Origin of the sequence: Paenibacillus phytorum (assembly GCF_013141715.1) — a bacterium.
GTDB classification, from domain to species: domain Bacteria; phylum Bacillota; class Bacilli; order Paenibacillales; family NBRC-103111; genus Paenibacillus_E; species Paenibacillus_E phytorum.
Window position 1 is genome coordinate 1 of the sequence record NZ_WHOA01000182.1, and the last position, 83,259, is coordinate 83,259.

General features: G+C 45.5%; 62 protein-coding genes and 1 pseudogene. 56 read left to right on the top strand and 7 right to left on the bottom strand.

The genetic code is table 11. The features are described from left to right. Nucleotides 1-327 precede the first annotated feature (327 nt). The 28 genes and pseudogenes from GC098_RS25940 (at nucleotide 328) to GC098_RS26070 (ending at nucleotide 35,508) form a co-directional block, all read left to right on the top strand. Complete coding sequence (locus tag GC098_RS25940) at nucleotides 328-1,155, top strand: protein NO VEIN domain-containing protein (protein WP_171646100.1); 828 nt, start codon at nucleotides 328-330, stop codon at nucleotides 1,153-1,155. A gap of 580 nt (nucleotides 1,156-1,735) precedes the next feature. Next, a complete protein-coding gene (locus tag GC098_RS25945; protein ID WP_171646101.1) occupies nucleotides 1,736-3,910 on the top strand; it encodes an S-layer homology domain-containing protein in 2,175 nt (724 codons plus the stop codon). 653 nt (nucleotides 3,911-4,563) lie between these two features. Next, nucleotides 4,564-5,040, top strand: a complete 477-nt coding sequence (locus GC098_RS25950; protein WP_171646102.1) for a hypothetical protein — start codon at nucleotides 4,564-4,566, stop codon at nucleotides 5,038-5,040. 156 nt (nucleotides 5,041-5,196) lie between these two features. Beyond that, a complete protein-coding gene (locus GC098_RS25955) occupies nucleotides 5,197-5,703 on the top strand; it encodes a GrpB family protein (protein WP_171646103.1) in 507 nt (168 codons plus the stop codon). A gap of 642 nt (nucleotides 5,704-6,345) precedes the next feature. After that, complete coding sequence (locus tag GC098_RS25960; RefSeq protein WP_171646104.1) at nucleotides 6,346-6,975, top strand: isochorismatase family protein; 630 nt, start codon at nucleotides 6,346-6,348, stop codon at nucleotides 6,973-6,975. Between the two features lie 833 nt (nucleotides 6,976-7,808). Next, on the top strand, nucleotides 7,809-8,135 hold the full coding sequence (locus tag GC098_RS25965; RefSeq protein WP_376773953.1) for a nuclear transport factor 2 family protein: 327 nt from the start codon (nucleotides 7,809-7,811) through the stop codon (nucleotides 8,133-8,135). 729 nt (nucleotides 8,136-8,864) lie between these two features. Further along, nucleotides 8,865-10,658: a group II intron reverse transcriptase/maturase gene (gene ltrA / locus GC098_RS25970; RefSeq protein ID WP_171646105.1), complete on the top strand. Its 1,794-nt coding sequence runs from the start codon at nucleotides 8,865-8,867 to the stop codon at nucleotides 10,656-10,658. Nucleotides 10,659-10,939: 281 nt separating this feature from the next. After that, nucleotides 10,940-11,074, top strand: coding sequence for a hypothetical protein (locus GC098_RS40945; protein WP_281367127.1), 135 nt, complete (start codon nucleotides 10,940-10,942; stop codon nucleotides 11,072-11,074). A 9-nt stretch (nucleotides 11,075-11,083) separates the two neighbouring features. Continuing rightward, nucleotides 11,084-11,389: a DUF4871 domain-containing protein gene (locus GC098_RS25975; protein WP_246358977.1), complete on the top strand. Its 306-nt coding sequence runs from the start codon at nucleotides 11,084-11,086 to the stop codon at nucleotides 11,387-11,389. Between the two features lie 142 nt (nucleotides 11,390-11,531). Then, nucleotides 11,532-11,840 carry a hypothetical protein gene (locus GC098_RS25980; RefSeq protein WP_171646106.1) on the top strand — a complete coding sequence of 103 codons (309 nt, stop codon included), beginning with the start codon at nucleotides 11,532-11,534 and terminating at the stop codon, nucleotides 11,838-11,840. A 118-nt stretch (nucleotides 11,841-11,958) separates the two neighbouring features. After that, nucleotides 11,959-12,495, top strand: a complete 537-nt coding sequence (locus GC098_RS25985; RefSeq protein WP_171646107.1) for a hypothetical protein — start codon at nucleotides 11,959-11,961, stop codon at nucleotides 12,493-12,495. A gap of 174 nt (nucleotides 12,496-12,669) precedes the next feature. Beyond that, nucleotides 12,670-13,158: an ATP-binding protein gene (locus tag GC098_RS25990; RefSeq protein ID WP_171646108.1), complete on the top strand. Its 489-nt coding sequence runs from the start codon at nucleotides 12,670-12,672 to the stop codon at nucleotides 13,156-13,158. Nucleotides 13,159-13,460: 302 nt separating this feature from the next. Continuing rightward, a pseudogene (locus tag GC098_RS25995) lies at nucleotides 13,461-13,856 on the top strand (ATP-binding cassette domain-containing protein); the annotation flags it as partial. A 35-nt stretch (nucleotides 13,857-13,891) separates the two neighbouring features. Next, complete coding sequence (locus tag GC098_RS26000; RefSeq protein ID WP_171646109.1) at nucleotides 13,892-15,502, top strand: FAD-dependent oxidoreductase; 1,611 nt, start codon at nucleotides 13,892-13,894, stop codon at nucleotides 15,500-15,502. Then, nucleotides 15,502-15,840, top strand: coding sequence for a 4Fe-4S binding protein (locus GC098_RS26005; protein ID WP_171646110.1), 339 nt, complete (start codon nucleotides 15,502-15,504; stop codon nucleotides 15,838-15,840). The genes GC098_RS26000 and GC098_RS26005 overlap by 1 nt, the downstream gene beginning before the upstream one ends. Before the next feature lie 45 nt (nucleotides 15,841-15,885). Next, a complete protein-coding gene (locus GC098_RS26010; protein WP_171646111.1) occupies nucleotides 15,886-16,905 on the top strand; it encodes an ABC transporter substrate-binding protein in 1,020 nt (339 codons plus the stop codon). 22 nt (nucleotides 16,906-16,927) lie between these two features. After that, a complete protein-coding gene (locus GC098_RS26015) occupies nucleotides 16,928-17,347 on the top strand; it encodes a DUF4395 domain-containing protein (RefSeq protein WP_171646112.1) in 420 nt (139 codons plus the stop codon). Between the two features lie 218 nt (nucleotides 17,348-17,565). Then, nucleotides 17,566-18,396, top strand: coding sequence for an alpha/beta hydrolase family protein (locus tag GC098_RS26020; RefSeq protein WP_171646113.1), 831 nt, complete (start codon nucleotides 17,566-17,568; stop codon nucleotides 18,394-18,396). A gap of 19 nt (nucleotides 18,397-18,415) precedes the next feature. Beyond that, nucleotides 18,416-18,625, top strand: a complete 210-nt coding sequence (locus tag GC098_RS26025; protein WP_057302418.1) for a YezD family protein — start codon at nucleotides 18,416-18,418, stop codon at nucleotides 18,623-18,625. 289 nt (nucleotides 18,626-18,914) lie between these two features. Continuing rightward, on the top strand, nucleotides 18,915-19,136 hold the full coding sequence (locus tag GC098_RS26030) for a hypothetical protein (protein ID WP_171646114.1): 222 nt from the start codon (nucleotides 18,915-18,917) through the stop codon (nucleotides 19,134-19,136). A 150-nt stretch (nucleotides 19,137-19,286) separates the two neighbouring features. Continuing rightward, nucleotides 19,287-20,237, top strand: a complete 951-nt coding sequence (locus GC098_RS26035; RefSeq protein ID WP_171646115.1) for an alpha/beta fold hydrolase — start codon at nucleotides 19,287-19,289, stop codon at nucleotides 20,235-20,237. 179 nt (nucleotides 20,238-20,416) lie between these two features. Beyond that, nucleotides 20,417-22,648, top strand: a complete 2,232-nt coding sequence (locus tag GC098_RS26040; protein WP_171646116.1) for an AraC family transcriptional regulator — start codon at nucleotides 20,417-20,419, stop codon at nucleotides 22,646-22,648. Nucleotides 22,649-22,994: 346 nt separating this feature from the next. Further along, on the top strand, nucleotides 22,995-23,957 hold the full coding sequence (locus GC098_RS26045; RefSeq protein ID WP_171646117.1) for an ABC transporter permease: 963 nt from the start codon (nucleotides 22,995-22,997) through the stop codon (nucleotides 23,955-23,957). A 24-nt stretch (nucleotides 23,958-23,981) separates the two neighbouring features. Further along, entirely contained in the window at nucleotides 23,982-24,857 is an 876-nt protein-coding gene (locus GC098_RS26050; RefSeq protein WP_171646118.1) for a carbohydrate ABC transporter permease, read from the top strand. Nucleotides 24,858-24,915: 58 nt separating this feature from the next. Continuing rightward, complete coding sequence (locus tag GC098_RS26055) at nucleotides 24,916-26,571, top strand: extracellular solute-binding protein (protein ID WP_171646119.1); 1,656 nt, start codon at nucleotides 24,916-24,918, stop codon at nucleotides 26,569-26,571. Between the two features lie 12 nt (nucleotides 26,572-26,583). Then, a complete protein-coding gene (locus tag GC098_RS26060) occupies nucleotides 26,584-28,338 on the top strand; it encodes a hypothetical protein (protein ID WP_171646120.1) in 1,755 nt (584 codons plus the stop codon). 15 nt (nucleotides 28,339-28,353) lie between these two features. After that, nucleotides 28,354-29,379 (top strand): glycoside hydrolase family 88/105 protein, encoded by a 1,026-nt coding sequence (locus GC098_RS26065; RefSeq protein WP_171646121.1) that lies wholly within the window; start codon nucleotides 28,354-28,356, stop codon nucleotides 29,377-29,379. 21 nt (nucleotides 29,380-29,400) lie between these two features. Further along, complete coding sequence (locus GC098_RS26070) at nucleotides 29,401-35,508, top strand: OmpL47-type beta-barrel domain-containing protein (protein ID WP_171646122.1); 6,108 nt, start codon at nucleotides 29,401-29,403, stop codon at nucleotides 35,506-35,508. A 22-nt stretch (nucleotides 35,509-35,530) separates the two neighbouring features. Here the strand turns inward: GC098_RS26070 and GC098_RS26075 are convergent, their stop codons facing one another. Beyond that, complete coding sequence (locus GC098_RS26075) at nucleotides 35,531-35,953, bottom strand: ester cyclase (protein ID WP_171646123.1); 423 nt, start codon at nucleotides 35,951-35,953, stop codon at nucleotides 35,531-35,533. A 131-nt stretch (nucleotides 35,954-36,084) separates the two neighbouring features. Beyond that, nucleotides 36,085-37,305 carry a BNR-4 repeat-containing protein gene (locus GC098_RS26080; RefSeq protein WP_171646124.1) on the bottom strand — a complete coding sequence of 407 codons (1,221 nt, stop codon included), beginning with the start codon at nucleotides 37,303-37,305 and terminating at the stop codon, nucleotides 36,085-36,087. Nucleotides 37,306-37,567: 262 nt separating this feature from the next. Between GC098_RS26080 and GC098_RS26085 the strand changes: the two genes are divergently transcribed. Genes GC098_RS26085 through GC098_RS26095 form a run of 3 tightly spaced genes read left to right on the top strand, consistent with a single transcriptional unit; the run spans nucleotide 37,568 to nucleotide 41,605 of the window. Continuing rightward, nucleotides 37,568-38,578, top strand: a complete 1,011-nt coding sequence (locus GC098_RS26085) for an aldo/keto reductase (RefSeq protein WP_171646125.1) — start codon at nucleotides 37,568-37,570, stop codon at nucleotides 38,576-38,578. Beyond that, entirely contained in the window at nucleotides 38,575-38,736 is a 162-nt protein-coding gene (locus GC098_RS26090; RefSeq protein ID WP_171646126.1) for a hypothetical protein, read from the top strand. The genes GC098_RS26085 and GC098_RS26090 overlap by 4 nt, the downstream gene beginning before the upstream one ends. Before the next feature lie 25 nt (nucleotides 38,737-38,761). After that, nucleotides 38,762-41,605 carry a family 78 glycoside hydrolase catalytic domain gene (locus tag GC098_RS26095; RefSeq protein WP_171646127.1) on the top strand — a complete coding sequence of 948 codons (2,844 nt, stop codon included), beginning with the start codon at nucleotides 38,762-38,764 and terminating at the stop codon, nucleotides 41,603-41,605. A 117-nt stretch (nucleotides 41,606-41,722) separates the two neighbouring features. On the opposite strand, the gene GC098_RS26100 is transcribed toward GC098_RS26095, so the two are convergent. Continuing rightward, entirely contained in the window at nucleotides 41,723-42,607 is an 885-nt protein-coding gene (locus GC098_RS26100; protein ID WP_171646128.1) for an AraC family transcriptional regulator, read from the bottom strand. 179 nt (nucleotides 42,608-42,786) lie between these two features. Between GC098_RS26100 and GC098_RS26105 the strand changes: the two genes are divergently transcribed. From GC098_RS26105 to GC098_RS41315, 15 genes are all read left to right on the top strand, one after another. Further along, nucleotides 42,787-43,581 (top strand): phytanoyl-CoA dioxygenase family protein, encoded by a 795-nt coding sequence (locus tag GC098_RS26105; protein ID WP_171646129.1) that lies wholly within the window; start codon nucleotides 42,787-42,789, stop codon nucleotides 43,579-43,581. A gap of 98 nt (nucleotides 43,582-43,679) precedes the next feature. Then, nucleotides 43,680-44,831, top strand: a complete 1,152-nt coding sequence (locus GC098_RS26110; RefSeq protein ID WP_171646130.1) for a trans-sulfuration enzyme family protein — start codon at nucleotides 43,680-43,682, stop codon at nucleotides 44,829-44,831. A 27-nt stretch (nucleotides 44,832-44,858) separates the two neighbouring features. Continuing rightward, a complete protein-coding gene (locus GC098_RS26115; protein WP_171646131.1) occupies nucleotides 44,859-46,730 on the top strand; it encodes a heparinase II/III domain-containing protein in 1,872 nt (623 codons plus the stop codon). Between the two features lie 119 nt (nucleotides 46,731-46,849). Beyond that, nucleotides 46,850-48,193 carry a DUF455 family protein gene (locus tag GC098_RS26120; RefSeq protein WP_171646132.1) on the top strand — a complete coding sequence of 448 codons (1,344 nt, stop codon included), beginning with the start codon at nucleotides 46,850-46,852 and terminating at the stop codon, nucleotides 48,191-48,193. Nucleotides 48,194-48,547: 354 nt separating this feature from the next. Beyond that, entirely contained in the window at nucleotides 48,548-50,329 is a 1,782-nt protein-coding gene (locus tag GC098_RS26125) for a sensor histidine kinase (protein WP_312880347.1), read from the top strand. Continuing rightward, nucleotides 50,326-51,960, top strand: a complete 1,635-nt coding sequence (locus GC098_RS26130; protein ID WP_171646134.1) for a response regulator transcription factor — start codon at nucleotides 50,326-50,328, stop codon at nucleotides 51,958-51,960. The genes GC098_RS26125 and GC098_RS26130 overlap by 4 nt, the downstream gene beginning before the upstream one ends. Nucleotides 51,961-52,053: 93 nt before the next feature. Next, nucleotides 52,054-53,127 (top strand): beta-galactosidase BglB, encoded by a 1,074-nt coding sequence (bglB, locus tag GC098_RS26135; protein ID WP_171646135.1) that lies wholly within the window; start codon nucleotides 52,054-52,056, stop codon nucleotides 53,125-53,127. A 120-nt stretch (nucleotides 53,128-53,247) separates the two neighbouring features. Next, nucleotides 53,248-54,648 carry a Sapep family Mn(2+)-dependent dipeptidase gene (locus GC098_RS26140; protein WP_171646136.1) on the top strand — a complete coding sequence of 467 codons (1,401 nt, stop codon included), beginning with the start codon at nucleotides 53,248-53,250 and terminating at the stop codon, nucleotides 54,646-54,648. A gap of 199 nt (nucleotides 54,649-54,847) precedes the next feature. After that, nucleotides 54,848-55,807: an ABC transporter permease gene (locus GC098_RS26145; protein WP_171646137.1), complete on the top strand. Its 960-nt coding sequence runs from the start codon at nucleotides 54,848-54,850 to the stop codon at nucleotides 55,805-55,807. A 27-nt stretch (nucleotides 55,808-55,834) separates the two neighbouring features. After that, nucleotides 55,835-56,755 carry a carbohydrate ABC transporter permease gene (locus GC098_RS26150; RefSeq protein ID WP_171646138.1) on the top strand — a complete coding sequence of 307 codons (921 nt, stop codon included), beginning with the start codon at nucleotides 55,835-55,837 and terminating at the stop codon, nucleotides 56,753-56,755. A gap of 177 nt (nucleotides 56,756-56,932) precedes the next feature. After that, a complete protein-coding gene (locus GC098_RS26155) occupies nucleotides 56,933-58,579 on the top strand; it encodes an extracellular solute-binding protein (RefSeq protein ID WP_171646139.1) in 1,647 nt (548 codons plus the stop codon). A 118-nt stretch (nucleotides 58,580-58,697) separates the two neighbouring features. Beyond that, nucleotides 58,698-60,389 carry a hypothetical protein gene (locus tag GC098_RS26160; protein ID WP_171646140.1) on the top strand — a complete coding sequence of 564 codons (1,692 nt, stop codon included), beginning with the start codon at nucleotides 58,698-58,700 and terminating at the stop codon, nucleotides 60,387-60,389. Then, nucleotides 60,386-61,792: a dipeptidase PepV gene (pepV, locus tag GC098_RS26165; protein WP_171646141.1), complete on the top strand. Its 1,407-nt coding sequence runs from the start codon at nucleotides 60,386-60,388 to the stop codon at nucleotides 61,790-61,792. The genes GC098_RS26160 and pepV overlap by 4 nt, the downstream gene beginning before the upstream one ends. A gap of 697 nt (nucleotides 61,793-62,489) precedes the next feature. Further along, nucleotides 62,490-63,068: a TetR/AcrR family transcriptional regulator gene (locus GC098_RS26170; RefSeq protein ID WP_171646142.1), complete on the top strand. Its 579-nt coding sequence runs from the start codon at nucleotides 62,490-62,492 to the stop codon at nucleotides 63,066-63,068. Beyond that, on the top strand, nucleotides 63,065-64,132 hold the full coding sequence (locus GC098_RS41315) for a DUF418 domain-containing protein (protein ID WP_312880346.1): 1,068 nt from the start codon (nucleotides 63,065-63,067) through the stop codon (nucleotides 64,130-64,132). Before GC098_RS26170 ends, GC098_RS41315 begins: the two co-directional genes overlap by 4 nt. Nucleotides 64,133-64,195: 63 nt before the next feature. Here the strand turns inward: GC098_RS41315 and GC098_RS26180 are convergent, their stop codons facing one another. From GC098_RS26180 to fadR, 3 genes are read right to left on the bottom strand one after another with little or no spacing between them, the layout of a single operon-like run. Next, entirely contained in the window at nucleotides 64,196-65,179 is a 984-nt protein-coding gene (locus GC098_RS26180; RefSeq protein WP_171646143.1) for an electron transfer flavoprotein subunit alpha/FixB family protein, read from the bottom strand. 19 nt (nucleotides 65,180-65,198) lie between these two features. Beyond that, nucleotides 65,199-65,963, bottom strand: coding sequence for an electron transfer flavoprotein subunit beta/FixA family protein (locus tag GC098_RS26185; RefSeq protein WP_171646144.1), 765 nt, complete (start codon nucleotides 65,961-65,963; stop codon nucleotides 65,199-65,201). Nucleotides 65,964-66,001: 38 nt separating this feature from the next. After that, complete coding sequence (fadR, locus tag GC098_RS26190; RefSeq protein ID WP_171646145.1) at nucleotides 66,002-66,589, bottom strand: fatty acid metabolism transcriptional regulator FadR; 588 nt, start codon at nucleotides 66,587-66,589, stop codon at nucleotides 66,002-66,004. Nucleotides 66,590-67,271: 682 nt separating this feature from the next. On the opposite strand from fadR, the gene GC098_RS26195 reads away from it, so the two are divergent. The 7 genes from GC098_RS26195 to GC098_RS26225 all read left to right on the top strand — a co-directional run bounded on the left by GC098_RS26195 (nucleotide 67,272) and on the right by GC098_RS26225 (nucleotide 79,203). Next, nucleotides 67,272-69,305 (top strand): (Fe-S)-binding protein, encoded by a 2,034-nt coding sequence (locus GC098_RS26195; protein WP_171646146.1) that lies wholly within the window; start codon nucleotides 67,272-67,274, stop codon nucleotides 69,303-69,305. Between the two features lie 86 nt (nucleotides 69,306-69,391). Then, nucleotides 69,392-71,785, top strand: a complete 2,394-nt coding sequence (locus GC098_RS26200) for a 3-hydroxyacyl-CoA dehydrogenase/enoyl-CoA hydratase family protein (protein ID WP_171646147.1) — start codon at nucleotides 69,392-69,394, stop codon at nucleotides 71,783-71,785. A gap of 74 nt (nucleotides 71,786-71,859) precedes the next feature. Continuing rightward, nucleotides 71,860-73,044, top strand: a complete 1,185-nt coding sequence (locus tag GC098_RS26205; RefSeq protein ID WP_171646148.1) for an acetyl-CoA C-acyltransferase — start codon at nucleotides 71,860-71,862, stop codon at nucleotides 73,042-73,044. Between the two features lie 381 nt (nucleotides 73,045-73,425). Further along, nucleotides 73,426-75,198, top strand: coding sequence for an acyl-CoA dehydrogenase FadE (locus GC098_RS26210; protein WP_171646149.1), 1,773 nt, complete (start codon nucleotides 73,426-73,428; stop codon nucleotides 75,196-75,198). A gap of 36 nt (nucleotides 75,199-75,234) precedes the next feature. Next, nucleotides 75,235-76,905, top strand: coding sequence for a long-chain-fatty-acid--CoA ligase (locus GC098_RS26215; RefSeq protein ID WP_171646150.1), 1,671 nt, complete (start codon nucleotides 75,235-75,237; stop codon nucleotides 76,903-76,905). Between the two features lie 61 nt (nucleotides 76,906-76,966). After that, nucleotides 76,967-77,383: a PaaI family thioesterase gene (locus GC098_RS26220; RefSeq protein ID WP_171646151.1), complete on the top strand. Its 417-nt coding sequence runs from the start codon at nucleotides 76,967-76,969 to the stop codon at nucleotides 77,381-77,383. 221 nt (nucleotides 77,384-77,604) lie between these two features. Beyond that, on the top strand, nucleotides 77,605-79,203 hold the full coding sequence (locus GC098_RS26225; RefSeq protein ID WP_171646152.1) for a PucR family transcriptional regulator: 1,599 nt from the start codon (nucleotides 77,605-77,607) through the stop codon (nucleotides 79,201-79,203). Nucleotides 79,204-79,234: 31 nt separating this feature from the next. On the opposite strand, the gene GC098_RS26230 is transcribed toward GC098_RS26225, so the two are convergent. Beyond that, the gene (locus GC098_RS26230) at nucleotides 79,235-80,104 is read right to left on the bottom strand and encodes a metallophosphoesterase (RefSeq protein WP_171646153.1); all 870 of its coding nucleotides are present in this window, start codon (nucleotides 80,102-80,104) and stop codon (nucleotides 79,235-79,237) included. A gap of 141 nt (nucleotides 80,105-80,245) precedes the next feature. Here GC098_RS26230 and ytxJ point away from each other — a divergent pair, with 141 nt between their 5' ends. From ytxJ to GC098_RS26245, 3 genes are all read left to right on the top strand, one after another. Next, nucleotides 80,246-80,587, top strand: coding sequence for a bacillithiol system redox-active protein YtxJ (gene ytxJ / locus GC098_RS26235; RefSeq protein ID WP_171646154.1), 342 nt, complete (start codon nucleotides 80,246-80,248; stop codon nucleotides 80,585-80,587). A gap of 199 nt (nucleotides 80,588-80,786) precedes the next feature. Continuing rightward, the gene (locus GC098_RS26240) at nucleotides 80,787-81,668 is read left to right on the top strand and encodes a DMT family transporter (RefSeq protein ID WP_171646155.1); all 882 of its coding nucleotides are present in this window, start codon (nucleotides 80,787-80,789) and stop codon (nucleotides 81,666-81,668) included. A gap of 75 nt (nucleotides 81,669-81,743) precedes the next feature. Further along, entirely contained in the window at nucleotides 81,744-83,039 is a 1,296-nt protein-coding gene (locus GC098_RS26245) for an MDR family MFS transporter (RefSeq protein WP_171646156.1), read from the top strand. Nucleotides 83,040-83,259 lie beyond the last annotated feature (220 nt).

Here is an 83,259-nt window from a genome sequence, read left to right on the forward strand (position 1 = left end):
GGATGACCTAACAGTCTATATCCTTGAGTAACGAGGAACTTATGATCGAGTAAAGTCAGTTAGAGGGAACGCGGAGTGCTGGGAAACTAGCACGCTCCGTGTGGGACAGGGGAAAAGCTGGAGATAACATCAAATGCTTACCTATTGTTACCGATAGTTAATCGAAATGCCTGAGAATCGATTCTAGATCATATTTGAAAATTAAAAGGGTTACTTTATCTTGTTAAAGGGATTGTTTGTAGACTTCTCGAATAATGTATGATTAGTGAATAATTCAATTGAAATGCTAGATTAGGCTAACAATTCGAAAAGATAATTGGAGGGCTTATGGCAACCTATTTAGTTACTTGGAATCCAGAACGTTGGAGTAATTTTGAGATAAGTGATCTTAAGGGGAAGTTACAATCGGGTCAAAAAGCTGAACTAAGGTGGAGTTGTAGGAATAGACATGTTCAAAATGGTGATCGAATTTTCTTTATGAGACAAGGCGTTGAACCAAGAGGGATATTTGCATCTGGAATCTCAACAAGTTCGGTTTTTGAAGATGTCCATTTTGATTCTAGTCGTATTAACGAAATGACAACTTACATTAAAGTAGACCTCGATACCATACTAGAACCAGTGAGTGAAAATATATTGTTTAAAAGCGAGTTACATCCAAGTGCTCTACATTTGTGGGAAACACAATCATCAGGTATTATGTTGCCCTTAGAAATAGCTTTAGATTTGGAAGACCGGTGGCTTAACTTTCTAGATCAAAATGACTTTAGGAATAGACCCGTGGGTGCTGGATTTGGGAGTCCACCACAAAATAAGTTGGTTGAGGAAGCAGCTATAAATGAAGTCATAAATTTTTATACTGAAAATGGATGGGATGTTGTTTCTGTTGAAAGAGATCGGTGTGGTTATGATCTCGTTTGTACAAATGGTTTGAAAAGAGAAGATGTTGAAGTCAAAGGAGTGTCAGGATCAAGCTGTAATTTTATTCTTACAGCAGGGGAGTTACGACAAGCTAATAATAATTCCAACTTTGTATTGTGCGTTGTGGTAAATGCGTTAAGCGATCCAATAATCTATAGGTTTAATGGTGAAGATATAGAAAGTAATTTTAGTATTGAAGCAGTTAGTTATCGGTTGAAATTACTAAGGGATTAACATTTTTTGTTGGCAGTTCAACAAATGTTCGGAGATAACGTTCAATAATTCAAATATCATCATTTCGGTGATGCTTTTTTTATTCCAATGAAAGCTTCTGATTTAAATACAACCTTGACAGAAATTGAAGAACATAATATTAAGTGTAACTGAAATCGACCGCATTGTTGTAGCATTTGTGAATTCCTAAACTTAAAAAGAGCCAAGTTATTTTCAACGTAAGGTGAGGTGACATGACAGAGGTAATAGACCAAAGGAACTATTCATGATATTCTTTTTGTGGGTATTTTTGGTATTAGGTATTTTTATACAAAACCGAATAGGGAACCGAAGTTAATGTGAAAAAAAATTTCATTAAGAGCTGGAGATTAAAGTATGCATTCTTTAAGAGAAATTAAGCCCCAATTATTAGATTTATTAAATCGTCCCTATTTGATTCTGTCGTGTAAATCCACTTGACTATCATATCTACTCCATCAAAAGAAAGATTTGGCAGAAAAAGCAACAAATTATGCTTTGCTTTTATGATAGAATGCTAGACGGCTGTAAAACTCATACAACGAAGGAAGATGGAGGATTCATGCGTAAACGACTTATTTTTTGGAAGCACTCCTTAAATTCACTATTAATATTGGCTCTTATCTTATCAACTTGCACTACGGCTATTGCAGGACCTGCGACGGACATTCAAAATCATTGGGCTGAAAAACAATTATCAGAATGGATGGAGAAGGGATACATAACAGGTTATTCCGATGGTTCTGTCCTCCCAGATAAGACCGTAACTCGTGGCGAGTTTATTACTTTCATAAACCGCTCATTCGACTTTAAAGAAGCAGGTGCGGTTAACTTTAAGGATATTGACTCATCTAGCTGGGATTATGAGGAGATCGCAAAAGCTTTAAAAGCCGGATATATCAGCGGTTACGAGGATAATACCATCCGTTCAAACAATACGATTACACGACAAGAAGCAGCCGTTATCTTAAAGACCTTACTTATGAACGATGCTTCCCCTGTGGCAGAAAAGTCAGAAAAGTTTATAGATGAATCTACAATTTCATCTTGGGGTATAAATGCCGTACATGTGCTATCCTCAAAAGGTATTGTTAATGGCTATGAAGACGGTACCTATCGTCCTAATCAGTCAATTACACGAGCAGAAGCGGTCGTGACAATTGATCGTGTGAAGAGTGCTTCTGGAATCACTTATAACAAAGTTGGGTTATACGGACCTGCGAATGGCGTAGATATGATTCAAGGTGATGTCGTTATTAGTGTTGAGGGAGTAACCATACAAAATCTCATCATTAATGGTAATTTACTGCTTGATTCAGGTATTGGTACAGGCGATGTCTTCCTTAATAACATAACTGTTAAAGGTACGACGACAGTGAAGGGCGGAGGCGAAAACTCCGTTCACTTTAAAGATAGCGTGCTCGTTAAAGTTATCATTAATAAAAAGGAAGGTACTGTTCGAATTGTAGCTGAAGGTACTACGAAGGTACAAACGATTGAAATAGAATCTTCTGTGAAGATTGAACAATCCTTGGGTAGTACAGCATTGATCTCGAATGTAAAATTGATGCATGAGCTGCCTGAGAATTCTAAAGTGACGCTTATTGGAAAATTCGATTCGGTAGATATCTTTGCGAATAGTATCAATGTTGAAATTCCATCAGGCATGATTGGTGATTTAAATGTTAACAAGGGAGCAGAAGGCGCTAGCATTAACTTGGGCAATAATGCTGTTATCGTTAACATGGTTCTAAATGCGGTTGTAAAAGTCCTTGGAGACGGGAAAATTGAAAAGGCTACAATCAACGATGGAGCCAATGGATCCGAGTTTGAAAATAAACCAACAGTAGTTGATGGTGTGCAAAAAGATAGTATAAAGGAAACCAAACCAGTCTTTGGTGGCGGTGGCGGTGGAAGCGTTAGTCCGACACCGAAGATTACAACTGCTCCAGTTTCCAGCGAGATCCACACGTATAACTATTTTACCGGAAACGATGAAGTTCACTATGAGAACAATATGCCTGTAGGCTCAACGCTAAAAGTATATGATGCTGCTACAGGGGGCAGTATTATAGGAAGTAGCAACTCGAATCATGTTACAGTGACGAATGGTTTTTCAACTGTAATTTCCAACGTCTATGTATCACTTACCGAAACAGGTAAATTGGAAAGTGAGAGGGTTGTTCAAAAAATTGCAACTGCATTTCCTATATCTCCCAACTCCCTATATTTTGATATTAGGAACTATCGAGTGGGCGATGATCGAATTATTCACAATAATCTGCCTTCTGATTCAATAGTAAACTTTTATGATGGAACAGGAAATAGAATAGATACCACAACAGCTTCAAAATCTCCATACTCGATAATGTTTAATGTTGACCATGGATTCAATTCTGTAGCATCAAGTGTCTACGCTGCTTATACGGTAACTGAAGATACATATGCATATGTAGAAAGTAAGAGGACGGAGCTGCGAATTCCATCACCAATTGAAAAAATAAACACGATTGTTGGAACTGATCAGATTTATACACTAGATCAATTTGGTAATTACTTGGAATTCCTATCAGCTACTTCATCGAATTATTCGGTAGTACGAGCAAACTTTACCAACGACCTCCTCACAGTTTCTTCATTAAAACCAGGATTCGCAAGCGTAAACATAGTAGTACGAAAAGAAAACGGTGAGGCGTATCTTATTAGTTTTGATGTGGATGTCACCGCTGCGCCTTGAGGCATTCTAAGTAAACATACGTTTATAAAAATAAGGTAAAGGATGCCACAAGGTACTTATGGCATCCTTTATGTATCTAAGCGCATAACACAAATAAAAATAGTTTGGTTGTGTTCCCTCTAACATTACTTTTAACCGATCTCCATTTATTACATTGATTTACCCGTTAAAAGTCTCCAAGAACATTTGAGGCTTTTTCCAGATTTAATATTGTAGAGATATTTTTGGGAGTCTTGCATCAGGAGTTAATCGCATGCCCAAAATATGAACCAACGGTTTTATTTAACTTACTTTCAGAACAATACTGATTTTCAAGGGGATGAAATCCTGTGAATGAGTGAGTATACGTGAGATAAACCCTTAAAACCGAGGGACGGAGAACGAGAGTTAAATATTTGTTACACGATTGAAATCGTATTTTCATCTGGTATTAATCATTCAAGATTATAATAAAAGTCGACCCCCTTTTAAAATATAAACTTAGACCCTCAGCCCGTTGCTGAGGGTCTCTTTTTGCTATTAAACTAAAGGGCAGGATAATGGAGTGAGTAGTAGCCATCAATTGTGAGATCGAAACAATTTCACTTTTTATACCGTCTAAATGTTAGGAGCATATTTAAAAGAGCAACTAGTTGGATGGGAGAAAAACTTTGATGAGACGAAAAACGATAATGGTAATATTGACAATTGTTGTGCTTTTATCAGTAATAGGTTGTAAATCCAAGGGTGAGCAATCTACCGATACTCACTCGGGTGTTCAGCTCGGAGAACAGTTAAAGTTAAATTTCGCTTTGATTAGAGAAATAAAAGTTGAAGAGAGAGAGCCGTCACAAACAGTAAGTAAGATAACTTGGCGAACTGCGGGGAAATCTTTAAAAAGCAAAGAACAGATTGAAAGTTTTGAACAGGCAGTTCGTACGGCAGATATTATGAGTGGGCAACCCAGGGCTATTTTTCCAAACTTCAAACTAACTGCTATTAGTAGCGACGGTAAAGAACTCTTTGCTGTGAGTTTTTGGACTGGGGGCATGGGTATGATTGAGATTAACGATACCTATTGTACTTTGACCGAAGACGGAAAAAACAAAGTTATGATGCTTTTAAAAGATGCTGAAGCGTTAAGTAGTTAAGCCTTATCATTGAGCTAACGGAAACAATAGTTCAGTCTAATATGATGGCAGCCAGCACACGATCGGCTGCCTTTGTCTGTTAAAGTAACAGGCAGGAATACGCACTTCTACTACGCATTAATTTGTAAGCATGTTGTTACAGTCAGGAGGAGTTTGATGGGTACCAGTCTAATAGTACGTGAATATGACCCTAGTTGGGTTCAATTGTTTCAACAGTTACGAGGCTTTGTACTTCCTGTTTTAAGCGATTTTGTAGTCACAATAGAACACGTTGGCAGTACATCCGTTCCAGGGTTGGCAGCGAAGCCGATTGTTGATATCGACGTGGTGGTGTCTACACAATCGGATGTCCTTAAGGCTTTTCAAAGGCTAGCCACCATTGGCTACGTTCATGAAGGCGACTTAGGAACTACGGGACGAGAGGCTTTTATTCCTCCCGTCGATGTAACTTGGCATCACTTATACGTCTGTACCATGGAAAACTCCGAATATAAGCGACATATCCTCTTTCGAGATTATTTGAGAAATCATCCAGAGGATACCAAACAATATGGTGACTTAAAGTTGGAACTCGCACAACGATTCCAGAATGACCGTCTGGCATACACTAATGCTAAGGGCGACTTTGTGAGAGAGATACTACAACGTGCGGGTTGGAAATGATGTGTAGTTCAGCCTGTATTATTACGCTACCGAGGGAGTTCAACAAGTCGTCTGATTTTATTTAGTTTGTCAGAAGTACTTCAAAATTAATTTGTAATTGAGACAATTTGGCCGATAATCTACTTCAAAACTTTATTTGTCATTTTGTTTTCACCAAAAAAGCCAGAAAACTTTTGAGTTTACTGGCTTTCTGCACTTCAAAAGCAATTTGTCTCCCAACAACGTTTGTTGGATGACAAATTGGTTTTGAAGTAGACAATAATACTTTTGAAGTGACAATTAAAGTCTTGAAGTAACAAATTAAGTTTTGAAGTAAAGTAGGCGTTCACTCATTCTATTGGGTGAACGCTTATTACATTTTTTTCTATGATTCCCGTTAGCGTCGCATCCTGCATAGGGTGTGTGGATTGAAATATCTAACCCCACCTTAACATCCTGCCATGTTTCTTTGGGTTGGATTAGGATGTGCTTTTCGACTTTCAATTGAATACTTCTTTTTGACAGGTCCTACAGTTTGCGAGTTTGTTAGACATGTTTGATTTCTCCTTTTCAATGGACTGGCTCTTATAGAAACACACATAAGACAAACTGGAATTGACATATAAATTGCTGTAAAGAAGCTCTGAGAGGGAGGGAAGGTAAATGATGTTTCAACCACACCCAGATAATACCGCAATTGTGATTACAGACCCACAAAATGACTTTATGTGTCCTGGGGGGAGAGGCTATCATCTGACAAAAGCAAATATTGAACGAAACAATACTATACAAAACCTTGAACTATTAATGAGAACTGCCATGAATAAAGGATACCAACTATTTATATCACCCCATTATTTATACCCTCATGATTATGGCTGGCAATTTACAGGAAATGAACAAAAAATGTTATTAGGTCTTAGAATGTATCAAGTGGCAAATGCGTACACACCACCGTCATTTGGAGCTGATTTTGTTCATTCTTTAAAACCTTATATTTTTGATAGGAGAACCGTCGTTTCAACTCCACACAAGGTTGCTAGCCCACAAACAAATGACTTGGTTTACCAGTTACGACAACATAGAAAAGAGAAGATAATTATCGCAGGAGTGCTTTCCAACATTTGTGTAGAGTCCCATATGAGGCATTTAATCGAAACTGGTTTTGAAACAGCTGTTGTATACGATGCCACGGCAACAATTAGTGAAGAAGATTTTCAAGCAGCCGTTACGAATTACAAAGCATTTGCCAGTGCTAGTTGGACAACAATGGAAGCTATTTCATACTTATAAATCCTTTGAGCGCGATGAGAGGGTTTAAAACGTGCGAATGAAAGTTTGCTAGCAACTCGTTATGTAGATCTCCTAATACACGAAGAAGGTCTAAATCACGTTCTCTATAAGGAGTTGAGGTATGGTTTGTGGCTATCAGTACAATGAAATAGGATTATTCCAGACAAATGTAGGTAGATTTGTGTCATTAGACAAATGTCGGATGATAAGAACATGGTTACATTAAAAGTCGCATTTGATGCGGCTTTTTCATTTCATGTCCTCAAGTTCTTGTCAAAATTAAATGACATGAACTTTGGGACATTCCCGATTTTGACAAGAACATTATGACATTCCCGACGAATGCTCTGGAATCTTGAGCACTTTTTGTTGAACGGGCAGGATAACGTGGAGAAGAAATTGAACTAAATTAGTATGAAAAATTGTAATCACTAATTGCCAAAAACTGAAATGAGATATACTGTGAGGTATTTAGTAGCAATTAAAAATCGAAGGTGAAAAATGAACAAGAAAGAATCTATATTTTATTTTATATTAGCTTCGTTTTTATTCGGCGGAGCCATCTGTCTATTCAAAAGCTTTTTTTGGTCTTTATTTTTTTTAGTATTAATAAGTTTTCTATTAACACTCAAGATCTCAGATGAAAAAAATAGTTTCGGGAAACAAATGTTAAGTGCTTGTTTAGGTCTTTTCTTTTTTGGATGGATCGCAGTTTTAGTAATTTTGCTGATTAAAATATTCTTAATGTACTTATATAACTCATTAACCTAACGCAGAACGATAGTTGAAAGGTGGGATAAAAAATTAATTTAGATTTACTTAAGAAGGAATTGTTGAAACTTGAAGAAATGTTATTAAAGTCAGAAATCCGAACTTCGGAAAAAGAGCTTTCGAATTTACTTGCTGATAATTTTTTCGAATTTGGAAGTTCGGGACAAGTTTGGAGCAAAAAAGATGGACTTGGTGCAAATGGAATCGGTATTGTAAAAATGAAACTAAGTGATTTTGAAATACATCAATTGTCAGGAGAAATAGTTTTAACGACTTATCGAATATTCAACGAAGAAAAAATGCAGCATTCTTTGCGAAGTTCTATTTGGAAATTTGAAAATACAAAATGGCGGATGATATTTCATCAGGGGACACCGCTTCCGTTGTAGTATTCAGCTAACGGTGAAGTACGACAAGTTCTGCTATAAGCACCAGACAGTGTGAAAAGCAGGAGATTACAGCAGTAATCTTAACTTTACGACCGAGGATGGGAACGACGGAACCATGTATCCTGAAACCGTCCCGCCAATACTCCTGCGCGCTTCATGTTTAACAGAACATGAGGTGTGAAGTACAGGTAGATTCGACAGAACGAAGGCTAGAGCCATTTTGAGAAAAAAAAAGTGGTATGCCAACGGATATGTCGCGCGGCTGAAAAACTAGATATGGTGAGAATGCTCGCACAGAAGCGAACTGACGAACTTCCGAAGGTACAGGTCTACAGTTAGAGCATGTGGAAACGTATGTACCATCAAATGATGGGGTGAGCGGCGTAAAGTAAGACTTTCGCCTATGAAATACGCTATGCCGAACAATGGTGGCATCAATCTCACAGGCTTAGAGGAAGCACCTAAGTTCAGAATAGATAGCTAGGTTGTAAGGGACTTGGAAAACAAGGGACGTTGCAAGAAGGGCTTTTACCCGAAACGGTTGCAATAAGGCACATGCCGAAATGAATTTATCCTTGTGAGGGCAGGGGCACTACTGATGAATCCTCTGTAATTGAGGTGGAGGAACAGCCCCAAGTCTAATTGAAAAGAACGATCATTTTCCATACGTGAATTGCACCGATCGGGTAGGAATGTGGGGACATCGCTTCGTCAAGGAGGGATGCCACAGTGCAAACTTTACGAAATTGGGAGTATTACGGCATGACGGAATCCTTTACGGACCTGTATGAAAGATCAGCAAGCAAAGAATCCTTTTCGAACCTCTATGGCATTGTCACGTCGAGGGAAAATATTCGGCTGGCTTATCGTACGATGAAGTCCAATAAAGGATCAAAGACACCAGGAACAGATGGATTAACTATCGAAGACATCGAACAACGACCCGAATATGAATTAGTAAATGAAATCCAAAATAGACTGCAAAAGTACCGCCTCAAGAAAGTCAGACGGAAGCTCATCGAAAAAGAAAACGGTAAAATGAGACCTCTTGGCATTCCATGCATCCTCGATCGCATCATTCAACAGTGCTTCAAGCAAGTCCTTGAGCCCATAGCTGAAGCCCAATTTTACAACCATAGCTATGGTTTCAGACCCCTTCGATCGACACACCATGCCATGGCAAGAGTTCAATTTCTCATCAATCAGGCGTCGATGCATTATGTAGTCGACATCGACATTTTGGGTTTCTTCGACAACGTCAACCACACCTTGCTCGTGAAGCAACTTTGGAACATGGGTATCCAAGATAGAAGGGTCCTAGCATGTATTTCTAAGATGCTAAAAGCAGAAATCGAGGGGGAAGGAATACCTTCAAAAGGGGTGCCTCAAGGGGGATTGCTGTCAACATTACTCTCGAATATTGTACTGAATGACCTCGACCACTGGGTGGCAGGTCAATGGGAACTCTTTCCGCTAACAAAAACTTTCAAATCAAGAACTGGCGAAAGGGCTGCGAAAATACGGTCTAGTCTGAAAGAAGGCTATCTGGTGTGTTACGCCGATGACTTCAAAATCATCTGTCGCGATTGGAAGTCAGCCCAGAGGTGGTATCATGCGGTTGTTCAGTATCTCAAAGACCGTCTGAAACTCGACGTTTCACCAGAGAAATCGCAAATCATTAATCTGCGGAAACGAGAATCAGAGTTCCTTGGGTTTACAATCCGAGCAAACAAAAAGGGGCAAAAGCGAGTAGCGCATACGGGTATTAAATCGAGCAAAAAGCAGAAGATCAAAAGCGAAGTTAAGAAACACATTCTCAGAATGAGGACTTCGCCAACTGCTTTAAATGCTGCAGGTTTTAACAGCTTTGTTTTAGGAATTCACAATTATTTCAATCGGGCAACACATGTTAGTGTTGCGTTCTCACGTCTTGCCTACGATCTGCGAGCTTTCATGTACAATCGTCTCAAACAAATCGGGAAATACGAGCACCCTGCAAACCCGCCGCCAACTTACAGTAAATTTTACAGCTTGGGTTACAGGACTTTTAGAATAGCAAATGTTTATCTGTATCCTCTAGCCAACGTGAAAACAAAGAATACGATGGGCTTCAGTACAGGGCTTTCGCTCTTTACCACAGAAGGCAGAGAGCAAATACACAAAAAACTTCGGCCAGATTTACGACAGGAAATCTATTTACTAACGAATTCTAGCATCCCGAACAAAAGTGTTGAATACATGGATAATTGGATTAGTCGTTACAGCATGAGAATGGGGAAATGCGAAATTACAGGCATGTATCTCTTCGCATCCGACGTTCACTGCCACCACTATATTCCGTCGCACTCAGGTGGAAACGACAAGTTTAATAATTTGCGCATCATCCACAAAGAGGTCTGGCAACTTATTGTTCAAACACATAAAGAGACGATTGACGTACTCAAGAATAGACTTGGTTTAACGGAATTGATGATGAACCAGATCAACAAATACCGTAAAAAATATGCATTAGAACCAGTTTAACATATCCCAAATCAACGAGTAACGAGGAACTTATGATCTAGTAAATTCAGTTAGAGGGAACGCGGAGTGCTGGGAAACTAGCACGCTCCGTGTGGAGCAGGGGAAAAGCTGGAGATGACTTCAAATGCTTACCTATTGTTACCTATAGTTGAGGGGCTTGCTTCGCGGCAAGCTCCTCTTTTGGTTTATTAAAGTAACGGGCAGAATATTGTAATAAACTGTAAAATTTTATGTTACAATAATAAGCAGTAAAATATTCCTCTAGGAGGATAGTGGATAGCATGCGATATTTAACGAGCATTTTATTGTTATTATTATTTTTAACAGGATGCGGAGCGGAGCAACTCATTCCAGAAGACAAGGAATGGAAAGTCAGTCCTTTGTTTATATCAGGAGCATATAGTATGATCGGATAAGTAGGTAAATTGGGTTTTATTTATGATCACAGTGATGCAACAAGTTTTTATCCGAACAAAAAACAAAAATATATGTGGCACTTTTGGGGGAAATCTGAAGAATTGCAAGGTCCATTAAAAGTAACTGGTAGTAATGAAGCAGGAGAACATATAACAGTTTTTGAAGCCAAAGGAGTAGGCGGACCTAACAATGGAGCTGACGCACATATGCCATCACTAATGTCATTACCTACACCAGGCTATTGGAGATTAGATGCATATTTTGGAGAAAAGCTTTTTGGTAGTGTTGTTGTCATAGTTAATGAAAAAAAGTAAGGAATTAGAATAGACCTCAATAATGAGGTCTATTGTTATTGCGCTAACGAGGAACGATAGTTGAATAAGAATACCACAACAGGCTACCGCTGACTGGGAAAAGGGATATGATAATTCTATCGACGGGTCTGTAAGTTATTTAATGCCTTCTGATTTTATAGTAAAAAAACTTGGACTAGAGCAAGGTAAAGAGGGGTATTGGTTTGACAATAATGGAAATTTGATATGTTATGACCTTGCAATGGAAGGATATAACACTGGATTATTAATAGAAAAAGAAACGTTAGAAAAATTACTTTCCGATAATCAATTAGTATTAATTTGGGATATATATATTGAAAAAATCGCAAATCAGGAACTTCATGAATGGAGGATTGTAGCAGCAGAGCGAGGTGGCAATATAGAAACTGTGAAAATGTATGATGAAGATACTTGGAAATTAAATGATTAGAATTGTTATGAGTAAAGGCCTACATATACTATATGTGGGTCTTTTATGCATTTACTTTGAATAAAATTAATACTACAGGTAACAATCTCTAATAACATAGTAAAGAAGGTGGACTAGAATGAAAGAAAAGAGACGAGAAGATGCTTGGGAGAAAAATCATGATGTAACACTAGTACAAACAGTTATTAGTCATATTAAAAATGGTAGTACTCAACTTGCAGCATTTGAAGAATCAGCTTCTAGATTGAATCGCACCGCGGCTGCATGTGGATTTCGATGGAATAAAGAACTAAGATCTCAATACGAAACTGAGATAAATGATGCTAGATCGTTTAGGATGAATTTAAAACAACAAAAACAACAAGTTCGTGTAACCTCTGCGTCCTCTCTTGAATATGGAAGTATAGCACCTAAATATGAAGAGGCTTTTAATCAAATCATAAAGATAGCAAGAGATCAAGCTCAAAAATTTGAGCAGTTAATAAACGAGAATTCGAAGTTAAAGTTGGAAATAAAGGAATTGAAAAATCAAAGAAATATCAATGACTTTGCTTCTAAAAAAACGAAAGAGGATGTTGCAGCTGAGGATCTTCAAACTTTTCTTAAAATCATGAACAGAGCGAGGAATTTAACTACTTTGAATTTGAATATATAAGATTTGTGTATTCTCCTAAAACATGATTACTATTCAAAAAAAGTATAAGTGAAAATAGATAGACTGTAATCACTTATTCGGTGATTGCAGTCTATTTTATCGAAATATGTTTATAATCTCTAATGTTTGGAAATAATTATATAATAACTGGTACTTAGTTAGGAGTGATGAAGAATGTTTAATAATCTAAAATCAGAAATTGAGAATTTTTACACTTCCCCAGCAGATTTTATGTTTGTTGATGGATATTCTGGAATTGGTAAGTCACTCTTTGCAAAGCAAATTTGTGAAGATATCAATAGAGTAACTATTGTTAGTTCAGCAGTACTAACTAACGTTCCTAGTAGTGGTAGTGAGAAAGAGTTTATCATTGCATTATTACGAAAGATGGATTTTAATCCACTACGAAATACTACATTAGAATTGGAAAATCAGCTATTATTAACATTATCTCGATACTTGATTCTAGTGATCGATGAATCACAAAATCTATTAATATCAAATAAAATGATGCTGAACCATTTTTCATTATTGTCTCGGGTTGTGGATCAGACCAATATAAAAGTTCTATACATCGGGACTTTACCGTTACAATCTCGTATAGAATCTCTAAATATAGCAAACATTAATAGGAGAAGTATACATTATAGTCTGATTGCTTGATTAAATATAAATTCAAAAAAAGGAACACGAACCCAATTTGGGCTATCGTGTTCCTTTTTTTGTTTTAGGAAAAGAATGCACACGGAGGAATCTAATCCCAAAACAGGATTCATTCCGGTTATGCAATATGATGAATGATTATACATATTTATATTTGCGGATAGTCTCACCAATTATGAAAATTACCGCATCCTTAAGATGTCGAGAAGGAATAGATTATCACTAATTATGAAAACGCAGCTTGATATATCAACGTTTTTGACATCAAAATTCTCAATAAATATGACACCACACAGCGGGATGATTGGCCTGCTGTTCTCTCCGGTGGTCAAAGGCAGAGAGTAGCCTTGGCAAGAGCGTTGGCTGGTAATCCACGATTATTGCTTTTAGATGAACCGTTAGGTGCTTTGGATGCTTTAACTCGGATTGAAATGCAGCAGCTTATTGAGCAGCTATGGTTGGAGAAGCAATTCACGGTCCTGTTGGTCACACATGATGTTAGTGAAGCTGTAGCTTTAGCTGACAGGGTCATCATTATCGAAGATGGGAAAATAGGTCTGGATTTAAAAATCTCACTTTCTCGACCTAGAGAGCATGATAGTGGATTCGCTTATTATGAGAAGATCATTTTGGATAGGCTTCTTGTGAAGCAATCGTATGAGCAGGTAAGAATTGCAGCAGATGCATTCTCGATTTAACGAATAGAAGAGCGAAAATAAAGGAGGACATAGGAATGACTCAATATGATTTGCAGCTCCAAGCGGATGTACTAATTATTGGTGGGGGACCTTCTGGCGCATGGGCAGCCATCACAGCGGCGAAAGAAGGAGCGAAAGTCATTCTGGTCGATAAAGGATATTGCGGAACGAGCGGTGCTACGGCACCATCTGGCACAGGCTTATGGTACGTGAATCCCAATGCGGATGAGCGTGAAGAAGCTATGAAGAGTAGAGAAGCGCTTGGCGGTTACTTAGCTGATCGCGGTTGGATGAAGAAAGTCCTAGACCAAACGTATACCAATACGAATCAAATTGCTGCTTGGGGATATCCATTCCCGCTCGACGAAACAGGCACTTCGCACCGGAAGAGCTTGCAAGGGCCTGAATACATGAAGCTGATGCGCAAGCAAGTGCAGAAAGCGGGAGTTCGCATCCTGGACCACAGTCCAGCGCTTGAACTGCTAGCTGATGAGCATGGTGTTGCAGGGGCAACTGGGGTGAACAACCAAACGAAAGATACATGGCGTGTGGATGCGACCTCAGTCGTGATTGCAAAGGGCGGATGTGCTTTCCTTAGTAAGGCTCTGGGGACGAATGTCTTGACAGGTGATGGGTACTTGCTCGCGGCTGAAGCGGGAGCTAACTTATCGGGAATGGAATTCTCCACCGCTTATTCATTAGCGCCGGCCTTTTCTCCCGTAACGAAGTCTGCCTTCTACACATGGGCAACATTTTATTATGAAGATGGCAGCGTAATAGAAGGCGCTGGCTCGCAAAAGGGGCGTTCAGTGATTGCTCGAACGCTGCTGACGCAGCAAGTTTTCGCTAGAATCGATAAGGCTGATGATATCGTCAAAAAAGCGATGCGTCAGGCGCAGCCTAACTTTTTTCTATCGTTTGATCGCCTGGGCATTGATCCTTTCACACAAAAGTTTCCTGTCACTTTGCGGTTTGAAGGCACTGTAAGGGGAACTGGCGGTATCCATATCATTGACGAAACGTGTGCGACGGAAGTGCCTGGTCTTTATGCAGCAGGAGATGCAGCGACAAGAGAGTTAATCTGCGGTGGATTTACCGGCGGTGGAAGTCACAACGCAGCTTGGGCTATGTCCTCAGGGTATTTCTCTGGTGAGGCATCGGCTAAATATGCGCTGAAACTGGGCGCTGGAGCTTCAAATAGGAAAGCAAAAGGATTGTCTGAGGCAACTGGTGTACCTAAGCAAGCAACGACAAGATCCGACGCTCCTGATACGCAAGAAATTATCAAAGTGGTTCAAGCTGAAGTATTCCCGTATGATCGCAATTGGTTTCGCACAGGAGAAGGCTTACAAGATTCGCTGGGGCGCTTGAATCATCTCTGGCATGAGCTGAAGCAAGGCATTCAAGCTAGTGATGGGAATGTTGTTCGTGTTCGTGAAGCAGCTGCTATGACGGCAACAGCTAGATGGATGTACACCAGTGGTTTGGAACGAAAGGAAACACGTGGTATGCATCGCCGGGAGGATTTCCCGCGAGTTGATCAAGACCAGCAATATCGCATCATTAGTGGTGGTTTGGATACAACATGGGCAAAGCCTTTGATTGACCCATCCTTTTCAATCGTCAAAAAGGAGGCTGTTGTGTAATGATTGAACTGCTTAGTAAGGATCGCTGCATTAGCTGCAATCAGTGTGTATCCGTATGCCCAACGAATGTGTTCGAATCCGTAGCGGGAGATATTCCGGTTATCGCCAGACAATCGGACTGCCAAAGCTGCTTCATGTGTGAGTTGTACTGCCCAACGGATGCTCTTTACGTTTCTCCGGTAGCGGAACAAACGATTGCAGTCAACGAAGGGGAGTTAGTTCAAGAAGGTTTATTAGGAAGCTATAAAGAGAACATAGGCTGGGGGAAAGGCAGAGAATCGACAGCCTCCTCAGACGGTTCATATATCATTTTCCAACGTATGCGTGCATCACATTAATTCGCTCATTATCATTCCACATGACTATCAGGGGGTCAAAAACATATGACACAGAGATCATTGAAATTGCTCAGTATGGCTCTTATTTTAACTTTATTTACAGTATTCTTAGCGGCTTGCGGGGCAAAATCGACGAAAACAACGGCTCCAGCAACAACGCCTGCAGCATCTGATGCAAAAATAACATTGCCTGAAACACTTCGTATTGGTTTTATTTCGGCGAATAATAATAAGACTATTACAGGACCGGAAGGCTGGGCGCAATCCAAAGGTTACTTGGAAAGTGAATTCAAGAAATACGGCGTTAAGGAGTTCAAATATTTCAACTTCCCGAATGGTCCTAACTTGAACGAGGCGATTACCGCGGGAACGTTGGATGTTGGGATTTACGGCGACACACCTGCTATTAATGGGAAAGCAGCTGGTCTGAAGACGCGTTTAATTAACCAAACGCAATTCAAGATGAATGCATGGTTGATAGCTAAAGCGGACGGTCCGAAGACACTTTCAGATCTGAAAGGTAAAAAGGTCGCCACTTCTCAAGGCTCCTATATGAGCCGATATCTAACTAGCTTGCTTAAGGAGCAAGGGCTTGATAAAGACGTAAAGATCCTGCATTTATTACCTGCTGATGGCGAAGCTGCGCTATCCCGCGGTGACATTGCAGCATACGCCTATCCGACTGGTTTCGGTCCTTTACTTCTGAAAAAGGGATATGTTTCCATTGATGAAGCGGCCAAACATCCGGTTCTACAAGGCTCAAGTCTAACCGTAGTTACGGAAGATTATTTGGCTAAGAATCCTCAATTTCCTAAACTTTGGAACGATCTTCGCACGAAAGCAGTGAAGGAAATTCGTGAGAACAGTGAAGAGTTTTTCAAATTCTATGCGGAAGCATCCGGCTATCCAGTGGACGTTGTGAAAGCTTCCTTCAAGATCGAGCAGTGGCCCGTTGAATCAAGCACACCGGATGGGTTAAAACTAATAGAAGAAACGAAGAAATTTCTTGTGGAGCAAGGATTAGCGAAGAAAGATTTTGTTATAACGGACTGGTTAGTGAAATAGGATTGACCAAGGGGGGATGAGGGTGAAAGAAGTTCCAATTTCCTATGTAAAGGCCAATCAAACGGGTATTGTTGTCTTTGTCCTACTGGCATTTGCGTTTCAATGGACTTGGCTAGTTGGCTTGCTTTGGGTGATTCAGTTGCTTGACTTTGTAGGTGGTGGGAAATGGAATCTGTTCGTGGTGGTGTCTGAACCGTTTCTATCTCGAAGCGGTACTGAAACACAAGCCGCAGAGTTGACAAGGTTTAACAATTCTTTGGCTGTATTATTTCTTACATTATCACTTACTTCTTTTACCATCGGTTGGAGTATGGTGGGGTATATCTTCACTGGCTTTTTACTCTTAGCTGCAGGTGCAGCCTTGTTGGGCTATTGCATCGGATGTGCGATTTATTATCAGTATAAGCAATTCATCGTCAGACAACGAGTGAAGCGCGGTTAATGAAAGGTAAATATGGAAAGACTCTCACTAGAGTAAGGTGGGAGTCTTTTCTATCCACATAATAAAGTGAAAAACATCTAATTAAGGCAAATAATAATTGCCGAAAATATGTTAAAAATAGGATTGACACCTCTAGTAGGTGATGCTAATATTGGTTTATATCTAATTCATACTAAACTTATCGGAATTATATGCGAACGCGAAAGGGAGTTAACATCATGGAGCATGCTATCACAATTCAAAGCGACGGCGTCGAATTGGCCGCAACGTTACATTACCCGACAAATCAATCAGGAGCCGCGCAAGTTGATTGTCAACGTTGGCCGCTTATTATCATCTGTCATGGATTTATTGGCAGTCGGATAGGGGTGGATCGGCTATTTGTGAAAGCAGCTCGTGAGTTTAGCTCGCAAGGATACCTAGTTCTCCGTTTCGATTACGGTGGTTGCGGTGAGAGTACTGGCGACTATGGTGCTGGCGGGCTGGATGTTCTGATTGAACAAACGCGAAGTGTTATTGATTATGCATCAACGATTGATTGTGTAGATCTCAGTCGTGTGATCTTGGTGGGTCATAGCTTAGGCGGTGCGGCTGCAGTTCTAACGGCAGCGAGAGATAATCGCGTGAAAACACTCGTGCTATGGTCAGCTGTCGCTCATCCACACAATGATATTGTAAGAATTGTAAGCAAATCTGAATACGAGAAACTTCCGTTAGGTGGAGCGATCGATCATCATGGTTATGTATTGACAAGTAAATTTTTTGATTCTTTATCCCAGCATCAGCCGTTTGAACAACTGCGTAAATTTAACGGCGATGTCCTCGTTATTCACGGTACTGCGGACGATATCATACCAGTCGATTATGCGCCATTATACCAGAAGATGTTCTGGATGCGATCAGAGGGCCAATGCGAACTCGAGCTTGTCTATCAAGCAGATCATACTTATTCAACAACAGGTTCTGCGAAAGAACTTTTTGAGAAAACAGGGAACTGGTTAGCCTTTATTCAAAAGCAGAAAAAAGATTGGAACGATTGGACAATTTAATGGAAGCGGAGGCAATAGAATGGCGAAACCACTAGAGTTAGACGATGTTTGGGTGGATAGAATTAAACAAATGTTAAACGGGTTGGAATACGGTTCCGTTCAAATCGTCGTTCACGACGGTAAAATTGCTCAAATCGATAAAACAGAGAGAAAACGATTCGACGCGTCATCTCAACCGCAATCCCAATTGCAAGCAGTAAAATCAGTCAAACAAACGAGTAAAGGCTAGCATTAGAGCGGTTAAGTATAAAAGTGGTCTACAAGCCCTCTTTCTTCGGAAAGGGGCTGTTTTCATTTTTTTGGTTATCACGAGAAGCTTACAAAGGATATGGTCGATAGTTTACCTTGCAGCGTATATAGAAAAATTTATATTTATTCGCGCCACATTTCTACATTTTTTATATAAAAAATACTGCATAATGGGGGGACAACTAACTATTCATAACTTTACATGTCAAGGTAACGGCATAAAAAAGCAAATACTGCAGCCGATGTAGAATTGTACAGGGGTAATGACATTGAAAAATGATCTTATTGCTTTAGCAATCATGTTTCTTTGTTTTGCAGGAGTTCTAAGTGGTTTAATTTATAATGGAGATGATAATGGGAATCAGGTCGTCAGATCGTTGGATGGTAAAGGCAACAAGATGACCTCCAATATGTATGGATTTTCTTTTTATGAATCGACCTCAACTAATTTTATATTAAATAAAAAAACAATAGATAAGTTTGGGGAATGATGGTAATTTTACTCATGTACCGGAAGCACCGGACAAAGCGAAAGCCCGAGGGAAAGCGTCCCTGGGCTTTTTTTCTTCGGAAAGGGGGCTGTTTTCATGAAGCAGAAGCTTTATAATTGGAGTGAAATGGAAAGTTAATGGAGGGATCTTATGCAGAAGCAGCATTTTATATGGAAAGACTCTCAGCAGATTAATAACTATGTATATGAATGGCTGCCTGATGAGACCAGTGAAATAAAAGCGATTGTGCAAATCGCACATGGCATGTCCGAGACGTCCGTTAGGTACGAGAGGTTAGCTGCATTATTAACGAGCCAAGGTTATGCTGTCTATGCGAACGATCATTTGGGGCATGGACGAACTGCAGGAACACCTGAAGCCGTAGGTAAATTTGGCAAAGATTGCTTTCATGGTATGGTTGAAAATATGGGGCAGATCACTAGTGAGATCCGTAAAAGGTATCCAAAGAAGATTCCTTTATTTCTGATGGGACATAGTATGGGCTCGTTCTTAACGCAGCACTATATGGTGTCGTATATAAATGAACATCCCGACAACGTTCAAGGCATCATTCTGTCAGGCTCAAATGGAAAAGAGGGTGCAGCCTTGCATGCCGGCATTGCTATTGCTACAGCAGAAGCAGCTATTCGTGGAGATCATCATCGGAGTAAGCTTGTTACGTCTCTTTCATTTGGAGCTTTTAATAAAAGATTCGCACCGAATCGAACGCCATTCGATTGGTTAAGTAATGATGCAGGCGAAGTTGATAAGTATGTAGAAGATCCTTATTGCGGCGTTACGTTTACATCGGGCTATTTCAGAGATTTCTTTAGAGGACTTAAGGAGATTCATCAAGCTAAGCATGTCCACCAAATCCGTAAAGATTTGCCTTTATACGTATTCGCAGGTGAAGATGATCCGGTTGGTGGAGGTAAAGGGGTACGCAGGTTGCTTAGCATGTATGAGGAACTTGGGCTTAAAAACGTTAGCAGCAAGCTTTATCCCCGCGGCAGACATGAAATGTTAAATGAAGTGAATCGGGATGAAGTCATGGATGACATTGCAGCATGGCTGAATGAGCAGGTTGCATCTAGGGGTTAAAATAACGAAGTGAATCAAAGATAGAAGGCTGCTATTCCCCCTCCTGCCTGATTGGTTGGAAGGGGTTTTCTTTGTTCATTCACAGCCTGCATTCTTCTAAATGTGCATGATTCTCCTAATTGAGTATTGACTTGTCTAACCGTAACGTTGTACTTTGGACGAATAAAGGGGATGTTAACATGAGGAAGAATTGGAGAAATCGCCTTGTATTTGCCTATCTGCCCGTTTTCATTCTTGTTATTATCGTATTGCTATGGATTTTTTTCGTCACCATGAGTGAGTTGTCCAAGCAGCAGGCGCTGAAGGCGAACGAGATCTACGCAGAAAACACCATGCAATATATCGATTCCAAGCTGCGTACGGTCGAACAATATATCGTGCAGACATTTCTCGATGACCAATCTGTCATCGATTTTTATAGTATATCTCCGTTATCTCAGAACCGCTATCTTAACGATCGCGACGTATATAAGAAATTGATTCTGCTGCGAGACAGCTTCAGTGAGATCGACTCGGTGTATTTGTATCGCACCCGAGACCAAATCGTCCTAAGTGACACGTCGATGATGGGGCTCGATCAATTTTCCAACAGCAAATATTTGAATACGCTAATTACCGCTCCCCCTGCTAATCGCTGGAGTATAAGTCGCCAGTATATCGACAATGCCGGAGCGACAACGTCCGTAGTATCTCTGGTCATGCGAATGCCATTGCCGCTGGGAACGGATGGTGTTCTTGTTGCGAATATTAAATTACATACGATCGCTAAGCTCGTCAACAATGTGTCCAGTTCTAAATTCAGTTATCTTCACCTACTTGATGCCAATGGTGATTATATCATCGGTGAAGACACGATCGACGGTAAAGCTAGCCAAGAACGGGAAGATTTTACCGTTATGAAATCGGAGTACACAGGTTGGACGATTCGCAGCGGATTTATTGACGGCGTCTTTTTTCGCTTTCTGTCGAACCTCAATGCATTTTGGCTAGTGATTGGCATCATCACGGTACTTGGAGGAGCACTCTGGATCGTATACGCGAGTCGGCAGAACTACAAGCCCATTCAGTCACTTCTGGAGCGGCTCTCATCTGTCCCGCTGCAGAGACCGCATATACTAGGACAAGTCAAGCACGATGAATTCAAAATTATTGACAATCTGCTTGATCATCTGCTCGAACAATTCGGCAAGTATCGGCTAGAGAACGACGAGAATTTCAGCTACCGTCGGCGATATTTGTTCGAAGAATTGCTGTCTGGGACGCAGCTTCAGCTAGAAGAGGGATGGGAAAAGGAGTTATCGCGTTTCGGATTTCAAGAGACGTACGATCAATATATAGTGGCCATTCTCGAGATTGACAAGTATTCGAATTTTACCTCCACTTACAATAATAAGGATCAATATTTGATTAAATTCATCATTGATAACGTCGTTCAAGAACTGAATCAGAATGCGGGCATCCTAATCTGTCCAGAGTGGATCGAAAAACATCGGTTATGCGTCGTCTGTCAACTGCCGAATGAGACTGCTGTAGGTGATCCGTTCCGAGAGATCATGCGCAAAACGGTGGATTGGATCTACAAAAATGTATCGATTACGGTCACCTGTGGACTTGGAACGAAAGTGTCGGGTATTCATAAGGTATCTAGTTCTTATGAAGAAGCTATAGAAGCACTCAGCTATAAGACTACGTTTGGAGTCAGCAGCCTCATTGAATTCAAGGATATTAATAACAAATCGGGTGAAGAAATATTCCGATCTCTACCTTATGTTCGTGAATTGGTCCATTTCTATAGGATCGGCGAAGCGGAATGGGAACGCCATTATAGCGCCCTGTTTGCGGAAATTCGCATACAGCTTTTTTCACGGGAACAAGTTGTTAATCTAATGAATTATTTATTATTTCACTTCTATAAGGAAATGTCGGGGTTGTCCGCAGAATATCTGGAGTGTTGGCGAGAATATGCCATGAATCCAATCAACGAATGGATTGTGGCCTTCGACACGGTAGATGAATTGGAGAAAGAACTGCATGATATTCTGGAGGATGCCTCCCGGAGGTTGGATACCCTTCGCGAACAGCGAAGCCAGCACGATCTGATCGACCAAGTGAAAGTGTATATCGAAAACGAGTATAACAATCCGGATTTCTCGCTCGTCATGCTGAGTGAGAAATTTAAGTTGACTCCCAATTATTTAAGCCGCTTGTTTAAAGAAGAATTCGGTGAGAAATTCATTGATTATTTGGCTGGTCTACGAATCGAACAGGCCAAATATTTGCTGGTCACAACACCCGTTGCGATCCAGGAAATCGCAGTGAAGGTCGGGTATACACATACCTTTTCGTTTATCCGTGTATTCAAGAAACTCGTGGGCCGGACACCTGGTGATTACCGCAAGGAATTCCAATAATCATAATCAGGAAGTATCGAAAACGATCGATTCAGGGAAAGATCAACAAAGTCCCTGAATGGGTCGTTTTTTGTTTATTGAAGGCCGATAAGCCGTTTATCCTCATTATCCAAAGGAATTGTGGAAACGGAGTCTTGTGTAAAAACTGTGCATGGGATGCCACCAAGCGTGGCTGCATACCTTTTAAACCCCTATCTGCTGCCGATTATTGAAGTTGTGCATCGCGTCTAAATGTGTGAATTGCTGAGCTAAGGGACTTCCGTGTAGTGTTGAGTTGTGAGCGGAATAGAAACGATCACAACCATGCGGTACACGCTCGGCAGGGCGACATAGGAGGTAAAGTCACATGCAAGTATCTTCGCAGCACACAGCTTTGGAAGTGGAAAAATCGGTTCGATCCAGAGATACGAAGAAGCGGGAAAGCAAGTATCTGAAGCAAAATATTCCGCTGTATATCATGCTGACTCCAGCCATTATTTGTTTTCTCCTATTCAAGTATGCGCCGATGGGCGGGATCGTCCTTGCATTCAAGGATTATAACTTTTGGGATGGAGTTTGGGGGAGTCCTTGGGTTGGATTAAAGCATTTTGATTATTTGTTTAACAATCCACAAGGATGGAAGATAATTCGCAATACGTTCATGCTGAGCTTATTAAGCTTTATTGGGTTTCCATTTCCCATATTAGTTGCTCTGCTGCTGAATGAGGTTCGGAAAATGTGGTTCAAGAAAATCGTACAAACACTGTTGTATTTGCCCCATTTCCTTTCCTGGGTTATTGTCGGCGGCATCTTTATCACCTTGTTTTCTCAGGATTCCGGGATGGTGAACGACATACTGGAGAAGCTTGGCGGTGAGCGGTATGCCTTCCTTTATCAACCGTTCTCATGGGTTGCGGTGTTTTTGAGTTCAGGCATTTGGAAGGAAGCCGGTTTCTCGGCGATCATTTATTTAGCGGCGCTTACGACGATCGATCCGAGCTTATATGAGTCGACCGCAATGGACGGCGCTGGCAAATGGCGTCAGATGTGGCATGTGTCGCTTCCGGGCATTCGACCGACGATCATTTTGATGCTGATACTTGGTGTAGGTCGCGTCATGGAGGTTGGTTTCGACCACATCTATGTGATGCAGAATCGGGTAGTCGCCGATATTTCGGAAGTTATCAGCACGTACACGTTCAAGACGGGGATTCAAGGAGGCGAATTCGGAGTTCCCGCTGCAATGGGGTTATTCGAATCATTAGTTGGCTTCACGCTTGTGTTAACTGCAAACCGTATTGCCCGTAAATTCAACCAGAGCCTATGGTAATTGAAGTTGAAAGGAAGTGAGAACGTGAGAGAAAATTACGCCGGAAAATGGTTTAATGCTACAGTTCATATCATTCTGCTGCTGGCTGCCGTCAGCTGCCTCATTCCGCTAGTCAATATTATTGCCGTTTCGTTCAGCGACTCAGCGGCCATCGATTCCGGGTTCGTCTGGCTTTGGCCGATTCATTTCAATTTGGAAGCTTATAAAACCCTATTTATCGGTTCAAGAGTCATTCCCTCTTTTCTGAACAGCTTGTCCATTACAATAGTAGGAACAGGGTTAAGCCTGCTCTGCACGACTCTTGCCGCTTATGCGTTGTCCCGTAAATACTGCTATGGGCGCAAATTTATTACCCTAGCCATGGTGTTTACGATGATGTTCAGCGGTGGGCTGATTCCTTTCTTTCTTCTGATGAAAAGTCTTGGGCTAATCAATACCTACTGGTCCCTATGGCTCCCAGGGTTGGTCGGCGCCTATAATTTGCTGCTCATGCGTACCTATTTCGAAGGTATTCCTGCAGAGATCGAGGAGTCTGCACGCATTGACGGCTGTGGGGAGTGGCGGCTTCTTGTACAAATATTTCTGCCTTTATCATTACCTGTTATCGCGACGGTTTGTCTATTTTTAGCTGTTGGTTACTGGAACTCCTTTCTAAGTGTCCTCATATTCATCAATGATGCGGAGAAGATGAATTTGACCGTATTCGTTCAGCAAATGGTGCAAAGTCAGAGCATGCTGATTCAGACTATCGCCTTGCAGCCGGAAGACCTGGAGAATATGTCTCCTGAGGCTGTGAAAGCGGGAGGCATTGTAATCATGACACTACCGATGCTGATCGTATATCCAATTCTGCAAAAGTATTTTGTAAAGGGAGTGATGCTTGGCGCAATCAAAGGTTAAATCGCAAAATGGTGATAGGATGAATGGATTCAAAAGCGTTCTATAATTAATAAAGGGGATGAAAGAAATGGTAGACATAATGAAGAAAAGTACGTTAATGGCAGTGGTGACTTTGTTGGCAGCAGGGACGGTACTTGCGGCTTGCAGCAAATCAAAAGAAGAGGGCAGTGGAACCTCAGTCTCACCAGCAAAAGAGGGATCATCGTCACCAGCACCAGAGAAACGGGGCAAGATCAAAATGTCCCTCTACGACCGTGGCAATACGCCGGCGGCAGAAGGATCGATTACGAATAATCGCTGGACGAAATGGATTAACGAAAACGGGCCAGCAGATGTCGAATTTGTCGCCGTTCCGAGGTTTGAATCGAAGCAGAAATTTAATACGTTGTTTGCTTCCGGAGAAGCTCCCGACGTGATCAACGAATTTGAAACGGGCTATCGAGATCAACTCTATACCCAAAAGCAGCTGCTGCCGCTGGATGATCTGGTCAAACAATATGCGCCGAACTACAGCAAGATGCTGGAAAAGTATCCCATTATGCGCAAGATAGGTACAAAGCCTGATGGTAAATTGTACGAAATCGGGCGAGTTATTCCTAGCACCGTACAAATAGCTGTATTCATCCGCACCGACTGGCTAAAAAAGCTCTCGCTATCAATACCACAAACGCCGGATGATCTGCTTAAAGTAGCGAAAGCGTTCACCGAACAAGACCCGGACGGCAATGGGAAGAAGGACACATACGGCTATTCACTCGCTTATTTAGGGGATGAAGCCATTGATGCTATGCATGGCAATACGATGTTTATTAAAGATGACAAGCTGATCGAAGAGGAAGCGAGAATGAAAGCGGCCGTTTCCTTCAAGAAACGATTGTTTGACGAAGGTGTTGTTGATCGTGATTATTTGACGGACAAGAACGGCGAGAAGGCGAAGAAAGACTTTTTGTCTGGTAAGCTCGGCATCTATGTGGCTGACAACGCGAACGTTGATTTATTAACGACGCTTCGCAGCACAAATAAAGAGGCAACGATATCCCCCATGCTGATGCCTAAGACGGAGTTTGGACAATACACGATCAGAATGTTAAATCCGCTTCAGATGACAACAGTCGTTTATGCGGGGTCGAAGGATCCGGTCTCTGCAGTGAAAGAAATTGATTTCATGCTAGCTGAAACAACATGGAAATTGCTCAAATTCGGCACGGAAAACGTACATTGGAAAAATGATGAGCTCGGATGTCCGAGAGCGACTAATCCGGATTTACGTAAAATTGAAATAGGCTATAACACCGATATGTATATGTCAGCGACAACGATTGATTCCAAAGAGATATGCAACGTTCCAGTTCTTGACAAGAATATTCCAAATGCTGAGGAATGGGCTGGAATCAGAAAAGAAACACGTGATCTGTACGAAAATCCCGCTGTGCCTCTTTACACGTTAACGCATGGTGAGCATATGCCTACGCTTCCGGCTGATTTGTTAAAGATCAACAACGATTGGACCCAACAAAGCAAAGATCTTATTGCCAAGACAGTAGTTAGTGGAAATGGCTATTCAGTTGATCAAGCGATGAATGACCTTAAGAGTTTGAAGCAGAAGATTGGACAAAATCAGACTTTCGATTGGTACGCGAAGTGGTATGAGCAGAATAAAAAGAATGCTTTCTTGACTAAGGACATTTACCAGTTCCTAGCTAAAAAATATTAAGGTGAGATGGAAATGGATTACATTCAATTGTCCGACGATGCGGAGTTTCTGGCAAGCAATGCGATAGTTAGCCTCGAAGAAAGAAGCTCCTATTTGCTCGATAAGCAAATTCAGAAGGATTTGTCCAAGGATCTATATGGAGGTATGGCCATTGCGAACCTGAGTAAAGCCATGTATGTGGAGGAAAGTAATCAGAGTTTGGTGAGATCTGCTGAGTGGTTTGAGCATCCCCATCCTTATGGCCGCGATCCGCAAGGAGAATCGGATTTTGCCGCTATAAAGCTTATGCGCGCCCTTTATCAGCTTGAGTCTACTGGACTTTTGCGGGAGCAGACGACCAACGCCATCCGAAATTTTTATTTGAATCATGATTTTGAAAGCAAATACAAGTCAGAGAATCATATGCTGCTTTTTCATACCTCCCGGTATCTGGCTGCACAGAAGTATCCCCAAGAGTGCTTCGAGGCGTATGGAAAGAAAGGAGGGGAATTTCTGGAGGAGGAAGGAAACCTTCTCCGGGAATACCTTGTTTTTCGCGCTAAGCGGGGATGGGCAGAGTTTGATTCTTCCAGCTATTTGCCGGAGGTCATGGAGTGTCTGCTGTGTCTCTATGATTTTGCCTGCGATTCGGAACTGGTTAAGCTTGCAGGGATGATGCTGGATTTGCTGATGCTGGACATGGTATGCGACAGCCTCGACGGTTTATACGGAGGGGCCCATGGCCGCATCTATGCGCCTGTTGCCTTGGATCACGCCCGAAGTGGTACATTTCCTTTATACTATCTGTATTTCGGGCATCGCTTTCGGGAGGAGATTCAGGCTCCCTGCCTCATTGCTGCCATTTGTTCGGGCTATCGGCCCCATCAGCAGATTTATGAAATTGCACTAGGGCGAACGCAGCCCTATGTACATCAGGAAAGCAAGCATTTACACTGCATAACTTGCGAAACGCCTCACAAAAGGCTGCCGCAGGAGGATGGAAGCATCAATAAATATACGTATTACACACCTCGATATATCATAGGTGCCGTGAATTTTCAGGATTCTTACCGTCTAGGCAGTGAAGCAGGCTGGTATGCCCATCATCAGCAGCACCAGTGGGATCTGAGTCTTGCGGAGGACACCACTTTGAAAATATTCAGTCATCATCCCGGGCATCATGGCACGGAGGGAAGCGAGCATGGCTACTGGACGGGAGATTTGGGTTGTGGTTGCGGGCACTTTTTTGGTGAGAAAAATGTGGTGATGGCCATGTATCAGATCCCCCAGGGGCAAGCGCTGCACTGGATTCACCTCCATGTTCCGAGGGATACCTTTGATGAGGTGAAGGAAGAGGGGAATTACCTTTTTCTACGAAAGTCCGGGGTTTATATCTCCTTATTTATCCACAATGGGTATGACTGGACGGAAGAAGGTGAGTACGCCAGAAAAGAAGTCAAAAGTCACGGAAGGTGCAATGCGGTCATTTGCGAAGTGGGAGATGACATGAGCTTCCCGGATTTTGCAACGTTTCGCAGGACGATTTTACAGAACCGTATTGTTTTCGATCCTATAAATATGCAGTTATCGTACCATTCCTCCTTGGTGGGGGAACTATCGATGGACAAATCTAAGCGAACCTTACATGGAAAATCTATAGCCTTTCCTTATCCAACGTATAACGGTCCCTATATGTTTTCAACTTTTAATAGTGGCATTATCGAAGTAAGATCGAACGAAAAAAAAGCAACCTACGATTTTAACCAAATTACAGTCAAGCAAGAGTAACCGGAGGTGTGAAGTTTGAAAGGTATTCTGGAAAATGTAGCACGGACAACCATGCAGATGGATTTTAATGTAGACAAGAAAGGCGATTGGGACTGGGGAGCAGGCGTCGCTTTGTACGGATTGCGCAAAGTGTATGAGACAACCGGAAGCCAAGAGATCTATAACTTCATCAAAACGTTTATCGACTCTAACATGGCGAACAGCCAGAATATTTCGTATAACATCAATACGACCGCACCGCTGCTCTCGGTTTTGCTGCTCTATCGAGAAACGGGAGAACCTCATTACCTTGATTTTGCCGAAAAATTTGCCAGTTGGCTCATGAAGGAAGCTCCACGTTTATCTAATGGGGCTCTTGAGCATACGGTCATTAACGATAAGTTTGCCGGTGAAATGTGGGTCGATACCGTATTTATGGCCGGTGTGTTCTTAACGGAGTTGGGTCAGATATTGAATAAAGCAGCTTATATCGAAGAAGGACTGCTGCAGGCGAGGCTTCATATCGAAGCCCTTCAAACCAGGGGAAATGGGTTGCTCTACCATGGCTACAGTCTGGCGAGTAATCATCATCTCAGCGGCTGTCTCTGGGCTAGAGGAAACAGCTGGGTAACGATCAGCATACCCGAAATATTCGCAACCTTGACGGGTTATGAAAAGGAAAAGAGTTGGTTTTTTGATAGAATCCAATTGCAGGTCGAGGCACTGGCAGCTGTTCAAAAGGACAATGGCATGTGGTCTACCATTCTAGATGATGCCTCCTCTTATGAGGAAACTTCTGCTACGGCGGGCTTTGTATATGGCATATCTAAAAGCGTTCGTATGGGCTATTTGGATAAAAAATACTTACTCTGCGCGGAAAAAGGGTATAAGGCTGTACTTCGGCATATTACGGAAGAGGGGACGGTACTGAGTGTTTCGGCAGGAACGGGCATTCAAAGAAGTATACAGGAGTATAACGCTATTCCCCGGCAGTCGATTATGCCATGGGGTCAAGGAATTACTTTGTTAATGCTCTGCCAAGAGGCGCACGAAACAACTTAAGTCATGAAGGGGGTAAGTGATATGAAGACAAGGCGCAGGCTGTTTGCGATCCTTATGATGGTATGCATGTTGTCCACTTTCATCGTAAATCCATGGGAAACTTCCACTGTTTATGCAGAAACGACAGCTGCTCCGGACAAAGCGGAGTACCTGTTGGATGAAGATTTTTCTAATCTTGCCACTTCCTACGAACCTAATGACATCGTGCCCAGCGGATGGGATGTGAAAAGAGCTGGAGGATCGATCTCCTACAGTTTTAACAATTGGTTTAAAATCAGTGATACCAGTGATGTACTTCCCGTATCCATGAATAAACAAATACGATCTCAGAATGCCGGAATCCTTACCCTGGAATACCGCTTTAAGATGCCATCTGTCGTAAATGGTGTAAAGTGGCAGCTTCGAAGCGGAGTAACTGAAGGGGTCAGCCTTGAGGTTAAGAATGGTAATTTAGTTCTGGAGTCTAGTGATGCTAGTTACAATCTCCAGACGATCAACGCTAATGCGGAATATGGAGTTAAAGTGATCGCCGACCTGGATGCCAAAAAAGTTCAGGTTTATGTAAACGGTATCGTAAAAGCATCGGAGAAGAGTTTTACTAACGATGTGGCATTTGTAGATAACTTTCATGTGATCACGGGTGATGTAACAACGGGAGACCTATTTTTTGCTCCGGTAAAGATTCACAAAGGGTATGCCATTAATGAGAAATTTATATCCACGGTTCAAGGCCCCCTTCCTGAGGATTGGCAGTCACAGACTAGTGGTGGTGTGATTGCTGTGGAGAAGATGGATAATTCCAAGCCGCCGGATGTGTTTAGTCTGAAGATGAACGCGACGAATGCAACTGGCGAGATGAGTATGGAGAAATCTGTACCTTCTCAGGAAGGAAGCTTGATTTTTGAATACAAAGTATTTATTCCCGTTAAAATGGATGGTTTTTCAGCTGCGCTAAAAAATGAAAATTCGACAGTCTTCCAATGGCTTACAGCAGATGGGAAATTTGCTTATAAGAACTCGAGTGGTCAAAATGTGGCCTTCTACGACTACATACCAAACCTCTGGTATCATGTAAAACTCAAACTGAATACAGTGACCGGTAAAGCAGATCTTTACCTGAACGGCAAGTTGAAAGTGGAACAAATAGACATCCCGCCCAGCGGTGTTAACCGTGTTAACTTTTCAATCGGAGGCTCAAATAGGGGAAGCATGTCACTGGATGATATCCTCTTGTATCACGAGGCGGCAGAGCCTCTGGATTATGTGCCCGCACCTGTCCCTGCAAACTCGGATGATGAATTGGTAGGAGCTCAGGCTTGCTCCTTGTGGAGAGAAGGGCAGCACCTGGGATGGGACCGGATCAATCCATATCCAGAAAGAAAGCCTTATCTTGGTTATTATGACGAAGGTAACCCAGAGGTAGCTGACTGGGAAATCAAATGGATGGCTGAGCATGGGATTGATTTCCAGATGTATTGTTGGTACAGACCGACAGGCACAGAAGGAAAGCCGATAAAGGAGCCTCGACTGGGAGCAGCGCTTCATGATGGTTATTTCAATGCCAAGTACAGCGACAAGGCCGATTTTATGATCATGTGGGAGGCCTCATCCTCCAAAGTTAGCGGAAGCCAGGATTTCAGAAACAATGTTGTGCCGTATTGGATGGAATACTATTTTAAAGATCCACGATATGTGGTCATTGACAATAAGCCTGTCATTGGGATTTTTAGTTATTCCGGCTTGAAACGGAATTTCGGAGGCACTCCGGCAGGTGTGAAGGCTGAAGTGGAATACTTAAGACAGGCAGCCAGGGATGCCGGCTTCGATGATGTTATTATTCTGATATCCAATTCAAGTGCTGACGCCTCCTTGATACAAGAAATGAAGTCTGACGCCGGACTAGATGCCATGTTTGCCTACTCATGGGGAGCTTTTGCAGGGAAAGAAGAATTGCAAAAGACAAAGCTGGAGCAGCAAAGAGATGCTGGTTCCATGGATGTGGTTCCTGTTGTTAGCATGGGAAGGGACGATCGTGCCTGGGATGGCCCCGCCGGATATTATGCGACGCCTGAGGAGTTCCAGTCAACGGGTCAATGGGTGAAGGACACTTTTGTGCCATCCTTGCCAGCAAACAGCGTGGGCCGGAAAATGGTTCTTCTGGACAACTGGAATGAATATGGAGAAGGCCATTTTATCATGCCTGCCGGATTAAACGGTTTCAAGTATCTGAACGCGATTCGTAATGTGTTTACGGAAAGCGGAGAACATTCGGACACTGTTCCTACAGAGGCGCAAAAAGAGAGAATCCGAGGCTTATATCCCGAAGGGCGGATTGTTCCTCCAAAAACAGTGGAAGTCCCTCCAATAACAGATATTAGTCCTATTACATACAGCAAGTTATGGGATTTCAACACGGATGGGGACAGCGAGGGCTGGACTGTAGCGAAGCAAGTCTATCCTGTAAGTATAGCAGGAGGACACTATTCAGGTACATCAACAGGAAGTGATCCAGGCCTTCATTCACCGACTACTTTAGGGATATCAGCAGAAGAAAACCCCTATATCCATATCCGCATGAAAAATAGTTCCAGCGATACAGCCGGACAGATTTATTTCATTACGGAAACGGATCGAACTTGGAATGAAGCCAAAGGAATCGGTTTATTTGTAAGGCCAAATGATAGCGGTTACACGGACTATTATGTTCCCATGTGGAGCAACAAGAAGTGGACGGGAAATATCCAAGCTATCCGATTCGATCCCCTTACAACTACGGGTGATTTCAGCATTGACCGGATAGGACTTGTGAAGGTTCCCATTGCGGGAGTGAAATTGTATTTGAACGGGCAACCGATGAAAACCGTGACTCCGCTGGAAATGATCGACGGCACTGTCATGCTGCCACTGGCTGAAGTTCTGGCGAAGGACGGCATTACGACCGAACGAGATGAAACAGGAGACATCCTAGCCATCAAGAATGGCAGTGTTATTCGGGTCGTGCCAGGACAGCTTACAGCTTATAAAGGAAATACGGCCGTAGCCCTGCAGCATGTTCCTGTGACGTCGAGCTATGACCTGTTAGTGTCACCTGATGCTTTAAAGGAACTATTTGGTTATAACTTTGCTTGGGAAGCGTTTGATGAGACCTTGTATATTTCCGGTCCATTCAAAATAGTTGGAGACAATATTTTAACAGATCCAGGGATGGAAATGGATACTCTATCATACTCCGGTGAAAGAATCGCTGCAGAGCTAAGTGCCACAGAGTACCATTCCGGTCATCAGTCAGTTAAAGTCACCAAGGAGTATGCTTATGGAAAAATTCTTTTCCCCGGCATAGAGAATGGTAATGAATACTACTACTCGGCTTGGGGGAAGCTGGCTCCCGGCTCCACAGCGGGGGAAAAGCTTCGAATATGTCTTCAGTACAAAGTGAACGGCGAGACCAAACAGGTGGTGATGGTAACGGGACCTGCGATGGACACCTCCACTTGGAAAAAGGCAGAAGGGTATTTTAAGCTGAATGAAACCGGCACTATTACCAATTTAACCATGTATATCTATACGGATTTTCCGGCAGCGGCAGATAGCTACTATCTGGACGATGTGGAGATTCGGCCGGTGACTTATGCTAATGATCCAATCCCTGCTAGAGTCTCGGGAATCAGTCTGAATAAAACGGCTATGGAGATTAATCCTGGAACGACAGCGAAGTTGATGGCTATCATTGAGCCTCTTAATGCGGTAGAAAGGGCAGTTACTTGGAGTTCTGACAATCCAGAAGTGGCAATCGTGGACGTGAATGGAGCTGTTTTCGGGAAAAAGGAGGGAAGCGCTCATATCACGGTTACATCGGTGGATGGGGGTAAAACGGCTACTTCATCTGTAACAGTTCGGGAAGGGGTTTACGAAACGGTCACCTTGACAGTAAAGCCTGATGGAACTGGCGATTTTATCTCTCCTAAATTGGCTAATGATAGCATTCAGGAAAGCAGCTCTGCCAAGCAGTATGTCATTCTGATCTATCCGGGAGTGTACACCGAGAAAAATTGGGTGGTAAAGCCCTATACGACGCTTCGAGGAACTGATAGGGATCAAGTTATCCTGAAAGGAGAGAACGCCGCTTCGGCCACGAACAGTGAAATTACCAATCAATCGACCGTATGGTTGAAGGGGACAGCAAATCTGGAGAATCTCACCGTCACCGCCAAAAACATGAGATATCCGATTCACAGCGAAGACAATGGCAATAATAAGGATGCTATCCATATCGTGAAAAATTCCCATATTGAGCATTACGGCAATCTGGAAGCTGTCGTGTATCGCCAAAACTGGATGGCCGCACATCCGGGGGTTACTCCACCAGCAGACTTAGACCCAGCCAAGGTATGGGGAGGGATCAGCGGGGTTGGTTCCCATGCTTGGGGTTATGGATCCGCCAGCGGCGTAACGGAGATTGTGTATGGCAGCACGTTTGTTTCAAAAGCTGATGGCTGGTATGTGCATAATCGGGAGGATTTCACCAAACCCCAGATCAGTATCATCAACGACAGCAAAATTGTTTCTACGGAGACTTTGAAGCCTATTATCATACAATCGCTAGGCAGTGGGACCAAAGATGAGGTTATTTTCAACAACACGGAGATTATTGGGACTTACATGGTTCAGGACGATTCACCTTGGATTACGCAAAAACCAGAGAACCAATATGCCAACCATGCGGATTATAAGGTTACCTTTAATAACAGTACACCTATTGGATATTCAGATGAGCATAGGGGAAGAGCGCTAGCCTTGTTCAGTAAATCCACAAGCAGTATTTCGAGTGTAAAGGTCAGCGGTGATGCAGTACCAGCTATTCTAGGTCAGTATGAAACCCGAGACGGAGGCGGTGGCCTGAGCGGTTATCTATACGGCTATTGGGATGTATCCGGCATCAAAGTGGGTCTGAATGCCAACATTGAGGTCAATAATACGCTCGGAAGAAGGCTGGGGGACTGTACCATCATTCATAAGACACTTCAAGTGATCTTTGAAGATGGAACATCCAAAACGATCATTTTTAATGAAAATTATACCAATCAGCCCAATACGTATATATTGGCAAAAATGAATGGTGTTTTGGGCGCTTCAGGGAGAGCGGCGGAGTATAACGTCACAGGCACTGAATACTATCCACAGGTACCAGATAAGCAATTAACTTTACAAAATAATACCCAGGTTGGCATTCCCCGATTTGCCGCTGTACGTTTTGATACCGACAATAACACGCTGCGACTTATGAGCGCTGCTGATTCACCTGGAAGCTTTGTAGGCATCACGCTAGAGCGGATTATACCAGGCAAGTCGGGAAGAGTATTGACGGAAGGGATTATGAAAAAAAGTCAATTGAATGGTTTTACAGGAAACCTAATTAAGGGAACTCAAATTTCCATTGGCACCCAAGCTGGAAGTTTAATTGAAAACTCCAGTGCACCTGCACTGCTAGTGGGAATCCAGACGGATTGGGCTTATTTTAAGGGGGATACGGAAGCTCCTATAAGCACTGCCTCCGTAAGTACGGTGACTCCAATCGGCAGCAACGGATGGTATACATCAGAAGTGACGGTAAGCATAGCCGTGTATGACCATTTATCTGGTGTAGCCAAAACAGAATATCAAGTAAATAACGGGGCATGGATAACTTATACCGGTTCCATTCCTGCCTTTGTAGAAGGGACGTATAAGATCGGATATCGAAGCACGGATAAAGCAGGCAATGTAGAACAGGTCAAAACAATTGAGTTTAAGATTGACCAAACAGCACCATTACTAACTGTTCAGTTAGATAAAACGTCAATATGGCCGCCGAATCATGAGATGGTGACGGTTCATGCTGCGGTGTACGCGAGTGATGCTGCATCAGGTGTTGCTTCTCTGGTGTTAACCTCCATTACAAGTAATGAACCGGATAGTGGTCAGGGTGACATTGAGGCTATTATAGGCACGCCCGCTACTTCATTTCAGTTACGGGCGGAAAGATTAGGTAATGAAACGGGGCGAATATACACGATTACGTATACGATAATCGACCATGCAGGTAATAAATCAACATCGATAAGCACAGTTCGCGTACCACATAACCAATAAGCTATGGGAAAACAGGTATGACTTAAGCGTTTCTTTGGAGCTGAAGGCGAATGCCTTCACGATCGATTTGAATCCAGTATTCGACGATACGTTCGTTTTCGATGCGATACACAGCGCTGGCGATCTCAATGATGGTTTGACCAGTTGGCGGAAAGCCGTCGACTTCTCCAATGTGAGTGCCGGTCTGTTTCCAGCGAACGTAAACACGATCATCCTGTGCAATAAGCTCTTGTACTTCCAGGTGAAAATCACCGTAGGCTGCGATCATTTCCCTAACGTGATCAGCATAATTGGCAGGTGTTCGGCGAACGGTGGTTTCGTTTTCTGCGGTCATTTGATGAGCAAGCACCTGCTCGGCCATGTAGAGATTAGCTGTATCCGGCGCAATACCGGAGCGAACTTTTTCGAAAAATTGGCGTACGATTTCTGATGGAAACGTGGTCATAGGGCACCTCTTCACATAATTGATTCTACTAATATTGTACATGAAAACGAAATCTCACTGATCAATTTCAGAGAGATTTTCGTTTTTTTTACTATTCAGCCTGAAAAAGGGGATGAAACGCTGTTATTTCATTATTGTTTCCCCATAACCGTCTTCATCTTCAACGCCGTCTCATAACCGGTGAAATGCACATAATCCCCGTGCATCCAGAGAAGGAGCGCGTCTTCTTGCCCGCTGCTCCGAGCTAGGACGGGCCTCACGTTGTTGCGGGAAGAACCGGTGGTTACGGCAGTGGACTCCCACGTTTTCCCATGATCGGCCGTATGCCAATGCTCAATCTCGAATATGCCGTTCACCGAACGGGATAGGTAGACGTTGGCTGGATCGGCATGATCCAGTATAAGACCGCCTGAGTAGAAGGGCTCCCGTTCCACGGCGTCTTGCACGGTTTGCGGGAACCAGGAGCCGCCGGCTGTCATTTCATGATTCTCCCAGGAATCGCCGTTCCAATAGCTGTACCAATAGCGGTGGTCCGTATCGGAGTGGAAGACGGCGTACACGATGGCAGGACGACCGCTGGCGTCCACCGCAATATCCCAGATCCAGGCCTTCGCATCGTGCAGGATCCCGTCGAACACGACATCGGCATCGCGGGGAAGCATGGGAAGGCCGGAGGCCGGCTTAATGGCTGATCTGTCCGCACGATAGACGATACCGTCTTGGATGCAGGCGAAATATATACAGTTATGCGGCTCTATATTGGGGTGTCCGTCGGTAAAAGCAAAGTAGATCGTATCCTCCCCGTTGCCCGCATACTTGACGTATGGGCGGGCTCCATCTCCCATTATTAAGGTTTGGGGCTCCGACCATGCGCCTTCTTCATCTGGACAGGTACTAAAGTTCGGTTTGAAATTGCCGCCCCGCCAGAACAAATACAGCTTCCGTTCCTGGCCGACATAGATCGGATTGGGGTACGTATAACCGTGCATGCCGCTCGTATTCTCCGGAAGTTCCTGTTCGGCGCTGAAGGATGTGATATCCTCGGCAGTTTCCATCTTGCGGTAATACATCGTCTTCCCGTTATGAGCTGAATAATAGATTATTGCGCGTCCATCGGCAGGAAAATAGAGCGAAGGATTCGCATGGTCGTCCTGTTGCAGACTTGGCTTAATCGTTACGGAGTCGAGGGTCCCGTCACGATGATCGTACGTACCGATCATGACGTGGCCATGTCTCGTTAACCAGCCGACATATGTACGGTCCTGCTGCCCGACATAACGGACTGCCCGCGGGTCGGCGAAGAAACACCACGCCCCGTCCTCTGTAAAACTTGCATAATTCTCTCCTCGCATAGAAATCGAATCCTCCTTCATATGCTTTTTCGTCCCTTCTTGCACTCGGACGCGGGATACGTGGAAATGTCCAGATAAGGAAACGCCATCATGTTGGTTGCTATTCCATCAGCTGCCAATAGGTCAAGTTCCTACATTCTACATCATCCGCTATAGGCTGTGAAGTTCGAATTTGGCGTGTTTTTTCTGGCAGATCGACCAAGAAAGCCTCTTCGTAAATTCCTTATACTTAAAGGTGATTCGAGGGAGGATGGTGCTTCTTATGAAATATCGGAAATTCGGCAATACGGAATGGGACGTTTCGGAGATCGGTTTCGGAGGCTGGCAGATTGGCGGTGGCGGGGCTTTCGGACAAGTGGACGACTGCGAGTCGGTTAAAACCTTGCTTGAAGCGTGGGACCGGGGTATCAATCTGGTAGATACGGCTCAAATGTACGGGAAAGGCCACTCCGAGGAAGTCATCGGCATGGCGCTCAAGGAATGGAATCGTGATCATATTTATATAGCTTCCAAGGTTCAGCCTGTTCAATGGCCTCATCCGAATGAGATTGATCCGGATATGACAGGCCGTTATCCCGAAGCTCACATTCGCAAGCAGTGCGAGGACAGCTTGACTAGGCTAGGTGTGGAAGCGATTGATTTGTATCAGCTGCATGGCTGGTTTCCGAAGGGGTTGGAGGATCGAGAATGGCATGAGGCGTTGACGGAGCTGCAGAAGGAAGGTAAAATCCGCGAGTTCGGCGTGTCGATTCGCGATTATCGTCCGCAGGACGGTATTGCACTTGCTGAGGCTGGGCTGATCCAAGCCCAACAGGTTGTTTATAATGTTTTTGAACAGCGGCCAGCGGAAGAACTGTTTCCGGTGTGTAAGAAGAGCGGATTGGCTGTGCTTGCCAGGGTACCATTTGATGAAGGCTCGCTGATCGGCAGCTGGACGCCGGAAACCTACGAGACTTTCGCGCCAGGCGATGTTAGACGGAGCTATTTCAAGGGCGATCGTTTCGTGCGGACGCTTGAGAAGGTGGAAGCGATCAAACAGACGATCCGTGAATACGATGCTACTATGACGCTTGCCGAAGTTGCGCTCCGCTTCTGTCTATCGGATGAAGCTGTGAGCTGCGTCATTCCGGGTATGCGCAACGCCAAGGAATTGGAAGCCAATCTCAAGGTTTCGGACGGGAAGCCGTTGCCGGCTGAGCTGCTTGAGCAGCTGAAATCGTTCAATTGGCCGCGCAATTATCATAATCCGGACACGCTGGTGGATCCGTTATGAGCGCTTTTGCCAGATTCCGGCAGCGTCTAAAGGAGAAGGCTGACGATGTCCGGGCCCGTCCCGTCACACTGGCCAACGGAATCAATCACCCTGACCGCGCGCTGCATGCCCAGCTGGCGGAACTGATCGAAGCCCGAATATTCGAAGAACACGAATAACGCTACAGAAAGCGGGGAGAGCCTCATGTTCGAAAAGGCTAATTGGATATGGAAGACGGGAGACCGGAGACCGATTAATGAGCACATCTGCTTTCGGAAAACGTTCGAATGGGCGGCTGCGTTATCCAATCGAGCGATGCTGTCCATCACTGCGGATACCAAGTACAGGCTGTGGGTAAATGGGACGGAGCTTGGAGAAGGTCCTATTCGTTCGACCGCAGACCACTGGTATTACGATGAGTTTGATATTACTCACCTATTACGGCCTGGCGCTAATGCGATTGCCGTGAAGGTCTGGCACTACGGTCATTCCAATTATCAATATGTTGAGAATGAAGCGGGCCTCATTGCTCAATTATCGCTGCACGGCTCCGCCGGTATTCAAGCGATAGGCACGGATGAAACATGGCTCTACCTTAGACATGAGGGATACGATGCCGATGTCGTCAAGCGTAATGTGAATATTGGTTGGATGGAAATATACGATGCCAATGCGATGAGTGAACAATGGGTGCTTCCTTCTTACGACGACAGGAACTGGGCGCGTAGTGAAGTTGTCGCTCCCTATGGAGGTGTACCTTGGGGGGAGCTGTATCCCCGAGGTATCGAGCCGTTGTCCACGGAGATCGTCAGGCCGAAGCAGATCATCGCGCTTAGCGAGATTGTACCTATCCTCCAAGTGATATCCGTCAATATGCGTGAGAACCTGTATCCCGAGTCGCGCGATGCGAATGCGAAAATATTCAGCGGATTTTTGGCGGTTAAGCTGGTGGCTGGGGCTGAAGCCTGCGGCCGCTTAACGTTCGCACATTCCAAGTGGAACGGCGTTCAGGGACGGTTCAGGATCGATGACCGCTGGTATGTTCATAATGATGAGATTCAGGTGGCTGCCGGCGAGCATCTGTTCTTGATGGAAATTTGCGGCGTTCATAATGATTTGTTCTCCCATATGGAAATCGATTTCGATACGGAACTGCGGTTCGCTCATCCATTTGAGGGCAATCAAGATGCCTCATTCGTTACCATTGGCCCGTTCGAGACGATCGAGTCGTATGCCGACGGCTTCCAGCCTGTATACGGGGGCGTTGAGAAAAGCACGGGTTTGAATCACGAGCATCCGCTGCTGCTGGAAATCGGGGCTTGCTCCACATTGACTGCATTAGAGGCGTACAAAGACATGTGCAAGGACGTACATCCAAGGCATGTGCTTGTTAATAAAATGATCTACTCGTTGATGATGCGTAAACGAGTAGTCAAGTACTATCCCGTTACGAACCGGCTGGAGCGGATGCTCCATGATCATCTGCTGCCGACTGAGCTGCCCGTTCCCGTGGAAGACGGGGATATAGAAATCGTTTTGGATTTCGGGAAAATTTACGTAGGGACAATCGAGCTAGAAGTAGATGCCCAACAAGGGACGGTGATCGATGTATACGGCTTCGAAAACCGCGTCAACGGCGTCAATGCATATACATCCGGCTGCAATAATTCATTCCGGTACATATGCCGCGATGGTAGGCAGGTGTTCAAGAGCTTCGCCCGGATGGGCTTCCGTTATTTGATCGTCACGGTGCGTAAGGCTGATGCACAGATTCGGATTCACCGGCTCCAGCTGCACCAGTCCAGCTACCCGGCTACGGATAAGGCGTTATTCCGCTGTTCGGATCCCTTGCTGAATGACATTTGGGAAATTTCCAGACATACGTCGCAGATGTGCATGGAGGATACGTTCGTCGATTGTCCCACCTATGAGCAGGTATTCTGGGTAGGGGACTGCCGGGTGAGCGCGCTTGTCAACTATCAGTTGTTCGGTTCCTATGAGCTCGTCAGGCATTGCTTGGAAATGGTACCGCGGTCGAGGAGTCAAAGTCCGCTGCTGCTTGCTTTACTGCCAACCGATTGGCAGGCGGCTATTCCGATGTGGACTTTCAGCTGGATTATCGCCTGCAAGGAATATGTCGATTACAGCGGCGATAGCACGTTCGTCGAGGCGATCTATCCGGAAATCCGGGAAACGCTCGATGCGTATAGGGGCTTTCTCAACAAAGACGGCCTGTTTGATACCAGCTCTTGGAATATGCTCGATTGGGCGCCAATCGATATTCCCAATGTCGGCGTAGTCACAGCGCAGCAGGCGCAGCTGGCCCAGTGCCACCGGATCGCAGCGAAGATGGCGGAATCGCTCGGATTGCATAGCGAGGCGGAAACTCTGCTCAATCACGCGGAGCAGTTGAAGCTGGCGATTCAGGAGCATTTGTGGGATGAAGATGCTCAAGATTACCTAGACGGTATCCACCGTAACGGCAAGCCTTCGACAACGCGAAGTCTCCAGACGCATGTGCTGCTGTATCTGGCCGACTGCCTTGGAGAGCGACAGGCAGCCGTTATCAATCCCAAGCTGCTAAACCCGCCGGAGGATTGGATTAAGATTGGCTCGCCTTTTTTCTCATTCTATCTGTTCGAGGTGTGGCAGCGCTTCGGCGAACTCGATCGCACGCTGGCGCAGATCAGGACGGACTGGGGCAAGATGATCCGATACGGCGCTACCACCACTTGGGAAACGTTTCATGTATTCCCGAGGAGCCATGCGCACGCATGGTCTGCTGCGCCGGCTTTTGTTCTTGGCAATCAGCTGTTGGGCGTTGAAAAGTTGGAGGAGGGCTACCGCAAAATTCGAATCGCCCCCCCTGTTACGGAGCTGCTTTGGGCGGATGGGATCGTTCCGACTGCTTACGGACGTATCGATGTATCGTGGTCGAAGAAAGAGGATAAACGAGTGATGCGCGTATCTGTTCCGCGAGACATCCAAGTCGAGGCTGCACCGGAGCGGTCGGAGGATTGGGACATTCAGATTCATGTGATTGGATAGCTCCGGTTAGGTGTGGCCTGTGGCAGCCTGTGGCATGGATGGCTAACAGGGAGGGGAGCTCGTTCGCGCTCGAGCCATCAGTGCCACGGGGGGCTGATGGCGTAAGCGTTGCTAATGTTAAATCTCCTTCTGGCTTTTGCGGAATTTCCCGGGCGAGAGCCCGGTCATCTGTTTGAAAAGTTTATTGAAAAAGCTCAAGTCGTCGAAACCGACCTCCTGGGCAATCTGCAAAATGTTGCTGTTTGTAGAAAGCATCAGCTCTTTGGCCATGCGTATGCGAATTTCGTTGCGGAATTCGATGAAGGTTTTGCCCATGTACATCTTAAACCTGGATGTGAAGGCGGACTGGCTCATGGCGCACATCTGGCTGACTTGGGCAAGCGACAGCGGATTCGCGTGATGCAGCTCGATAAACTCGGCTACGCGCTCGATTACTTTATGCTCGGAGGCTAGCGCCGTCATCGGTTTGTGCAGCATCTGATCGTAGCAGCGACTGAGGAATACGAACATTTCGATTAGCCGGGTCTTCACGAGCAGGCGATAACCGAGCTTCTTCTCCGTGTATTCGCTGAGGATGCGGTCAAGCAGCTGCTTCATCTCGATCCTTTGGTGCGGATTCAGTCTGAGATGGGATTGGAAGTGGACCGACTGCCGCAGAAAAGGCTCCACGTAGAAAAAGTCGACGAACGACGTTACGTTGGATAACGATTGCAGTTCGTGACTCAGGATCGAAGGAGCAAACAGGATGTTGTAAACGATGAGGTGCTCGTCAATTATATAGGCATGCTCTACATCTGGCTCGATGACGAAGACATCGCCTTCTTGGATTCTGTATTCCGTTCCGGAATAGATATGGCGCCCCGATCCTTCCACCACATACACAAACTCGATAAATTCATGCGAATGCGGCAAAACCGATTCTTTTCTTTTGGACGTGTACTGCTCGAGATGAAAGGGGAAATCGTGGGCTTCCAAGTAGCTTTCATTCTGAAATCGGGTCATCGGGCAAGACCTCCGGGAAGGATGATAAGTGCTTCAATTCCTTTTATCATAGAGTATTTCCAGGAAGAAGAAAAGCTGGTAAATCACCTTGAAACTCTGACGGATTCACCAAGTCTGCTCCCTTTTACGCGTGATATAGTGATACCAAAGTACAGAAAGTACAAAAGGAGCTGGCTGTCATGACCAATGCCATTCAATCGCTATTAACCTCGGAGCACCGTACATTTTATCAGGAGAACGGATTCGTACAAGTGGATAATGTACTGACTGAGCAAGAATTAATCGAGCTTCGTCAATATATGGAAGAAGTGATGGTCGAGGAATCCGCGTCGATGTCATTGCAAACGGATAAAAAAGGCGGCAGCTACTACCGCGTGCTTAACCAGCGTGTTAACGTATGGCGGGATCATGGCGGCATGCACAAGTATTCGTTCAACCCGCGTTTTGCACAAATGGCACTTGAGCTTACTGGTGCTAGCGGTATTCGTCTTTTTCACGATCATGCGCTGTGGAAAATGCCAGGCGATTCCAAGCCGACCCCGTGGCACCAGGATTTCCCCTACTGGCCGATGAATGAGCAGGGCGCTATGTCGATTTGGATCGCGCTCGATGACGTAGATGAGAAGAACGGCTGCATGATGTTCGTACCGAAATCGCAAAACGCCGGCAAGCTGAACCATATAGACTTGGCGAATCCGCAGGATTTATTCGAGTTCGTTAAGGGGACCGATTATGAGAATGCGAAGCCGGTGAAGGTGCCGCTGAAAGCAGGAAGCTGTACGTTCCATAATGGGCTTACCTTTCACTATGCGCACTCTAATGTAACCGATAAACCGAGGCGGGCGCTAGCGATTATTTACATGCCTGACGGAACGACCTTTAACGGGAAAAAGCATGCGATAACGATGGATTTGAACCTGCAGGAAAACCAGCCGTTGGCAGGTCGGATGTTCCCGCTATTAGCCCATATGTAACAAATACGGCGTCAGGGAGCGCAGCCTGTTATATGTACAGCTACTCCCTGTGGTTTAGATTTGAGAGTATCAACGGTTCATAAAGAGGGGGAGAAGGTTTGGACAAGGATTCTTTAAAGAGTAAGGAAGACATTCTTGCTCATCTGGGCGACGATTATGACCGTTATTTGGGTGCGATTGTGCCCCCCATTTTTCAAAACTCGCTGTTTACAAGGAAAACGGTCAATCACGGGTATACGTATACGCGCGTCGCTAACCCGACGACGGAGATTGCCGAGATGAAGATCGCTGCGCTCGAGGGCGGGGAGGAAGCGCGTTGTTTCTCTTCGGGAATGGCCGCTATCAGCGCCGCCTTGACATACTATCTGGAGAAAGATAGCCATGTTATTTGTCCGCGCGCGGCCTATGTGCCGGCGAAAGCATTTCTGGAAACCTATATGAAGAAGTTCGGCTGTGAGGTGACGCTCGTTTCAGGCGAAAGCATTGAGGAATTCGAACAGGCGATCCGCCCTAATACGAAGGTTATTTATTTGGAAAGCCCTCTATCGAACATTTTCTCGCTTCAGGATCTGAAAGCGATCTCCGCTTTGGCAAAATCGCATGGGATTGCGACGATTATCGACAATACCTGGGCGACGCCGCTCTATCAGAATCCCCTTCAATATGGCATTGATCTCGTGGTCCACTCGGCATCTAAGTATTTGGGCGGACACAGTGATATTCTGGGCGGCGTCATCATAGGGAGCAAGCAGGTTCTAGAATCGATCACAAATAACGAAAGAAGCTTGTTCGGGGCTGTTATGGATCCGCATCAATCCTGGCTGCTCATCCGAAGCCTGCGCACCCTCCCGGTTAGGATGAAGCAGCATCAGGAGAATGGTTTGAAGGTTGCAGCTTTCCTGGAAGAGCATTCCCAAGTATCCGCCGTCTACTATCCGGGTCTACCCAGCCATCCGCAATATGAGCTTGGCTGCAGGCAGATGTCCGGTTACTCCGGATTGCTGAGCTTCGTGCCTAAGGGCGACAAACAGCAGATTATGAAGATGATGAAAAGCTTGCGCTATTTCGAAGAAGGACCTAGCTGGGGCGGCTTCGAGAGTCTTATCAATTCACCCGGTTTATGGGTGAACGAGGAAACATCCCTCCTATCGGGAATTCCGATCGGTCTGATGCGCATTTCGGTCGGTCTGGAGAGTGCTGTTTCGATTATCGATGATCTGGACCGCGCACTGATCGAAATGACACGATAGTCGTTTAAGGGAGACCGTGCACTAAGAATGAAAGGGACGGGTGTTAATGTGAGCTATGTACAGGACTGGCAGCCTATTCAAGAGAAGATTCGGACGGAAGCGTGGGCGAAGCACGTCTATGACACTCTGCTTGAGACCACGGAGTGGTGGATCAATCATTACGCAGATGATCCTGGGAGAGTTGCCGGATGGGGGCACAACTATTTCTGCGAAGCTTGCGGGAGCAGGATCGATTTCGAGAGGGAAACACCCCAAGAGAATAACTGCCGAAGCTGCGGGCACCGGAACAAGGGTGCCCGTTTCGATCAGGCATGGAACTATTTGTACCGCGATGAAGCTCACAAGCATGTTTTTTACGCTGGGGTGCTGTATCGGCTCACGGGCGATGATCGTTACCCGGCATTCATCCGCAAGGTGCTTTCTTTTTACAGCGATCATTATGAGCAGCTTCAGGTAGACGTTAAACCCGGCTACGTCGGCAAAATAGCCGGCACCGATCTCTGCGACGCGGTCGGCATGATTTGGCTGCTGCAGGGAATGGAGATGATTAAGGAAACGTTTAGCACCGAAGAGCTTCAGCTTTATAAAAGCAAACTGTTCGACCCTCAGGTAGAGCTGCTGGACAGCCACTCAACCAGCATTCACAACATCCCCTGTTGGATGAAGGCGGCAGTCGGCATGGCGGGGATGTTCTTCGGGGAGAGCAGCTACGTAGAGCGGGCCCTGAATGGTCCGTTCGGCCTGCTGCGGCAATTGCAGGAAGGCGTGACAGCGGAAGGATTCTGGTACGAAGGTTCATTTCACTATCACTTCTATTGCGTAGAACCGTTCACGTATTTCCTATTGTTCGCCCGTATCTATGATGTAGAATGCGGTGGCATGGAAGAAATCGTTAAACGGATGTATGTGTTCCCAGCGGAACTTGTGTTTGATAACGGAATTTTCCCCAATCCGAATGACGGCTGGCCGAATATCGCGCTGACCCACTATGCGGGACAGTACGAGTATGCGAATCGTTTGTTTCCAGATCCGGCCTTCGAGTATGCGCTTTCCAGATCATACGAGGAGTACTACAGTCCAACGATGGCCTATGGCGGTATGATTGAAAATTCGCCTGAAGGGTGGGTTCAGCGGCTCTTGTTCGGCAAAGGGGAATACGCCGGGGAAGAGATGCAGCGCGGGACGAAAAATTATCCGGCTTCGAATATTTGCTCGTTACGCGCAGGAAAGACTGCACTGTTTATGAAGTACGGCCTGAATACGCGGAGCCATGCGCACCCTGATTTAATGAATATCGAGCTGTTCGACGCGGATTGCTTATGGTCTCACGATATCTCTTCGAACGGTTATGGCTCGTTCTTGTTTTTGGAGTGGCAGCGGAAGACAATCGCCCATAATACGGTCATCGTCGATGCCGTCGATCAGATTTGTTCTGAGCGTGGAATCGTAGAACGATTCGAACCGGAGCGGAACCGGATTCGCGCCAAGGCCAAGGAAGTATATCCTGGCGTTGATTATATGCGCGATATTCATCTTCAGGAAGGATGCATCTCGGATACGTTTCAGGTGATCAGCGAAGACGAACATCTGACAGATTGGCTTTTTCATTGCCACGGGCAGATGGAGACTGATTTTGAGACGCAGCCGTGTGTGCCCCTCGGGAGCGAGTTCGGCTACCAGCACCTCATGAATCTAAGAGTATTCACGACTAACAACAGTTGGTTGATACGCTGGGTTTTGCCGGAACGAACGTTGATTCTTCGGATGGAAGGGTTCATGGGAACGGAAATTTATTTATTCGAGGGCTACGAAGATACGACAGCGAATAAACGATCCGGTGTTTTGGTAAGAAGGAAAGGCCGTGGAGCGGAGTACCGTGCCGTTTACACGATAGAGTGAAAAGCAGAGAATACCCCACTACTTCAAGACAATGCAAAAAGAATTCGCGAAAGCGTTTCCTTATAATTGAAAGCAGAAGAATTTTGAAACCGTTTCTTCTTATGGGAGGTAATCAATAGATGGCGAAGAGAATTGAAGTGGACGTAACGGATTACAGCTTCCTTGAAGCTGCATCTTCCTACAGAGGTTCGCTGCTGCGGCCGGTCGATACCGCGAAGCTGCTTAAGCAATGCTTCTGGTTAGAGTTTGAGCTGTCGCGAATGACGATGGGATGGGTCTCGTCTGTACCGGATTGGGATCTGAAAGGGGAACTGGTGCGATTGTCGTACCTGCACACCCAGCACATGGTACAACTGCGCGAACGGATCAGCGAGCTGCCTGGAGCGGATATCAACGATAAAGCTTGGACGCCGAGTGGTCTCCAAGAAGCTTGTCAGCGTATTACGCAAGCGGGAGGGCTGATTGAATTCGCAGCGGGCTATAAGTTCATCGTCACAAAGCTTTATGAGCAGTATACCGCTTTTCATGAAACGCTTGACCCGATTCTCGACGGACCGACGTTCGATAAGCTGCGATATATCGAGCTCGATAAGGAGCAAATGCTTTCCTGGGGCATTCCTTACGTGAAGTTTGCCTATGTTGAAGACCAAGAGAAACGCGATGCGTATCACAGTTGGTTAGTCTATATCCATCAAGTGTGGAAGATGCTTGAAAATTCGTCGTCGAAGAAAAAGATCGATTGGCCCGACCATCCGGTCTCCGAGCCGGCAGGTCCGATTCCGCTGAAGCCTGCTAACGATCCGAAGTATCCGCATGTCGATCTGACGAAATATAAAAGCGCCATGTTCGATCCGAAATCTCCGACTTACGATAGCGTGAAACATATGATCTTCATCAATGCCAGCGAAATGTCGGCTGTGGAAAGCCTGACCTATCTGTACTACGGCGTGCAGAAAATGCCAGTAGACTTCTACCTCGATGTAGCACGGCACACGTGGGATGAAGTCCGTCACAGCCAAATGGGCGTTCGCCGGTTGAAGCAGATGGGCTATCGCACGGAGGATTTCGCCTGGCACCCGTCCACGGCGCCGACGCCGGAAACGATGAAGCAGGTGTTTCCGGAGTTCTATTCCAGCCTGACGATGGTTATGGAGCCCTGTTCCTTCATAAAGAAGCGCAAATCGATTGGAGCGTTCATGAAGCATGGCGATCCCTTGTCGTCAATCCAATCCGAATACGATATTGCCGACGAGCGTCTCCATGTTGGATTCGGCCAGAAATGGGGCGCGAAGCTATTCGAGCATATGGAGGATTTCGTATCCGCCCAGAATGCCGCTGAAACCGTCAAGCAGATGCATCTTCGTAAAATGGGCTACAGCCAGGATGAGATTAACAAAGTGCTGCATAGCTTCCCAGAGTTTTGTGGATTTGCGACAATGGATCTCAAATACGACAAGTACTAGTTCCTTTTTTGGTAGCGTATACTGTGGGCCCCCAAAAGGGGAGTAGTGAACGAACCGGTCCCAAAGTAAGATTGGATAAACCTCCAAAACCACTTCAAATGATGAAGGTGGGGATGGAGGTTTATTCCAATTGATCTGTAAGGGAAATCCCTTATTTTTTTGGCAGATTGACCAAGAAAGCTTTCTTGTCTTGCCTTATATTTAAAGTGCGATTCTGACGTGAGGTCGGCAGTCAATAGCCGATTACGGTGGAAAGGTTTATAATGCTAACAATAGGTGCGTGAGCGAACGGATTTCCTTTTTGCTTCACGCACTTGCCATTCCATCAGGATGCGGGTGAAGCGGTTGTCTAAGGTGATTTCCATATTTCTGAATTTGAAGCTGCGTACGAAGTTTCTGCTGTCCTTTACCGTTATGATCTTGCTAACCGTGCTAATGATCAGCTCCGTTAATTACTATGTTTCTGTAAGCGTAATCAAACAGAATACAGCCATTTTTTCCGAATATTTAATCGAACAAATCGGGATAAACCTTGAGAAACGCACCAAGGATATCGAGGAGCAAGTATTCCAGCAGTTCCGTAATTCCGCGCTCAATACGACGTTGGGCATTCCTGAAAGCAGCAGCGAACCTGATTTGTACATCAAGAATAGGGCGATCAGTGAATTTATGAAAGATTTACTGTTCTCCAAAGATGATTATTTGTCGGTCATGGTAATCGATGCCGAGGGCAATCAGTTCGGGTTCGAACGCACCGCAACCCAAAACTACAATAAAAACTTGATGAATGTGGACGTCGAGATGATTAAGGATAAGCGGGGTCGTGCTTCTTGGATTCCGGGAAACAGCAATGTTATCTTTATGGAAAAAGCGGTGTATGACGTCGCGTCCAGCCGTTATGTGGGCATCATTATCGTCGGTGTGGACAGCAGTCTGATCAGCGGCATCTACACGAACGTGGACGAACTTACGAAAGGGAACATCGTCATTTTGAATGAGGTATTCGAAGCGCTGCTGTTCGACAGGCATGTTTCCGAGCCGTCCCGCTACTTCATCGAAAACAAGATGTACGATCACAAGCCCAGCCTCAATCAGGGTTTTCAGTTTGAAGGGCAAACGTACATTTCTACCATTATTACAACACCCTATGACAAGTGGATGATTGTCCAGGTCATCGCGGTCAACGAATTAACGCGCGGCACTGAAGTCATCAAGGTGTGGACAATCAGCACCATACTGGTCTCGCTATTCATTGCGTTCATCCTAGCGGTGATCATTTCCAGAAACATTACAGGAAACGTCCGGCTGCTGCTCCAGAGCATGACCCATTTCTCCATGGACTTCACCCATAAGGCGATTGTACCCAGAAGCAGAGACGAGGTGGGACTGCTTGCGGAGAAATTCAATTCGATGGCCGAGAAGATCGGCGAGCTGATCCACACCATCTACACGGAGAAGCTGCTTAAGCAAAAAGCTGAATACCGCACATTGCAATTCGAATATAAAGCGCTGCAGGCCCAGATTGATCCCCATTTTCTCTACAATACACTGGAGTCGATTCATAGCTTAGCCAAGCTGCGAGGCGACGAACAAGTCAGTGAAATGATCTACCTGCTCGGCAAGCTGCTTCGAGAGAGCATTAGCAAGAAGGGTGATATCATCTACCTGCAGGAAGAAGTGGACTACATTAGGAGTTATTTGACTATTCATAAAATAATTTATGGCAATAGAATTGAGGTCAATTATTATTTCGACACGGGCCTGATGTCCTTCGTGGTTCCTAAATTCATCCTGCAGCCGCTCGTAGAAAACTCGATCAAGCATGGAATTGAAGAGAAACCGGGAAAAGGGATTGTCAGTATCGGCTGTTGGACCAAAGAAGGCGTTCTGTATCTCGAAGTGTCCGATAATGGAGTAGGCATAGATGAAGAAACGAAGAAACAATTGCTCAACCCTCCGGAGCACTCGAAGCTGAAACAGAAGGATAAGCATACGAATGTCGGGGTCATCAGCGTGCACAAACGGATTCAAATCTTATACGGAGAAGAATATGGTTTAAGCATTATGAGCGAAATGGATCAGGGGACGACGATTCGGATTCGTCTTCCGATCATAACCGAGGAGGGCTCCGGATGACATACAAAGTGGTGGTTATAGACGATAAACCGCTGATCCGGCAAGCGATTGTACAGATGATCGCCTGGGAGAAGCTGAATTGCGCAGTGGTCGGTCAAGCGGAGGACGGAATTGAAGGCAAGCGTTTGATCATGGAGCTGCAGCCGGATATTCTCGTTACGGATATCAAAATGCCCGGCTTTAGCGGGCTCGATTTAGCCGAACAGATAAGCTTGGACTTTCCTATGTCCAAAACAATCCTGGTTACCGGCTACCAGGATTTTGAATATGCCAAGCAGGCCGTCCGGCTCGGTGTATACGATTTTATCGTCAAACCAATCAATTACGAAGAGCTAAGTAGAGTGATAGGGAGCGCAGTATCAGAGCTCGATAACAAGCGCAAGGAGCGCGAGAACACGGTCAAGATCGCCTCTGCTTTCATCGAGCTGGAGAAACAGCATACCCGTTCAATTCCCTCGCTTAGAAGCAAGCTGATCGGTGATTTGATCACAGGAACAGACAATATGCAGGAGCAAGTGAAGAACCTTGAGATCCAGTTTAGCCGGTACGTTTTGCAAATCGTCCGTACTACAGAGAAGCCGGGCCAATCCGGTTCAACGAACGCCGCCAAGCTCAAGCAGCTGATACAGCTCCGCCTTTCAGAACAAGCGCACGAGCTGGCTGCCAAGCGCGATTTCTATCTAATTGAATCCCTGCGTAATAACGACCTTTTATTTGTATGCCTTTTCCCAAAGGCACTTCCGCAGCGGGAGATCAGGATGAAGCTGCAGAGCTTCTGCAGCGAGTTCATCGATGAGGCTAGCGTGAGGGACCAAGTATTCTGCTGCATCGCGGTCAGTTCCGTGTACAAATCGCTTCTTGAGCTGCCGGAAGCTTTCCGGGAAGCTTCCCAGATTATGGATTCAAGCTTTTTCAGAGCGGAGGAAAGCGTGTTATTCCCGGATCATAGCAAGCAAGAGAAGGAACTGGGGAAATTCTCGATCATCCAGGATTTGGAGCAGTTCAACCAAATGCTGGAGAACAAGTCGAGCGAAGATATGATTACCCATTTGGAGCGGTTTCTGAAACAAATTACTGCCTATAGCGAAGGGAATATTCTCGTAGTGAAGGGCTTGCTCTCGGAAGTATGTCTTGCGGTGGCCCGCTACTATTTCCGTGTAACCGGCGATGAGTTCGGTCTCGGTAAAAGCGTCGATCAAATTCTCGAGGATGTATACCGGCTGACGAGTATGAAGGAGGCTTCTTCCTACCTCACATCGTTTATTGGGAATATCAAGAAGAAGCTTGAAGCTGGGGAAAAGGTGTACTGCCTCGTTGTGAAGAAGGTCATCGATCATATCAACAGCCATATAGCCGACACGATCAACTTGACGTCAACTGCCGATCATTTTGGCCTAAGCCCGAGCTACCTAAGCAGGCTGCTTCGTACGGAAACCGGTATTAATTTCGTGGATCTTGTGTCTAAGGCCCGAATCGAGGCCGCTAAGCGTCTGCTCATGGATCCCAAGAATAAGGTAAACGAAGTCGGCGAAATGGTAGGGTATAAGGAATATGCCTATTTCTATCAGGTTTTCAAGAGACTTGAAGGCCAGTCGCCAAAGGAGTATAAGAACAGAAGTAAAGAAAACTAATAAAAGCGTAAGAATCTCGTATGTAAACTGGTTTGAGCGTGCGTTACATTGTTGTTACAAGCACTTTATAGTGCGTATGGGGAGGTGCTTACCATGACTCTAGCGCAATTGCAGAGGCAAGATATAGAGAGCATGATTCAGAAAGTCATCAGCGGCATGAAAAATCTGGAGGTAACGATCCAGGAAGACACGCCGATAAGCATCATTACGATGGACAAATGGGACTGGTCCCAAGGAGTCGGATTATTCTCTCTATACTTGTACTACAAAGAAACCAGAAACCGCGATATTTTCACGTATTTGACCAATTGGTTCGACAGCCGGATTCGTGAGGGGCTCCCACCGAAGAACGTCAACACGATGTGTCCGCTGCTTACGCTCAGCTACATTTACGAAGAAACGCTTAATCCCGAGTATCTGCGGATTTGCGAAGAATGGGCCAGCTATGCGGCCGATGAGATGCCGCGCACGCCTGAGTTCGGGATCACGCACGAGACCATTGACAATGCGAACGAAGGCGAGTTATGGGACGACACGCTCTATATGACGGTGTTGTTCATGGGCCGGATGGGCATTTTGCTGGAAAAGGATCACTACGTACAAGAAAGCATCCGTCAGTTCCTCGTCCATCTAAAGTATTTGACCGATAAGAAAACAGGACTGTTTTTCCATGGCTGGACCTTCGTGGAGGGCCATAATTTCGCGGAAGCACTCTGGGGCCGAGGTAATGCGTGGTACACGGCAGGGCTGGTCGACTACCTAGATATCGTCAAGATACCGCTGGGCGTGGAAGTGTTCTTGCTTTCTTCTCTGGAACGTCAGATTCAGAAGCTGACTGAGCTGCAAAGACCGAGCGGAATGTGGACGACATTACTGAACGATGCGACATCGTACGAGGAAACATCGGCTACTGCGGGTTTCGCATACGGCATTCTGAAAGCTGTTCGCAAAGGTTATATCAGCGAAGTCTACAAAGAAGTCGGGTTGAAGGCGCTGCAAGCGGTCATTAATAAGATTGACGAGAAGGGAGCCGTTCACGGGGTATCTTACGGAACGCGCATGGGACGCACGCTGCAGTTTTATCGTGAAATTGCGGTGTGTCCGATGCCCTACGGGCAATCCATGACGCTGCTAATGCTGGTGGAAAGCCTGCATCATGTCGACTGACTGGAGCAAGGTACCCATGAAGAACTGCTGGCTAACCAGGGCATTTACCATGGATTGCTTGAGGCGCAGTATCGCTTTTTGGCTTCATAATTGACGAACGAAAAGGCGGGATGCATGCACATGGTCATTGGAAACGAAATTCGCAAATATCAGAATGCGATTGCGGCTGGCATTTCGGAGCTCGTACAAATAAGAAGCATCATGGCCGCCCCGGAGCCGGGAAAACCGTTCGGGGCTGGAGTCGACCGCGCTTTGCAGTATATGCTCGGTTTGGCTGAATCATTAGGATTCGAAGTGACAAATGTGGACGGCTATGTAGGCCATGTCGAATACGGTCAAGGCGACGAGCTAGCCGCTGTGCTTGTCCATCTGGATACAGTAGAAGAAGGGGAGGGATGGACGTCCCCCCCGTTTGGCGGCCTCATCGAGAATGGCAAGATCATCGGAAGAGGAGCATCCGATAATAAAGGACCTGCTGTGGTCGCTCTGTATGCGCTGAAAACGCTGATGGATCTGGGCATTACCGGCAATCGCCGTCTCCGCTTGATCTTTGGCACGAACGAAGAGAGTGGAATGAAAGACCTCGACTATTATTTCGAGAGGGAACAGCTTCCGGATATGGCGTTTGCGCCCGACGCGGGCTACCCGATTTTTAATGTGGAGATGGGCAACATGAACGTGGTGTTCTCGAGTAAGCAGGAGGCTGCTTCAGCCAAGCCGCTGCTCCCTCTTTTGTCTCTGAAAGGCGGCAGTATGCTTACGCTGATTCCGGAGACCTGCACGGCGTCGCTCTCTCTGGCGTTTCTGACCGACGGCCAGGTGGAGAACCTCCGCCATTCGGTCAATCTCCAGGCGAATCTGTCGGCAGCATTCGTTGCCGACAGAGTGCTGGAGTTAACAGCCGGCAGCGAGCTTGTGGAAGGCAGTATGACGGGATCGCGAAATGCAATCGCTAATATGGTTGCTTTCCTAATTGCGCAAGGACTAGATACCAATTGGGACAACTTCCTGCGCTTCCTACATAGCAAGATCAGTGCGGAGACAGACGGACAGTCGCTCGGTATCGCCTGCAGTGATAGCGTATCGGGCGGGTTGGTCGTTTATTTGCGTACCATTTCCTGTGATCGGAAGCGTGCGGAAGCACTATGCAATATCCGTTATCCAATAAGCTATGACGGGGCTGGCATATTATCTACGCTCGACCATCTTGCGCGCATGAATGGAATCGAAACCGAACAGTCACGGCATCTACTTCCCGTGTATGTGCCAGAGACCCATCCGGTCATTGTTCGGTTAAGTCGCGCCTATAAGAAAATCACCGGCGAGGAAGCTGCGATGCTGCGCATGGGTGCCGGTACATATGCCCGTAAGCTGCGCAACAATGGTGTCGCTTTCGGTGCGGGACTGCCTGGCGGTGTCGATACTCGCGTGCATCAGGCCGACGAGTTCATCTTTATCGACGATATGATGCAGCATGCCGAAATCTGTTTACAGGGCATGTATGAATTGCTGATCGATTAACAGAAAGTAAGAGATATTCTACTAGAGGTAAAGAAAACTAATAAAAGGTAAAAATCCTAATATGTAAACCGTTTTCACAAGCGAGTATACTTGCGATATGCCTAGAAGAAACGGCTTTGCTGTCCCTTTTATTGGCTAGTAGTATTATGGAAAGCGCTTTCGCGTGTTGGAATAGCATTTGTAGAAAAGGAGCGAGAGTATGGAAGCACAATCTCAAAAACTTCCTGTAATTGCACAGACGGACAGTAAACCAAGAAGCGCTTTTACGAAAGAGCTGTTCAAAAATTACGATTTGTACTTACTTCTTGCCCCAGGCGTCATATTCTTTTTTGTATTTTGTTATATCCCTATGTTCGGTCTTGTCATTGCCTTTAAGGATTATAACATTTTCAAAGGCGTCTTCGATTCCGATTGGGTAGGGCTTCAGCATTTCAAGGATATGCTGCAGATTCAGGATTTTTATAGGATCGTCCGCAATACGCTTCTGCTTAATGTTCTAGGTCTGATCGTGGGTTTTCCGGCTCCGATTATTCTGGCGCTTATGCTGAATGAAATCAGAGCTAAATATTTCAAGAAAATTTCGCAGTCGCTTCTGTATCTGCCTCACTTTATGTCTTGGGTCATTATGGGCGGGATTATCTATAACCTGCTTTCCCCGAAATATGGGATCGTTAATGATCTAATGAGATTCATGGGGATGAAAGAGATCTATTTCATGATCGAAGAAACGTGGTGGGTCATCACGTATACGCTGTCCAGCGTATGGGCGGGAGCGGGCTGGGGAACGATTATTTACCTGGCGGCCATGACTACGATCGATCCCTCTTTGTATGAAGCTGCTGTCATGGACGGCGCGGGTAGATGGAAGAAGATCGTGCATATTACGCTGCCGGGCATTATGCCAACTATCATCGTGCTGTTGATTCTTAACATCGGTCATATGGTATCCATTGGTGTCGAGCATCCATTCGCCTTGCAGAACCCTGTCGTTACGAATATTTCGGATGTAATCAGCACATACGTTTACTCCGCGGGGATTAAGCAGGGGCAATTCGGAATTACGACTGCAATCGGGATGTCGCAATCCTTCATTAACCTTATTCTTGTGCTTGGCGCGAACTATTTTGCCAAGCGATTTGGCAAGGAAGGACTTTGGTAAAATTCGAACGAATAGGAGAGTAGAGATATGGCGGCTACTGCGCGCAAACAAGGATATAAACGCAGCTTATTCGGCAAGTATTCCGGCTGGGACGTAAGCTTTAACATCATGAATTATACCCTGCTCATCGTATTCACCTTCATATGTGTCTTTCCCTTCCTCAATACGTTAGCTAATGCCTTCAGCAGCAGTCATGCTATACAGACGGGTAAAGTTGTGCTTTGGCCTGTAGAGTTTCAGCTTGATGCGATGAAAGCGGTAATAACGGATTCCAATATCATCAGGTCGTTAGGGGTAACCGTTTATATTACGGTAGTCGGTACTGCGCTTAATATGCTGTTCACGATTACAACGGCCTATCCACTTTCCAGAAAGGATCTAAAGGGACGCAAATATTTCATGAATTTCATGATTGTGACCATGGTTTTCAGCGGCGGTTTGATTCCAGGTTACTTGTTGATTAAGTCGCTAGGAATGCTGAATAGCTTATGGGCGTTAATGATTCCCGGTTTGATTAGTGCTTTTAACGTTATTATCATGAAAACATTTTTTCAGGATCTCCCTGATGAGCTGCGCGAGGCGGCCGTTATGGATGGCTGCGGCAATTTGCGTTATTTGGTGCAGATCGTGCTTCCCCTGTCGGGTGCAGTTTTGGCAACGATAAGTCTGTTTTATGCAGTCGGCCACTGGAACTCGTATTTTACAGCGGTACTGTTCATCGATGATTCGGCTCTCTACACGCTGCAGGTGAAGTTGAGGAACATTTTGCTGCTTGCACAAATGGATACGTCGTTGGAGACTATGCAATCTTTGGATAATCTCCACATCATTGAGGAGTCCCTGAAAGCGGCCACGATTGTTTTCGCCACGGTTCCGATTCTAATCGTATACCCGTTCCTGCAAAAGTATTTCGTAAAGGGATCGTTCTTAGGGTCTGTTAAAGGATAAAGAGTACGGTTAGATAACAAAAAAACTATCAAAATGTCAAAATTATAGAATAGAAACAATGAATGAAAGGATCTATATTTCAATGAAAGCGCTTAAGAGTCATGAATTACCTACAGGATATGGGCGAAATCCCATTAGAGCGTATATTCCTGTAATAAACACTAGGGAGGAAGCAGTATGGCAAAGGTGTTTAAAAAAGGGGTTTTAGGAAGCATGGCTATCGTACTCATGCTTTCAGGTTTCTTGGTTGCTTGTTCCAAGAATGAGGGGGGAAGCGCTGCAACAACGTCACCTAGCGGCAGTAACTCACCGTCTCCAAGCAAAGAACCTGAAAAACCGGCCAAAATCCGCGTATCATTGTGGGACCGCGCCAATGCGCCGGAGGGTCAAAATTTGGGCAATAACCCGATCATTAAATACGTGATCGACGAAACGAAGAAAATCGGTCTCGATGTGGAATTCGTCTCCCTGCCTAGAGCGCAGGAGTCGGAGAAGCTAAATGTTTGGATGGCTTCCGGAGAAGCGCCGGATGTCATTTTGACCTACTCGATGGATACGATCTTCAAATATGCTGAACAAGGCGGATTGTGGGAGCTTGATTCCTATCTCGCCAAGTATCCAGACTTGATTAAGAATAACAAAAAGGCGCTTGACCAAGTGGGCATGTACAAAGGCAAGAGGTATGCGATTCCTGCCCTTAAGGCGAACACATACGCTGGCCCCAACATGAAGATTCGTAAAGACTGGCTTGATGCGCTAGGCATGAAAATTCCGACGACGAACGAAGAGCTGTATCAGGTGCTGAAAGCCTTTAAAGAGAAAGACCCAGGCAACGTAGGCAAAGACAAAGTCATCCCATGGGCGATCCCTGCGATCAACCAATCCATGAAAGCATTTTTCTTCGGCCCCATGTTCGGTTTCGGCGTCAATATGGACGGTCCCAGCAACCAATTCTATGCGCCGGACGGCAACTATAAGAATGGTGTCTTCACATCCGCAGTTGCTACGCCTGAAGGCAAAGCTTACTACCAACGGATGAACAAATTGTACAAAGAGGGCTTGATCTCCAAGGAATTCGTCACCGACGTGAGTTCTCAGCAATTTACGCAGCAAGTTAACAGCGGTGTTGCCGGTTTCGTCGATTCCAACGACGCGCCTTGGACCATGACTGCGAATACACGCAAATCCGTCCCGACAGCAAACTGGGTACCGGTAGAACCATTCAAGCGTGCGGATGGATCGCAGGTTATGACGGTAGTGGGAGATTACGCCATGTTCGTCGCCGTTCCGAAATCCAGCAAAAACCCGGATGTCGTCATGAAATATTTGAACTGGATGGTTGAACCGAAAAATCTTGCGACCGTACAAAGCGGAATTGAGGGTGTGAACTGGAAAAATGACGGCGGCGTTCGAGTCCAGATTGATCCCGAAACGAATAAGAAGAGCACATGGGTATCCGCCTCGGGAGACCTTGCCATTGTTCAGCAAGGGGTAGCGCCATACAACAAAGAACAACTGATTAAGTCTGTTGCGGCTACGTATCCGGACGATAAGCAGCGTGAAGAGTACGCCAATTCTTATCTTACGTTCTATGATATTTTCAAGAAATTCGGTAAACCGAACACCGTAATCGACTCACCTCGGCCAGTAGCCCAGAAGACCGTAGCGGCAATCGAGAAGCACCTTTATGAAGGAATCTCCAAAGTTATTATTTCTACGGACTTCGAGAAGACGTATAGCGAGATGGTTGCCGGATGGGAAAGAGCCGGAGGAAAAGATTACGACAAAGAGATTAGCGACGCTTATAAAACGATGAAAAAGTAATAGGTTGTAAACCGACTGCACAAGGAGCGAACGATCTGTGGTTCGCTCTTTTGTATTTGCTTATGTATTTTTTTGACACATGTCCTTGCCGGACAATAAATCACTGGAGATGAAGCTGATGAATACACCCCTTCGCGACCCATTGAAAGAACTTATCCACCTGCAGGATGGACGGTTGGAGCAATTTCTCGTGAAGCGCAGAACTGATTTGGCAGAGGGTCGTGAACCTGATCCGCTAGGTATTGGCACTCTTGCGATGACCGTGCCGCTATATTGTCAGCCGGCATCCCGATATTACTTGGATGCCAGTTTCAATGAACTGATGCGGGAGGCGGTTGATGATTTCCTTCTGACACAGCTGGAAAGCGGGTGTATTTCGCTCGTTAACTGTAATATCGACTCACCGCCGGACACTGCATTTAAGATCCACCTGGTATCGCTCGTCTATCAGGTAGCCGCACGTTCGGGACTCGAGCAAATTCGCGGGATCCAGGACGGGTTGTTTACGTTCATGGTAAGAGCCCGTCCTTGCTTGTTGACTGGAGGCATTCATACACCAAACCACCGCTGGGTCATGGCTGGCGCATTGGCAAAAATGTATGAAATTTTCGGAGATGAAGCTTATAGGGAGAGAGCTTTTCAATTTCTGGACGAAGGCTTTGATATGACCGAATATGGGGAATGGACGGAGCGCAGCAACGCGATTTATAACGGTGCATGTGCGATCCATCTGTATGATGTAGGGGTTATCTTTGGGCACGAACCTGCATTCGAGGTAATACGCAAAAACCTGGGCATGATGCAATATATGCTGCATCCGGATCAATCTGTCGCGACGGAGTATTCCGGTCGCCAGGACCTTGGCCAGACGATGATGATGAACGATTGGTATTATGTGATTTATCACTTGATGGCATCGCTCGACAAAAATCCTGTGTTCCTATCCATGGCACAAATAACGGAAGAGACGTCTCCGAAAGGTGCAAGCGCGCTTATTCATTGGATGCTGTACCCGGAGGCTATGTGTCTGCCAGATAACGTGCCGGCATTATCGGAGAACTATACCATCCTGCTTGGGGAGGGAAACGAAGCGCTGGTTCCCCGCAATATCCCTTATCTCGGCAAGCTGGTGCAGCATCCGCACGGCGCATCCGTTCTGCGCCATCGCAAGGGGAAACTGAGCGTAACGTTGATGGCGGCCCAACCGGAATTGATGTACATCCAGTATGGTAAAGCGCGTATGTTCGGTTTGAAGCTGGCAGCTGGGTGGTTCGGCATAGGTGCGGTTGCGTTTCCTTCGATCAAGAAGACGGGTATGGAGCGTTACAGCATGGACATCGAGCTTGAGGGCTGTTACTTTCAACCCCTTCCCAAAGAACACTTCGCCGATAAGAACGGCATTTATGTGAATATGCCTAATCATCTTCGAGAGAAAACGAACATCCAGCATCTGCAGCTGGCCTTGGATTTCCAGCTGCTAACTGACGGCGTGGAAGTAAGCATCCGGTCGAAAACGATTCCTGGCATCTATCTGCAAGCTGTCTGCATGTTCGATTCATTAGGTGAATTGTCGGGCGACGGACTGGAGCAGGTGGCCCCGCATATGAAACAGCTGGTAAATGGGGATGCCGTATTTTCCCTCGAGGGGGACTGCATCCGGGTGTCTTCCGGAGCGAAGGAGCACAAAGACGTCTCCATGCGCAACGAGAAAGTGAACCGTGATGCGCTCAACGTTACGATGAATTACGTAACACCGACCGACGTGACTATCCGGTTCCAGGCTTATGCCTGCGAAGGGGAAGACCAGTGACTATTGGGAGTGCGATTCGGAGCTACCAGCCGGAAATTGTCGAGCATATTCAAGCACTCATCCGGATCCGAAGCGTAGCTTCCGAAAGCATGCCGGGGAGGCCGTTCGGAGAAGAGATAGCCCAAGCGCTGCATTACATGCTTGATTTGGGAGCGTCTATGGGCTTCCGTACCGTTAATGTGGACGGTTATGCGGGTCATGTCGAATACGGCGATGGGGAGGAGCTGGTCGCAGTGCTTGTCCATCTCGATACCGTGCCTGAAGGGATCGGCTGGACCTATGATCCTTTGAGTGCGGAAATCCATAATGGCCGCATTTATGGCAGAGGCGCTTCCGACGATAAGGGACCGGCTGTTGTTGCTTTGTATGCGCTTAAAGCGATTAAGGATCTGGGGGTAAATCCTAAGAAACGGATTCGCATCATATTCGGTACGAACGAAGAGAACGGGATGACGGATATGGACCATTACTTTGCCAGGGAGCCCGTTCCCGATTATGCATTCACACCTGACGCCGCATATCCCATTATTCATGCGGAGAAAGGATACTATGTGTTCCGCTTGAAGAGACTGCACACCGTCGCTGAGAGGGACCGTCGAATTCTGGAGATGGCGGGAGGTGTAGCGCCGAACGTCGTGCCTGAGCACTGCCGCACCATAATAGAAACGGCAGATGCGAAACCCGAGGAGCTGGAGCGGATCGTCCTCCTTGCAGAGGAGAATCCGCATATTGATGCAATCCTCACGAAAGAGAGACGAGTTGAAATAACGGCAGTGGGAAAAAGCGGCCATGGCTCCTACCCACCGTCGGGCATCAACGCGATTTCCCATATGGCAGCGTTTCTGCATACGATCGGCGGAATCGTGCCGGAAGACGAATTCTGGAGGTTCATCCGCACAGCCATCGGTTTCGAAGCGTTTGGCGAATCACTGGGGCTAGCTTGCAACGATCCTGTGCATGGCCGGCTTACCGTTAATCTAGCCCAGATTCGTCTGGATGAGGAGATGGCGGAAGCGATATTGAACGTGCGGTATCCGGTTACAGCAGACGGGAAGACCGTACTCGCGAAGCTGCGCCAGAAGGCAGCGGGCTATGGAGTGGAGGTGGAGGTGGCAGCCTATATGGCGCCGCTTTTCGTACCTCCTGATCACGCCCTGATTCGCAAGCTGAGCCGTGCATATGAAGCGATCATGGGCGAGAAGGCGGAGCTGCTCTCGATCGGCGGCGGCACCTACGCCCGGAAGTTACAGAACAGGGGTGTGGCCTTCGGCGCCGGTTTCCGCGGAACAGACACGAAGGCGCATCAGCCCGATGAATTCGTCATAATCGAAGATATGATGCTGCACGGCGAAATTTGTACGCAAGCGATTTACGAGCTGATTCGGACGGAGGAAGAAGAGTGATGGCCTGGAAAACCACCGGAAGACGTACAATGAAATCACATTTTTCCTCATCGGAGACTTAGCGCCTAAAGTCTCACTTTTACTGTATGAAATACAGTAGAGCAAAAAGCCCTCCGGTGAAATTCACGCACCGGAGGATTTTATGTAGTCCATTAGGCTTGTTATGCGATTTCTTCTTCAAGGCGGGCAATTTGATTACCGTTGATGGATGTTGACAAGTTGAACAATGAAAAAGTAATCAATTGAGAAATTATGGATCGAGAACATGCAATCGCATACATAAGAATCCAAGTAAGATACTTTGTTAGTCATTTTAATACTATATATCTAACAACAAGCCATCCTCATGTAGACGTGGCTTTTTATCGTGTGAATCTTGGGAAGTTTTAGTTTGGAAAATTGCGATAAATCAAACCACTGTAGCTATTTTCTTATCGTTAGACTTCAATGCTACTGGAACGGGTGAAACAATCCTAGATGCTTCAGAGTGACGAACTCATGGTTAACAATTTGCTCAACTTTTCCAGAGGGTTTTGGAAAGGCCTTCGACGACTTAGAGCACAAATGGAACCTTTTAAATAGCTAGTTAATCTTGCTGTCGTAGTTTTTTTTACTATGATACAAAAATAACTTGATTAATTAGAAGAATATGGTTATTATTTTACCTAACGGTAAGTAAAAAAAGGAGAAAAAAACGATGCAGACCTACGAACTAATTCTAAATGAAGCCTATCGTCTATTTGCCCGAAATGGGTTTGAGAAGACTAGCTTATCCATGATTGCGAAGGAAGTTGGCATAACAAAACCAGCATTGTATTACCACTTTTCTTCGAAAGAGGCATTATTTCATGCGCTGCTCCAAGAGGTGTGTAAGGAGATTCGGTTTGATACCTTTTTCCCGATAAAGGAATTTACGACTGAAAACTTCAAAGAGTATTTCATTACATGCGGCCTGAAAATGATTCATGAGCAGCGTAACGATCCGCATTACTCATTGCTAATGAAAGAATTCATGATTCAAAGTACAAGAGATGAGAAGATTCTCGAGGCTGTTAAAGCTGTTATCGATACGTATGTTCAAGGCTTTACTGCCTTATTCAAGCACGGGGTGAATCTAGGCGTAATGAGTGGGGGAAATCTAGGTGTAAAAGCCGAGATGCTTACACTTGTTATCGACCAAATCGACAACTATATGACGCTTGGAATTGCTTTTGATTACGACCGATTGTGGCAATACAGTGTGGAGCAAGTGTGGAATGGGGAGATAAATAAGTGAGTGGAGAACGAATAACAGGGCTTGATTTTGCAAGAGCAATTTCCATACTGGGTATGATGTTTGTCAATTACAAAATCGCAATGGGGGCAGAGGGCAGTGGCCCTGCGTGGTTATCTTGGTTCAATAGTTTATTCGAGGGAAGGGCATCTGCCGTTTTCGTTGTGTTAGCAGGGATCGGCTTTACGATTATGACACGAAAGGCAAGAGTAGGAGATACGGGGCTACTGCGCAAGCAAAGAGTTATCGTCTGGAAAAGATCGTTATACCTAATATTCTTAGGTTTTCTATTGATCCTATTTGGATGGAGCGCTGACATTTTGCATTATTATGCTTTGTTTTTGTTTATAGCCTCTTTTTTGATACGTGCTTCTGATAAAATACTGCTTGGTGCTGCTGTTATTGTTTGGTTAAGTGCACAATGGTTCCTATTGCAATATGACTACACTGTTGGCTGGGACTCGTCGTTTCATACTTATTTGGATTTCTGGACAGTGAATGGGTTTTTACGGAATACATGGTTCAACGGTTTTCATCCAGCGATACCCTGGTTTTGTTTCTTTCTAGTCGGAATGTGGTTCGGTAGGCTAAACTTTACAGATACATTGATTCGGGAAAAGTGGCTTCTCATTTCGTTGATTGCTTGGGTGGGGAGTGAATTGATTTCCTTAGCTGCTTTGAAAATAGGAGGCACTTATCTCGGGACGGAAATAGCCGAGTATCTATTTCAAACAAAGCCGATGCCGCCGAATCTGCTCTACATGTTCTCTGCAACGAGTTCAGCAATTCTAGTTATCTTATTATGTATTTATCTTGTTGAAAGCAAATATGCTCGTGGCATCGTCAAGGTGCTCATCGAGACAGGGCAGATGACGTTGACACACTATGTCATGCATGTCGTTGTGGGGCTTGGTATTCTACAATTATTCGGTATTCTCGAAAATGGTTCTGTCATCTTCTCAACGCTATATGCTGTGGCCTACTTCGTTTTCGCAATTGTAATTTCCCTAATCTGGAAATATAAATTTAAGCGAGGGCCTTTGGAAATGGTGATGCGGAAATTCTAGAATGGAAAAAACAGCCTGATTGCAGATCTTTAATGATCTGTAATCAGGCTGTTATCGTTGCAGTTACTGGAGTAAACGGCGGAATTCTTCGGTCAACAGTGGTACGACCTCGAACAGATCGCCGACGATGCCGTAGTCGGCGACTTTAAAGATCGGCGCCTCAGCATCCTTGTTGATGGCGATGATGACGCGCGAAGAGCTCATCCCGGCAAGATGCTGGATGGCGCCGCTAATGCCGCACGCGATGTAGATCTCCGGCGTCACGACCTTGCCGGTCTGGCCGATTTGCATCGCGTACTCGCAGTAGCCCGCGTCGCAGGCTCCGCGGGAAGCCCCAACAGCGCCGCCCAAGACGGCAGCCAGCTCTTCGAGCGGCTGAAAACCATCGGCGCTGCGCACGCCCCGTCCGCCGGAGACAACGATCTTGGCTTCTGCCAAGTCGATGGTGCCGGACGTTTTCTTGACGACCTCCCTAATGATGCTGCGCAGGGAGGGAGCGGGGTAAGCAACATCGATGACCTCAGCTTGACGCGATGCGTCAGGTTCGGAGGCTGCGATGTTGTTCGGTCTTATCGTAACGACCCATGTGCCATTCGGGTCGGTAAACGCTTTCTTTTCGACGGCTTTGCCAGCGTAAAGCGGTCGCGTGAACTGCACGCTATCCCCGCTGCGCGAGATAGCCGTTACGTCAGAGAGCTGGCCAGCTGCGAGCTTCGCCGCGGCCAGCGGTGCGAGATCTCGGCCAGCTGCCGTATGGCCGAAGTAGAGCGCGCCTGGCTGGACGGTATCCGTGACAGCCAGCAAAGCGCTCAAGTAGGCTTCCGAGCTGTAGCTCTCCAGCTGGTTGTCTTCGACAACATAGATGGTGTCTGCGCCATAAGCTGCAAGCTCACCAGCAAGCGTTTTGCTTCCTGCGCCGCCAATCAATACGGCGGCGATGGCATCGCCATCAGCAGCAGAAAGCTGCGCTGCGCGTAATGCTTCAAAGGATACTTGACGCAGCTTGCCGCCGCGTGCTTCTGCAACAACGAGATATGTTTTGCTCATAAATGTAACCTCCCCTTATTTAGATCACTTTGGATTCGCTGCGTAATGCTTGCACGAGTTGGGTAACTTGCTGTGGAAGGTCGCCCTTTAGAATGCGGCCTGCCTTACGCTCAGGGGGCAAGGTCAATTCCGTGCGCTCTGTTTTGGCGACAGCAGAATCAGCGCCCTCTATATCATCAAGCGATAAGTGCTGGAATGGTTTTTTCTTAGCTTTCATAATCCCAGGTAGTGAAGGATAGCGCGGCTCGTTCAAACCTTGCTGAGCTGTGAACAGAGCAGGGAGAGGTACCTCGATCACTTCGACGTCGCCTTCTGCATCGCGGTGGGCAATCGCTTTTCCTCCGGAAATTTCCAACTTCGTAATAGAGGCAACATGGGGTAAGCCTAGGAGGGAGGAGAGCCGGATAGCGACTTGCCCAGCTCCATTGTCGACAGAGAAATTGCCGCCCAATAGGAGATCGACGGACTGTCCACGCAAATAGTTGGCCAAAATTTCAGCCACCTCGAACTCATCCCCTTTAATGCGCTCATCGGAGATAAGCACAGCTTCATCAGCCCCCATCGCCAATGCAGTGCGTAAAGCTTCAGCGGTACGTTCGGGACCAACGGAGAGCAGGGTGACCTTGCCGCCCAGCTCATCACGAATTTGAATCGCTTGCTCAACCGCATATTCATCGTAAGGATTGATGACGAATTTCACGCCATCCTCTTGAACGGCCCCATTATGCAGGACGATTTTTTCCTCCGTATCAAACGTTTGCTTCAACAATACAAAAATGTCCATAGTCAAGCTCCTTCCTGAATATACATGTTATACAGACCTTAAGACTCGATGCCTTTCATGAAAAAATCAATGGTAGGTTCAACTTGAGCGGTTAAAGAATACTTCTGCCCAGAAATAAGCCAAGAAGTAACGACTTCGTCCATGCCGCCAAAAATGAGAAGCCTCACAAGCTTCACTTCAAAATCAGGACGGAAACTGCCGTCTTTCTTCCCTTTTTCTAATATATTTTCAATGAGGATAATATATCTCTTTAGTGCAAGGCCAATCTCTTTGCGAAGCTCAAGATCACTCTGTCTAAGCTCGATTTGGGTTAGGTAAGCAAGATGAATATTCCCTTCCAGTACACTGAAATGAATCTCACATACTTTGTGCAGCGCTTCTCTAGCTGTCATTTGGTCATTCAGCCCATTATTGAGCTTCTCTACAAGCTCGCCTAATTTCTCCTGAAACAGGCTGGTCAAAATATCCTCCTTCTTCTTGAAATAAAGATAGATGGTGCCATCGGCCACGCCAGCTTCCTTGGCGATTCGGGATACTTGGGATTTGTGAAAGCCATGCTCAGCAAACACTTTCAGAGCGCCTTCGAGTATTGCGTAATACTTGTCTGGTTTTTTGCCACTTGTCAAGGAGATCACCTCGGTGTTAGAATACAAATATCGGTGAATGAATACTCATTCATTTTCGTAATTTCATCATAAAATACGCAGTACGCCTTGTCAATGACTTATTCAGCTTATTAAAGCAAGTAGGAAGGTTTGCCGGCTTACACTTCACAATGAAGCAGTTTTCAACTCTGGAAATAGGGTCAAATGGAACTTGCTTTTTTACGATACGCGAATGTAAGCGATTACTTTTCGAGATGGGTGGGGCTCCAGATTTCATAAGGTGGATGGTATGGTTCTTATTTATCTGGATTACGAGCAAGAAGATTTGATTCATGTGTAATAAGAGTCCCTAAAGACTCTTAAATCCATAGAATCCAATGAAAATGAGGAAATAGCAGTCTCCAAAGGCTCTTATTCATCCGAATTTCGAGCAAGATGGTGTGATTCAAGTGGAATAAGAGTCCCTAGAGGCTCCTATTTCCGTATAATCCAATGAAAATGAGGAAATAGCAGTCTCTAAAGGCTCTTATTATCTGGTAATCACTCAAAACAATCGAGTTTGCGTGGATTTTGGATGGATTAGTAGGGGGACTTGCTAAGCTCATACTTACGAAATCTTACGTAATCTCACGAAGTCTTACGAAACGCAGAACAAGCTCACGAAGAAAGTTTTGCTAACGCAAAACGCTAGGGAGGGTCCTCAATGACCGGTTCACTCATTCAGTTTCTTTTATTTCTTGCGGTTACGGGGTTTGCGGTGTACTTGTTTGTCCGTGTTGTGTATCACCGGTATTTGTACATTAGACTTGGCAAGTCTGTGAATTTGAAAACGGAAGCGAAGGCGCGGCTGAAAGAGTTTGCGATTCAGGTATTTGGCCAGACCAAACTATTGAAGGATAAGAAGAGCGGCATCATGCACATTGTGATATTTTATGGATTCATTATTTTGCAGCTTGGAGCGCTAGATCTCATTCTGAAGGGATTAATTGGCCATGGGTTACCGATACCAGGTTACGATTATTTCACTTTGATGCAGGAAGTGACGGTAGCGCTGATTCTTCTGGCCATGGGATATGCGACGTATCGACGTTATGTAGAAAAGTTAAAACGGCTGAAACGCGGTTGGAAGCCTAGTATCGTTATATTCTTCATTTTTTTCTTGATGCTATCTGTCGTCGTCAGCGGTGGGTTTGAACGGGTAAAGGAAGGGATGGAGACATCCGCATTTGCACCTATTTCATCTCTGTTCGCAGCAGCTTTTAGCGGTATGTCGCATACAGCGGCAACGGTTGGTTTCTATATAAGCTGGTGGATGCATTTGCTGATCCTACTTTCATTTCTGATCTATGTACCGCAGTCGAAGCATTTTCACATTATTACAGCACCTATCAATATCTTGCTTCGCCGCACAGAGCCTACAGGTAAATTGGCTTCTCTAGATTTGGAGGATGAAGAGGCGGAGTCGTTCGGTGTAGGCAAAATCGAGGATTTCACACAGAAGCAAATGCTTGATTTCTACTCTTGTGTGGAATGCGGTCGCTGCACGAATGTTTGTCCCGCGAATACAACTGGCAAGATGCTGTCGCCGATGCATTTGATAACGAAGCTTCGTGATCATTTGACGGAAAAAGGCGCAGCCATCACCTCCAAATCACCATGGGTACCAGCTTTTGCTTTCGCTAGTCCAAGTACCCATAACCCGCTTGAAGTTGAGCTCATTGGCGGCGTTATAACGGAAGAAGAGCTGTGGGCTTGTACAACCTGCCGTAATTGTGAGGATCAATGTCCTGTAGGAAATGAGCATGTGGATAAGATTATCGATCTGCGCCGACATCTTGTACTGACGCAAGGCATCATGCCTCACGATGGTCAACGTGCTTTACAAAACATCGAGAGACAAGGAAACCCTTGGGGAATAAGCCGGAATGATCGGGTGAAATGGGTCAAAGAAGTAGATCCAGATGATGAACTCGGCGTGCGTACGGTGAAGGAAAATCCGGAATTCGAGTACTTGTTTTTCTTGGGTTCTATGGGAGCGTACGATAATCGCAGCCGCAAGATAACGCATTCTTTTGTGAAATTGATGAAGGAAGCCGGCGTCTCCTTTGCTATTTTGGGCAATGAGGAGAAGAATTCAGGTGATACACCTCGCCGGATGGGTAATGAATTTCTATTCCAACAGCTGTGTGCGGACAATATTGCGACTTTTCAAAAGTATAAGGTCCAGAAAATCGTAACGACGTGCCCGCATACGTATCATACATTCAAAAATGAATATCCCGAATTTGGCCTTACGGCAGACGTATTCCATCACACCGAGCTGTTGGATCTGTGGGTGAAAGAGGGGCGTCTTAAGCCGCAACATGAAGTTAGAGAGCGCATTACGTACCACGATTCTTGTTATCTAGGCCGCTACAACGAAGTGTATGAGGAGCCGCGTAACGTACTGCGAGCAATTCCAGGGGTTGAGTTGGTTGAGCAAGACCGTTCTCGCGAGAACAGTATGTGCTGCGGAGCCGGAGGCGGCATGATGTGGATGGAAGAAACCGCAGGTACACGCGTAAACGTAGCACGCACTGAACAGCTTTTAAGTGTGAAACCCACCGTTATCAGTTCTGCCTGTCCTTATTGCTTAACGATGGTGGAGGATGGAACGAAGCTTAAGGAGGTCGAGGAGCAGGTTAAAGCGAGAGATATCGCTGAAATTCTTGCCTTGTCTGTGTTTGGAACGCCTTAGAAACAACTTCTTCGTTCTTAATGGTCGAGAGCGGTTGTCAAGGTTGATGCGAAAACTGAAAAAATCATGTAGGAGGAAATTTCCATATGACAAAGATTCGTACAGCGGCCGTTATCGGCTCCGGTGTGATGGGCTCCGGTATCGCTGCCCATTTGGCAAATGTAGGCATTCCCGTGTTACTGCTCGATATGGTGCCTAACCAGCTGCAGCCGCAAGAAGTAGCTGCCGGTCTTACGTTAGATCATCCTAAGGTGCGGAATCGATTTGCTCTTAATGCGATGGATAAGCTCAAGAAGACGAACCCAGCTCCCCTTTATAGTGAAGTTTTCGCTGAACGTATTACACCAGGCAATCTGGAGGATGATTTAGCGAAAATTGGAAGCGTGGATTGGATTATTGAAGTTATTGTGGAAAATTTGCAAGCGAAGCAGCAGCTCATTAGCCGTATTGAAACCGTTTGGAAGCCAGGAACCATTGTTTCTTCGAATACATCGGGCATTTCAATTAATGCCATGGTCCAAAGCGCGAGCTCTGAGTTTAAAAAGCATTTCCTTGGCACTCATTTTTTTAATCCGCCTCGCTATATGAAATTATTGGAAGTGATTCCAAATGAACAGACAGACCCTGCAATTGTTGCTTTTATGACCGATTTTTGTGAGAAGAAGCTTGGAAAAGGTGTTGTTCAAGCGAAAGATACGCCGAATTTTATCGGGAATCGAATTGGCACTTATGGGCTTTTGGTTACTTTGCGTGAAATGCTTGCAAATGGATATACCGTCGAAGAAGTAGACGCTGTAACGGGTCCAGCAATGGGCCGCCCTAAGAGCGCGACGTTCCGTACGCTTGACTTGGTAGGTCTGGATACATTCGTCCATGTGGCTAATAACGTGTTTGATCTTGTGACTGACCCTGCGGAGAAGGAAGTTTTCAATACACCGGCCATTTTAAAAACGATGGTAGAAAAAGGCTGGATCGGAGAGAAGCAGGGCCAAGGGTTTTATAAAAAAGTGAAGTCCGAAGCTGGCAAAGAAATTCAATCCCTAGATTTAAACACCATGGAATATTCGGCAAACCGCAAAATCAGTTCAGGCTCTTTGGAAGCTTCGAAGCAGGCCAAAGGTACGGTAGGGAAGTTAAAGGCCTTACTCGGCGCCAAAGATCGATATTCGGATCTGGCGTGGAACATTTTGAAGCCAGTTCTCCTCTACTCCGCAGAGAAATTAGATGAGATTTCAGATTCAATCGTAGAGATTGATAATGCGCTCAAATGGGGCTTTAACTGGGATCTCGGTCCTTTCGAAACGTGGGATGCGATTGGGCTGAAACGTTCTGTGGAACGAATGGAAGCGGAAGGCAGTAAGGTGCCTGAGTGGGTAAAAGCTTGGATCGCCGCGGGTCACGACAGCTTCTATGAGAACAAGGGAGGCCAGAGTTTTTACTATCTGAAAAATGAGTTTCGCGGTGTTGAAACAAGACCGGAACTCATTTCGCTAGCCTCTTTAAAACAGCAAAATAAAGTCATCCGCTCTAATAGCGGCGCGAGCTTGATAGACATTGGTGACGGGATTGCTTGCTTAGAGTTTCACTCGCCGAACAATGCCATTGGGGCCGATATTCTCACAATGATTCAGCAAAGCGTGGACGAAGTACGCAGCAATTATCGCGGGATGGTTGTCGCAAACGAAGGCAAAAATTTCTGTGTCGGTGCCAACGTGATGCTGTTGTTAATGGAAGCGCAGGATGGCGAGTGGGATGAAGTAGACGGCATCATTCGTTTATTCCAAAACTCCATGCTGAAGCTCAAAAGGCTGGAAAAGCCAGTTGTTGCTGCGCCTCATAAGATGACGCTTGGTGGTGGCGTTGAGGCTTGTATGCCGGCCGACCAAATCATTTTCTCGGCGGAAACGTATTATGGACTCGTTGAGGTGGGAGTTGGCTTAATTCCTGCCGGGGGCGGATGTAAGGAGTTAGCACTTTTAGCAAGTCAACAGGTTCGCGACCCGGAAGTTGATCTTCAGCCGTGGATCAATGCGATTTTTGAAACGGTGGCCATGGCAAAGGTGTCGACGAGCGGTCATGATACGAAACGTCTTGGCTATATGCGTGCTGGAGATACGGTCGTTGTGAATCCAGATCATCGTATTTATGAAGCAAAGCAAGCGGTTCTTCGTTTGGAAGCAGCGGGATACACACCTCCAGTGCAAGAGAAAATCCGAGTCGTTGGCGAGAACGGCAAAGCGGTGATGCAAATTGCTGCCTATACGATGCGCCAAGGCGGATATATCAGCGAGCACGATCAATTGATCGCGAATAAGCTTGCGCACGTGCTTGCAGGAGGTAATGTGCCAGCAGGAACATTAGTCACAGAGCAGTATATGCTCGATCTAGAGCGTGAAGCCTTCCTTAGTCTTTGTGGAGAGCTGAAAACACAGCAGCGCATGCAATACATGCTTTCAAAAGGGAAAGCACTGCGGAACTAAGGGAGAAGAACTTGCCTTTCTAATTAGAAAGCCCCGAATGGTGTATGCCTATTACTCATAATGAGGTGAAATCGATGAAAGAAGCAGTCATTGTATCGATAACGCGCACGGCAGTCGGTCGCGCGAAGAAAGGCAGTTTCGCTCAAACCAGAGCAGAGGATCTGGGTAAAGCCGTATTGGAAGAGGCTATACGGCGCGCTCATGGACTCGACAAAGGAGATGTCGAGGACATCATCATCGGGTGCGCGATGCCCGAAGGCGAGCAAGGGCTGAACTTTGCCCGCACGATGTCGTTGTATGCGGGCTTCCCGGTGACCGTGCCGGCGATCACGGTCAATCGTTTTTGCTCCTCTGGGCTGCAAGCCATCGCTTATGCGGCGGAGCGCATTATGCTTGGCCACGCGGAGGTGATCATCGCCGGAGGCGTTGAGAGCATGAGCCACGTCCCGATGACGGGCTTCAAGCTCTCGCCGCATCCAGGGCTGGTTGAGAGCATGCCCGAGGTGTACATGGGCATGGGCCACACAGCCGAAGAAGTCGCGCAGCGCTTCGTCATCTCTCGCGAAGCGCAGGATGGCTTCGCAACGCGGAGCCATCAGAAGGCGGCTGCAGCGATAGCAGCCGGCAAGTTCGTAGACGAGATCGTGAAGGTAGAGACGAGCGTGAAGGGCGTTGACGAACGCGGCAAAGCGTTCGAGCGGAAGTTCGAGTTTGCCATGGATGAGGGCGTTCGCCCCGATACATCCGTGGAAGGGCTTGCCAAGCTGAAGCCTGCGTTCAGCTTGGGCGGTTCTGTGACGGCGGGCAACGCGTCACAGACGTCGGACGGCGCAGCGGCGGCCGTGCTGATGAGCCGCGAGCGCGCGGAAGCGCTCGGGCTGAAGCCGCTGGCGACATTTAAGGCCTTCGCGCTGTCTGGCGTGGAGCCGGAAATTATGGGAGTCGGGCCTGTGAAGGCGATTCCGAAAGCTTTGCAGATGGCAGGCATCACGCAAGACCAAGTGAATCTGTTTGAAATCAACGAAGCATTCGCTTCGCAATGTGTCCATATTATTCGCGAGCTAGGCTTGAATGAAGATTTGGTGAATGTAAACGGTGGCGCCATCGCCCTCGGACATCCGCTCGGGTGCACGGGCGCGAAGCTGACAACGAGCTTAATTCATGAGCTGCAGCGTCGTGGCGGCGGCTATGGTGTAGTGTCCATGTGTATCGGCGGCGGGATGGGAGCTGCCGGAGTATTTGAAGTGCATCCCGCGTGATTGAGAGTGGGAAATGATTCACACAGTTGATCATATGTATAGGAAAATGTAACTCCATTCCTTTAATTAACTGGAAAAACTACCTGTAATTAGCGTGTTGCCTCCATAATTATGAAATTAACTGGAATTATTCCTGGTAATATCAGACAATTTCTCGAAAACCGCAAAAACAGCTTGTTTTTGCGGTAGTTTTTCCAGCTAAAATCTGTTTTATGATGGATAGTGTATGTTTAGCGCCGGTATTTCCAGTTAAATGCGGAGCCTTCTACTTAGGACTCCTTTTATCTGAAATGTCACCAACTTCGGTGATATCTGTTAATAAAGGCTCTCGTGAATCCTAATATTTACCCTTGTACAATTAATTTAGAGGAGAGATGAACCATGGCGGAGAAAGTCGTAGGCGGTAGTTTTGTTATTTCGGATACGGATTTTCATGATATTGTGACACCGGAGGATTTTACCGAAGAGCATCGCATGATTGCGGAAACAACGCGTGATTTCGTATCTGGGGAAGTCATGCCGAATGATGAGCATTTGGAAAAGCTCGATTATGATTTAACCGTAAAGCTGATGCGCAGCGCGGGTGATCTCGGATTACTCGGCTCTGATGTACCTGAGATTTATGGCGGACTAGGTTTGGATAAAGTAAGTTCCACTGTGATTAGTGAAAATCTCGCCCGTGCTTCATCCTTTGCTTTGTCCATTGGGGCGCATGTCGGGATTGGCACGCTGCCGATTGTATTTTTTGGTACCACGGAACAGAAGAAGAAGTATTTGCCCGACCTTGCGACAGGCGCGAAAATCGCGGCTTACTGTTTAACGGAACCAACATCCGGCTCGGATGCTTTGGGGGCGAAAACGACAGCTCGTTTGTCTGAAGATGGAAAGTATTACCTAATAAACGGATCCAAATTGTATATCACCAATGCCGGATTTGCTGATATTTTCATTGTATATGCCAAAATCAATGGAACTGATTTCACGGCCTTTATCGTGGAGAAAGGTGATCCTGGCTTTACGATGGGACCGGAAGAGAAGAAGATGGGGATCAAAGGTTCGTCGACGCGTCCGCTTTATTTTGAAGATGTCCGTGTGCCGGTAGAGAACTTATTGGGTGAAATCGGTAAGGGGCATCTGATTGCTTTTAACATTCTGAATATTGGCCGTTACAAATTGGCTACCGGTTGTCTGGGTGCTTCCAAGGAGACGATTGAATTAGCTTCGAAATATGCGAATACTCGCCAACAGTTTAATACGCCTATTTCACGTTTTCCTTTGATTGGTAAAAAGTTGGCGGAAATGAATATTCAAACGTATATTTTGGAGAGCATGGTGTATAGAACGACTGGTTTGTTCGATACCATTCTCAAAGACATTGATCATACGAGCCCTGATGCCGGTAAACATTCATCGAAAGGGATTTCTGAATACGCGCTGGAATGCTCCATTAATAAGGTGTTCGCGTCTGAAGTTTTGGATTTTGTAGCGGATGAGGGCTTGCAAATTCATGGCGGTTACGGTTTTATCCAAGAGTACAAAGTGGAGCGTATTTATCGGGATTCGCGCATTAACCGAATTTTTGAAGGGACGAATGAAATCAATCGCCTGCTCATTCCAGGTACATTAGTGAAGAAAGCAATGAAGGGCGAACTGCCTTTGCTGCAAAAAGCACAAGCTCTGCAAGCTGAACTGCTCTCTATTGTTCCAGGGCAAACGTTTGAAGGCACATTAGCCGAAGAGGTGCATCTGGTTTCGATGGCGAAGAAGGTATTCCTTATGGTCGGTGGGCTTGCGGTACAGAAGTATGGCATGGCCCTTGAAAAAAATCAGGAAGTTTTAAGTAATTTAGCAGACATTATGATCCAAATTTTCGCTGCTGAAAGCGGTCTTCTTCGTACGCAAAAGCTGATTGAAAAAGCAGGGGAAGAGAAGGCAAAGAATGCGATCCAAATCACGACGGTTTTTGTTCATGAAGCCTTTGACAAAATTGAGGCATATGCGAAGGAAGCGCTCAGTACGATGGAAGAAGGAGATGTTCTTCGGACTCAATTGTCTATTTTGAAAAAGTTGTCCAGACGCAGCAGTGTGAATACGGTAGGTCTGAAGCGCGACATCGCCGCACGTGTTATTCAGGGTGAGAAATTCATCGTATAGTCATCGATGTCAAGAACCTGAAGGGGATGGTTTTGTATGAATGAGGCAAAGCCTTGGCTGCGCCATTATCCGTCTGAAGTGGCGTCGACTTACGAGTACCCGAAGCATAATCTTGCACGTTTGTTGGTAGATTCCGCGCATAAGTTTCCGGACCGACCGGCCTTGTATTTCTTAGGGAAAACGCTGCGTTATCGGGAGGTATTGGAAGCGTCCTATCGTTTTGCCAATGCATTAAAAGAGCTAGGCGTTAGCCCGGGGGATCGGGTGTCGATTATGCTGCCGAATTGTCCTTCGGCCATCATTGCCTACTTCGGGACCCTGATGATGGGCGGGATCGTCGTCATGACGAATCCGCTCTACGTGGAGCGAGAGCTGGTTCACCAGCTCTCGGATTCCGGAGCAACCGTCATTGTAACGTTGGATTTGCTGTTTGATCGTGTGCAAAAAGCGAAAGGGAAAACACCGATTCAACATGTTATTGTGACTTCAATTAAGGACTATTTGCCCTTTCCTAAAAACGTCTTATATCCGATTAAAATGAAAAAAGATGGTGCAAACCTTGCTGTCACTTACGGGGATGGTGTCTATTCTTATAAATATCTGCTCCGAGCAGCTTCTCGCGCCCCGATTTGTGTAGATGTGGAGGCAGACGAGGATATTGCCCTTCTTCAATACACGGGAGGGACGACGGGGGTATCCAAAGGTGTCATGCTGACGCACACTAATTTGATTGCTAATACGTACCAAACAAGTCATTGGTGCTATCGTATTCGGTTAGGTGAAGAAAGATTCTTGGGGGCTATCCCTTGCTTCCATGTCTTTGGCTTGACTGTCTTGCTGAATCAATCCATGTATAGGGCGGGGATGCTAATCCTCATTCCAAAGTTTGATATCAACCTGATTTTAGACACGATTCATAAGCTGAAGCCAACGATTTTCCCAGGTGCGCCAACCATGTACATTGCCTTAATCAATCATAAGCGCGTGAAGGAAGTGGATATTTCCTCTATTAATGTTTGTGTAAGCGGTTCAGCGCCTCTCCCGTTAGAGGTACAAGAGCGCTTCGAGGCTTTGACAGGCGGTAGATTAATCGAAGGCTATGGGTTAACTGAAGCATCCCCTGTTACGCATGCGAATCCTATTTGGGGTTTTCGGAAAATAGGCTCCATTGGTATCCCTTTTCCAGATACAGTTACCAAAGTTGTTGATTCGGATTCAGGTCAAGAGCTGCCGATTGGGGAAATTGGCGAAATGATCATTAAAGGACCTCAAGTGATGAAAGGGTATTGGCTGCGCGAGCACGAAACGGCTATGACCATCAGAAATGGTTGGTTATATACGGGCGACATGGGGCGTATGGACGAGGATGGGTTCTTCTCGATTGTTGATCGCAAGAAAGATTTAATCATAGCCGGAGGCTACAATATTTATCCGCGTGACATTGAGGAGGTTCTCTTCGAGCACCCGGCCATTCTGGAGGCTGCTGTTGCAGGCGTACCGGATGAATATCGGGGAGAAACGGTGAAAGCATTTGTAGTGCTGAGACCGGGAATGACGCTAACGGAAAAGGAACTAGAATTGTGGTGCCGTGAGCGTTTGGCTGCCTACAAAGTGCCTCGGAAAGTCGAATTCCGCCAGTCTCTGCCGAAGACGATGATTGGAAAGGTGCTGCGCAGGCAATTACTAGAGGAAGAGAAGACGGTTTGATAGCCTCTTCCTGTTTAACAATTAGGGGGAAGCCCTTTACAAGAAGAGTGGAGGGAATCCTATGGATGATGCTAACGAACGAATAAATAAGAGACTGCAGCAATTAGCAGCATCAGCGGAGCCTACGTTTTGGGGCTTTCTAGGCTGTGAATTTGTGAGTATGCAGGACAACATCATCACGATTGCTTTGGAAGCAAAAACGCATCACTTGAACCCGATAGGGATCGTGCATGGCGGTGTACTATCTTCCTTACTGGACAATGCGATGGGGATTGTTGTGATGATGGCCAGACCGGAGGATAAGGTTGTTACGACGAATTTAAATGTTCATTTCGTAGCTCCGCTTTATGAGGGCCGCTTGTTGGTGACGGCTGAGCTGGTTCATCAATCCCGTAAAATGATAACTACGCAAGGTCGTGTTGTTGACCGTGAAGGTAATTTGGGTACGATGGGAACGGGAACGTTTCGAGTGATTTGAGGGTTTATTCATTAAATTGGGGGGCATGTGCTAAGCATGTCTCTCTTTGTTGTGAGCGTTAGATTCCGCCTTTTATGTTATATAATCTTACATAAAAATAGGTGTAAGTCATAAAACGTTCATAAAATTCACTTTAATGTCATTTAAGTTAACATAGATCCATTGACTGAAATGGCAATGTCATCCTATAATCATTTAAAAGGCACTAAGGGGGAAGCACAATGCATCTTACCATTCGTGAGGCATTATCCATATATCCTTTAACGGAAGCGAAGCTAGTAGCAGGCAAGCAAGGTGATTCCCGCATCGTCAAATCAGTCAATGTGATGGACGCTCCTGATATCGCGGATTGGACGAAATCAGGTGAGATGCTCTTCACCACTGCTTTCGCGATGAAGGATAGTCCGCAAGAAACGGTTAATTTACTTCGTAAATTAAATGATCGTGGAGCTGCAGGGTTAGGGATCAAGCTGGGGCGTTTTTGGTCGGAGCTGCCGCAGATTGTTGCAGATGAAGCAGATCGGCTGCATTTTCCGATTATCGAGATGCCCTTTCAATTTACGTTCTCTGATCAAATGAATGCACTGTTTAACGCAGAATATCGCCGCAATACGCAGCTGCTGCAATCTGTTCTTGAGAAACAGAAGAAGCTGATGCAATTCGGATTGAAACAGGATAATATGCTTTCCATGTTCCAATTAATAAGTGATATTCTTGGTTATCCTATGGCGGTAGTGGGGGCTAGAGGACAAATTTTATATAACACAAGCGCATGGAGTCCCGATCAACTATCCCAGAATTGGCCGTGGAAACGGAAATCAGGATGGGTATACGCAGGTAAAGAGCGCGCTTATCGTGTAGGGCTGCATCAGCAAGACGATGAGCCTCTTGGACATTTGTTGATTATACCGGATGCGGTTCTGCTCGCAAACGTGGAGGAAGGCTTATTCCAGCAAGCAGCAGATATCCTGACCTTCCATATGTGTTATACATTCCGCTCGCATGTTGAAGCATCCGCTCAACGCGATTTACAAAACAATCTCTTGCGCTACTTAGAAAAAGGAACATCTCTAGAGGAGTTCATTGAACAAGCGGAAGCTAGAGGTTTATCGATCTTTACCGGAGCTTATCAATGTGTGATTAGCAAAAATAAGCCGGAAAAACTGGTGGAGGAGCAGCCCCAAGGAATGCTTAAAAACCTAAAACAATATATGGAATCGCATCCGAAATCAAGCAGTTTGACCGGGCACCATTTTGTGTTCAAGGATATGATGTTCTCGGTCTATTCAACGAATCAAGTAGACGGTTTTCCAGAGGAAGAACTGTCACAGCTTCTGACCAAATATGCAGGCGATTCAGGATGTATCGAAGAAGCCGGTGAAATGGCTTTCTATACAAGCTCTATGAAATTAAAGCCAACAGCATTAAGGGAAGCCTATATGGAATGTTTGGAGACGCAGCGTATGGCGTCCAAGCTTGGACTGCCGGATCGTGTGCTTCATTATGAAACCATCGAATTCGCGCATCTCTTCCAAAACGTGTCTTCCACTATGATGGAAGATTACTGTGCCAAAATTCTACGCCCTTTACTCGAAAAAGATGCCGAGTACTCACAAGAAATGATTCGCACTTTAGAGGTGTTCATTCGTAATGATGGTCAAGTAAGCGAGGCGGCAAAGCAATTATTTATTCATAGGAATACCGTAACTTACCGCTTGGAGAAGATTAGCGATCTCTTACAGGTTGATTTCAAAAAAGTAAACGATCTATTAAAATTAAAGGCTGTCTTCTTGTTCCGCCAATTTTTACACGTTAGATAGTAAATATAAAACCCTGAGACGCTTTTGGCGCTCAGGGTTTTCGCTTTTCCAAAGTAATTACGGTGATCTCCGGCCTGCACATCAGACGAAAGGGGAGTGTCGTTGTTCCAATGCCGCGATTGGTGTAAACAAGCATTTTAGAATTTGGCACTTCACTAAGCCCTATGACATAATTTCTACCGCGCGGTGGCGTGATGACAGCTCCGACTCCCGGTAACCGTATCTGACCGCCATGTGTATGGCCGGATAATTGCAAATCGATGGCGTTTTCAGTTACCTTATCCGCGAAATCAGGGCAATGAGATAGCAGCAAGGTAAATATTTGGGCATTTGCTCCGCGCAAGGTTTTCGTTATATCCGGTTTACCCGTCAGCATATCTTCCACGCCTGCGATCTGAATGGTTTGTCCTTTATAAGTGATCGTCTGAAAAGCGTTAACGAGAGATTGGAAGCCTCCGTTATGTAGGATCGGGAGCGTGTAGTTATACCCAATCCACTTATCATGATTGCCAAGTACTGCCCATTTTCCCAAAGGTGCTTCTAGGCTGCCCAGTAATTGACTGGTTAAATCTGGATCTTCACTAATATCTGCGTCAAATAAATCGCCGGTAAAAGTAAGTAGATCCGCTTTTTCTTTCTGAATGAGTTTCACGACACGTTCTAAGTCCTGAAGATCAAAGTGATGACCAATATGGATATCACTGAATTGTAAGAGTTTAATACCATGGAAGGCATTGGGGAGTCGCTCAAAAGGGAGAGTTATTCTCGTAATCTCGACCCATTTGGGTTCCAAGAAACTAGCATAACTGCCAAGTAAACCTCCGGAAGCGATGAAAGAGCCTGCAAGCACAGTACCTTTCTTGAGAAAAGAGCGTCTTGAGATCGGGGGTGGTGATTGCATATGTTCCTCCTGTTCTTCCCTAGGAATATTTACAATTTCATTATACCAGTAAGATAGATGGGGTTGCGAGTTGTGTGATTTGCATATGATTGTAGCTTACTTTATAATCATTATTAATTAGATAGGAAGGGAGATGTTGATATGTCAGCATGGAAAGAATTAACTACAGTAGAAGAGTGGCAGGAAGTATTGAATCGCTCCTCCGAGAAACCGGCTGTCGTTCTTAAGCACAGCACAACATGTCCGGTAAGTTCAAGCGCGCTTGATGAATATGAGGAATACCTATCCGGTAAACCAAATGCGGATGTGGATTATTTCTTAGTGAAAGTTATCGAATCACGTCCGGTGTCGAATCAAATTGCGGAGGATTTAGGAATCAAACACGCGTCCCCGCAAATCCTTTATTTTAAAGATAAAGAATCCATCTGGAATACATCTCACTGGTCCGTTACAAACAAACATATCACAGCTGTTTTAGATTAATCCTATAACCTAACGCAAATAGAAACCCTTGGTTACTGCCTATATTCATTTAGGTGATCTAAGGGTTTTTATACGTTTTATATGTTGTATATATTTTACAAATAATTGAACAAAGTTTAAAAAAGATTGGCAAGCCCTTCTTCCTCCTATATACTTATTTGGCAACTGTAAGATATAACATCTCAAGGAGTTTCACATCATGAATGCTATGAATAAAACCAAAATACCTATCTCCATTTTTCTTTTGATCGGCATTATTGCCATTTCCTTCTCAGCGATTTTTGTTCGGTGGTCAGATGCGCCAGCAGCTGTCATCGCGATGTACCGTCTTCTCATGACGAATGCCTTGATGCTGCCTTTTCTGTGGAATTATAGGAAAGAGATTGCTAGAATTCGACTAAGAGATTGGCTCAGAACAGCCATATCCGGTATATCGCTTGGTTTGCATTTCTTATTTTGGATGGATTCCCTTCATTTTACGACAGTAGCGAGTTCGACGGCTATTCTAACGTTAGAGCCCATTTTTGTGCTGCTTGGTGCGTTTCTTCTTTATGGACATCGGACTAGTCGGGCGGCCTTGATTGCCATGTGTATAGCTATTGTGGGTGCCGTTTGTATCGGATGGGGAGATTTTCAATTTTCCGGTAAAGCGCTTAAAGGGGATTTGTTATCTCTGGTAGGTACGCTAGCTGTAGCCTTACATATGCTCTTAGGCAAAAGTTTGAGAGAGCATATATCAGCTTTTGTTTATAGTTTCTTCGTGTTCTTGTTTGCAGGGCTGGTACTTGCTGTCACCAATGTGTTCACAGGGGTATCATTCACCGCTTACCCAGCGAAAGAGTGGGGGATATTCTTGCTTTTGGCGATTGTTCCTACGGTATTTGGTCATTATGTATTTAATTGGCTGCTTAAATATATGAAGGCTTCTTCCGTGTCAATGACCGTCTTAGGGGAACCGCTCGGTGCCACTCTATTAGCGTACTTCTTGCTTGGGGAAACGATCACAACGATTCAATTGTTAGCCGGTTGTTTACTGTTAGTTGGCGTGGGCATGTTTTTGCGCAGTAATGAAAAGAAGTAATTTTTTTTCGCTATTTATTGAACAAAGGTAAAATAAAACGTTGTCAAAAGCAGCTTGCATACGCGGAGGTATATCGTGAGATTTCGTGATTTTCATCGTAATGTCAAACTAAGAATCGGGCTTTCCTTCTTATCCGGAACCGCTAATAATATGGTGCTTCCCTTCATGTCGATTTATTTTTCCGGAAAATTAGGAGATACAAGTGCTGGTCTAGTCGTAATTCTTGGTATTCTTGCTGGTGTCATCGCGGGGATAATAGGCGGCTACTATGCAGATCGAATTGGGCGCAAAAAGCTGATGCTCACTGCAGAATTAGGTTGGATGCTCTGCTTCGTTGGAATGGCGCTGGCTAATTCGCCCTGGCTTGAATCTCCGGGAATGACCTTTGTTCTGATGATATTTGTTAGTATGTTCTGGGGAATTCATGGTCCTGCTAATGAGGCCATGCTGCTGGATGTAACAGCTCCGGATGTACGTAAATTTATGTACGCCGTCATGTACTGGATGAACAATTTGTCTTTTGCAATTGCAGGACTTGCGGGAGCTTTCTTATTCAAATCTTACTTGTTTGAGCTGTTCATTGGCTTGTCCGTCATTGGCTTGGTCACTCTGATCGTGACTTATTTCTTTATTGATGAAGTGTATCAACCGCAAGCTGCTAGAGAGAGTAGTGGCAATCGCAAAGGAAGTCCGTCGATGTGGGCCAATTATCGGATGGTGCTGCGTGATAAGACCTTCATGATTTTCACACTGGCTTCACTGCTGCTAGTATCTGTTGAGTTTCATCTAGGTAATTACGTGGGTGTAAGGCTGGAAAGGGAGATGGTGAATATCCCATTCTTCCCATGGAATGAACAATCTTGGCGTATTGACGGATTGAAAATGTTAGGCTTCATCCGTACCGAAAATACGGTGCTTGTCGTTGTACTCTCCGTCCTCATGGGGGTTATGATGCGAAGGTTCTCGGATAGCAAAGTACTGTTCATTGGGTACACTTGTTACATATTGGGGTACAGCTATTTGGCTTATAGCAATCAACCATGGCTGCTGCTTGTCTCGATGTTCATTGCTACGGTTGGAGAACTCATGTATGTACCGATTAAACAAGCCTACCTTGGTAACATTGCACCTGATCATGCAAGAAGCTCTTATATGGCACTATTCGGAATGGTGTATAAAGGAGCCATGCTCTTAGGTGGTTTCGGTGTCATGCTTGGCGGATTGATCTCCTCATGGATGATGGCATCTCTTATCGCGCTTAGCGGCTTCGTTGGCATGATCATGTTCTATGCGATTCTAGCCCAATTAGAAGAGCGTAAAGTGAAGGCGGAGGTTAGCTACCAGGCTTCTTCTGCAAGCGTTTCGGCGTAAAGACATGGATAGATGCGAAGGGTACTCCCAATCTCGGTTTTAAATTGTTTAACTACTTTGTAAATTTAGATGGTTTTCCGTGGCTTGGTTGCGATTGTTGCATTTCGTACAACAAATTCCGCCTCTAATGGCTATTTTGCTAGCTGAAGTTGTATTTCGTACAACAATTTGGTCCATTTATTGGAAAATGAGCTGAATTAGGTCCCAAATGTTGTACATT

Coding starts and splice junctions, on each gene's coding strand:
- GC098_RS25940 (WP_171646100.1), top strand. CDS start 328: ATGGCAACCTATTTAGTTACTTGGAATCCAGAACGTTGGAGTAATTTT.
- GC098_RS25945 (WP_171646101.1), top strand. CDS start 1,736: ATGCGTAAACGACTTATTTTTTGGAAGCACTCCTTAAATTCACTATTA.
- GC098_RS25950 (WP_171646102.1), top strand. CDS start 4,564: ATGAGACGAAAAACGATAATGGTAATATTGACAATTGTTGTGCTTTTA.
- GC098_RS25955 (WP_171646103.1), top strand. CDS start 5,197: ATGGGTACCAGTCTAATAGTACGTGAATATGACCCTAGTTGGGTTCAA.
- GC098_RS25960 (WP_171646104.1), top strand. CDS start 6,346: ATGATGTTTCAACCACACCCAGATAATACCGCAATTGTGATTACAGAC.
- GC098_RS40945 (WP_281367127.1), top strand. CDS start 10,940: ATGCGATATTTAACGAGCATTTTATTGTTATTATTATTTTTAACAGGA.
- GC098_RS25980 (WP_171646106.1), top strand. CDS start 11,532: ATGCCTTCTGATTTTATAGTAAAAAAACTTGGACTAGAGCAAGGTAAA.
- GC098_RS25985 (WP_171646107.1), top strand. CDS start 11,959: ATGAAAGAAAAGAGACGAGAAGATGCTTGGGAGAAAAATCATGATGTA.
- GC098_RS25990 (WP_171646108.1), top strand. CDS start 12,670: ATGTTTAATAATCTAAAATCAGAAATTGAGAATTTTTACACTTCCCCA.
- GC098_RS26000 (WP_171646109.1), top strand. CDS start 13,892: ATGACTCAATATGATTTGCAGCTCCAAGCGGATGTACTAATTATTGGT.
- GC098_RS26005 (WP_171646110.1), top strand. CDS start 15,502: ATGATTGAACTGCTTAGTAAGGATCGCTGCATTAGCTGCAATCAGTGT.
- GC098_RS26010 (WP_171646111.1), top strand. CDS start 15,886: ATGACACAGAGATCATTGAAATTGCTCAGTATGGCTCTTATTTTAACT.
- GC098_RS26020 (WP_171646113.1), top strand. CDS start 17,566: ATGGAGCATGCTATCACAATTCAAAGCGACGGCGTCGAATTGGCCGCA.
- GC098_RS26025 (WP_057302418.1), top strand. CDS start 18,416: ATGGCGAAACCACTAGAGTTAGACGATGTTTGGGTGGATAGAATTAAA.
- GC098_RS26035 (WP_171646115.1), top strand. CDS start 19,287: ATGCAGAAGCAGCATTTTATATGGAAAGACTCTCAGCAGATTAATAAC.
- GC098_RS26040 (WP_171646116.1), top strand. CDS start 20,417: ATGAGGAAGAATTGGAGAAATCGCCTTGTATTTGCCTATCTGCCCGTT.
- GC098_RS26045 (WP_171646117.1), top strand. CDS start 22,995: ATGCAAGTATCTTCGCAGCACACAGCTTTGGAAGTGGAAAAATCGGTT.
- GC098_RS26055 (WP_171646119.1), top strand. CDS start 24,916: ATGAAAGAAATGGTAGACATAATGAAGAAAAGTACGTTAATGGCAGTG.
- GC098_RS26060 (WP_171646120.1), top strand. CDS start 26,584: ATGGATTACATTCAATTGTCCGACGATGCGGAGTTTCTGGCAAGCAAT.
- GC098_RS26070 (WP_171646122.1), top strand. CDS start 29,401: ATGAAGACAAGGCGCAGGCTGTTTGCGATCCTTATGATGGTATGCATG.
- GC098_RS26075 (WP_171646123.1), bottom strand. CDS start 35,953: ATGACCACGTTTCCATCAGAAATCGTACGCCAATTTTTCGAAAAAGTT.
- GC098_RS26080 (WP_171646124.1), bottom strand. CDS start 37,305: ATGCGAGGAGAGAATTATGCAAGTTTTACAGAGGACGGGGCGTGGTGT.
- GC098_RS26085 (WP_171646125.1), top strand. CDS start 37,568: ATGAAATATCGGAAATTCGGCAATACGGAATGGGACGTTTCGGAGATC.
- GC098_RS26090 (WP_171646126.1), top strand. CDS start 38,575: ATGAGCGCTTTTGCCAGATTCCGGCAGCGTCTAAAGGAGAAGGCTGAC.
- GC098_RS26095 (WP_171646127.1), top strand. CDS start 38,762: ATGTTCGAAAAGGCTAATTGGATATGGAAGACGGGAGACCGGAGACCG.
- GC098_RS26100 (WP_171646128.1), bottom strand. CDS start 42,607: ATGACCCGATTTCAGAATGAAAGCTACTTGGAAGCCCACGATTTCCCC.
- GC098_RS26105 (WP_171646129.1), top strand. CDS start 42,787: ATGACCAATGCCATTCAATCGCTATTAACCTCGGAGCACCGTACATTT.
- GC098_RS26115 (WP_171646131.1), top strand. CDS start 44,859: ATGAAAGGGACGGGTGTTAATGTGAGCTATGTACAGGACTGGCAGCCT.
- GC098_RS26120 (WP_171646132.1), top strand. CDS start 46,850: ATGGCGAAGAGAATTGAAGTGGACGTAACGGATTACAGCTTCCTTGAA.
- GC098_RS26130 (WP_171646134.1), top strand. CDS start 50,326: ATGACATACAAAGTGGTGGTTATAGACGATAAACCGCTGATCCGGCAA.
- bglB (WP_171646135.1), top strand. CDS start 52,054: ATGACTCTAGCGCAATTGCAGAGGCAAGATATAGAGAGCATGATTCAG.
- GC098_RS26140 (WP_171646136.1), top strand. CDS start 53,248: ATGGTCATTGGAAACGAAATTCGCAAATATCAGAATGCGATTGCGGCT.
- GC098_RS26145 (WP_171646137.1), top strand. CDS start 54,848: ATGGAAGCACAATCTCAAAAACTTCCTGTAATTGCACAGACGGACAGT.
- GC098_RS26150 (WP_171646138.1), top strand. CDS start 55,835: ATGGCGGCTACTGCGCGCAAACAAGGATATAAACGCAGCTTATTCGGC.
- GC098_RS26155 (WP_171646139.1), top strand. CDS start 56,933: ATGGCAAAGGTGTTTAAAAAAGGGGTTTTAGGAAGCATGGCTATCGTA.
- GC098_RS26160 (WP_171646140.1), top strand. CDS start 58,698: ATGAATACACCCCTTCGCGACCCATTGAAAGAACTTATCCACCTGCAG.
- GC098_RS26170 (WP_171646142.1), top strand. CDS start 62,490: ATGCAGACCTACGAACTAATTCTAAATGAAGCCTATCGTCTATTTGCC.
- GC098_RS26180 (WP_171646143.1), bottom strand. CDS start 65,179: ATGAGCAAAACATATCTCGTTGTTGCAGAAGCACGCGGCGGCAAGCTG.
- GC098_RS26185 (WP_171646144.1), bottom strand. CDS start 65,963: ATGGACATTTTTGTATTGTTGAAGCAAACGTTTGATACGGAGGAAAAA.
- GC098_RS26195 (WP_171646146.1), top strand. CDS start 67,272: ATGACCGGTTCACTCATTCAGTTTCTTTTATTTCTTGCGGTTACGGGG.
- GC098_RS26200 (WP_171646147.1), top strand. CDS start 69,392: ATGACAAAGATTCGTACAGCGGCCGTTATCGGCTCCGGTGTGATGGGC.
- GC098_RS26205 (WP_171646148.1), top strand. CDS start 71,860: ATGAAAGAAGCAGTCATTGTATCGATAACGCGCACGGCAGTCGGTCGC.
- GC098_RS26210 (WP_171646149.1), top strand. CDS start 73,426: ATGGCGGAGAAAGTCGTAGGCGGTAGTTTTGTTATTTCGGATACGGAT.
- GC098_RS26215 (WP_171646150.1), top strand. CDS start 75,235: ATGAATGAGGCAAAGCCTTGGCTGCGCCATTATCCGTCTGAAGTGGCG.
- GC098_RS26220 (WP_171646151.1), top strand. CDS start 76,967: ATGGATGATGCTAACGAACGAATAAATAAGAGACTGCAGCAATTAGCA.
- GC098_RS26225 (WP_171646152.1), top strand. CDS start 77,605: ATGCATCTTACCATTCGTGAGGCATTATCCATATATCCTTTAACGGAA.
- GC098_RS26230 (WP_171646153.1), bottom strand. CDS start 80,104: ATGCAATCACCACCCCCGATCTCAAGACGCTCTTTTCTCAAGAAAGGT.
- ytxJ (WP_171646154.1), top strand. CDS start 80,246: ATGTCAGCATGGAAAGAATTAACTACAGTAGAAGAGTGGCAGGAAGTA.
- GC098_RS26240 (WP_171646155.1), top strand. CDS start 80,787: ATGAATGCTATGAATAAAACCAAAATACCTATCTCCATTTTTCTTTTG.